Annotated in this window: 101 protein-coding genes and 6 pseudogenes (1 of these 107 only partly in view); 56 read left to right on the forward strand and 51 right to left on the reverse strand. The window is 69.7% G+C overall.

Translation table 11 applies throughout. The features are described from left to right. The 6 genes from DP107_RS10150 to DP107_RS10175 form a co-directional block, all read left to right on the forward strand. On the forward strand, nucleotides 1–1,553 hold the 3' portion of the coding sequence (locus DP107_RS10150; protein WP_144262048.1) for a DEAD/DEAH box helicase. Its footprint begins 964 nt before the window's first position; the window shows 1,553 of its 2,517 coding nt (coding positions 965–2,517); the start codon falls outside the window, past its left edge; it ends in the stop codon at nucleotides 1,551–1,553. 225 nt (nucleotides 1,554–1,778) lie between these two features. Then, nucleotides 1,779–3,515, forward strand: coding sequence for a hypothetical protein (locus DP107_RS10155; RefSeq protein ID WP_144262049.1), 1,737 nt, complete (start codon nucleotides 1,779–1,781; stop codon nucleotides 3,513–3,515). 73 nt (nucleotides 3,516–3,588) lie between these two features. Continuing rightward, nucleotides 3,589–3,873, forward strand: coding sequence for a DUF5789 family protein (locus tag DP107_RS10160; protein WP_144262050.1), 285 nt, complete (start codon nucleotides 3,589–3,591; stop codon nucleotides 3,871–3,873). Then, complete coding sequence (locus DP107_RS10165) at nucleotides 3,873–4,445, forward strand: adenylate kinase (protein WP_144262051.1); 573 nt, start codon at nucleotides 3,873–3,875, stop codon at nucleotides 4,443–4,445. The genes DP107_RS10160 and DP107_RS10165 overlap by 1 nt, the downstream gene beginning before the upstream one ends. Nucleotides 4,446–4,505: 60 nt before the next feature. Continuing rightward, nucleotides 4,506–5,252, forward strand: a complete 747-nt coding sequence (locus DP107_RS10170; RefSeq protein ID WP_144262052.1) for a sugar phosphate isomerase/epimerase family protein — start codon at nucleotides 4,506–4,508, stop codon at nucleotides 5,250–5,252. Nucleotides 5,253–5,436: 184 nt separating this feature from the next. Then, on the forward strand, nucleotides 5,437–7,089 hold the full coding sequence (locus tag DP107_RS10175) for an acyl-CoA synthetase (RefSeq protein ID WP_144262053.1): 1,653 nt from the start codon (nucleotides 5,437–5,439) through the stop codon (nucleotides 7,087–7,089). 419 nt (nucleotides 7,090–7,508) lie between these two features. Here DP107_RS10175 and DP107_RS10180 read toward each other — a convergent pair whose 3' ends face one another. Together DP107_RS10180 and DP107_RS10185 are read right to left on the reverse strand one after the other, a co-directional pair. Further along, on the reverse strand, nucleotides 7,509–7,952 hold the full coding sequence (locus DP107_RS10180) for a helix-turn-helix domain-containing protein (protein ID WP_144262054.1): 444 nt from the start codon (nucleotides 7,950–7,952) through the stop codon (nucleotides 7,509–7,511). Nucleotides 7,953–8,077: 125 nt separating this feature from the next. Then, a pseudogene (locus tag DP107_RS10185) lies at nucleotides 8,078–8,344 on the reverse strand (Phenylacetic acid catabolic protein); the annotation flags it as partial. A gap of 83 nt (nucleotides 8,345–8,427) precedes the next feature. Between DP107_RS10185 and DP107_RS10190 the strand changes: the two are divergent. Both DP107_RS10190 and tmcA read left to right on the forward strand, forming a co-directional pair. Then, the gene (locus tag DP107_RS10190) at nucleotides 8,428–9,069 is read left to right on the forward strand and encodes a helix-turn-helix domain-containing protein (RefSeq protein WP_144262055.1); all 642 of its coding nucleotides are present in this window, start codon (nucleotides 8,428–8,430) and stop codon (nucleotides 9,067–9,069) included. Nucleotides 9,070–9,113: 44 nt separating this feature from the next. Next, complete coding sequence (gene tmcA / locus DP107_RS10195) at nucleotides 9,114–11,453, forward strand: tRNA(Met) cytidine acetyltransferase TmcA (RefSeq protein WP_144262056.1); 2,340 nt, start codon at nucleotides 9,114–9,116, stop codon at nucleotides 11,451–11,453. 17 nt (nucleotides 11,454–11,470) lie between these two features. Here the strand turns inward: tmcA and DP107_RS10200 are convergent, their stop codons facing one another. Continuing rightward, nucleotides 11,471–11,854 carry a hypothetical protein gene (locus DP107_RS10200; protein ID WP_144262057.1) on the reverse strand — a complete coding sequence of 128 codons (384 nt, stop codon included), beginning with the start codon at nucleotides 11,852–11,854 and terminating at the stop codon, nucleotides 11,471–11,473. Nucleotides 11,855–12,208: 354 nt separating this feature from the next. Here DP107_RS10200 and DP107_RS10205 point away from each other — a divergent pair, with 354 nt between their 5' ends. After that, nucleotides 12,209–12,658, forward strand: a complete 450-nt coding sequence (locus tag DP107_RS10205) for a DUF456 domain-containing protein (RefSeq protein WP_144262155.1) — start codon at nucleotides 12,209–12,211, stop codon at nucleotides 12,656–12,658. Nucleotides 12,659–12,757: 99 nt separating this feature from the next. On the opposite strand, the gene DP107_RS10210 is transcribed toward DP107_RS10205, so the two are convergent. Both DP107_RS10210 and DP107_RS10215 read right to left on the reverse strand, forming a co-directional pair. Next, nucleotides 12,758–13,354 carry a peroxidase-related enzyme gene (locus tag DP107_RS10210; RefSeq protein WP_144262058.1) on the reverse strand — a complete coding sequence of 199 codons (597 nt, stop codon included), beginning with the start codon at nucleotides 13,352–13,354 and terminating at the stop codon, nucleotides 12,758–12,760. A 24-nt stretch (nucleotides 13,355–13,378) separates the two neighbouring features. After that, a complete protein-coding gene (locus tag DP107_RS10215; RefSeq protein WP_144262059.1) occupies nucleotides 13,379–13,702 on the reverse strand; it encodes a hypothetical protein in 324 nt (107 codons plus the stop codon). Nucleotides 13,703–13,798: 96 nt separating this feature from the next. Here DP107_RS10215 and DP107_RS10220 point away from each other — a divergent pair, with 96 nt between their 5' ends. Beyond that, nucleotides 13,799–14,290 carry a metal-dependent hydrolase gene (locus tag DP107_RS10220; RefSeq protein ID WP_144262060.1) on the forward strand — a complete coding sequence of 164 codons (492 nt, stop codon included), beginning with the start codon at nucleotides 13,799–13,801 and terminating at the stop codon, nucleotides 14,288–14,290. A gap of 146 nt (nucleotides 14,291–14,436) precedes the next feature. Continuing rightward, on the forward strand, nucleotides 14,437–16,080 hold the full coding sequence (locus DP107_RS10225; RefSeq protein WP_144262061.1) for a class I adenylate-forming enzyme family protein: 1,644 nt from the start codon (nucleotides 14,437–14,439) through the stop codon (nucleotides 16,078–16,080). Nucleotides 16,081–16,090: 10 nt separating this feature from the next. On the opposite strand, the gene DP107_RS10230 is transcribed toward DP107_RS10225, so the two are convergent. Then, complete coding sequence (locus DP107_RS10230) at nucleotides 16,091–16,717, reverse strand: RAD55 family ATPase (RefSeq protein WP_144262062.1); 627 nt, start codon at nucleotides 16,715–16,717, stop codon at nucleotides 16,091–16,093. Nucleotides 16,718–16,916: 199 nt separating this feature from the next. Here DP107_RS10230 and pyrB point away from each other — a divergent pair, with 199 nt between their 5' ends. Both pyrB and pyrI read left to right on the forward strand, forming a co-directional pair. Continuing rightward, entirely contained in the window at nucleotides 16,917–17,828 is a 912-nt protein-coding gene (gene pyrB / locus DP107_RS10235) for an aspartate carbamoyltransferase (RefSeq protein ID WP_144262063.1), read from the forward strand. Then, entirely contained in the window at nucleotides 17,825–18,292 is a 468-nt protein-coding gene (gene pyrI, locus DP107_RS10240) for an aspartate carbamoyltransferase regulatory subunit (RefSeq protein ID WP_144262064.1), read from the forward strand. The genes pyrB and pyrI overlap by 4 nt, the downstream gene beginning before the upstream one ends. A 4-nt stretch (nucleotides 18,293–18,296) precedes the next feature. Here the strand turns inward: pyrI and DP107_RS10245 are convergent, their stop codons facing one another. After that, complete coding sequence (locus DP107_RS10245; RefSeq protein WP_144262065.1) at nucleotides 18,297–19,499, reverse strand: M24 family metallopeptidase; 1,203 nt, start codon at nucleotides 19,497–19,499, stop codon at nucleotides 18,297–18,299. A 107-nt stretch (nucleotides 19,500–19,606) separates the two neighbouring features. On the opposite strand from DP107_RS10245, the gene aroA reads away from it, so the two are divergent. After that, complete coding sequence (gene aroA, locus DP107_RS10250; protein ID WP_144262066.1) at nucleotides 19,607–21,007, forward strand: 3-phosphoshikimate 1-carboxyvinyltransferase; 1,401 nt, start codon at nucleotides 19,607–19,609, stop codon at nucleotides 21,005–21,007. Between the two features lie 44 nt (nucleotides 21,008–21,051). On the opposite strand, the pseudogene DP107_RS21425 reads toward aroA, so the two are convergent. The 7 genes and pseudogenes from DP107_RS21425 to rpl7ae form a co-directional block, all read right to left on the reverse strand. After that, a pseudogene (locus DP107_RS21425) lies at nucleotides 21,052–21,198 on the reverse strand (helix-turn-helix domain-containing protein); the annotation flags it as partial. Further along, nucleotides 21,140–21,424: a hypothetical protein gene (locus tag DP107_RS21670; RefSeq protein ID WP_449405193.1), complete on the reverse strand. Its 285-nt coding sequence runs from the start codon at nucleotides 21,422–21,424 to the stop codon at nucleotides 21,140–21,142. The gene DP107_RS21670 and the pseudogene DP107_RS21425, both read right to left, overlap by 59 nt. A gap of 13 nt (nucleotides 21,425–21,437) precedes the next feature. Continuing rightward, nucleotides 21,438–21,656, reverse strand: a pseudogene (locus DP107_RS21675) (hypothetical protein); the annotation flags it as partial. A gap of 168 nt (nucleotides 21,657–21,824) precedes the next feature. Further along, nucleotides 21,825–22,304 (reverse strand): nucleoside-diphosphate kinase, encoded by a 480-nt coding sequence (ndk, locus tag DP107_RS10265; protein WP_144262068.1) that lies wholly within the window; start codon nucleotides 22,302–22,304, stop codon nucleotides 21,825–21,827. Further along, complete coding sequence (locus DP107_RS10270; protein ID WP_144262069.1) at nucleotides 22,301–22,711, reverse strand: 50S ribosomal protein L24e; 411 nt, start codon at nucleotides 22,709–22,711, stop codon at nucleotides 22,301–22,303. The genes ndk and DP107_RS10270 overlap by 4 nt, the downstream gene beginning before the upstream one ends. Next, complete coding sequence (locus tag DP107_RS10275; protein WP_144262070.1) at nucleotides 22,711–22,935, reverse strand: 30S ribosomal protein S28e; 225 nt, start codon at nucleotides 22,933–22,935, stop codon at nucleotides 22,711–22,713. Before DP107_RS10275 ends, DP107_RS10270 begins: the two co-directional genes overlap by 1 nt. 1 nt (nucleotide 22,936) lies before the next feature. Next, a complete protein-coding gene (gene rpl7ae, locus DP107_RS10280; protein WP_144262071.1) occupies nucleotides 22,937–23,299 on the reverse strand; it encodes a 50S ribosomal protein L7Ae in 363 nt (120 codons plus the stop codon). 289 nt (nucleotides 23,300–23,588) lie between these two features. Between rpl7ae and DP107_RS10285 the strand changes: the two genes are divergently transcribed. After that, a complete protein-coding gene (locus tag DP107_RS10285; protein ID WP_144262072.1) occupies nucleotides 23,589–24,464 on the forward strand; it encodes an aldo/keto reductase in 876 nt (291 codons plus the stop codon). A 3-nt stretch (nucleotides 24,465–24,467) separates the two neighbouring features. Further along, complete coding sequence (locus DP107_RS10290; protein WP_144262073.1) at nucleotides 24,468–25,688, forward strand: lactate racemase domain-containing protein; 1,221 nt, start codon at nucleotides 24,468–24,470, stop codon at nucleotides 25,686–25,688. A gap of 294 nt (nucleotides 25,689–25,982) precedes the next feature. Here DP107_RS10290 and DP107_RS10295 read toward each other — a convergent pair whose 3' ends face one another. From DP107_RS10295 to DP107_RS10310, 3 genes are all read right to left on the reverse strand, one after another. After that, nucleotides 25,983–26,771, reverse strand: a complete 789-nt coding sequence (locus tag DP107_RS10295) for a helix-turn-helix transcriptional regulator (RefSeq protein WP_144262074.1) — start codon at nucleotides 26,769–26,771, stop codon at nucleotides 25,983–25,985. Nucleotides 26,772–27,297: 526 nt separating this feature from the next. Continuing rightward, nucleotides 27,298–28,086 carry a helix-turn-helix transcriptional regulator gene (locus tag DP107_RS10305; protein WP_144262076.1) on the reverse strand — a complete coding sequence of 263 codons (789 nt, stop codon included), beginning with the start codon at nucleotides 28,084–28,086 and terminating at the stop codon, nucleotides 27,298–27,300. Between the two features lie 181 nt (nucleotides 28,087–28,267). Next, on the reverse strand, nucleotides 28,268–32,869 hold the full coding sequence (locus DP107_RS10310) for an ATP-dependent helicase (RefSeq protein ID WP_144262077.1): 4,602 nt from the start codon (nucleotides 32,867–32,869) through the stop codon (nucleotides 28,268–28,270). A 105-nt stretch (nucleotides 32,870–32,974) separates the two neighbouring features. Between DP107_RS10310 and DP107_RS10315 the strand changes: the two genes are divergently transcribed. The 3 genes from DP107_RS10315 to DP107_RS10325 all read left to right on the forward strand — a co-directional run bounded on the left by DP107_RS10315 (nucleotide 32,975) and on the right by DP107_RS10325 (nucleotide 34,980). Further along, nucleotides 32,975–33,907: an RsmB/NOP family class I SAM-dependent RNA methyltransferase gene (locus DP107_RS10315; protein ID WP_144262078.1), complete on the forward strand. Its 933-nt coding sequence runs from the start codon at nucleotides 32,975–32,977 to the stop codon at nucleotides 33,905–33,907. Next, entirely contained in the window at nucleotides 33,907–34,416 is a 510-nt protein-coding gene (locus DP107_RS10320) for a DUF7122 family protein (RefSeq protein WP_144262079.1), read from the forward strand. The genes DP107_RS10315 and DP107_RS10320 overlap by 1 nt, the downstream gene beginning before the upstream one ends. 282 nt (nucleotides 34,417–34,698) lie before the next feature. Continuing rightward, nucleotides 34,699–34,980, forward strand: a complete 282-nt coding sequence (locus DP107_RS10325; protein ID WP_144262080.1) for a hypothetical protein — start codon at nucleotides 34,699–34,701, stop codon at nucleotides 34,978–34,980. A 24-nt stretch (nucleotides 34,981–35,004) separates the two neighbouring features. On the opposite strand, the gene DP107_RS10330 is transcribed toward DP107_RS10325, so the two are convergent. Further along, nucleotides 35,005–36,549: a DUF790 family protein gene (locus DP107_RS10330; RefSeq protein WP_144262081.1), complete on the reverse strand. Its 1,545-nt coding sequence runs from the start codon at nucleotides 36,547–36,549 to the stop codon at nucleotides 35,005–35,007. A 125-nt stretch (nucleotides 36,550–36,674) separates the two neighbouring features. On the opposite strand from DP107_RS10330, the gene DP107_RS10335 reads away from it, so the two are divergent. After that, on the forward strand, nucleotides 36,675–36,992 hold the full coding sequence (locus DP107_RS10335; protein WP_238330850.1) for a hypothetical protein: 318 nt from the start codon (nucleotides 36,675–36,677) through the stop codon (nucleotides 36,990–36,992). 113 nt (nucleotides 36,993–37,105) lie between these two features. On the opposite strand, the gene DP107_RS10340 is transcribed toward DP107_RS10335, so the two are convergent. Together DP107_RS10340 and DP107_RS10345 are read right to left on the reverse strand one after the other, a co-directional pair. Further along, entirely contained in the window at nucleotides 37,106–37,480 is a 375-nt protein-coding gene (locus tag DP107_RS10340; protein WP_144262083.1) for a hypothetical protein, read from the reverse strand. Between the two features lie 222 nt (nucleotides 37,481–37,702). Further along, nucleotides 37,703–39,121: a DEAD/DEAH box helicase family protein gene (locus DP107_RS10345; protein ID WP_238330851.1), complete on the reverse strand. Its 1,419-nt coding sequence runs from the start codon at nucleotides 39,119–39,121 to the stop codon at nucleotides 37,703–37,705. Between the two features lie 151 nt (nucleotides 39,122–39,272). Between DP107_RS10345 and DP107_RS10350 the strand changes: the two genes are divergently transcribed. The 4 genes from DP107_RS10350 (at nucleotide 39,273) to dnaK (ending at nucleotide 44,355) form a co-directional block, all read left to right on the forward strand. Further along, on the forward strand, nucleotides 39,273–40,640 hold the full coding sequence (locus tag DP107_RS10350; RefSeq protein ID WP_144262085.1) for an MFS transporter: 1,368 nt from the start codon (nucleotides 39,273–39,275) through the stop codon (nucleotides 40,638–40,640). A gap of 77 nt (nucleotides 40,641–40,717) precedes the next feature. Further along, nucleotides 40,718–41,326 carry a nucleotide exchange factor GrpE gene (locus DP107_RS10355; protein WP_144262086.1) on the forward strand — a complete coding sequence of 203 codons (609 nt, stop codon included), beginning with the start codon at nucleotides 40,718–40,720 and terminating at the stop codon, nucleotides 41,324–41,326. A gap of 104 nt (nucleotides 41,327–41,430) precedes the next feature. Next, the gene (locus DP107_RS10360) at nucleotides 41,431–42,243 is read left to right on the forward strand and encodes an endonuclease/exonuclease/phosphatase family protein (RefSeq protein WP_144262087.1); all 813 of its coding nucleotides are present in this window, start codon (nucleotides 41,431–41,433) and stop codon (nucleotides 42,241–42,243) included. Between the two features lie 168 nt (nucleotides 42,244–42,411). Next, nucleotides 42,412–44,355: a molecular chaperone DnaK gene (gene dnaK, locus DP107_RS10365; protein ID WP_144262088.1), complete on the forward strand. Its 1,944-nt coding sequence runs from the start codon at nucleotides 42,412–42,414 to the stop codon at nucleotides 44,353–44,355. Nucleotides 44,356–44,559: 204 nt separating this feature from the next. On the opposite strand, the gene DP107_RS10370 is transcribed toward dnaK, so the two are convergent. From DP107_RS10370 to DP107_RS10395, 6 genes are all read right to left on the reverse strand, one after another. Then, nucleotides 44,560–45,216, reverse strand: a complete 657-nt coding sequence (locus DP107_RS10370) for a trimeric intracellular cation channel family protein (protein WP_144262089.1) — start codon at nucleotides 45,214–45,216, stop codon at nucleotides 44,560–44,562. Between the two features lie 91 nt (nucleotides 45,217–45,307). Next, entirely contained in the window at nucleotides 45,308–46,375 is a 1,068-nt protein-coding gene (locus DP107_RS10375; RefSeq protein WP_144262090.1) for a phosphotransferase family protein, read from the reverse strand. A gap of 58 nt (nucleotides 46,376–46,433) precedes the next feature. Continuing rightward, a complete protein-coding gene (locus DP107_RS10380) occupies nucleotides 46,434–48,140 on the reverse strand; it encodes an acyl-CoA synthetase (protein ID WP_144262091.1) in 1,707 nt (568 codons plus the stop codon). Nucleotides 48,141–48,200: 60 nt separating this feature from the next. After that, nucleotides 48,201–49,373 carry a phosphotransferase family protein gene (locus DP107_RS10385; RefSeq protein WP_202877389.1) on the reverse strand — a complete coding sequence of 391 codons (1,173 nt, stop codon included), beginning with the start codon at nucleotides 49,371–49,373 and terminating at the stop codon, nucleotides 48,201–48,203. Nucleotides 49,374–50,047: 674 nt separating this feature from the next. Next, nucleotides 50,048–51,643, reverse strand: a complete 1,596-nt coding sequence (locus DP107_RS10390; RefSeq protein WP_144262093.1) for a sensor histidine kinase — start codon at nucleotides 51,641–51,643, stop codon at nucleotides 50,048–50,050. 228 nt (nucleotides 51,644–51,871) lie between these two features. Beyond that, nucleotides 51,872–53,794, reverse strand: a complete 1,923-nt coding sequence (locus DP107_RS10395) for a beta-CASP ribonuclease aCPSF1 (RefSeq protein WP_144262094.1) — start codon at nucleotides 53,792–53,794, stop codon at nucleotides 51,872–51,874. Between the two features lie 209 nt (nucleotides 53,795–54,003). On the opposite strand from DP107_RS10395, the gene DP107_RS10400 reads away from it, so the two are divergent. From DP107_RS10400 to DP107_RS10450, 10 genes and pseudogenes are all read left to right on the forward strand, one after another. Beyond that, the gene (locus DP107_RS10400) at nucleotides 54,004–54,492 is read left to right on the forward strand and encodes a hypothetical protein (protein WP_144262095.1); all 489 of its coding nucleotides are present in this window, start codon (nucleotides 54,004–54,006) and stop codon (nucleotides 54,490–54,492) included. Between the two features lie 53 nt (nucleotides 54,493–54,545). Continuing rightward, complete coding sequence (gene aglG, locus DP107_RS10405; protein ID WP_144262096.1) at nucleotides 54,546–55,487, forward strand: glucosyl-dolichyl phosphate glucuronosyltransferase; 942 nt, start codon at nucleotides 54,546–54,548, stop codon at nucleotides 55,485–55,487. Between the two features lie 377 nt (nucleotides 55,488–55,864). Next, nucleotides 55,865–56,500 (forward strand): phosphoribosyltransferase, encoded by a 636-nt coding sequence (locus DP107_RS10410; protein WP_144262097.1) that lies wholly within the window; start codon nucleotides 55,865–55,867, stop codon nucleotides 56,498–56,500. 434 nt (nucleotides 56,501–56,934) lie between these two features. Next, on the forward strand, nucleotides 56,935–57,681 hold the full coding sequence (locus tag DP107_RS10415) for a helix-turn-helix domain-containing protein (protein ID WP_144262098.1): 747 nt from the start codon (nucleotides 56,935–56,937) through the stop codon (nucleotides 57,679–57,681). 373 nt (nucleotides 57,682–58,054) lie between these two features. After that, entirely contained in the window at nucleotides 58,055–59,044 is a 990-nt protein-coding gene (locus DP107_RS10420; protein WP_144262099.1) for a ring-cleaving dioxygenase, read from the forward strand. Between the two features lie 55 nt (nucleotides 59,045–59,099). Beyond that, on the forward strand, nucleotides 59,100–60,239 hold the full coding sequence (locus DP107_RS10425; protein WP_144262100.1) for an acyl-CoA dehydrogenase family protein: 1,140 nt from the start codon (nucleotides 59,100–59,102) through the stop codon (nucleotides 60,237–60,239). 192 nt (nucleotides 60,240–60,431) lie between these two features. Then, nucleotides 60,432–60,881, forward strand: a complete 450-nt coding sequence (locus tag DP107_RS10430; protein ID WP_144262101.1) for a universal stress protein — start codon at nucleotides 60,432–60,434, stop codon at nucleotides 60,879–60,881. Nucleotides 60,882–60,961: 80 nt separating this feature from the next. Then, nucleotides 60,962–62,098, forward strand: coding sequence for a glycosyltransferase family 4 protein (locus DP107_RS10435; RefSeq protein ID WP_202877382.1), 1,137 nt, complete (start codon nucleotides 60,962–60,964; stop codon nucleotides 62,096–62,098). Between the two features lie 55 nt (nucleotides 62,099–62,153). Continuing rightward, nucleotides 62,154–63,482: pseudogene (locus DP107_RS20750) on the forward strand (sulfatase). A gap of 2 nt (nucleotides 63,483–63,484) precedes the next feature. Further along, nucleotides 63,485–64,432, forward strand: a complete 948-nt coding sequence (locus tag DP107_RS10450; protein ID WP_144262105.1) for an alkaline phosphatase family protein — start codon at nucleotides 63,485–63,487, stop codon at nucleotides 64,430–64,432. A 20-nt stretch (nucleotides 64,433–64,452) separates the two neighbouring features. Here the strand turns inward: DP107_RS10450 and DP107_RS10455 are convergent, their stop codons facing one another. Together DP107_RS10455 and DP107_RS10460 are read right to left on the reverse strand one after the other, a co-directional pair. Next, nucleotides 64,453–65,871 carry an oligosaccharide flippase family protein gene (locus DP107_RS10455; RefSeq protein WP_144262106.1) on the reverse strand — a complete coding sequence of 473 codons (1,419 nt, stop codon included), beginning with the start codon at nucleotides 65,869–65,871 and terminating at the stop codon, nucleotides 64,453–64,455. Nucleotide 65,872: 1 nt separating this feature from the next. Further along, entirely contained in the window at nucleotides 65,873–67,279 is a 1,407-nt protein-coding gene (locus DP107_RS10460; RefSeq protein WP_144262107.1) for a sulfatase, read from the reverse strand. Between the two features lie 116 nt (nucleotides 67,280–67,395). On the opposite strand from DP107_RS10460, the gene DP107_RS10465 reads away from it, so the two are divergent. After that, complete coding sequence (locus DP107_RS10465) at nucleotides 67,396–68,379, forward strand: alkaline phosphatase family protein (protein ID WP_144262108.1); 984 nt, start codon at nucleotides 67,396–67,398, stop codon at nucleotides 68,377–68,379. Between the two features lie 12 nt (nucleotides 68,380–68,391). On the opposite strand, the gene DP107_RS10470 is transcribed toward DP107_RS10465, so the two are convergent. Continuing rightward, nucleotides 68,392–69,849 carry a sulfatase gene (locus DP107_RS10470; protein ID WP_185977263.1) on the reverse strand — a complete coding sequence of 486 codons (1,458 nt, stop codon included), beginning with the start codon at nucleotides 69,847–69,849 and terminating at the stop codon, nucleotides 68,392–68,394. Between the two features lie 104 nt (nucleotides 69,850–69,953). On the opposite strand from DP107_RS10470, the gene DP107_RS10475 reads away from it, so the two are divergent. The 4 genes from DP107_RS10475 (at nucleotide 69,954) to DP107_RS10485 (ending at nucleotide 73,606) form a co-directional block, all read left to right on the forward strand. Further along, nucleotides 69,954–70,859: a glycosyltransferase family A protein gene (locus DP107_RS10475; protein ID WP_144262110.1), complete on the forward strand. Its 906-nt coding sequence runs from the start codon at nucleotides 69,954–69,956 to the stop codon at nucleotides 70,857–70,859. Nucleotides 70,860–70,948: 89 nt separating this feature from the next. Continuing rightward, nucleotides 70,949–71,104, forward strand: a complete 156-nt coding sequence (locus tag DP107_RS20030) for a DUF7557 family protein (RefSeq protein ID WP_185977264.1) — start codon at nucleotides 70,949–70,951, stop codon at nucleotides 71,102–71,104. Between the two features lie 516 nt (nucleotides 71,105–71,620). Continuing rightward, nucleotides 71,621–72,631, forward strand: coding sequence for a TIGR04024 family LLM class F420-dependent oxidoreductase (locus tag DP107_RS10480; RefSeq protein WP_144262111.1), 1,011 nt, complete (start codon nucleotides 71,621–71,623; stop codon nucleotides 72,629–72,631). A gap of 99 nt (nucleotides 72,632–72,730) precedes the next feature. After that, nucleotides 72,731–73,606 (forward strand): SDR family oxidoreductase, encoded by an 876-nt coding sequence (locus tag DP107_RS10485; RefSeq protein WP_144262112.1) that lies wholly within the window; start codon nucleotides 72,731–72,733, stop codon nucleotides 73,604–73,606. Between the two features lie 12 nt (nucleotides 73,607–73,618). Here DP107_RS10485 and DP107_RS10490 read toward each other — a convergent pair whose 3' ends face one another. Together DP107_RS10490 and DP107_RS10495 are read right to left on the reverse strand one after the other, a co-directional pair. Then, on the reverse strand, nucleotides 73,619–74,413 hold the full coding sequence (locus tag DP107_RS10490) for an enoyl-CoA hydratase/isomerase family protein (RefSeq protein WP_144262113.1): 795 nt from the start codon (nucleotides 74,411–74,413) through the stop codon (nucleotides 73,619–73,621). A 50-nt stretch (nucleotides 74,414–74,463) separates the two neighbouring features. Beyond that, nucleotides 74,464–74,658, reverse strand: a complete 195-nt coding sequence (locus tag DP107_RS10495) for an HVO_0649 family zinc finger protein (RefSeq protein WP_144262114.1) — start codon at nucleotides 74,656–74,658, stop codon at nucleotides 74,464–74,466. Between the two features lie 114 nt (nucleotides 74,659–74,772). On the opposite strand from DP107_RS10495, the gene DP107_RS10500 reads away from it, so the two are divergent. From DP107_RS10500 to DP107_RS10510, 3 genes are all read left to right on the forward strand, one after another. Further along, a complete protein-coding gene (locus tag DP107_RS10500) occupies nucleotides 74,773–75,096 on the forward strand; it encodes an uS10/mL48 family ribosomal protein (protein WP_144262115.1) in 324 nt (107 codons plus the stop codon). A 131-nt stretch (nucleotides 75,097–75,227) separates the two neighbouring features. Further along, nucleotides 75,228–76,568 (forward strand): amidohydrolase, encoded by a 1,341-nt coding sequence (locus DP107_RS10505; RefSeq protein WP_144262116.1) that lies wholly within the window; start codon nucleotides 75,228–75,230, stop codon nucleotides 76,566–76,568. A 48-nt stretch (nucleotides 76,569–76,616) separates the two neighbouring features. Further along, nucleotides 76,617–77,006 carry a DUF7522 family protein gene (locus tag DP107_RS10510; RefSeq protein ID WP_144262117.1) on the forward strand — a complete coding sequence of 130 codons (390 nt, stop codon included), beginning with the start codon at nucleotides 76,617–76,619 and terminating at the stop codon, nucleotides 77,004–77,006. Nucleotides 77,007–77,017: 11 nt separating this feature from the next. Here the strand turns inward: DP107_RS10510 and DP107_RS10515 are convergent, their stop codons facing one another. From DP107_RS10515 to dph2, 4 genes are all read right to left on the reverse strand, one after another. Beyond that, nucleotides 77,018–77,959: a ferritin family protein gene (locus tag DP107_RS10515; RefSeq protein ID WP_144262118.1), complete on the reverse strand. Its 942-nt coding sequence runs from the start codon at nucleotides 77,957–77,959 to the stop codon at nucleotides 77,018–77,020. Between the two features lie 654 nt (nucleotides 77,960–78,613). Then, a complete protein-coding gene (locus DP107_RS20495) occupies nucleotides 78,614–79,840 on the reverse strand; it encodes a PAS domain-containing protein (RefSeq protein WP_202877383.1) in 1,227 nt (408 codons plus the stop codon). Next, nucleotides 79,837–80,151, reverse strand: coding sequence for a response regulator (locus tag DP107_RS10525; RefSeq protein WP_202877384.1), 315 nt, complete (start codon nucleotides 80,149–80,151; stop codon nucleotides 79,837–79,839). The genes DP107_RS20495 and DP107_RS10525 overlap by 4 nt, the downstream gene beginning before the upstream one ends. Before the next feature lie 147 nt (nucleotides 80,152–80,298). After that, a complete protein-coding gene (dph2, locus tag DP107_RS10530) occupies nucleotides 80,299–81,357 on the reverse strand; it encodes a diphthamide biosynthesis enzyme Dph2 (RefSeq protein ID WP_144262119.1) in 1,059 nt (352 codons plus the stop codon). A gap of 152 nt (nucleotides 81,358–81,509) precedes the next feature. On the opposite strand from dph2, the gene DP107_RS10535 reads away from it, so the two are divergent. From DP107_RS10535 to DP107_RS10560, 6 genes are all read left to right on the forward strand, one after another. Beyond that, a complete protein-coding gene (locus DP107_RS10535) occupies nucleotides 81,510–81,923 on the forward strand; it encodes a YlbF family regulator (RefSeq protein WP_144262120.1) in 414 nt (137 codons plus the stop codon). Nucleotides 81,924–81,974: 51 nt separating this feature from the next. Then, entirely contained in the window at nucleotides 81,975–82,730 is a 756-nt protein-coding gene (locus DP107_RS10540; RefSeq protein WP_144262121.1) for an HpcH/HpaI aldolase family protein, read from the forward strand. A gap of 65 nt (nucleotides 82,731–82,795) precedes the next feature. Next, a complete protein-coding gene (proC, locus tag DP107_RS10545) occupies nucleotides 82,796–83,572 on the forward strand; it encodes a pyrroline-5-carboxylate reductase (RefSeq protein WP_144262122.1) in 777 nt (258 codons plus the stop codon). Further along, nucleotides 83,565–84,416 carry a glutamate 5-kinase gene (gene proB, locus DP107_RS10550; RefSeq protein WP_144262123.1) on the forward strand — a complete coding sequence of 284 codons (852 nt, stop codon included), beginning with the start codon at nucleotides 83,565–83,567 and terminating at the stop codon, nucleotides 84,414–84,416. Before proC ends, proB begins: the two co-directional genes overlap by 8 nt. Beyond that, nucleotides 84,409–85,740, forward strand: coding sequence for a glutamate-5-semialdehyde dehydrogenase (locus DP107_RS10555; RefSeq protein WP_144262124.1), 1,332 nt, complete (start codon nucleotides 84,409–84,411; stop codon nucleotides 85,738–85,740). The genes proB and DP107_RS10555 overlap by 8 nt, the downstream gene beginning before the upstream one ends. A gap of 74 nt (nucleotides 85,741–85,814) precedes the next feature. Beyond that, complete coding sequence (locus DP107_RS10560) at nucleotides 85,815–87,083, forward strand: PQQ-dependent sugar dehydrogenase (protein WP_144262125.1); 1,269 nt, start codon at nucleotides 85,815–85,817, stop codon at nucleotides 87,081–87,083. Nucleotides 87,084–87,155: 72 nt separating this feature from the next. On the opposite strand, the gene DP107_RS10565 is transcribed toward DP107_RS10560, so the two are convergent. Further along, complete coding sequence (locus tag DP107_RS10565) at nucleotides 87,156–87,506, reverse strand: hypothetical protein (protein WP_144262126.1); 351 nt, start codon at nucleotides 87,504–87,506, stop codon at nucleotides 87,156–87,158. 82 nt (nucleotides 87,507–87,588) lie between these two features. On the opposite strand from DP107_RS10565, the gene DP107_RS10570 reads away from it, so the two are divergent. The 3 genes from DP107_RS10570 to DP107_RS10580 all read left to right on the forward strand — a co-directional run bounded on the left by DP107_RS10570 (nucleotide 87,589) and on the right by DP107_RS10580 (nucleotide 90,731). Next, nucleotides 87,589–88,440 carry an MBL fold metallo-hydrolase gene (locus tag DP107_RS10570; RefSeq protein ID WP_144262127.1) on the forward strand — a complete coding sequence of 284 codons (852 nt, stop codon included), beginning with the start codon at nucleotides 87,589–87,591 and terminating at the stop codon, nucleotides 88,438–88,440. Between the two features lie 162 nt (nucleotides 88,441–88,602). Then, complete coding sequence (locus DP107_RS10575) at nucleotides 88,603–89,769, forward strand: hypothetical protein (protein WP_144262128.1); 1,167 nt, start codon at nucleotides 88,603–88,605, stop codon at nucleotides 89,767–89,769. A 41-nt stretch (nucleotides 89,770–89,810) separates the two neighbouring features. Then, nucleotides 89,811–90,731, forward strand: a complete 921-nt coding sequence (locus DP107_RS10580; protein ID WP_144262129.1) for a hypothetical protein — start codon at nucleotides 89,811–89,813, stop codon at nucleotides 90,729–90,731. Between the two features lie 368 nt (nucleotides 90,732–91,099). Here the strand turns inward: DP107_RS10580 and DP107_RS10585 are convergent, their stop codons facing one another. From DP107_RS10585 to DP107_RS10605, 5 genes are all read right to left on the reverse strand, one after another. Further along, on the reverse strand, nucleotides 91,100–91,669 hold the full coding sequence (locus tag DP107_RS10585) for a magnesium transporter (protein WP_144262130.1): 570 nt from the start codon (nucleotides 91,667–91,669) through the stop codon (nucleotides 91,100–91,102). Between the two features lie 55 nt (nucleotides 91,670–91,724). Further along, nucleotides 91,725–92,285 (reverse strand): magnesium transporter, encoded by a 561-nt coding sequence (locus DP107_RS10590; RefSeq protein ID WP_144262131.1) that lies wholly within the window; start codon nucleotides 92,283–92,285, stop codon nucleotides 91,725–91,727. Between the two features lie 242 nt (nucleotides 92,286–92,527). Further along, entirely contained in the window at nucleotides 92,528–93,571 is a 1,044-nt protein-coding gene (locus DP107_RS10595) for a tyrosine-type recombinase/integrase (protein WP_144262132.1), read from the reverse strand. After that, the gene (locus tag DP107_RS10600) at nucleotides 93,564–94,043 is read right to left on the reverse strand and encodes a DUF5805 domain-containing protein (RefSeq protein ID WP_144262133.1); all 480 of its coding nucleotides are present in this window, start codon (nucleotides 94,041–94,043) and stop codon (nucleotides 93,564–93,566) included. Before DP107_RS10600 ends, DP107_RS10595 begins: the two co-directional genes overlap by 8 nt. Before the next feature lie 155 nt (nucleotides 94,044–94,198). Further along, a complete protein-coding gene (locus tag DP107_RS10605) occupies nucleotides 94,199–94,597 on the reverse strand; it encodes a DUF7124 domain-containing protein (protein WP_144262134.1) in 399 nt (132 codons plus the stop codon). A gap of 96 nt (nucleotides 94,598–94,693) precedes the next feature. Between DP107_RS10605 and DP107_RS10610 the strand changes: the two genes are divergently transcribed. The 3 genes from DP107_RS10610 to DP107_RS10620 all read left to right on the forward strand — a co-directional run bounded on the left by DP107_RS10610 (nucleotide 94,694) and on the right by DP107_RS10620 (nucleotide 97,233). Then, nucleotides 94,694–94,999, forward strand: a complete 306-nt coding sequence (locus tag DP107_RS10610) for a hypothetical protein (protein WP_144262135.1) — start codon at nucleotides 94,694–94,696, stop codon at nucleotides 94,997–94,999. A gap of 152 nt (nucleotides 95,000–95,151) precedes the next feature. Then, the gene (locus tag DP107_RS10615; RefSeq protein WP_144262136.1) at nucleotides 95,152–95,877 is read left to right on the forward strand and encodes a dolichyl-phosphate hexose transferase; all 726 of its coding nucleotides are present in this window, start codon (nucleotides 95,152–95,154) and stop codon (nucleotides 95,875–95,877) included. A 426-nt stretch (nucleotides 95,878–96,303) separates the two neighbouring features. Beyond that, on the forward strand, nucleotides 96,304–97,233 hold the full coding sequence (locus DP107_RS10620; RefSeq protein ID WP_185977265.1) for a hypothetical protein: 930 nt from the start codon (nucleotides 96,304–96,306) through the stop codon (nucleotides 97,231–97,233). Between the two features lie 285 nt (nucleotides 97,234–97,518). Here the strand turns inward: DP107_RS10620 and DP107_RS10625 are convergent, their stop codons facing one another. Then, complete coding sequence (locus DP107_RS10625) at nucleotides 97,519–97,755, reverse strand: hypothetical protein (protein WP_144262138.1); 237 nt, start codon at nucleotides 97,753–97,755, stop codon at nucleotides 97,519–97,521. A gap of 214 nt (nucleotides 97,756–97,969) precedes the next feature. On the opposite strand from DP107_RS10625, the gene DP107_RS10630 reads away from it, so the two are divergent. Then, nucleotides 97,970–99,559 carry a GMC family oxidoreductase gene (locus DP107_RS10630; protein WP_144262139.1) on the forward strand — a complete coding sequence of 530 codons (1,590 nt, stop codon included), beginning with the start codon at nucleotides 97,970–97,972 and terminating at the stop codon, nucleotides 99,557–99,559. A 55-nt stretch (nucleotides 99,560–99,614) separates the two neighbouring features. On the opposite strand, the gene DP107_RS10635 is transcribed toward DP107_RS10630, so the two are convergent. The 5 genes and pseudogenes from DP107_RS10635 to DP107_RS10655 all read right to left on the reverse strand — a co-directional run bounded on the left by DP107_RS10635 (nucleotide 99,615) and on the right by DP107_RS10655 (nucleotide 103,753). Beyond that, complete coding sequence (locus DP107_RS10635) at nucleotides 99,615–99,794, reverse strand: hypothetical protein (RefSeq protein ID WP_144262140.1); 180 nt, start codon at nucleotides 99,792–99,794, stop codon at nucleotides 99,615–99,617. 245 nt (nucleotides 99,795–100,039) lie between these two features. Next, nucleotides 100,040–100,926: pseudogene (locus DP107_RS10640) on the reverse strand (twin-arginine translocation signal domain-containing protein); the annotation flags it as partial. Nucleotides 100,927–101,075: 149 nt separating this feature from the next. After that, nucleotides 101,076–101,789, reverse strand: a complete 714-nt coding sequence (locus tag DP107_RS10645) for a helix-turn-helix domain-containing protein (protein WP_144262141.1) — start codon at nucleotides 101,787–101,789, stop codon at nucleotides 101,076–101,078. 43 nt (nucleotides 101,790–101,832) lie between these two features. Further along, nucleotides 101,833–102,399: a hypothetical protein gene (locus DP107_RS10650; RefSeq protein ID WP_144262142.1), complete on the reverse strand. Its 567-nt coding sequence runs from the start codon at nucleotides 102,397–102,399 to the stop codon at nucleotides 101,833–101,835. A 28-nt stretch (nucleotides 102,400–102,427) separates the two neighbouring features. Further along, nucleotides 102,428–103,753, reverse strand: coding sequence for an NRAMP family divalent metal transporter (locus tag DP107_RS10655; protein WP_144262143.1), 1,326 nt, complete (start codon nucleotides 103,751–103,753; stop codon nucleotides 102,428–102,430). A 150-nt stretch (nucleotides 103,754–103,903) separates the two neighbouring features. On the opposite strand from DP107_RS10655, the gene DP107_RS20035 reads away from it, so the two are divergent. Next, nucleotides 103,904–104,047 (forward strand): hypothetical protein, encoded by a 144-nt coding sequence (locus tag DP107_RS20035; protein ID WP_185977266.1) that lies wholly within the window; start codon nucleotides 103,904–103,906, stop codon nucleotides 104,045–104,047. Nucleotides 104,048–104,053: 6 nt separating this feature from the next. On the opposite strand, the gene DP107_RS10660 is transcribed toward DP107_RS20035, so the two are convergent. The 4 genes and pseudogenes from DP107_RS10660 to DP107_RS10675 all read right to left on the reverse strand — a co-directional run. Beyond that, nucleotides 104,054–105,643: a succinic semialdehyde dehydrogenase gene (locus tag DP107_RS10660; protein ID WP_144262144.1), complete on the reverse strand. Its 1,590-nt coding sequence runs from the start codon at nucleotides 105,641–105,643 to the stop codon at nucleotides 104,054–104,056. 208 nt (nucleotides 105,644–105,851) lie between these two features. Continuing rightward, a pseudogene (locus DP107_RS10665) lies at nucleotides 105,852–106,924 on the reverse strand (transposase); the annotation flags it as partial. A 302-nt stretch (nucleotides 106,925–107,226) separates the two neighbouring features. Then, nucleotides 107,227–108,099: a spondin domain-containing protein gene (locus tag DP107_RS10670; protein ID WP_144262145.1), complete on the reverse strand. Its 873-nt coding sequence runs from the start codon at nucleotides 108,097–108,099 to the stop codon at nucleotides 107,227–107,229. 237 nt (nucleotides 108,100–108,336) lie between these two features. Further along, nucleotides 108,337–108,870 (reverse strand): transcription initiation factor IIB (locus tag DP107_RS10675; protein ID WP_394348538.1); only part of this gene is annotated, 534 nt, incomplete at its 5' end.

Genomic DNA, 108,870 nt, shown 5'->3' on the forward strand with positions numbered 1-108,870 from the left:
TCGCGACCAACGACGTCCAGACGCTCCAGTTCTGCTCCGCCCGGCAGGGCACGGAGATCGCGGCCAAGCAGATCGTCCAGGCCGCCGGGGACCACCCCTCCGACCGCTACGTGACGACGGACCCGTACCACGCGGGGCTGGGCAAGACCGAGCGCCGCGCGGTCGAGACGAAGCTCAAGGAGGGGGCCGTCGACGCCGTCCCGACGACGAACGCCCTGGAGCTGGGTATCGACATCGGCTCGGTCGACGCGACGGTCACGTCGAGCTACCCCGGGACGAAGCAGTCGTTCTGGCAGCAGGTCGGCCGCGCCGGGCGCGGGACCAGCGACGCCCTCTCCGTGATGGTCGGGGGGGTGGACGCGATGGACTCGTACATCTTCGAGAACCCCGGGTATCTGTTCGCGGACGACGAGGTCGAGGACGCGGTCGTCTCGGTGGACAACGACCGCGTCTTCGCCGACCATCTCCTCGCGGCCGCGTCGGAGCGGCCGCTCCGGGCCGAGGACGTCGAGTTCCTGGGTGACGAGGCGCGGTTCCGCGAGATGGTCGGGATGTGGCAGGCGGCCGGGCTGCTGGAGGAGACCGCCTCGCTCGACGCCGGCGGCGTCACGTACACCGGCCCCCGGCGGCCGCAGGACCGCATCTCGATGTACGGCACCGGCGGGACCGAGTTCACCGTCGTCTGCCGGGACGGCGACATCGACCACGACCCGGTGGCCAGGGAACGCGCCTACCGGGACTACCACGAGGGCGCGCTGTTCCTCCACGCCGGCCAGCAGTACGAGGTCGTCGAGGTCGACGAGGAGGGCCACCACCCGACCATCACGGTGGCCGAGACGGACACCCGGGAGTACACGCAGACGGCCTCGACGAAGGAGATCCGCGACCTGACGGTCCGCGACCACACGCCGCTCTCCGGGGCGTACGACCGCTACTACGGCGAGGGGACCGTCCGCATCCGGTACGACAACTACCTCGTCCGGGACGTGTTCTCCGGGGAGGTGGTCCGTGGCCCGCTCCCCACGGGGGCACCGCCGATGGACCTCCGGACGGAGCTGATGTGGGTGGCGCTCCCGCCGGGCCATCTCGGCGCGACGGTCGACCGACTGGACGGCGACCTCCTGCAGCCGACCGACCGCTCCGAGCGGGACGGGGCGGTCCCGCAGGAGGAGGAGCGATACACCTACGGCGGCGGTATCCACGCCGCCGAGCACGGCATCATCCAGCTGGCGCCGCTGGAACTGATGATCGACAACGCCGACATCGGCGGCCTCTCGACGCTGTCGCACCCCCACGGGACGATCCAGGGCCCGGTCTGGTTCGTCCACGACGGCATCGACGGCGGTATCGGCTTCTCGAAGGCCATCTACGAGCATTTCGACACGCTGGCCGAGCGGACCCGAGAGCACATCGCCGACTGCGAGTGCGGCCGCCGCCGGGGCTGCCCCATGTGCGTGATGAGCGAGCACTGTGGCAACAACAACGACCCGCTCGACACCCTGACCGGCTCGATGATCCTCGAGGACGTGCTCGATGCGATGGACGGCGAGTGAGTGGTGGTCACCGGGCCCCGGCGCGAGAGCCGCACCGACAGAGTACAGCCGAGCGCGGACCGGAGTACGACTTCCCGGACGGCACCGACCTCGAGCCCGCCAGGTCGCTCCGCGAAAGCGCCCCCGACGGGAGCGCGAAACCCGCCGCGGGCTCCCGGACCGTGCCACCCCTCTACCCGGCGCCGACCAGCAGGAGTAAGCGTCTGGCGGCCCTCATATCTAGCGATGGTCGATATCGATATCTCGGAGCCGGGTGGCGGTTCCGGTTCCGGCGCCGGCTCCCCGGGACCGTCGCTTCCGTACTTCCTCGGAACGCGGCTGGCCGGGATGCTGGTGGTCCTCGCGGTGGTGTACCTCACGCGACCGCTGTGGCACGGGTTCGTGTACGGGATGCTGTACTCGCCGTCCAGCCTCGTCCTGACCGGTGGGGCCGTCGTGACCGCGCTGGTCCTGTGGTTCCTCCCGCCGTGGTGGCTCGGCCGGGACACGCCGCTCGCCCCGCTGATCGACCTCCTGTTCGGAAGCGACGGTCCGGCGGCCGACTCGCCGATCTCGGGGGATTCGACCAGTCAGCGGAAACTCCGCGTCTTTGCCGTCGTCTTCGGCGTCCTGTTCGCGCTGTCAATCGTCGTCGGCATCCCGGCCGGGGCACTGGAGCAGCGGAGCCTCGCGGAGCGGACGATGTCCGAGGCGACGGAACTCGAGACGTTCCCGCAGGCGAACCCCGATAACCCGCGCGTGGTCCCCCGCGAGGTGTCGGACATCTCGACCCGCGGCTCGGTCTCCTACCGACAGCATCGACTCGGCGCGAGCGACATCGCGCGGCAGGAGGACGGCTCGCTGGCCTGGTCGTACCCCATCCAGCCCGACGGGCCCCGGAACAAGCTGCTGGAGAACCAGCGCGGCGTCCTCGTCGCCAACATGACCGCCATCGACGACCGACAGACGACGGCCTACGACGACGAGGAGTTCACCTACGGCCAGGGGATGTACCTCCAGCGGTCGGCCGACTGGCAGCTGAAGAAGACCGACTACCTCGCGCGCTACGACGACGACGCCGTCGAGTTCACCGAGGACGGCACGCCGTACATGTACTTCCCGAAGACGGAGCACGAGTGGAAGCTCCTTCCCTTCCCCCACACGGTGCCGACGTGGGGCGGTGGAGCGCTGGTCCACCCCGACGGCGAGATCGAACACCTCTCGCCCGCCGAGGCGCAGGAGAACGAGATCCTCGACGGACAGCGGCTCTACCCGCTGACACTGACTCGGACCGAGGTCGAGTCGTTGAGCTACCGGGAGGGCATCGTCAACCAGCTCCCCGTCGTCGGTGCCCACGAGGGTGAGATCGAGATCGCCGGGCTCCCGCAGGGCGCCAGCAACGAGCAGCCGTTCGTCGTCGACCTGGAGGGCGAGCGGATGTCGTACGTCACGGCGATGGAGCCCTTCGGGGTGGACTCCCGTGGCCTCGACGAGGTGTGGTTCGCCGACGCGGAGACCGGCGAGTACACCTACTTCGGCACGGACGACGAGACCCTGACCGGTCCCGAGCGGGCCATGGGTATCGCCCGGTCCGCCGACTCCCAGACCAACTGGGGAGAGAACTTCGTCGTCACGGAGCCCGTTCCGGTGACGGTCGACGGCAGCCTCTGGTGGCAGATCAAGGTGTCACCGACGGACTTCACCGACGTCACCCGGAACGTGTTCGTCAACGCCGACACCGGGGAGGCCGTAGAGATCCGCGGTGACAGGGGTGTCCGGGAGTTCATCGCGGGCGACATCGACGGCACACCGTCGGATGACGGCAGCGACGGGAACGGGACGGGCGGTTCGGGCTCCGACGTCGCGTACGTCATCGTCATCACCGACGACGACGGGAACGTGGTCGACCGCATCGAGGTCGAGCAGGGCCAGGACACGCGGATCGTCAACTCGGGCAACCGGACGGCGACCCCACAGCCCTGAGGCTGACGGGTTCACGGCCACGTCCCCGACCGGTCGGCGCCACCGTTATCATCACCTGTCGTAATGGATGGGTATGCGCCTACCTGAGGTCAGAGACCTGTTCGCACGGGAACTGACGTTCCCCGTCCGTTGCGAGGTCGTGGTCGAGGAACTGGGTGACCGGGAGCTGGAGTCCCCACGTGGCGGGAGCGAGACCATCGCCGAGGTACTGGGTCGCTGTGAGGAGGAGACGTTCGACTCAGCCGACGGGCTCCACGACGCGCTCCTGACGTTCGTGAGCGAGGGGTTCGTCGGCCGACGCTTCTACGACGACCGCGGCGGCCAGTCCGTCGACCCCGAGGAGGAGGTGTCGTTCTGATGGGCGTCACCGTCCTCGCAGGGGTCCCGGGCGTCGGGCTGACCGCACTGGCCGAGCGCGCGCGAAAGCAGCTCTCCGACGAGTACGAGCTGGTCAATTTCGGCGACGTGATGCTGGAGCAGGCGGTCGCGAACGACCTCGTGGAGACCCGCGGCGACCTGGCCGGTCTCCCGCGGGAGACGACCCGCCGACTCCAGCGTCGGGCCGGCGAGTACGTCGCCGACCGGTCGGACGCCGCCGAGGTCCTGTTGACCACCCATCTGGTCGTCGAGACCGACGTCGGGCTGTTGCCCGGCCTCCCCGACGCCGTCCTCCGGGACGTGGACCCGGACCTGCTGGTCGTGGTCGAGACGACCCCCGAGACGGTCCGGGAACGGCGCACGGAGTCGCCGCGGGGCTACGAGGACGAGACGGCCCTCGCCATCGAGTTCGAGCAGGACTTCAACCGGACCGCTGCCTTCGAGTACGCCGTTGCCGCCGACGCGCCGGTTCGACTCGTCGAGAACGAGGCGGATGTCGCGGCCGGAGCCGAGGCGCTCGCCGCGGCCGTCAGCGACCGAGCCGAGGACTGAGCGTCGGGCCACGGACGCGCCCAACCTGGCTCTTTTGCGTCGGCTCGCCGTACCGAGGCCATGCGAATCGGCGCCTCCGTCGGGCCGTTCCATGACCGTATCGACTCGCTGCCGGACGCGTTCGCGTTCGCGGAGCTGGGGGTCGGCGAGGGCGAGCGTCCCATCGACGACATCGACCCCGAGCGGCTGCGCTCGCGGCTGGCTGCCGCCGGACTCGACCTGACCGTCCACCTCCCGTACCGGCAGCCGCTCGCGACCCCCGTCCCCGAACTCGATGACGCGACGGCGTCGTATCTCACGAGGGCGCTCGACACGGCCGCGGCGGCCGGCGCCGAGGTCGCGGTGGCCCACCCGCGGACGCGGGGCGTCGACCCGACGTCGTCGGCCGCCGTCGACCGGCTGGCGGCGCTCGCGGCGGCTGGGCGTGAACGCGGCATCACCGTCTGCTTCGAGACCGTCGGCTACGCTGGCGGGCTGGACCTCGAACGGGTCGGAGAGGTCGTCGTGGCCGCGGACGCGGCCGTCTGTCTCGACCTCGGCTACGCCTACCTCGAGTCCGACGCCGCCGGCGTCGAGTCGTTCCTCGGCTCGTACGGGGACGCCGTCCGGCATCTCCACCTCCACGGCGTTCGCCGTCGGGGGGACACACATATCCCGCTCGGGAGCGGCGACCTGCCGCTCGAACGGCTCGCCGACGCCCTCGACGCGGTACACGCCGACGCCACAGCCACCATCGAGGTGTTCACCGACGACGAGGGGTATCTCGACGAGTCGCGCCGCCGGTTCCAGCAGGCGATGGCCGACTGAGCGCGGCGTGGCCACCGGTGCCGACGGGACGGCCGTCCGGTTCGCCACGGACGGTATCGTCCACGTCGTGCCGGGTGCGTCCACCGGAACGACCCGCCGCCCCCGGGCCCCGCCACCGGCGCCGGGGTCCCGCGAGGCGCCCGCGGAGCTAGGTACTACATCGCCGGGGCCACAACCGGGCCGTATGACGTGGTACATCACCCCGGACCACGGGACGTACGAGGGCGCCCGCGAGGCGTTCGAGTGGGGGTTCCCGGAGGGATACAACCTCGCGTGGGACTTCCTCCGGAAGCACGACGACCTCGACCGCCCGGCACTGAAACAGGGATACCCCGACGGGCGTCGCGAGACGTACTCGTTCCGCGATCTGGACGAGCTATCGAATCAGGTCGCGAACGCCCTCGCGGCGCGGGGCGTGGGACGCGGTGACCGCGTCGCCATCGTCGTCCCGCAGAAACCGGCCAACCCGGTGACCCATCTCGCGTGCTGGAAACTGGGCGCGATATCGCTCCCGCTGTCCGTGCTGTTCGGCGACGACGCGCTCCGGTACCGCCTGCGGGACAGCGGGGCCCGGGTCGTCGTCGCGGACGAGGCGGTCCTCGACACCGTGGCTGCGGTCCGCGGGGACTGTCCCGACCTGGAACACGTCGTCGCCGTCGATGCCGAGGAGCCGGCCGATGACGTCGAACGGTTCGAGGCGGTCCGCGCCGGCCGGGACACCGCGTTCGACATCGTCGACACCGACGAGGAGACGCCGGCCGTCATCATCTACACCAGCGGGTCGACCGGGCCGCCGAAGGGCGTCCTCCACACGCACGGGCTCTGGCCCGGCCACTGCCCGGCGTTCTACATGTACTTCGAGCGGGACGTCTTCGACGCGACGTACTGGACGCCGGCCGACTGGGCCTGGATCGGGGCGCTCGGCGACGTCGTCTTCCCGGCGTGGCACTACGGCCAGCCGGTTGTCAGCTACCCGATGGGGTCGTTCGACCCCGAGACGGCGTTCGAACTGGCCGAGGAGTTCGGGGTGACCGACGCGTTCCTGCCGCCGACGGCCATCCGGATGATGATCCCCGTCGAGGACCCGCTCGACCGGTACGATCTCGCGCTGGAGACGGTCTGTTCCGGTGGCGAGCCGCTGACCCCCGAAATCCTCGACTGGGCCGACGAGACCCTCGACGGCGTCGCCGTCAACGAGCTCTACGGCCAGACGGAGGCGAACCTCCTCGTGACCAACTGCCGGGACTGGTTCCCCGCCCAGGCCAGCAGCATGGGCAAACCGGTCGTCGGCCACGACGTCGCCATCGTCGACCAGGAGACCGGGGCGGAACTCGACGACGGCGAGGTGGGCACCATCGCCGTCGCGCGGGAGAACGACCCGGTCGTCTTCGAGGAGTACTGGAACGAACCGGAGAGGACCGCGGCGGCCAGCGTCGACGGCCCCGACGGGACGACCTGGCATCTCACCGGGGACCTGGGGTACCGCGACGACGACGGCTACTTCTGGTTCAAGACCCGCGATGACGACGTCATCATCACGTCCGGCTACCGGGTCGGCCCTGGTGAGGTCGAACGGGCCATCCTCGAGCACCCCGACGTGGCACAGGCCGGCGTCGTCGGTGTCCCACACGAGACCCGCGGCGAGGTGATCAAGGCCTTCGTCGAACCCGTCGCCGGCCGCGTCGGCGACGAGACACTCAAGCAGGAGATCCAGGCCCTGGTGAGGAACGACCTGGCGAAGTACGAGTACCCCCGGGAGATCGAGTTCGCCGACGAACTGCCGACCACCACGACGGGGAAGATCCAGCGGCGGAAGCTCCGCGAGCGGGACGACTGACCGGTCGACCCGCCGTCCGGGCCCGCCTTCCGGGTCGGGTGGTCGGAGCCGCGAGAGGGGACGCTACCCGGGTGTCGTTCTTCAGGACCGGGCCCCATCGGGCGTCGGCCGTCGCGGTGGCCGTCCTCCTGTCGGACTCCGCGGAGCCCTCGTCACTTTCCCCATCGGCGTCCGCCCCGTCCTCGCCCGGGGTCACATCCGCGAGCGCCCAGCCGAGGTCGTCGACGCACCCGTCGAGGGGGAGGCTCCGGCCGACGCCGCGACGGACGGCGGGGCCCCGGCGACACGGCCGCACACCCGCTCGGTCGACCTCGACCTGTCCGCCGACTCCGGGGACCCAGAGGCCATCGTGAAAGGGTCAGGAAGGGTCGTGGAAGGTGGGTAACCGGCAGAAGCGTGCGGAGGAGCGGCCGGAGGATTCAGTCCTCCGCCCGGGTCGCGTAGACCTCGTCCGTCCGGTCGGCGTTCAGGACGGCGGCGTCGGTATCGGCGCCGAACTCGTCGACCCGGTCGTGGGCGGCCTCGGCCCACTCCGAGAGGGCCGCGTGCATCCGCTCGCGCGCCTCGGCGAGCGGGGTCGCGGTGTAACGATAGACGTGGCCGCCCCCCTCGAGCAGGACGCGGCGGCGTTCGGCCAACCCGCGCTCGCGCAGGGTCCGCAGTGACCGGTTCACGTTGGACCGGTCGCGACCCAGTAGCTGTGCGACTTCGGATGCGGAGCTGTCGGGGGCCCGCAGGAGCCCCAGATAGGCCTCGCTCTCGCTCGACCGGAGTCCGAACACCGTGTGGAGTACGGTCTCCAGGTCGGGGGGGTCACTCAGTGACGCCTCGGTGTCGTCGTCGCGAGCACCCGTTCTACTCATACCGGTATCTGCTCCAGCCCCACTGAAACCAGTTTTTCAGGCTCCCGACCCACTCTCACCCGAAACCGTCTAGAGTTCGGCCTCGCTCCCCGCTGGGGGTCAGCCTGTCGCCTCGAACGCCCCCCGCGGGTCTTGCCGCCGAGGGTCTCGGCGGCCCGGTAGAGCAGCTGCCCGTGGCCGACCTCGTCCTGTGCCTGGGCGCTGACCGCGAGCGTCCGGTCCGGGCTGGGCGCCTGCCGGATGAACGGGCGCTCGATGTACGCGCCCATGACCTCGCTGTTCGCGTGGAACCGTGTCATCCGGGTCGCCGCCTCGCGGTACTCCCGGGGCAACTCGTCCGTGGGTCCGAACTGGCGGGGGCCCGCTCGCCCCGTCACGCCGGACGGGTCCATACCGGCAGTATTCGCACCAGCGACGAACCGGTTGGCCCGTCCATGGGGCGGGTTTAACGGACTCCGGTGCGTGAGTGTGTAGCATGCGTCCGGAGTGTCTCGTCGTCGAGTTCCGGGTGACCGGCGACGACTGCCCCCTCGCCGAGGCCTCCCGGGCCACCGGCGCCTCCATCGACGCGGCGCCGCCGCTGGTCCGCGAGGACGGCTACACGCTGCTCCGGGCGAGCACGGCGGACCAGACGGTGGGCGACGTGCTCGACGAGGACGACCGGGTCCGCTTCCTCCACGGCTCCCGCGTCGACGGCCGGCACAACTACCGCTGCCTGTCGAAGGAGCGCTGCGTCGTCCACGACCTCGTCGACGTGGGCTTTCTCGTCGAGTCGGTCCATCACCGCGACGGCACCGAGCGCCACGTGGGCGCCGTCGTAGGCTACGACGTGCTCGACGTCGTCATCGAGGCCGCCAGCGACCGCGTCGGCGTCTCGCTGGAGCGGGTCACCACGCTGGGGGAGGAGGGTGACACGCCCGTCGCGCAGCGATGGGACCTGACCCCGGCCCAGGAGGCGGCCATCCAGGCCGCCATCGCCGCGGGCTACTTCGACATCCCGCGGCAGGCGACCGCCTCCGAGGTGGCCGACGACCTCGACATCTCGAAGTCGGCCTTCCTCGAACGGCTTCGACGGGGCCAGGGGTCGCTGTTCACCCAGCTGTTCGGCGACCCGTGACGGCTGACCGACGGAGCCTTCCCCCTCGCGGCCGGCGGGCCGACATGGACCTCCCCGGGCTGACCGAACGGCTCGTCGCCGAGGCCCGCGCGACCGACGAGCGACGGCTGCTCGTCCTGCACGGCGCCCGCGACCCCTGCGAGGGAGCCGCCCGGACGGCCCTCGACGCGTCCGGCCTCGGGAGCCGGGTCGCCGTCGTGAGCGGGCGCGACGCGGTCGACGCAACCACACGACGGCCGCCAAGCCGCGCCGGCGACCTGCTCGGGGAGACCTACGACGCGACGGTGCTGGACTGCCACGACGAGTGCCGCCCGAACGCGCTCGGGCGGGCGGCCGGCACGGTCGACGGCGGCGGTCTCCTCGTCATCCTCGCGCCGCCGCTGGACGAGTGGCCCGACCGCCGGGACGGCTTCGACGACTCCCTGGCCGTCCCGCCGTTCGGTATCGACGACGTGACCGGCGCCTTCCGCCGGCGACTGGTTCGGACGCTGCGGACCCACCGTGGCGTCGCCGTGGTCGGCGTCGCGGCGGCGGACGACGACGCGGGCGTCCGGGCCACGGTCGAGCGCGACGGCCTCACCGAGCCGGGACCACGTCTCGTGACTGCGGACGAACCGGTCCGGCCACCCGACGGGGCGGCGTTCCCCGCCGCCGCGTACGCGTCCTGCCTGACGGCGGACCAGGCCGACGCCGTCGCGGCCTGCGAGCATCTGCGCGACCCCGGCCAGGCCGTCGTCCTCACCGCCGACCGTGGCCGGGGGAAGTCGAGCGCCATCGGCCTCGCCGCGGGGGCGCTCGCACTCGACGGCCGGGACGTGCTCGTCACCGCGCCGGGCTACCGGAACGCCGGCGAGGCGTTCGCTCGCGCCCGCGAACTGGTCGGCGGCCCCGGCGCCGGCGCGGCGTGGGACGACGCGGACCACACGCTCTCCGTTGGCGATGGCCGCGTCCGGTTCGCCGGGCCGCCGGCGGCCGCCGACGCGGTGGCCGACCCGGACGCGCCCGGCGCGCCCGACGTCCTGCTCGTCGACGAGGCCGCGTCGCTCCCGGTACGGCTGCTGGAGCGGTACCTCACCGGCGTCCCCGTCGCCTTCGCCACGACGGTCCACGGGTACGAGGGCGCGGGCCGCGGGTTCGACGTGCGCTTTCGGGACCGCCTCGCCGCGACCGACCACGACGTGACCGACCGCGTCCTGGAGACGCCCATCCGCTACGCCGGGGGCGACCCGGTGGAGGTCTGGTCGTTCCGCGCGCTCATGCTCGGCGCCCGCCCGCCGGTCGCGGACCTCGTCGCGGACGCGTCGCCCGGGACGGTCGAGTACGAGCGGCTGGACCCCGGGAGGCTGGCCGCGCCGGACGCCGAGTGGCGACTGGCCGAGACGTTCGGCCTGCTCGTGCTGGCCCACTATCGGACCGAACCGGCCGACCTGGCGCGGCTGCTCGACGCGCCGAACGTCGCCGTCCGCGCGCTCGTCCACGACGGGCATCCCGTGGCCGTCGCGCTCCTGGCCCGCGAGGGCGGGCTCCCCGCCGAGCGTCGCCGCCGGATGTACGAAGGCGAGCGCGTCCGTGGGAACATGCTGCCGGACGTGCTGACGACGCAGCTCCGCGACGAGACGGCCGCCGCCCCCGTCGGAGTTCGAGTCCTGCGTATCGCGACCCACCACGCCGTCCGCTCGGAGGGGCTCGGGAGCCGCCTGCTCGACGCGGTGGCGGCGGAGTTCGGCCCGGCCGCCGAGGACACGGCGGCACCCGAACCGGGCTGGCCGGGCGAGTCCGTCGACTACCTGGGCGTCGGCTACGGCGCGACGCCCCGGCTGCTCCGGTTCTGGAACCGCAACGGGTTCCGGACGGTCCACCTCTCCACGACCCGCAACGACACCTCCGGCGAGCACTCCGCGCTGATGACGCGCCCGCTGAGCGACGCCGGCCGGGCGCTCCACGACCGGAGCGCCAGCTGGTTCGCGCGCCGGGTCGGCAGCGTCCTTGCGGACCCGCTCCGGGACGCGGACCCCGATGTCGTGCGGGCAACGCTACGGGCGACCGACCCCGGGACCCCGCTGGACCTCACCGACCGCGAGTGGCGGACCGTCGCGGCCGCCGCGCACGGCCCCGGGATGTACGCGCCCGCGCCACGGCCGTTTCGCCGGCTCGCGCTCCGACACCTGCTGGGCGACCCCGACGTCGACCTGTCCCCGGAGGCCGAGCGGCTCCTCGTCCGGAAGGCGCTCCAGGCCTGGCCCTGGGACCGGGTCGTCGACGACCTCGACTTCGTCTCCCGTCGCGCCTGCATGCGCGCCCTCGGGGACGCCTGCGCCCCGCTCGTGGACGTGTACGGGACCGATGCGGCCCGCGAGGAGGCCGCGCGGTACGGGGACAACTGATGGGCCGGCGGGCGGGTTCACCCCGCGTCGGACCCCGAGTCGGTGACCCGGAGCTTCTCGAACTGCGCCTCGACGTAGTCCTCGGCGGTCCCCGGACGGACGTTGCCGATGACCTGCACGTAGACGTTGTCGGTCCGGGCCTCGAGGAAGGTTCCGGTGCTGACTCTCGCGCCGATACCACCGTCGCCGAGCGAGGCGTTGGTCGCGTTCAACCCGTTCGAGTCGTACGCCTGCCGCTGCTCGTCGAGGAACGCGCTCGAGTCGGCCGCCGAGGCGAACACGAGGACCGATATCTGGAGTTCGGCGCTCCCGTCGGTCAGCTCGATGACCCGCCCGGATTCGATGCGGGAGGAGTCGACGTTCGGGTCGCGGGTGACGTTCTCCGCCCAGCCGTCACCCACCTCGTCGGCGGTGAGGAGGTAGTCACCCGCGTCGCCCTGGTACGCCGGCCCGGGGCCGACCCATCACCGATGACCTGCCCACATCCCGCGGTGAGGAGCAGCAGCGCGAGTGCCACGGCACCCACGGTAGCGTGATCCGTCTCGTCCATGGCCGGCGGTCGTCGCCGCCGCTGATAAGGGTGCGCCGCGTTCGGAACGCTGAAACGCGGCCCGGCGACCGCGAGACGTATCCCGGGGCACACGCTACCTACACACGTGTTCCCGACGCTCCCGGTCACCGTCGCTGCCGGCGCGGCGGGGCCGTCGGTGTCGGTCCCCGCGCTCGGAAGCGTCGAGGCGGCGTGGCTGGTCGCGATGGCGCTCCTGCTAGCCGGGGTCGTGGGCAGCGTGGTCCCGGGACTCCCGGGCCCGGCGCTCTCCGTCGCCGGCGTCGTGGGCTACTGGTGGGCGACCGGCTACACCGCTCCCGGGCCCGTGGCCCTGGCCGGACTCGTCCTCCTGGGGCTAGTGGGCCTCGCGGCCGACTGGCTCGCGGCACCGCTCGGCGCGAAGGCCGGCGGCGCCTCCACCCGGACGACCGCCATCGCCGGCGTCGTCGGGTTCGCCATGCTGTTCGTCCTCGGCCCGCTGGGCGTGCTCGTCGGTGTCGGCGGCACCGTCTTCGCGCTGGAACTGCGGGATTCGGGCGACGTGGACGCCTCCCTCCGGGCCGCCGCCGCGACGACCGCCGCCGTGCTCGGGGGCGCGCTGGCGCAGGTCGTCCTCACGGGCGCGATGCTGGTCGGGTTCCTGTTGGCCGTCTAAGCGCCGGAAGTGGCAGAGTACTCGACTGTTCGGCGTCTACACGTAATGTGGGCGTAATATAGACTGAACGGGGGATACATTCCGAAAAAGCCCGCGCAGCTACCGCCCCATCGCGTGGAACTCCTCGTTCGGACGCATATCGGTCACCAGCGCCATCCGGTTGGCGAGGTTGTAGTAGGCGACGACACTGCTGATGTCCCAGATCTCCGCCTCGGAGAAGCCGGACCCGCGGAGCCGCTCGAGGTCGGTGTCGTCGACGCGGCCCGGCGACTCCGTGAGCTTCACCGCGAAGTCAAGCATCGCGCGGTGGGCCTCGGAGACGTCCGCGATGCGGTGGTTGGCGGCGATCTGGTCGGCCAGGAGCGGCGCCTCGGCGAAGATCCGCAACAGCGCCCCGTGGGCGACGATGCAGTAGTAGCAGTCGTTCGTCCCCGAGACCGCGACGATTATCATCTCGATCTCCTCGGGCGCCAGCGAACTCCCCTCGTGAAGCGCGTCGTAGTAGCCGAAGAAGGCCCGGAACTGCTCGGGCCGGTGGGCCATCGCGGAGAACACGTTCGGCGTGAACCCGGCCTGGTCGGTCTCCTCGGCGATGCGGTCCTGGACGTCCTCGGGCAGGTCCTCGAAGTCGGGGACCGGGAACCGACCCATCGCCTCGTCGCGGAGCGTCGGCGTCGCCTCGTGCTGGTCGGACATATCGGCTCTGCGCCGCGTGGGGGCTTAGTCGTTGTGCCGGGGTGTGTCCGGCTCGTCGGCGCCGCCGTCCCCCGCCCCGTCGCCCGCGTCCGTCCCGTCGTTCTCCAGCTCGAGATCGTCAGGCAGAACGCCGCGACCCGTCGCGCCGTGGTCCCGGTCCGTCGTGGAGGCCCCCGGGGTGCCCGCCGAGAGGTTGACCGCGCCGTCGGAGTCGTCCTCGCCCAGGCGGCTGCTGACGGCGTAGAGCACGCTGTAGCCGACTACGCCGACGGCGAAGACGGTCACCGGGATGAGGAACGGCCCGAAGGTTCGGACCAGAGCCTCGAACCCCGACTGGGCACCGACCATTGTCCGGGTGTTGGCACGCCCCCGTTTTACTTATGGGTATCGCGAACGGTCGGTGCCGGCCCACAGCTTCAAAGCCGGAGCCGACGAATCGCGACCGTGTACGCGACCGGGCATTACGGCATGGCGCTACTGGTCTACGCGCCGGTCGGCCTCCTCCTGCTGGAGGTCGACCCGGCGCTGGCGTTCGTCGGCGGCGCCGGCGTCGTCGCGCTGGCGACGCTCCCGGACATCGACATGGACCTCCCGCTGGTCCCACACCGGGAACCCACGCACTCGCTGCCGTTCGTGGCGCTGGTCGCGGCGGCGCTGGGTGCCGTCGGCTGGGTGGTCGGCCGGGGCTCCTGGCAGCCGCTGGGGCCGTCGCCCCGCGCGGCGCTGTTCGCGGCCGGCATCGGCGTCATCGGCGTCGGCTCGCATCTCCTCGCCGACATGCTCACGCCGGCGGGCATCAATCCCTTCTGGCCGATCCCGGCCGACACCATCACGCTCGACGTCGCACGAGCCGACAACACCATCGCCAACTACGCGCTGCTGGGGCTGGGGGCGCTGGCCGCGGCCGTCGTGCTCGTGCTCGGCGGGCCGGGGTAGGGGCGGCGCCGCGACCGGTGCTGCACGTGTCAGGACACCGGCCCACGCGACCGGCGTCGGCGACCGATGCCCGCCGGGTCGGTTTAGAGGGACCCGGCTGGCGGGCGCCAATCTTTATACCGTGACCGTCGGTGAGTTCGTTCGTCATGGAACACTACGACGGTGCCCCCCTGACGCACTTCGCCGACGTACCGGCGATGGCCGCGGACCGGTACGGCGAGAAGACCGCCTTCACCTCGTTCGGACAGGAACTCACCTACGCCCAGCTCGACGCGAAGGCGAACCGGGTGGCGAACCTGCTCGTCGAGCAGGGCGTCGAGCCAGGGGACCGGGTCGGCCTGTTCATCCCGAACACGAACCAGTTCCCGCCCGCCTACTTCGGCATCATCCGGGCCGGGGCCGTCGCGGTCCCGCTCAACCTCCGGATGGATCCCAACACGCTGGGCTACGTGGTGAACAACTCCGAGGCCGACATCGTCATCGCCTCGCCGGTGCTCGCGGACGAGGCGCAGAACCTCGCCGCCGCCACCGACATCGGGACGCTCCTCCTGCCGGGGGTCACCGACGACGGCGTCGTCAACTACTCGCAGGCGCTGACCGACCAGCCGGCCGAGTTCGACCGCCCGGAGCGGGACCTCGGCGACATCGCCTGCCAGCCGTACACCTCCGGCACCACCGGGAAGCCCAAAGGCGTGCTCCTGAGCCACGAGAACCTGCTCTCGGCCGTCGAGGCCTACACGAAGGGCGGCCTCGCGGTCGACGCCGACGACTCCATGGTCCTCGTGCTGCCGCTGTTCCACATCTTCGCGCTCAACGCCATCATGTCGGTCTACCTCTACAAGGGCGGGACGATGCACCTCCAGCCCGAACCCGACGCCGAGAACATGCTGACGGCGCTGGACGAGCACGACGTGACGACGATGGCGGGCGTCCCCGCGATGTACACGATGATGTGGCAGGAGTACCGCGGCAACGAGGACCAGTACGACCTCTCCTCGCTGCGCTACGTCAACTGCGCCGCCGCGCCGCTGCCGGACAACGTCCGTCGCACCATCGAGGAGGCCTGGGGCGTCCCCATGATCGAGGGGTGGGGGATGACCGAAACCGCGCCCGCGGGCACCATCGAGCCGTCCCACGGCGTCCGGAAGGCCGCCGGCTGTATCGGCCCCGTACTGGAGACCTGCGACATCAAGATCGTCGACCCGGACGGCCGCGAGACGAAGCTGTCCACGGAGCAGCTCCAGCCGTTCCCGGACCCCGACCTCGACTTCGAGGGCGACGAGACGACCGGCGAGATCGCCATCCGCGGCCCCAACGTCTTCGAGGGCTACTACAAGCGCCCGGAGAAGACGGACGCCGTCTTCGACGACGAGGGGTTCTTCTACACGGAGGACATCGCCCGCGTCGACGAGGACGGCTATCTCTGGATGGTGGACCGCGCCGACGACATGATCATCGCCGGCGGGGAGAACATCTACCCCGCCGAGGTCGAGGAGGCGCTCTACGAGCACCCCGGCGTCGCCGAGGCCGGCGTCTCCGGCGCCCCACACGAGGTCAAGGGCGAGGCACCGGTCGCCTTCGTCGTCCTCGAGGAGGGTGCCGACGTGACCGAGGCGGAGCTGCGGCGGTTCACGCTCGACCACGTCGCCACGTACGCCCACCCGCGCCGGGTCTTCTTCGTCGACGAACTGCCCCGCGGCGCGACCCAGAAGATCCAGCGGTTCAAACTGGAGGAGATGGCCGAGGAGCGGCTGGGCGGCGAGCCCCTTGAGAGCGGCGACGAGCTGTAGGGCGCAATCCCTACGCGATGTCCCGGGAGGTGTCGATGGCGACCTCCTCGGACAGCTCCAGCTTGATGATGTCGTTGAGGGCGCGGCCGCCGCGGAACTTCGGGATGGCCAGCCGGTTCTCGATGGTGTCGCCGCTCTCCGTGGTCTTCAGGTCGAAGACGACGTCGGACATATGGAGCGTGGTGTCCCGGAGTTCCGGGACGCGATGCCCGTCCAGACAGTGCAGCAGCGCGAGCGAGCCGGTGTTGTAGATGTGGTTCTGGAGCTCGTTCATGAAGTTGCGGAACCGGGGCGGCTCCTGGTGCTCCAGCACGTTCAGCGGGTCGACGATGAGGTTGGAGGACTCCGGGAGCGCCGACACCAGCTTGGCAGCGTTGTCCAGCGGTGCCTCGCCGGCCACGTCCCGGACGGTCGGGCTCCCGGTTGCGGCCGGGGAGTTCGCCAGCGAGTCGGTCACGGCGTCGCCGGTCCGGTCGAGCGAGATGTACAGCGTGCCGCGGGTCGCGGTGAGTTCGTAGAGGAGTAGCTCCGCCTGGCTCGCGGGGTCGGCCGTCAACGCGACGATGCTCCCGGCTGGGATCCCACCGTCGAGCTTCCGGTCGAGGACGTCGATTCCGGTCCGGAGCCTGTCCGGCATTACAGGTCTGGTACTCGCTATGGTAGATTAAACGTTCTGGCCTTCCGTACGCCGTCGACGGGCCGTAACGAGCGTCTGACGCCCGTAGCGAGACGCTCAGTCGCGACAGGGGGAGTCGACCGGCTCGGTTCCGCCCGGATATTCCCGGCTCGGGCGCGGGGTCGGGGGATTGAAGACGGCGGCGAGCGCCCCTCCGATAATGCGGCACGACCACCTCATCAGTGCCAGACAGCTCTCGCGGGCCGACGTGGAGGCGGTGCTGGACCGGGCCGCCGAGTTCGACGCCGGCGAACGGGTCGACCGGACCGGCGACCTGCTCGGGCTCTGCTTCTTCGAGCCGTCGACGCGGACGAAAATGAGCTTCGACACGGCGATGAAGCGCCTCGGCGGCGACACCGTCGATATGGGTCCCGTCGACTCCTCGTCGGTCAAGAAGGGCGAGTCGCTCGCGGACACGGTCCGGGTCGTCGAGGGGTACGCCGACGCCATCGTCCTGCGCCACCCCAGCGAGGGGGCGGCCACCCTCGCCAGCGAGTTCGTCGACGTCCCCGTGATCAACGCCGGGGACGGTGCCGGCCAGCATCCCACCCAGACGCTGCTCGACCTCTACACCATCCGGGAGAACGCCGGACTGGACGACATCACGGTCGGCATCATGGGTGATCTGAAGTACGGCCGGACGGTCCACTCGCTGGCCGAGGCGCTCACGGAGTTCGACGCCGGACAGCATTTCATCAGCCCGGAGTCGCTGCGACTCCCCCGGAACGTCCGCTACGACCTCCACGAGTCCGGCGCCGACGTGCGCGAGCACACGGGCCTGGAGACCGTCCTCCCGGAGCTGGACGTGCTGTACGTCACCCGCATCCAGCGCGAGCGGTTCGCCGACGAGAACGAGTACCGCCAGGTCGCCGGCGAGTACCGTATCGACGCGGGGACGCTCGAGGCGGCCCGCGACGACCTCACCGTGATGCACCCGCTCCCCCGCGTCGACGAGATCGCCGCCGACGTCGACGAGACCGACCACGCCCACTACTTCGACCAGGCGCACAACGGCGTCCCCGTCAGGATGGCGTTGCTCGACCGGATGCTCGATCGAGGTGACCGACGATGACCGACCCCGACGAGGAGCTCCGCGTCTCCAAGATCCGCAGCGGCACCGTCATCGACCATATCGCGGCCGGGCAGGCGCTCAACGTGCTCGCCATCCTCGACATCGACGGCTCCGGCGGCGAGGAGGTCTCCGTCGGTATGAACGTCCCCTCCGATCGGCTGGGTCGCAAGGACGTCCTGAAGGTCGAGGGCCGGGAGCTGAGCCAGGCCGAGGTCGACGTCCTCTCGCTCATCGCGCCCGCGGCCACCATCAACATCGTCCGGGAGTTCGACGTGGTCGAGAAGGCCCGCGTCGAGCGCCCGACGGTCGTCCGGGGCATCCTCTCGTGCCCGAACGCGAACTGCATCTCGACCGCCGGCGAACCGGTCGAGTCGCGGTTCGAGGTGCTCGAGGAGGCCGTCCGGTGTGGCTACTGTGACGAACTCATCCGCGAGGACCTGGCCGACCACATCGCCGCGGACTGACGGCTCAGACGTCGATGTCGAACTGCTTGGGGTAGTCGGTGAGGTTCTCGACGCCGTCCTCCCGCACCACGACGAGGTCCTCGATGCGCACGCCGCCGACGGCCGGGTCGTACAGGCCCGGCTCGACGGTCACCACCATCCCCGCCTCCAGCTCGTTGTCCTGGGTGCTGAGACGCGGGTACTCGTGGATGTCCAGCCCGACACCGTGGCCCGTGGTATGGATGAATCCGGTCTCCGCCGCGTCGTCCGCACGGAGCGTCGGCAGCCCGGCGTCCTCGTAGACGTCGCAGACCGCGCCGTGCACCTCGCTCCCGGAGACGCCCGCCTCGATAGCGTCGAGTGCGGCCTCCTGGGCCGCCAGCGTGAGGTCGTACCACTCCCGGGCGCGGTCGGTCGGCGTCCCGACGCAGAACGTGCGTGTCATATCCGCGAAGTAGCCGGTCGACTTCGACCGCGGGAAGATGTCGACGATGATCGGCTCGTCGGCCCGGAGCGGGCCGCTCCCGCGGTCGTGCGGGTCGGCAGCGTCGGCACCGCAGGCGACGATGGTCTCGTCGAGCGCACAGCCGTCGTGCAGCAGCGCGATCTCGATCTCGGTCCGCACCCGCTCGCTCGTCAGCGGCTCCCCGTCGTGGTGGAGGACGCCCTCCTCGACGGTCGCCTCGCGGAGCAGTTCCTCGGCCCGTGCCATCGCCCGCTCGTTTGCCTTCTGTGCCTCGCGGATGTGGGCGATCTCCGTCTCGGTCTTCACCGCGCGGACGCGCTCGACACGGTCGTCGCGGTCGACCGTCACGTCGATGTCCTGCTCGCGGAGCCCCTCCGCGGGGCCCAGCGGCGCGCGCTCGGGCATCGCCACCGATTCGACGCCGTGAGCCCGGCAGAAGGCGGCGACGGCGCGGTCGCTGCCCTCGTGCTGGCCGTACTCCTCGACGAGCCGCTGGGCGTCGTACGCCGACCCGCGCTCGACGGAGTCGCCGCGTGACTCCTCGGCCGCACGGCCGTACTCCAGCGCGGAGACGAGCAGGTGGGTCGAGCCGCCCTCGCCCTCGGCAACGCCGTCCCGGACGTACAGCGTCACGTACGGGTCCGGGGCATCGAAGCCCGAGAGGTAGCGCTGCGTCGCGTCCTCGCCGTCGGCGTCCACGAGATACCCGTCCACGCCCGCCTCCCGACAGTACGCGTCCAGCGTCGTGAGGTCCAGATTCATGCTCCACCCTGGGTCCGGCGAGGGTATAGGCGTGGCGGGGCGGCCACCCGGCACGCCCGGCCGGCGCCTCCGACACGCTCTTGCCCGGGCCACGAGTCGCTCGGACTATGGACGCACTCGTTCGCCGGTCCGCGGTCCGCGGGGTCACCCGCGCGCCGTCCTCGAAGAGCTACACCCACCGCGCCATCCTGGCGGCCGGCTACGCTGACGGGGCCCTCGTCCGGAGCCCGCTGGACTCGGCCGACACACGGGCGACCGCCCGCGCCGTGGAGCGGTACGGCGGGGCGGTCGAGCGCCTCGGAGAGAGCGGTGAGCCGGACGACCCGGAGGCTATCGACTTCGCCGAGACGCCGCTCGATGCCGCGCCGGGCGACCTCCTCGTCTCCGGCTTCGGCGGCCGCCCCGAGGTCCCCGCGCAGGTACTCGACTGCGCCAACTCCGGCACGACGATGCGACTGACGACCGCGACGGGGGCGCTCGCCGACGGCCTGACCGTCCTCACGGGCGACTCGTCGCTCCGGTCGCGGCCCCAGGGACCGCTGCTCGACGCGCTGGCACAGCTCGACGGCCGTGCCGAGTCGACACGCGGGAACGGCCAGGCCCCGCTCGTCGTCGGCGGCCCGGTCGCGGGCGGCGAGGTCGCCATCCCGGGCGACGTCTCCTCGCAGTACGTGACCGCGCTGCTGATGGCCGGCGCGGTCACGGAGGCTGGCGTCCGCGTCGGTCTGACGACCGACCTCAAGTCGGCGCCCTACGTCGACATCACGCTGGAGGTGCTGGACGCGTTCGGCGTCGAGGCCCGGGCGCTGGACGGATCGGGCGCTCCCCTCGACGGCGCCGCCGACGGCACCGCCGCGCTCGCGGTCGGCGGCGGCCAGTCCTACGACCCGACAGACGGGGCGTACCGGGTGCCCGGCGACTTCTCCTCGATGTCGTACCTGCTCGCGGCTGGGGCGCTCGCCGCCGACCCGGACGGGGCGCTCGTCGTCGAGGGGGCGAAGCCGAGCGCGCAGGGCGACGCCGCCATCGTCGACGTCCTCGACCGGATGGGTGCCGACATCGAGTGGGACCGGGGCGACGGCCGCCTGACGGTGCGGCGCTCGTCACTCTCGGGTGTGGAGGTCGGCGTTGCCGACACGCCGGACCTGCTGCCGACCATCGCGGCGCTCGGCGCGGCCGCGGACGGCACCACCCGCATCACCGACTGCGAGCACGTCCGGTACAAGGAGACCGACCGCGTCAGCGCGATGGCCGAGGCGCTGGGTCGGATGGGTACCGTCGTCGAGGAGGAGACCGCCGAGCTGGTCGTCCACGGCGGCGAGACCGACCTGACCGGTGCGACCGTCGACGGCCGCGCCGACCACCGCATCGTGATGTCGCTCGCCGTCGCGGGCCTCGTCGCCGACGGCGAGACCCGGGTTCGGGGCGCCGAGCACGTCGACGTCTCCTTCCCCGGTTTCTTCGACGCGCTGGACGACCTCGGCGCGGACGTGGGCCGCGAGGAGTAGTCGCCTCGGGGGACGACCTCGTGAATCGGCGTCGCCTCGACGCGGCGCAGGTGCTCGCCGACGGCCGTCGCGGTGAGTCCGACCTCGTTCGCGATGTCGGCGTGGGTCGCCTCCCGCGGTTCGCTGTAGTAGTCACAGTCGATGCCCGCCCGCAACATCTCGCGCTGGCGCTCGGCCAGCAGCGAGAGCATCCGCGTGCTGCCGGCCTCGTACCCCCGCCCGCTCGATGTCGAACCGGATACTGCCGGGTGACGACCCGAACACCTCCGGGATGGTGCTCTCCTCCGCGATGAGCGTCACCCGGGGCCGGCCGTCCACGGTGAACAGCATCGACATGTCGATGGCGAACTCGTACTCCTTGCGGAGGTCGAGCGGCCGCTCGACCAGCGGCGTGGGCTCGAGATGTGAGTGGAACAGGACCGTCCCCGCGGGCCGCCTGGTGACCGATGGCCTCGCTGTGCCCCTCGAACAGCTCCATGACCCGGTCGGGGTCGCCGCTCACCTCGAACACCACCACCGGGGTCCCGTCCGCCAGCCGGTCCAGTTGGTCGACGGCCTCGCGACGGCCCCCCGATTCCTCCAGCAGCACCGCATCGAGCGGCCGGAAGAGCCCCTCGTCCGGCCGTATCGTCCCCGTCGCGGAACGCATACGAAGTCCATGGGTACGCGGAGTGCTAAACGCCGTCGGGGGCGATTGCCGGCTCGATTCCCGGTATTTCTGGCGAGAAGCTGGCGTAGCCAATCAATGGCAAACTTTAGACGGGTATTACGAGACAGTCGAAAAACCGGTGGAGCGCCCCGCCGTGGGAGCGGCCCGTCAGAACTCCGCGCTCTCGTAGACCCAGCCCTCGGTGGACTGGTCCCAGTTGACGAGCTCCTCGTCGTCGAAGAAGAGGGCGATCTCGCGCTCGTTGGCGCCCTCGTCCTCGTGGTCGGAGCCGTGGATGACGTTCTGCCCCAGGTCCAGCCCCAGGTCACCGCGGATGGTGCCCGGCTGGGCCTCGGCGGGGTCGGTCGCGCCCATCATCCGGCGGACCTGCCGGGTGGCGTCGGCGCCCTCCCAGACCATCGCGAACACCGGCGCGGCGGTGATGAACCCCACGAGGTCCTCGAAGAACGGCTTGTCCGCGTGCTCGCCGTAATGCTCCTCGGCGAGGTCCTGGTCGATCCGCATGAACTTCGCGCCGACCAGTTTCAGGCCCCGACCCTCCAGCCGGGAGACGACCTCGCCGATGAGGCCACGCTGGACGCCGTCGGGCTTGACCATCACGAAGGTGCGCTCGTCGTGATGACTCATGCCTCGGTCTCCTCCTCGAGGTCGTCCTCGGGGTCGGCGGCCTCCTCGGACGCGGTGTCGGCGGTCTCGGCTTCGACCGTGGCGTCCCCGGTGGTGTCGGCGGGTTCGGCCGACTCGTCCTCCGTCTCGTGGTCGTCCTCGGACGCCCCCTCGGCGGTGTCGGGTTCGGTCGCCGCGTCGGTGCTCGCCTCGGCCGTGGCGGCCTCGCTGGCCTGCTGGTTCGCCTGTGCGGCCTGCCGGCCGGCCTCCGTCCAGCCGACGTTCCGGGGCTCGCGGCCCTTCTCGGCCGCCCGCTCGCATTTGGCCGAGCAGAAGTGTTCGGTGCTGCCGTCCACGCGGACGAACATCGTGCCCGTCCCGGGCTCGATGTCGTCCCCGCAGAAGTCACACTCTCGCGTTCGTACCATTATTGACCTCCGATGGAATCCGCTTCGCGGGCGGTCTCGCGCAGCTGTACGACGTCCCCGACCCGGACGGGACCGAGGACGTTTCGCGTGATGATGCGGCCCTGGTTCGACCCCTCCCGGATGCGGCATTTGACCTGCATGGCCTCGCCGTGCATCCCGGTCTTGCCGACGATCTCGATGACCTCGGCCGAGGTCGCGCCGGACTCGCCTTCCTCGGCGGACATCTTACCGGAGTTCCTCGATCTTGTTCCCGATCTCCTCGACGTCCGTGGTCGCCTCGCCGGCGTCCACGATGGCGGCCGCGGCGGAGCCGACCTCCAGGCCGGCGGCGCGCCCGACGTCGTCCTGTTCGCCGACGAAGATGTACGGGATGCCCTTCTCGTCGCAGATGTCGGGCAGATGCATCACGACCTCCTCCGGGCTGACGTCCTCCGCGACGAAGACCAGCATGGCGTTGCCACGCTCGACCGCCTTCGTCGTCTCGTTGGTACCCTTCTTTACCGAACCGGTGTCCCGGGAGACCTCGAGCGCCTCGAGGGCGTCGTCCTCGAGATCGGCCGGAACGTCGTAGTCGACGTATACTGACATGATGTGTTCACCTCCTGTACGCGGGCTCGCGCTCCCCCGCCGGTTCGGGCCCGCTGGCCCTGGCCCGCCCGTGAGACCGCGGGGGGCGTGTCCTGAGAGGCTAGGAGCATCACAACCCGGTACAGGCTGTACACGTTCGTTCCCCGTCGGCACGTAAAAGCGTGTATGAACGCGTCTCCGCCGTGACAGCCGGCCGCACGACGACCGGACCCCCGGCGCCACCGACAGGGCGCCGGGACGGCCGCCCCCGGCACGAACCGTTATCCGGCCCGGCCGCGCAACTGGGGTCATGCCCCCCGAGACGTTCGACATCGGTGGCGACCTGACGGTCAACCGACTCGGCTTCGGCGCGATGCGCGTCTGTGGCCCGGACATCGTCGGCGCGCCCGACGACGAGGCGAACGCCCGGCAGGTGCTCCGCGACGCGGTCGACCACGGCGTCGACTTCATCGACACCGCGGACGCCTACGGGCCCGGGACCAGCGAGCGGCTCATCGGCGAAACCCTGGCGCTCGACGGGGCCGTCGACGACGGCCGCGACCGCGTCGACGCCGAGGACGTCGTGGTCGCGACGAAGGCCGGCCTCCTCCGCAACGGCGACGGCGACTGGCTCCGCCACGGCGCTCCCGACTACATCCGTAACCAGGTGCTGGCCTCGCGCGACCGGCTCCGGGTCGATACCATCGACTGCTACCAGTACCACGCGCCCGACGAGGACGTCCCGTTCGAGGAGGCCGTGACAGCGTTCGGCGAACTGAAAGACGACGGGTTCGTCCGTCACGTCGGTCTCTCGAACGTCACCGTCGACCAGCTGATGACCGCCCGCGACCACGTCGAGGTGGCGACCGTCCAGAACCAGTACAACGTCGCCGACCGCCGGGACGAGGACGTGCTGGCGGCCTGCGAGGCCCACGGTATCGGGTTCATGCCGTACTTCCCGGTCGGGGCGGGCAGTCTGGGCGCGCTCGCCGAACCCCTCGACGTGGTCGCCGCGAACCACGACGCCAGCCGCTACCAGGTGGCGCTCGCGTGGCTGCTCCACCACTCGGACGTGACCCTGCCCATCCCGGGGACGAGCGACCGCGACCACCTCGCGGAGAACGTCGCGGCCGCCACCCTCGAGCTGGCCGAGTCGGAGGTCGCACGGCTGGACCGCGTCGCCTGACCGATGTCCGAACTGCCGCTCGGGGACGGGACCGTGACGTTCGATCTGCCGGACTGCGAGGTGGACGTGGCCGAGCCGGCCGGCGGCGAGGCGGTCGACCCGGTGACGGCCGCCCGCGAGGCGGTCGAGGACCCGCACGGGCCGCGGCTCTCGGAACTGGCCGACCCGGACGACCTCGTCTGCATCGTCGTCACCGACGCCACCCGCGCGACGCCCGACGGCGTCCTGCTGGACGCGCTCCACGACGAACTCGGGCGCGCGGGCATCCCCCGGGCACAGGTCCGCGTGCTGGTGGGCCTTGGCCTCCACCGCCCGATGACGAACGCCGAACTCCGCGAGTCGCTGGGCGAGCACGCCGACCGTGCGGTCAACCACGACGCCGACGAGGCGGTGCCGGTCGGCGAGGTCGACGATGTCCCGATCGAGGTCCACCCGACCGTCGCACACGCGGACCTCGTCGTCTCGACGGGGATGGTCGAGCCACACCAGTACGCCGGGTTCTCCGGCGGCGCGAAGACGGCCGCCATCGGCGCCGGCGGCGAGCCGCTCATCAGGCACACCCACGGACCCGGGATGCTGAGCCGGGCCGGCGTCCGCCTCGGCCGCGTCGATGACAACCCGTTCCGGGCGGCGGTCGACCGTGCCGGGGACGTACTCGGCCTCGACTTCTGCGTCAACGTCACCCACGGACCCGCGGGCATCCTCGACGCGGCCGCCGGCCGGCCGCGGGCGGTGGTCGAGGACCTCGCCGCCTCCGCCCGCGACGCGCGCTCCGTCGCGGTCGACGGCGGCTACGACGCCGTCCTCGCGGGCGTCGGCGCCCCGAAGGACGCCAACCTCTACCAGACGACCCGCGCGTTCACCTACGTCACCCTCGGCGCCCGGAACCCACTTGAGGAGGGGGGTCGTGTCGTCGTCCCGGCGGCGCTGCCGGAGGGCGCCGGCGAGGGGACGGGCGAGCAGCGGTTCTACGAGCGGCTCTCGGCGGCGAGCGACGCCGACTCGCTGTACGAGTCGATGCGCGAGGGGTACGAACCGGGCGCCCAGCGCGCGTTCGTGGTGGCCCGCGCGCTCCGTGAGCACGACTGCTACGTGACCGACTCGACCGCCCCGGGTATCGTCGAGGACTGCCTGCTGGACGCCCGCGACTCGGTCCCGGACGCCGTCGAACCGGGGAGCCGGGTCCTGCTGGTGCCGGATGCGCTGAACACGCTCCTGACGTAGCTGTCGCCCGGGTGGCCCTCGCAAAAACGGTGTGGGGGGTGGGAGGGTCTTGGGGGGTTCGACCAGCCGCGTGCCCGGTCGTGTGACCCTTCGGATGCGGGGGGGTCGAGTCGGACCCGCGGCGCCGGCGGACTGACATGGGAGCGCCGTCCTGTACAGCGGGGATACCGACAACCCCGATTTAGTGGTGACGCGGGAGGATGCAGTATGTGACGACGGGGCCAGTCCCGCCCGGCGCACATGTCCCAGGTAGTGGGACATCCGAGGACCGTGGACGCTGCGCGGCCGTGGCGCTCAGGCCGGGTCGAGTTCGGCGCGCTGGTCCGTGAGGGGGGTCGCCCCCGAGACGACCTCGGTGTACCAGCCCTCCCCCCACGTCCGGAGCGATTCGTCGGTCGAGTGCAGGCACGCGCGGAACTCCCCCCGCCCACCGAAGGCCCCGAGGAACACCGCGCCGTCGCAGAGCGTCAGCCCGGCCGCCAGCGGATCCTCCGTCACCACCGTCGTGACGTTCGGGGCGTTCACGGCCAGCTCCATGGTCTCGGGATACGCCTCGAACGCCTGCCGTACGGTCGGCTCGTGGTGCACCAGTTCGATGTCCGTGCCGGCCGAGACCACCGGCTCGAACGACCGGACGAACTGCGGGGTCAACACCGGGCAGAGCCCGCGGAGCCGCTCGGGGGCCTCGGGGAGCCGGTCGACGAAGAACTCCGTCGCGGCCTGTGGCTGGGTCCGAGTTCCTACGGCCACCTCGCCGTCGAACGGGAACGGCAGGTCGTCGGCGCGTTCGAACTCGGCGAGGAACTCGCTGAACCGGTCGCTCCGGTCGACGACCCGCGCGAGCCGTTCGTCCTGCTCGACGACGTGCTGGCCGGCGGCCGTCAGTTCGTAGCGGGCGTCGCCGGCCTTGTGCACCCAGCCGCGCTCCTCGAACCCCGCCAACGAGCGGTGGACCGCGGAGCGCGACGCGCCGGTCGCGTCCTGCAGGTCGCTCGGCGTCCGCGGTGCCTCGTCCAGCGTTCGCAACACCGCCACCCTGCCGGTCGACGCTGCCAGGAACTCGATTCCCTCTCTCGCATCCATACTACAACTCGTCGGCCACCCGGGCAAAACGGTTCCGGCCGCCCATCTCCTCGGCGACTCGGTCCGTCCCTCGGCGAGCCTTCGTCGTCGCACGGACACCACGCGACCGGGGCCCGTTCGTGACGGACCTGACGAGGCGGACCTCGCGGTCGACCGTCCGCCCCTCCGTTCCGAGCCCGCACGTGGTGCCGGTCGTGCCGGGCACACCGAACAGGCTGGTCTACTGATTCGACGGGACTCGGCCGTGTGCGTCGACCGGATGCCGTGGCGGCGTCCGACGGCCGCCGACGGGTGAAGCAGGAGGGCCTACCGGTCCAGCGGGAATGGCCGCTGGCGGCCCGATTCCCCCCCCCCTCTGAGGCGCACCCCCCACACCCCCCGGTGTGTGAGTGCGCACGTTCGGGACCCCACGCCCCGGCCCGGTGCGCCAGGGATGGCCGTCCCACCTGATACCGCGACCCACGGGTACCAGTATCAACCGGGGCGGCCAGTTCCGGGATTCCGAACTGTTCCGCCCCCCGGAACACTACCCGGGGGGACGCACGCCCTCCGTGTACCGGCTCAGCGGCACCGAATCGGACGACTTCCGGTCGAACCAGCCGGCGGCCCACTCGAACAGGTCCGCATCGGCCGAGTGCAGACATGCCCGGAGGTCACCGTGTGACCCGTAGGCCTTCAGGAACACCTCGCCGTCGATCAGCGCCAGCCCGGAGTCGATGGGGTCCGGGACCACATGGATGGTCACGCCCTCGCTCGACACGGCCAGCTCGACCATCCCCGGATACGAGTCCTGCATGTGGCTGGCGAAGTCCTCGCTGTAGACGAGTTCGACGGTCGTTCCCGCCTCGATAGTCGGTTCGAACGAGTCCACCAGCCGCTGTGTCAGCACGGGCGAGAACCCGCGGAACCGGTCGGCATTCGCGGGAAACCGTTCGAAGAGGAACGTCTCGGCCGCTTGCGGCTCGGTCGGGGTCGAGACACAGACGTCCCCATCGAAGGGGAACGGGAGGTCATCGGCCCGGCCGAACGCCGAGAGGAAGTCGCTGAACCGGTTGCCGCGTTCGACAGCCGTCGTCAGCTCCTCGTACTTCCTGAACACGTGACGCCCCGCTCCGGTCAGGGAATACCGCTGCTCCTGCTTTCGAACCCAGCCGTACTCCTCGGCCCCCGACAGCGCACGATGGATGGCAGTCCGGGAGGCCCCGGTCCGGTCCCGGAGTTCGCATGGCCGACACGGCCCTTCGGCGAGCTCGCGGAGTACCGCGATACGGCCGTCTGAGCCGGCCAGGAAATCGATTCCCTCTCTCGCGTCCATGTCGGCATCTACTCCCCAGTGGATAAAACGGTTCGGGCCCCCAGATACCCGCGGATGTGGCCCCTCCTCGCCGGTCCCGCTCAATGTCGAGGGGTTCCGGGAGTACCCTCTCGGTTCCCGTCCCACTCCGTTCCGGTGGAGTGACCCGTCGCGCTGGTCGCAGCTGAGCGACGCCGGAGGGTCAATCGCCACCCTCGGCGAGCGCCCCATCGCCGTCGGCCTCGTCGTCGATCTCCTCCAGTACGCGCTGATGGAACTCCTGCAGGACGGCGGACTCGTCCTCGGCGAGCACCACGTCGCTGGCCATCAGCGTCGCCAGACCGAACGCCCGCGGTGTCGGCGTCTCGACGGTGTGGTGGACGACTTCGAGGCCTCCGCGCTGGAGCTCCCGCAACACGGCCTCGATACCCGCGAGGTTGAGCTTGTCCTCGAGGATCTCGCGGTAGGTCTCCTCGATGACCGAGAAGTCCGTCAGCTCCTCGGCGAACGAGAGCAGCATCTCGCTGGAGACCTGCTGCTGGGCCGCGGACTTCTCGTAGCCCTTGTAGCGCTTCAGGATGAGCAGCGCCCGGGTCGCGTTGATGCGGAAGTAGCGCTTCAGCAGGTCGGTCCCGTCGAGCGCGTCCCGCAGGTCCGCGCGGGCCTGCCCCGGGGGGATGCTCTCCAGCACGCCCGGGAGGTCGACCTTCCGGTTCAGCGGCATCGACAGCGTGAACCCGTGGTCGGCGACGGCGACCTGGACGTTGGCGTTTGCCTCCTGCGCGCAGCGGTAGGCCAGCAGCCGCGAGAACCCGTCGTTGAACCGGCGGCCGTAGTTGGAGTGGACGTAGTAGTGGCGCTCGTACTGCTCGCGGTCCAGTTCCTCCTCCACGACGAGGCGGCCGTCCGTGGCGACGCTGTCGGCGCCGGCATAGCGGACCTGCTCGTCGAACATCCGCGTCACCGCACGGACGGAGTGCTCGTCCAGTGGGAACTCGCGGAGCCACTCGCGGACCGCGGGCGGCCCACCGTCCACCAGCTCGGCCAGCAGCTCCCGCTGGAAGGCGAGTATCTCCCGGCCGAGGTCGTATGAGAGCGGCAGGCGCTCGGAGAACCACGACGGGACGGTCGGCCGCGCGCCCGTCGGGTCGGCGTACACCTTCGACCCGCGGCGGTAGCGGTACTCGTAGTTCGACCCGCCGAGCACGAACACGTCGCCGGTCTCCAGGGTGTCGAGGTACTCCTCGTCGAGCTGGCCGACCCACTCGTCGCCCGAGCGTGTGAACACGTCACAGGTGAACGAGTCCGGGATGGTGCCGATGTTGGTCATGTAGATGACCCGTGCCATCCGACCGCGCTTCCCGATCAGCGGCCTGCCGGGGTCGAACTCCTCGTAGTGGTGCTCCCCGCCCGGCGCGTCGTTGGTGTCACGCCAGATCTTCGCGTAGACGTTGCGCTCCTCCAGCCCGTCGTAGTCGGCGGTCAGATAGCGGAACAGCCGCTCGAACTCGGCGTCGGAGAAGTTCCGGTACGGGTACGCCCGTCGTAGTATCTCGCGGATCTCCCGCTCCGGCCGGGGCCCGTTGATGGCCATCCCGTACACCTGCTGGGCGGCGACGTCCTGGGCGTCCTCGGGGACGAACACCCGGTCGACGAACCCCGCCTCGGCCTTCCGGAGCATCACCGCGCACTCGACGAGTTCGTCGCGGTCCAGCGCCACCACCCGGCCGGTCACGGTCTCGCCGAGCTGGTGTCCCGCGCGCCCCACCCGCTGCAGGAGCGCGGCGACGGACTTGGGCGACCCGACCTGGACCACGAGGTCGATATGTGGCATGTCGATGCCCAGCTCCAGCGAGGTGCTCGTGGTCACCACGTCCACGTCGCCGGTCTTGAGCAGCTCCTCGACGCGCTCGCGCTCCTCCTTCGACAGCGAGCCGTGGTGACAGCCCGAGTTCGACTCGTCGTAGCCCGGATAGTTCTCGCGGAGGTTGTGCAGCACCCGTTCGGCTCCGGACCGCGTGTTCGTGAACACGAGCGTGTTGGTCGCGTCCCCGATCCACTCGTGGAGCCGGTCGTAGAACCGCTCGTTGACGATGCCCGGCGGCGTGTCGATGAGGTCGTCCGTGGGGCAATGCAGCTCGATGTCGAAGTCCCGGACGAACCGGGCGTCGACGATCTCGTAGTCCCGGACCGTGGGGTCGCGGTCGGCGCCGGACCGGCCGTCAGGGGGGCCCGATTCGACGGCCCCGGCGTCGACATCGGGGGCCGCGCTCGGGGTGCTCCCGACGGGCGCGGCGTCGGCTGGTCCGGCGTCGGCGGGCGTCTCGCAGCCGACGAGGAACTCCGCCATGCCCGACAGCGGCTCCACGGTCGCCGAGCAGCCGATGCGGGTCGGCGAGCCCTCCGCCATGGTCTCCAGCCGCTCCAGCGAGACGGCCATGTGGGTGCCGCGCTTGTTGTCGGCCAGCGAGTGGATCTCGTCGACGATGACGTACTCCACTGTCTCCAGTTTCCGCTTGAACTTCGGGGAGTTCAGCAGGATGGCCAGCGTCTCCGGCGTGGTGTTGAGGATGTGCGGCGTCGTCGAGAGCATCGCCTGCCGGTCACTGTCGCTGGTGTCGCCGTGCCGGATGGCATGGCGCAGGTCGACGTCCTCGTGGCCGTTGGCCGCCAGCTTGTCCGTGATGGCGTCGATGGGTTCGGCCAGGTTCCGGTGGATGTCGTTGGCGAGCGACTTCAGCGGCGAGATGTAGAGGCAGTAGACGGAGTTCCCGAGGTCGTCGGCCTTCGCCCGCCGGAACAGGTCGTTGTAGATGGCCGCGAAACTCGCCTGTGTATTGTGGAGATACATCGCTCCCCGTCCGCCAACGAAGTTGTGTGGCCCTGGTACGGACAGGTCGATTATCCGCCCTCCGTACGGCTCCGTCGATTTCTCTTCGACGGTCAGCCAGGCCACGTTCCGCGACTGAACCTCCCGGATGTCCGCCGACAGCTCGGCTACTGTCTGGTCATCGGGCAGGTCACGGAGGGTAGTTCGTAGCTTCGAGAGCGCTTCCTCGGTGATGTACCCGGACCGCCGGACCACCTCGTAGACGTTTCCGAGTTCTGCCATGAAGGCATCGTAGTCCTCGAAGTAGTCCGATAGTTCCGCGATACGCTCGTAGTCGAACTGGTACTTACCGACCTTCGCTCCTCCACGTCTCCCGCCCTCCGCGTACGCTTCGAGTTCGGACATCTTCGGGTGCGCGATATCGGTTTCAGCCAGCACGCGCCGGAGGTCGTCACGTCCCCGAATCGTCAGGCGGTGATACTCGTGCTCGTTCTGCTCGGGTGTGTTGGTCGCCGTTTTCTGCACCTCGGAACGTGAACACAGCACGCCGAAGGAGAGGAGTAGGTAGTTCAACTGCTCGATCTTCATCTCATTGGCCTGCGTTAGGACGATCTCCGACTCTCGGACCTCCGCCTCCAGAGAGAGAAACGTCTCGAGAAACACGCTCTTCAGATGTCGAGGGGCATTGAGCAGCCAGTCCGGGAACGGGACTTCACGCCCGGTTCCGATATCGATTCCAACCAGTTCGGAGAGGAACGTCGCAAAGACCGTATCGGAGACGTAGTAGTCGATTTCGTGCGCTGGTTCGAACTCGACCCCGAACAGCTCCTCCATGGAGCGTCGCACGTCCTCGAGCAGGTCGCTCTGCCACTTCTGGGAAATCATGACGTACCGGCTTCGTTCGTCTCCTCCGATCTGCCCCTCCGCAAGAATGAACGCTGAGAGGCGGGCCAAATCAGCTGATAGCGTCTCGGGGTAGTGAAACCGAGACACTCGGCCGTTCGTAGTCTTCACCACGACCTCGTTGGCATCCAGCGGCTCCATCCCGTCGAGGAGCAGTTCCCGTGTCCGCGACTCCTTCGTTTCGGTCGAACCGGTTATCTGACCGTGGACAGTGGCGATGCTGGCCGAAATCCTGTCGGCGATTGCCCGCATACTCACGTCGGCGAGTGCCGTTGCGGCACGCAGCTGCTCCTCGTCCAGTTGCCCAATCGAATCGGCCTTCTCGAGGGCCTGAATGACGTCCGATGACTCCTCCGCTGTCAGTACGATATCGAACTCCGAACGGAGGCGTTCGATGGCGCGGTCGGAATCGAGTGTGATTTTCCGCTCGGGGAGCTGGAGTTCCCTCGGTACCCCGACGCGGTCTCCCTCGGAGACCTCTTCCGCCGGCCGCCACTCCGGCCCGTCTTCGGATTCGACCAGGAGCGGATGGGCCGGGGTCACCTCCACGTCCCGGCCATACGTCGTTTGGAACCGATAGAGGGGACCTTGGTACGACTCGGAGTACACCTGCGCCGAGCTGGTCGTCACTTCTCCGTCCTGATACGCGAACACGGAGGAATCGCTCTCGAAGAGCTCCCCACCGTCGATATCGCCAATCTTCTGCCCACGCTGCTGGTAAAGTTCCTGTGCGCGTACCGTTCGGACCTCTCCGTGTTGTTCGACTATCAGGGGCGTGTCCGGCTTCACGCATTTCCCGCTCCCGGTCGGCGCGCAGACGAGCGTGTTCTCGCCGTCGTCGACCAGCGGGATGGCCTCCTTCTGTGGCGGCGTGAAGAAGCCGCCGTTGCCGGGGACGAACTCGCCGAACGTCTCGACCCACCACTCCCGGACCTCGGGTTCGAGGCGGGCGAGCACGTCGCTGTCGTCGATCTCGACGGTCGCGGGGTCGAACGGGAGGTCGTCGTGACAGCGGCGGAGCAGTTCACGCCCGTCGTCGGTCAGGTCGACCTCGTGCCGGTGGCTCCCCATCCGTGTCTCGGCCGATGGGCGGGAGCCATGTCAAGTAGTCGCTTGCCGGCGGCCGGGTCGGGGGGCTCCGAAACCCACTAACCCCGCCGTCGCGCACTGCCCGTAATGACCGACCGCATCGACGACCCCAGGGACGTGCTCGGGCGCTACGAGCCCCTCGTGGACGATGTCGAGGCCTTCCGCGAGGCCTGCGCCCGGCCGCTCCCCGCGGTCGTCCGGGTCAACGAGATCAAGGCGACCCCCGACGAGGTGGCCGCCGGCTTCGACGACGAGGGGATCCCCTACGAACGGGTCGACTGGCACGGCGGCCTGTTCCGGCTGCCCGAGGGGAACCCCGGCGGCTCCTGGGCCTACGTCCACGGCTGGGTGTACGGCCAGGAGGAGGTCTCGGCCGTGCCGGCGCGGGTGCTCGGCCCCCGGCCCGGTGAGCGGGTGTTCGACCCGTGTGCCGCGCCCGGGAGCAAGACCACACAGCTCGCGGCGCTGATGGACGACAGTGGGCTACTGATCGCCAACGACTCCAACCTCGGCCGGCTGTCCGCGCTCCGGTCGAACGCCGAGCGCTGTGGCGTCTCCAACGTCGTCGTCACGAAGTCCGACGCGCGGAACTTCTCGCTGAAGCCATACGAGGGGACACCGTTCGACCGCGTTCTCGTCGACGTCCCCTGCTCCTGCGAGGGGACCATCCGCAAGAACCCCGACGCGCTGGCGGAGTGGACGCTCGAGCACGTCGAGGGCGTCGCTGGCGTCCAGAAGGGCATCCTCGAGCGCGCGGTCGAGATGACCCGTCCCGGCGGGACGGTCGTCTACTCCACCTGTACGTTCGCGCCCGAGGAGAACGAGGCCGTCCTCGACCACGTGCTCCGGACCGGCGACTGCGAACTCGTCCCGTTCGACCTCCCGCTCGAATCGCGGCCGGGCGTGGCCGAGTGGGAGGGCGAGACCTACGACCCGACTGTCGCGCGCGCCCGGCGCATCTACCCCCATCACAACGACACGGGTGGGTTCTTCTGTGCGAAGCTAGAGGTGACCGCCTGATGGCCGAGAACCGGCCACACCGGTTCGACCGGCTGCCGGCGACACCGGCCGAGCGGGAGGTCCCCGGCCGGGCCACCCGCGAGGGCGTCGTCGACTTCTGGGCCGAGCGGTACGGCGTCGACCCCGCCGTCTGGGACGACTACACCTTCTGGGAGAAGGGCGCCGACAAGGTGTGGGCGTTCGCGGGCGACGTCCCGACCCCTATCGAGGTGGAGGCGCTCGGCATGACGTTCCTCCGGACCGGCGGCGAACACTGGAAACCGACGACGGACGCCGTCCAGCGGTTCGGGCGCCACGCGACCGCCGACGACACCGTGGTCGACCTCTCCCGGGAACGTGCTCGGCATTTCCTCGCCGGCGAGGACCAGGAGCTGGACTGGGACGGCGACTGGGGCTATCTCGTCGTCCGGCACGAGTTCGGTCGCCGTGCCGAACCCATCGGCGTCGGCCTGTTCGTCCACGGCGAGCTGCGCTCGCAGGTGCCGAAGGGCCGCCGCCGGAAGCTCTGAGCCGGCATGTGCGGGGGGAACGTCCTGCCTGTCACCGACGGAGGGTGATTTCGTGGAAACGCCGGCGGTATCGGACGGACCTGTTCGAGTGTACGACTCCAGCCGTCGGCTGGTCGGAATATCATCGATAATCCTGTTGTTTTACTCGAAACTGTAGTATTATTTTTACGTGTCCGGGCCGTAGCTCGGACCGATGGATGACGACCGTTCACCCGTGGGTGTCGTGCGCTTCGGCGGCGTCATAGACACCTCGGTGACGAGGAAGGTGAGGGGACCGGTGACATGACCGGGACGGGCTCCGAGGGGTCGACGGCCGGCATACCGGTCTGCTGGCGCTGCCGGGAGTCGGAGGGACCGCTCCGTGAGGTGGCGCACCCGGACCCGGAGTGCGACCGGCGGATCCGGCTCTGTGCCGACGACTGCTGGCTGCCGGCAGCACACTACCGATGCCACCGCTGTGAGGCGGACGTCCCCCGCCGCGAGATGCGGTTCGTCGAGTCGACGACCCACGAGTTCGTGCCGGAGTGTCTGGACTGCAACCGCGCGGTCGTCTCCGGGGAGTGACCGCGGGGACGACCACGCCGTCCGTCAGTCCTCCTTCGACCGGACCGTTCCACCGCGCAGCCCATCCCACTCCACGCGATAGCCCAGGGCGGCGAGCGCCGCGCTCGCGTCGTCCAGCCCGTACTCGTCGAGGAGGGTCTCTGCGTCCTCCAGCGTCATCCCCGGTTCGATGCGCTCGGCGAGAGCGTCGAGCACCGCGGGGCGGACGAGCGTCCGACCAATCCGGTCGTGCTCGGGGAAGCGCTTGCCCTCGATGGCGGCCTCGCCGACCCCATGGCGCCCGGCGAGCGTCTCGATGGTCACCACGTCGTCCGCAGGGGTCAGCGCGTCCGGCAGCGCCGCGGCCGCGTCCGCGACCAGCGTGGTCTCGTACTCACGGAGCGCGTCGACCACGTCCTTCACGCGGACCGTCCCGTGGTAGGTGATGGCGCCATCCGTGAGCGCCGCCACCGCCTCGCCGACGCCCAGCGACTCGTCGACCGCGACCAGCATCGTCACGTCCTCCAGCCCGGCCAGCTGCGAGAGCTTCTTCTCGACGTACTCCGGGGTCCAGAACCCCATTATCTCGAAGAAGACGCGGAACCGCCGCGCCTCGCCCGGCCGGTAGTCGAACGCGAAGTCCGGGATTGCGACCCGACTGCCGGTCGCGAGCGGTTCGGGCTCGCGGACCAGTTCCCAGTCGAGGTCCAGCGCCTCGAACCGGGTCGCGAAGTCGCGCTCGACGCCCGAGTCGTACGACGGCTCCACGACCGGCTCCGTGGCCGGGACCGAGACGTCCGCGTCCGTCAGGACGAGTTCGCGCTCCGTGCCGCGGTCGTCGACGGTCGCCTCAAGCCGCCAGGCGGGGGCGCCCGCGACGGTCCGCAGCAGCCGCGCGAAGCGGGTGCCGTAGCGACGCGACCGGGAGAACGGCGCGCTCGGCCCCGTCACCACGACCTCGCGGTCGCTCGGTCCCTCGTCGCGGTCCGGCTCCGGCAGTCTGCGGACCTCGTACATCAGGCGCAGCCGCTTGACCGCCGAGACGAGTTCCTTCGGCTCCGTCGACCGCACGCGGACCTCGAGCGCGTCGAACAGCGCGGTCCCTGCCAGCGAGAGGTCGTACTGCGCGACGAGGGCAGCGGGGTCGTAGCGCGAATCGAACGCCGTCATGACCGCGCGGTCGTCGAGGTCGGCGTAGAGCGACCTGGCCACGGCGTCGACCCCGGCGTCCAGCGAGTCGGCCGCTCGGGTCAGCGCCTCGTCACGCTCGGCCGTCGTCACGACCCCGACCGCCTCGGCCGCCTCGAAGGCGGCCCGCCGGGCACGCGGCGGGTCGACGGTCGCCCGCGTCTCGAACGTCGCCTCGCGCTCCAGCAGCTTCGCGAACCCGCGGACGAGTTTGAAGTCGCTCGCATCCCGCTCCAGCTCCGTCAGTGCCGCCTCGAGGTCGGCCCGCTCCTCGCCGACGTGTCCCTGGTAGACGCCGATGACGCGGGCCGCCAGCGACCGGGCGTCCGGGTCGTCGCCGACGAACTGCGGGTGGTAGCCGCCGCCGGCGCGGGAGACCCGGAGCAGGTCCTTCGTCAGCATCCGGCTGGAGGGTGGGCAACCGACCGAATAAGCCCGTCGCCCGGGTGGGGCCGTCACCCTCACGTCGCCGCCCGCCTGCGCCGGGACGGTCGAGGCGACACGGACCGACCCCGTCGGGGACGCGAGTGCCGGTGCGCTCCCCGTGGCCGGCCGAGGGTGTCGACGCCTCGGAGCCCGCCAGCTACGACCGCCCCCTGCTGGACGCCCCGCTCCCGGTGACCGACGGCCAGCCGGTCTACCTGCCCTGTCACCGGCACGCGCCGGATCTGTCGAGGTTCGGGGAGCGCCTGCCCCACGGACGCGTCGAAGCCACCGTGGACCGGGTCGCGCCCGACCCCGCAAGTTCGATGCGCACGCCCAACGCCACGGCGCCGGGGCGAGTGGAGTTCATCCGGAAGGGGACGAAGCGGACCCGTGACCCTCTCGGCGAGCGGACTCCGTGAGAAGGTAGTGGATTCCGACGAGGGAGCGCCGTTGAACGCCTCAGTTGGTGAGGGGTTCCGGAACGCCTGCCGAAAAGAGAGTCTGCATGCAGCAGACCAATACTCCTCAAACATCACCGGTCGGGGTCGGCGAGGACGTGGTCACCGTTGATGAAGCCGACCCGGTAGAGCCGTTCGTCACAGCTGAGATAGAGTTCAACCCCACCGGAATCATGGTCGCGTATCCGTTCTCGGAGCCGTTCCAATCCGGGGGGTGCCGAGCCGATTCCCGACGTGTACTGGTCGCTCTCGATTGCCGTCTGTATGAGCTCTCGTTCCTCTGGCGTCACGTTGGCGCACCTGATTGGCGTGATACGTTCTCGTTTCGACGCGGAGACGTTCGCTCGAACCAGCCGGAACTCGATCGTACTGGACCGGTCACTACAGCCCGCGATGCCCATGGAACCGACCGCCAGCACCTGCACCACGGTTCGGCGGGTGGGGTTCATACCGCAACGGGACCAGGTTCGGTGGCAACTGTCTTCTGACACCCACGGGGAACAGACGTGCAGACGCGGATAACGGGACCTCTTCTGCACCGTCCGCGCCCAGTATCCGGCACTGTCGTTCTGTCAGTTACTCGGGATTGCAGCGAATGCAGCGGCCGATAGGTGTCGTCCCGATCCAGTGTATCCGCAGGACGGACGCGGTCTCGTTTCGGCTGTTCTGTCTCACCGCCGCCGTCGCGCCACCCGCTCCTCGGCCGTCTCCTCGGTGACGAGTTCGTACAGCAACGCACGGCCGGTGCGGGACGGCGTCGCCGGTTCGGTCGCCTCCGGGGCCGTGGCCACGGAGGCATCGTCCGTCTTGGGCCTGAGCACCCGGCCCAGCCGCTGGGTGAACTCCCGCTCGCTGCCGCTGCCCGAGAGGACGACGGCGACGTTCGCGTCCGGCACGTCGACGCCCTCGTCGAGGACGTTCGCCGTCACGACCCGGCTGTACTGGCCCTCGCGGAACCGCTCCAGTATCTCTCGGCGCTCGGCCGCGCCGGTCTCGTGGGTGATGGCCGGCATCAGGAACCGCTCGGAGAGCCGGTAGACGAGGTCCGTGTACGCGGTGAAGACGATGACGCGGTCGTCGCGGTGGCGGTCGAGCACCCGCTCCAGCTCCCGGATCTTCCCCTCGGCGTTCATCATCACCTCGCGTGCGCGCTGCTTGGCCAGCAGCGCCTCACGGGCTGCCGGGTCGGTACCGGACCGCTTGACCAGCTCCTGGTAGTCGCTGCCCGAGCGCAGCTGGATGCCCGAGGACGCGAGGTAGTCGGTGAACGTGCCCTGGTGGGCCTCGTAGCGTTCGCGCTCCTCGTCGGTTAGCTCGACGGCGACGCGCTTGATATCGAACGCGGCCAGGTGGTCCCCCGCGAGGTCCTCGGCGGAGAGGCGGTGGACCACGGGTCCGACGAGGGCCGCGACCACCTCGTGGGCGCCGTCGGGGCGCTCGAACGTCGCCGTCAGGCCGAGGCGGGCGGGCGCCGCGAGCAGCCGCGCGATGTCGCGGTAGCCCTCGCCCCCGAGGTGGTGGGCCTCGTCGAACACGACGAACCCGAAGCGGTCGCCCAGCGCGTCCGCCCGGAGGTACGCCGAGTCGTACGTCGAGACGGTGATCGGCTCGACGCGCTGCTCGCCGCCGCCAAGCCGGCCGACCGGGACGTCGAACTCGGCGCGGAGTTCACGTTCCCACTGGTCCAACAGGTCGACCGTCGGGACGACCACGAGTGTCGGCTCGCGGCGGGCGGCGATGGCCGCGATGGCGATGACGGTCTTCCCGCTCCCGGTCGGCAGCTCGAGGACGCCCCGGCAGTCGGCGTCGCGCCACGATTCCAGAGCCGCCCCCTGGTAGTCCCGCAGTTCGTACGCGGTCCGCAGGTCGGGCAGGTCGGCGGGCGTCAGTACCGCGTCGTCGACGGGGGCCTCCCAGTCGTCGAGCGCCGCCCGCAGGTCGGCATAGCGATGGGCGGGGGCGCGCCAGGTCTCCGAGCGGTCGTCCCACTCGACGCCGGGCAGGTCCCCGATGACGGACCCGGGGCCCGTCACGCGGACGGTGCCCTCGTCGAACCGGAGCCGGACGCCGTCGCGGTCGGTCTCGGCCACAACCGACGGTCCGGGGCCGCCGGTGTTGAATCCCGCGGCTACGGCCGGTTCGATGACCGACCACACGTGGGGCGCCGCGGCCAAACGGTTAGGAGACCACGGCCGGAAGGGTACCACAGGACCGGCCGTGCGGCCCGGCCCCTGACCGATCATGGCGACCGAACAGGAACCGGACTCATTCGATCTCTTCGACTCGTTCCGCCAGTTCCTCGGCCTGGAGCGGGACGTGCTCGTGCTGTCGCTGGCGATGCTGGCGTTCAGCCTGAGTTTCCAGATGACGAGTCGCTACATCCCCGAGTACCTGCGGGTGCTCGGCGCCGGCGCGGGCGTCATCGGGCTGTACGGGAGCGCCGGCAACCTCATCGGCGCCGTCTACCCGTACCCCGGCGGCGCGCTCTCTGACCGGGTCGGCTCGCGGGTCGCGCTGACCGGCTTCGCCGTCGTGAGCACCGTCGGCTTCGCGCTCTGGTGGCTCGCGCCCGCACTCGGCGCGTTCGCTCTGGGCCCCGTGACGGTGCCCGCGTGGGGTTGGATCTTCCTCGGCCTGTTTCTGGCCCAGTCGTGGAAGTCGTTCGGACTGGGGGCGACGTTCGCCATCGTCAAGCAGAGCGTCCCGCCGAACCGGCTCGCGATGGGTTTCGCCTCGACGGAGATCTTCCGTCGCGTCGGCTTCCTGCTGGGCCCGCTGTTCGCCGCGGCGCTGCTCGCTGTCACCGCCACCTTCCTCGACGGCTTCCGGCTGGTGCTCCTGCTCGCACTCGTCTTCGGCGCCGTCGCGACAGTCGTCCAGCACGTCCGTTACGATGCGAGCGAGGACACCCTCGGCGACTCGTTCGCGGGGCTGGCCGGTGTGAAACGTGACCTCCGGGAGATGCCGGCGACGCTGCGGCCGCTGCTGGTCGCGGACACGCTCGTCCGCTTCGCGAACGGGATGGTCTACGTCTTCTTCGTCATCGTCGTGACGCAGTTCCTCGAGGTGGGGTTCCGGGGGTTCGGCCTGCGCCTCCGACCGGATGCCTTCTTCGGCGTGCTCCTGGGCGTCGAGATAGCGGTCGCCATCGTCACGAAGGCGCCCGTCTCGAAGCTCGCGGAGTACACCGGTCTGAAGCCCGTCGTCGGCCTGGGTTTCCTGGTCTACGCCGTCTTCCCCGTCCTGCTCATCAGCGCGCCGGCCGACCAGTGGACGCTGGTGGCGCTGTTCGCGTTCTCCGGGCTCCGGTTCGCCGGCCTCCCCGCCCACAAGGCGCTGATCGTCGGGCCCGCCGAGCGGGACGCCGGCGGCCGCGTCACCGGCACCTACTACCTCCTCCGGAACACCGTCGTCATCCCGAGCGCCGCTCTCGGCGGCTGGCTCTACGGGAGCGACTGGCGGGTCGTCCTCCCGCTGGAGGGAGTCGGTCTGCCCGCGATGACCCTCACCGCCGGCCCGGAACTCGCGTTCGGGACGGCGACGGTCGTCGGGCTGGCCGGCGTGGCCTACTTCGCCGTTTACGGCCGGGAGTTCGAGGCGTACGCGTAGAGCGGGACGCCTCGGTCCGGAGCCGGCGGAGACGCGGAAATAGAACCCTTATCCGGTGGCGTCGACAATCCCGCCCCATGAGCGAGAAGGACGCCACGGCTGACGCCGAGGACGCGGCCGACGAGGCCGCGGGGGCGCCGGACGTGGACCCCGACGAGGAGCTGGTCGAGCGGGTCGCCGAGGCGGACCCCGAAACCATCGCCCGGGAGATCGCCTCGCTGCGGTCGGCACGCCACGACGCCGAGGACGCCGCCGCCGAGTACGAGGCCCGCGTCGAGGATCTGGAGGAGCAGCTCAAGCGCAAGCAGGCCGACTTCAGGAACTTCAAGAAGCGGATGGAGCGCAAGCGCGAGACGGAGAAGGCCCGCGCCACGGAGGAGCTCGTCGAGCGGCTACTGGACGTCCGGAACAACCTGGTCCGGGCCCTCGAACAGGACGAGGACGCCGACATCCGCGGCGGCGTTCGGACGACGCTGGACCAGTTCGACCGCGTGCTGGACGCCGAGAACGTCACCAGCATCGAGCCGGAGCCGGGGACGGAACTCGACCCCCAGCGCCACGAGGTGCTGATGCGGGTCGACAGCGACCAGCCGGAAGGGACCGTCGCCGAACTCCATCGACCGGGCTACGAGATGGCCGACAAGGTGTTGCAGGCCGCACAGGTCACCGTCTCCGACGGGGACTGAGCCGACGCCGGACCCACGCGCATACGCTTTTCTCGACGGCCGCCACACCACCGGCAGATGCCGGCTCGCACAGCACGCCGTGGCGTCGCCGGAGGGCTCGGACTGTGACCGGGGCCGAGGCCGAGCCGCTCCGGGTCATGAGCTACAACGTCCGCTACGCGTCGCTGGACCAGGGGCCGCGGGCCTGGGCGAACCGCCGCGACGGCGTGGCCGCGACGGTCCGGCTCCATCGCCCCGACGTCCTGTGTCTGCAGGAGGTGTGGCAGGACCAGCTCCCGGACCTCCGCGAGCGGCTGCCGGGCTACGAGTGGGCCGCCGAGCGCCACTGGGGCGGCGAGCACACCCCTGTCGGCTACCGACCGGAGCGGCTCGCCGCCGACTCGTCCGGGACGTTCGCCCTCGCGCCGGACCCGACGGCGGTGGGCGAGGTCGGGTGGGACGCGTCCGTGCCCCGCATCGCGACCGAGGTCTCGTTCCGCGACCGCGCGACCGGCGAGGCGTTCGACCTCTGCAACGTCCACTTCGACCACGAGGGGACGGTGGCACGCCGGGAGAGCGCCCGGCTCGTGCGCGAGCGGTTCGCGGGTGGGGCGGCGCTCCTCGTCGGGGACCTCAACGCCCGGCCGGCGTCGGCGCCGTACCGCTCGTTGGTCGAGACGCCGGGGCCGTTCAGGGACGCTCGACTCGCCGCCGACACGCGGGTCGGCCCCGGCGAGACGTACGTCGGCTTCGACGGGGAGGCAGTCGAGGAGGGAACCGACCGCGACCCGACGCGGGACAGGCGCATCGACTACGTCCTGATCCGGGGGTTCGCGGCCGACCTCTACGCGGTGGCCACGGGGGCCGACGCGACGTGGCGACACCCGTCGGACCACCTCCCGGTGGTCGCCGACCTGTCCGCATCCGGGGACGGGTAGACGTCGGCGAGGAGACGCTCCGAGCGGCCCCTTCGCGATTCCGTATCAGCGTCCCGGTCCCGGGCGACGGCGGTCAGGTGAAACCGCGAGACGGCGAGGGATGGCTGCTCGCCGGAACGAGGGGATTCAGCAAGGCTTAACGGCGGCAGACCGGTAGTGGAGAACAACATGGCCAGCAACAAGATCCTCGGCATCGACCTGGGGACCACCAACTCCGCGTTCGCGGTGATGGAGGGTGGCGACCCGGAGATCATCGCGAACGCCGAGGGCGACCGCACCACGCCCTCCGTGGTCGCGTTCACCGACGACGGCGAGCGTCTCGTCGGCAAGCCGGCGAAGAACCAGGCCGTCCAGAACCCCGAACGGACCATCCAGTCCATCAAGCGGCACATGGGCGAGGACGGCTACACCGTCGACATCGACGGCGAGGAGTACACGCCGGAGCAGATCTCGGCGATGATCCTCCAGAAGATCAAGCGCGACGCCGAGGACTACCTCGGCGACGAGATCGAGAAGGCAGTCATCACGGTTCCGGCCTACTTTAGCGACCGGCAGCGCCAGGCGACCAAGGACGCCGGCGAGATCGCCGGCTTCGAGGTCGAGCGCATCATCAACGAGCCGACCGCCGCGTCGATGGCGTACGGCCTCGACGACGAGTCCGACCAGACCGTCCTCGTCTACGACCTCGGGGGCGGCACCTTCGACGTCTCAATCCTCGACCTCGGCGGCGGGGTCTACGAGGTCGTCGCGACGAACGGTGACAACGGGCTCGGCGGCGACGACTGGGACCAGGCGCTCATCGATCACCTCGCCGACGAGTTCGAGGCCGAGCACGGCATCGACCTCCGCGAGGACCGGCAGGCGCTCCAGCGGCTGAACGACGCCGCCGAGGAGGCGAAGATCGAGCTCTCCAACCGGAAGGAGGCGACAGTCACGCTGCCGTTCATCGCGGCCGACGACGACGGCCCGAAGGACCTGGAGTCGACCATCACCCGCGCGAAGTTCGAATCGCTCACTGCCGACCTCCTGGAGCGGACGGTCGGGCCGACGGAGCAGGCGCTCTCGGATGCCGGCTACGACAAGGGTGATATCGACGAGGTGCTGCTCGTTGGCGGTTCCACGCGGATGCCGCAGGTCCGGGAGAAGGTCGAGGAGATGGCCGGGCAGGACCCGCGCAAGTCCGTCAACCCGGACGAGGCCGTCGCGCTGGGGGCTGCCATCCAGGGCGGTGTCCTCTCGGGCGACGTGGACGACATCGTCCTGCTTGACGTGACGCCGCTCTCGCTCGGTATCGAGGTGAAGGGTGGCCTGTTCGAGCGGCTCATCGAGAAGAACACCACCATCCCGACCGAGGAGTCGAAGATCTTCACCACGGCCGCTGACAACCAGACGATGGTCAACGTCCGCGTCTTCCAGGGCGAGCGCGAGATGGCCGAGGGCAACGAGCTGCTCGGCGAGTTCCAGCTCACCGGCATCCCGCCGGCGCCCGCGGGCACCCCGCAGATCGAGGTGACGTTCAACATCGACGAGAACGGCATCGTCAACGTCGAGGCCGAGGACAAGGGCTCGGGCAACGCCGAGTCCATCACCATCGAGGGCGGTGCCGGTCTCAGCGACGAGCAGATCGAGGAGATGCAGGCCGAAGCCGAGGAGCACGCCGAGGAGGACGAGAAGCGCCGCGCGTTCGTCGAGTCGCGCAACGAGGCCGAGTCGGCCGTCCAGCGCGCCGAGACGCTGCTCGACGAGAACGAGGAGGAGATCGACGACGACCTCCGCGGCGATATCGAGGCCGAGATCGACCGCGTCGAGGAAGCCCTTGAGGAGTACGAGGACGTCGAGACCGACGAGCTGGACGCCGCCTCGGAGGCGCTCGAATCCGCCACCGAGTCGCTCAGCGAGGAGCTCCAGGAGATCGGCAAGCAGATGTACCAGCAGCAGGCCCAGGCCGGCGCCGGCGGCGCCGGTGCGGGCCCCGGCGGCCCGGGTCCGGGCGGCATGGGTGGTGGTCCCGGCGGCGCCGGTCCCGGCGCGGGCGCCGGGCCCCAGGGCGGTGACGACGAGGAGTACGTCGACGCCGACTTCGAGGACGTCGAGGAAGACGACGAAGACTGAGTCGTTTTCCTCAGCCCGTCGGACGTAGTCCGACGACATCGACGAGGAGCGATCAGCGCCCGCGGCTCTTGTCACCGGCCTGTCTCCTACCAGGATTCAGTACTGCACTGTTATTGAAGCGCTGGTCCGAGCAGCCGGCAGGACGTCCTCAGACGCGTGGCCCTTTCCGCAGTACGAACCCGGCGGTGGCTGGCCGGCGGCGGTTCACTCGCCCAGCCGTCCCTCGTCCGCCACCGTCGGGAGTTCCCAATCGTAGGTGACCGCAGTCAGGCGGGTCCCGACGGTGATGGCAACACACACCGTGGCGGCAGTGCTCCCGGTCGCGCCGAGCGCGTCAGCGGCCCAGTAGGCCGTCCCACCGAGGACGGCACAGCTCGCGTAGAAATCCTCGAAGAGGATGAACGGGGCCCGGTCCAGCAGGACGTCCGCGACCGCACCGCCGCCGACGGCGTTGATGGTTGCGATGGCGACGATACCGAAAGCCGAGACCCCTGCCGCCGCGGCGACGATGGCCCCGGTCGTCGCGAAGGCGGCGAGGCCGATCGCGTCCGAGACGAGCGTTGCCGGATGCGTCTCCGGGGCCGACAGCACCAGGTTCAGCGCGACCGCCAGGCCGACACCGAGCAGCCCGAGGGTGATCTCGGCCGGCGACTGGAGTGCCAGCGGCACGCGCGTCACGAGGAGGTCACGGGTCGCGCCGCCGGCGAACGCCATCGACAGGCCGACGATGGTGACACCGAGCACGTCGAACTCCTCGCGGATCGCCTTCGAGGCGCCGACGAGTGCGAACGCGACGAGCCCGATGGTGTTCATCACGGCGAACGGGTCGCCGAACAGCGTCGTGACGACGTCCTGTAACACTACGACCCGCTACGGGGGAGCCGCGTTTGAGTGCTACGTTACCGCGATCGACCGGGGGCCGTCCACCCGGCGGCACCGGCGCGGTGAGACCCTACAGCGTCCACTCGCCCTCGATGATGGCGAGCGCGCGTTCGGCCTGTGCGGGCACCCCCTCGCCCATCCGGCGGTACATCTCACTGTCGACGCCGCCGCGCAGGTAGCGGGCGTAGAACATCTCGCCGAGCGCGGCCATCTTGAACGCCGCGAGCGCGAGGTAGAAGCGCCGGTCGGTGAACTCGCGGCCGCTCCGGCGCTCGTAGCGGGCGAGGAATTCGGCCCGCGTCGGGTAGTCCTCACGCGCCAGGAACGGGGGCGCGAACTGCTCGGAGACGACGCGCGTCCCGTCGTCCGGGTCCGGCCAGAACTGAAGCGCGTAGCCCAGGTCCGCCAGCGGGTCGCCCAGCGTGCTCATCTCCCAGTCGAAGACGCCGGCGATCCGTGGCTGCTCGGCGGGCGCGAACATGACGTTGTCCAGCTTGTAGTCCCCATGGACGAGCGTGTGGTCGCTCTCCGCGGGCGCATGCTCGGCCAGCCAGGAGCCGACCTCGTACAGTTCGGGCACCTCGCGCTCCTCGCTCGTCGTGTCAAGCGCCCAGATGCAGGCCTCCTGGAACCGCTCGACCTGGCGGTCGAGATAGCCCTCTGGGTAGCCGAACTCGCCGGCCGCGAGTCCGACCGCGTCGTAGTCGACGTCGTGGACGGCGACGAGGGCGCCGATGAACGCGTCGGCCAGCCCGTCCCGGCGGTCGGGGGTCGCAAAGCGGTCGGGTTCCTCGGTCCGGATGACATCGCCCGCGACCCGGTCCATCACGTAGAACGGCGCCCCCAGCACCGAGTCGTCGTCACACGAGGCGACGGTCGGCGCGACGGGGACGTCGGTTCCCTGAAGCGCGTCGAGGATACGGTACTCCCTGAGCACGTCGTGGGCGGTGTCCGCGGTCTCGTCCGGGGGCGGCCGGCGAACGACCAGCGAGCGGGGGCCCCACTCGACGAACAGGGTCTCGTTCGAGTAGCCCCCGCCCTCGCCGGTGACGGCGAAACGCTCGGCGGGGCCCAACTCGTCGGTCAGGAACGTCCGGAGGGCCGCGGTATCGAGCGTCGAATCGGCCTGGTCCGACATGGCACGGTACCCGGGGGCGACGAGCAAATAGCTTCCCCCGGTCGGAAGCGTCGCAGCGTCAGTCGGCGATGCCCTCCCGCTCGCGGAGGCGCTGTCGCCTGACCTTGCCGGTGCTGGTCCGGGGGAGTTCGTCCACGAACTCGACCTCGCGGGGGTACTCGTAGGTCGCGAGTCGGTCCTTCACGTGGTCCATCAGCGCCGAGCGTAGCCCCTCGCTGGGGGCGCGCCCGTCCGCCAGCCGCACGAACGCCTTCGGAACCTCGCCCCGCTCGTCGTGCGGGACGCCGATGACGGCAGCGTCCGCCACGGCCTCGTGGCTGGCGAGGGATTCCTCGATCTCCTCCGGCCCGATCCGGTACCCCGAGGAGATGATGACGTCGTCCTTGCGGGACTCGAAGTAGACGTAGCCGTCCTCGTCCATCCGCGCGAGGTCCTCGGTGAGCAGCCAGCCGTTCCGCAGTTTGGCGTCGGTCTTCGCCGGCTGGTTCCAGTACTCGACGAAGCAGACCGGGTCGCCCTCGTACCGGACCGCTATCTCGCCGACCTCGCCCGGTGGGAGCGCCTCGGCGGTCTCCGGGTCGACGATGGTCACCTCGTGGCCGGGTGCGGGCAGCCCCATGCTGCCCGCCCGCTTCTCGGCGAGTTCCCCGTTCTCGACCACGGTGACGTTCGCCTCCGTCTGGCCGTAGCCCTCGTGGACGAGCGCGCCGCCGAACGTCGCCTCGGCCCACTCGGAGACCGACTCACCCAACGACTCGCCACCGCTCCCGATGGCCTCGACGGTGTCCACGTCGTACCCCGCGCTGTCGACCTGCATCATGAACCGGAGCGCGGTCGGCGGGATGAACGCCATCGTGATATCGTAGCGGTCGAGGAGATCGAACGCCGCCTCCGGGTCGAACTCGCCGCCGTGGTATGCCAGCACCGGCCGGCCGTAGTACAGCGCCGGGAAGACCAGATCGAACAGGGAGGCGATCCAGGCCCACTCGGCCGGCGTCCAGAAGCGCGACCCCTCGCCGAACTCGAAGTTCGCGTTGGTCTGGACCCCCGGCAGGTGGCCGAGCAGCATCCGGTGGACGTGCCTGACCCCCTTCGGGTCGCCCGTCGTCCCGGAGGTGTAGATGAGGAGGGCGTCGTCCTCGGCGTCGGTCTCGACGGCCTCGCGGTCGGCGTCCTGCTCGGCCACCGCGTCGGCGTACGCCCGCTCGTCGTCCTGGGGCGCCCCGTCCACGACCAGCACTGTCCCCAGCCCGATATTGTACTCGTCACGGGCCCGACGCAGCGCGTCGGCGTTGCTCTCGTCCACGACGCAGGCCGTAGCGTCGGCGTCTGCCAGCCGGTAGCCGACCCCGTCGGGACCGAACAGGGTCGAGAGCGGCACGGAGACCGCCCCGAGTTTCCAGGCCGCGACGTGGGCGATGGCGGTCTCCGGTTTCTGTGGCAGGTTCACGCCGACCCGGTCGCCGTGCCCGACACCGCTCGCGGCGAGGTGGTTCGCCAACCGGCTCGCCTCGGCCTCGAACTCCGCGAACGTGTACGACCCCGTCGCCCCGGACCCGTCCCCGCGGGCGTCGCCCGCTGTGGTGTGGTCCTCGACGAACAGCGCCGTTGCCTCCGGCGTCTCCTCGGCCCACCGGTCGCAGACGTACGCGGCCATGTTGAACCGGTCCGGCACCTCCCACTCGAACCACTCGCGGAGCGCCTCGAAGCTCTCCCAGTCGTGCTCGTGCAGCCGGTACCTGTCCAGCCGTTCGGTCGTGGCCATGGCCGTCACACCCACGGACTCCTCAAAACGGTTTGCCCCGCCCTCACACGGGTCCACCCCCTACAGTGGCTCCTCGCCGTCGACGATGCGCCGTGCCCGGCGGGCGAGCGCCGGTACCCCCTCCTCCAATGCCGGATACAGCGGGTCGTCGGCGTCGCCCGAGCGGTAGCGGAAGTACATCGCCTCGCAGGTGGCGGTGATCTTGTACGCCGCCAGCCCGCGGTAGAACCGCTCGTTCCTGAACTCGCGACCGGTCCGCTCCTCGTAGCGAGCGACGAGTTCCCGGCGACTGTGGTAGTCCGACTGCTGCATGAACGTCGGGACGAGCCCCTCCGGGAGCACGGGCTCGGGGTCGCCGGCCGCTCGCGGGTCGTTCCGTTCGCAGCGGTGCCGCTCGCCGGGGTCTTCGACCCCGCGCTCCCCGCTCGCACGGCCCGGGGCGCTTCGCGCCCCTCCGTCCCGCCAGAAGACGAGCATCCACCCGAGGTCCGCAAGCGGGTCCCCGAGCGTCGCCAGCTCCCAGTCCAGCACGCCCGCCACGGAGGGCGGCGTCCCCGGCGCGAACATGACGTTGTCCAGCTTGTAGTCGCCGTGGACGAGCGTGTGGTCGGCCTCGTCGGGGACGTTCTCGGCGAGCCACTCGCCCACCGCCCGGATATGCGGGACCTGACGGTCGTGCTCGGTCATCGGGAGGAGCCACTCCTCGAGCTGCTGCCGGAAGGTCTCGACCTGCCGTTCCAGGTAGCCCGCCGGGTAGCCGAACTCGCCCTCGTGGAGTCCGACGGCCTCGTAATCGACGGCGTGGACCTCCGCAAGCGTGTCGACCAGTCGCTCGCCGACTGCTCGCCGCGCGTCGGCGGTGGCGAACCGCCCGGGTTCGGTCGTCCGGAGGACGTCCCCGTCGAGCCGCTCCAGAAGGACGAACTCCGAGCCGATCAGTTCGGGGTCGTCGCAGGTCGCCGCGACCGCCGGCACCGGCACCTCGCCGGCGACCGCATCCATCACCCGTGCTTCCCGGAGCACGTCGTGGGCCCCCTCGTCGTGGGCTCCGGCCGGTGGCCGGCGGAGGACGAGTTCGTGGTCCCCCCAGTCCACGAACAGGGTCTCGTTCGAGAGCCCGTCGCCGTGGTAGGTGACCGACAGCTCCGCTCCGGAACCGCCGCCGAGTTCCTCCCGACAGAACTCGGCCAGCGCGGTCTGGTCGACGAGTTCGGCCGCCTCGGTCATGCCCATCGCTGTCGCCCGCGGCACAAAACCGTTCGGTCGCCCCCGCCCAGAGCGCCCGGGCCGCGCGGAGGAGCATGAGGGCGCCCACGGCCGCTGCCACCCCGCCGGCGGCGGCCGACACGCCGCCGGAATCGGGGGGTGACAGTTCGTCGAACGGCAGGCCGACGGTCGCGGTCGCAGCGAACGCCCCGACGGCCGCTGGCGGCAGCTTCCACCGCTGCGCGGGGCGACTCCCGGACGGGACCAGTGAGGAGGCCCCGAGCGCGAGCAACAGCACGGCGACCGGGGCTACCGGCCCCAGGAGGGGCGGTGTCCCGACCACGACGGGCGTACACCCGATGACGAGTCGGCGGTGTGGGTCCGAGGGTCCGGTGCCGGGTATCAGTCCTCCGGCGGCGGATCTCCACCAGCCCCAATAACCGGCTGATACGGCGGTAATACCGTCTTTTCCGTTCCGGAGTCGGGTTCCCAGAATCAAAAAGGGGAGAAACCACGAATCCGATACGATTCCCGAGAGCCGCTCGTCCCCTGGAACGGCAGCCGCTCCGCCAGGCGTGCACAGCACGTGACTGTGCAGAGGCCGGGGCTCGCTCGAGCGGACCGACCAGCACCCCCGACGGGCGGCGGATACGTCACGGAGCCCCCCGTCAGCGGTATCCCGCCGACCCGCTGTGCTGCTGTCAGGATGAGGACGGCCGGTCGTCCGTCTCGACCATCGCCTCCCGTCCAGTGACCCGGGTCAGCCAGGGCGTGACGTATCGGTGGCCCAGTGCGGTCAGCACGCCGAGCGACGCTCCCCACACGAGGTGGCTCCAGAGCAGCACCACCGAGAGGTTCGGGATCGAAACCTGCTGCCCGAGCAACCTCAGCCAGACAGGCGCGATAACGCCCGCAGCGCCGACCCACAGGGCCAGTGCCCACCCGACTCCGATGGCGAGATGGGCGGGGACGTCATTCCGGTACCGCTCGGGAGCGAACGAGACGAACCCGGCGAAGACGAACGCGAAGACCGCGCTGTGGAACTGATGTGTGAGCCAGCCGACCACGGGGTTGGCGATCCCGTAGAAGACACCGATAGCCGCCACCGAGCCTCCCAGCCACTCGGCCACCGACCCGTACCCGACGCCGGCCAGCACGGACGCCCCGAGCGTGACCGCCAGGCGGGAGCCGTCGAGGGTGAGGCCGGTTAGCCGGGTCCGGCTCGACTCGATACCACTCGAATTCGGCTCGCCGCGGGCCAGACGAACGGCGATACTCGTCCCATCGTCAGTCACATCCGTCTCGATGGTTCCACCGAAACTCTCGACGAGCAACCGGACGACGTTCAGTCCGTAGCCGTCGTTCGGGTCGTCGAACTCGGTGATCTCGCCGGTTTCGAGGAGCGTCTGTTGTGGTTCGGGCAACCCCGGACCCGTGTCGTGCACGCTGATCTCGACGCCCGACGCCGTCACGTCAACCCCGACCGACACCGTCGGCGTCTCGGCGGCCGTGTGGCTGACGGCGTTCTCGAGCAGATGCGTGAAGACCCGTTCCAGACGCCCGTTCGCCCGGACTGGGAGCTCATCGGGAAGCGCGTCGACCGCGATGGTCGCATCCGGATATCGGTCCTCGATCGTTTCGATGCTGTTCCGGAGCGAACTCCCGAGGTCGGTGGTCTCCCGACCGGTCGCACGCTTGGCGCTTCGCGTGAGATAGGTGACCTCGTCGACCGTGTCCGCGATGGCGTCCGAGTACTTCCGGATGATCCCCGAGTCCCCGTCGTGTTGCTCGTCCGAGAGGGATGCCTGCCCCTGGATGACCGTCACAGCGTTGAGTATCTCGTGGCGGAGCATCCGGTTGAGAGCCTCCAGCCGGTTGGCCAGTTGCTGGACATCGCGACGCTGTCGCCGGGTCCGTGCCGCGTACAGTCCGGTCAAGGTGCCGCCGATACTCCCGCCGATGAGGAAGTTCGACAGTTCGAGCTCCGACTGGACGGTCTCGACCGTCGGGAGTCGGCCGCCGGTCGACCCGACGATGGTGAGGAGCACGAGGACCAGCATCGCTCCCGTCCCGACGAGACACCATCGCGCCGTCTGCCGAACCAGGAGGGGGTCGACATCGGCGACGACGAGCGCGACTCCAAAGGCCGCGAGGCCGAGTCCCAGCAGGAGCGGGACGACCCCGGCGAAGTAGAACCGGATCGGGTCGTCGTAGAGTACCAGGCTCACCGTGAAACGGGTCAGCACGAACCCGACGACGGCGATGATGAGGCCGCTGTAGTTCAGCCGTCCGCGCATTCGTTCCCCGATTGGACGACACTGGATATGAGAACCCGACCGGAATCGAGATTCGATAGGCGGCTGCCATCCCCGTGGACCGTATCGGGGCTCGCTTCGGGCCGGAAGGACCACGGAGAACCCGACACCACCGGAACAGCCACGATGTCACCGTCCGACTACGGCGCCACGCGTGGATTCATCACTCTCCAGTGGTGCCGGTCGGCCCCCTACCCCACCGCGTTCGGGTCACTTGAACCGGAACGTCTCCAGGTTCTTCGGCGCGAACGTCCGCATGTTGAACTCGTGGTAGAGCGCACTGGAGAGGTCCTGGGTCGAGGACTCGTCACCGTGGACACAGAGCACCTTCTCCGGGCGCGGGTTCATCGTGCGGACGAAGTTCTCCAGCCCCTGGCGGTCGGCGTGGCCGGAGAACCCGTCGACGGTCTCGACGTCGAGGTTCAGTGTGAGCGTGCCACCGCGGCCCTCCCCGCGGTCGTTCATCGGGATCTCGTCCCAGCCGTTCTGGATGCGGCGGCCGAGCGTCCCCTGGGCCTGGTAGCCGACGAACACCATGCGGTTGTCCGGGTCCGGGCCGAGGTGGCGGAGCCAGGACATGATGGGGCCGCCCTCGACCATGCCGGAGGTCGAGAGGACGATGCAGGGGCCGCCGTCGGCGACCTCCTGGCGCTCCTCCTCGCCGCCGTCGATGTGGTTGAACTCGTCGGCGAGGAAGGGGTTCCGGTCCTCGTGGAAGATGCGGTCCTGGAGGTCGTCGCGGAGGTACTCCGGGTACGTGGTGTGGATGGCCGTGGCCTCCCAGATCATCCCGTCGAGGTGGACGGGCATGGAGGGGATCTCGCCCTCGCGCATGGCCTCCTCGAGGACGAGCATGATCTCCTGGGAGCGGCCGACAGCGAACGCGGGGATGAGGACCGTCCCGTCGCGCTCGTAGGTCTCGTTGATGACGCGCTTGAGGTCGCGTTCGGAGTCCTCCTGGTCGGTCTGGTAGTCGTTGCGCCCGCCGTAGGTGGACTCGAGGACGAGCGTCTCGACGCGCGGGAACTCGTTGACCGCGCCGTTGAACAGGCGCGTGTCGGTGTAGTGGATGTCCCCCGAGAAGGCGACGTTGTAGAGGCCGTCGCCGACGTGGAAGTGCGCGATGGAGGAGCCGAGGATGTGGCCGGCGTTGTGGAGGGTGAGCTTGATGTCCGGCGCGATGTCGGTCACGTCGCCGTACTCGATGTCGATGCAGTGCTTGATCGCCTCGCGGACCATCCCGGACTCGTACGGCGGCGCGCGGCCCTCCTTGGCGGCCACGTCGAGGTAGTCGAGCGTCAGGAGGCCCATCAGGTCCCGTGTCGGCTCGGTGCAGTAGATGGGGCCGTCGTAGCCGTACTTGAACAGGAGCGGGACGAGCGCGGAGTGGTCGAGGTGGGCGTGGGTCAGGACGACCGCGTCGAGGTTCTGCGCGCCAGCGCCCAGGGCCTCGGGCACCTGAAGATACGGCACCTCGTCCTCGGCGCCGGGCTTGTCGCCACAGTCGATGAGGACGCGCGTCTCGGCGGTCGAGAGGACGAACGCGGCGCGCCCGACCTCGCGGCAGCAACCCAGCGTGGTGATCCGGACCCACTGCTCGTCGGCCATCTCCTCGCGGTGGATCTGCCGGCCGACCCGTTCGAGGATGTCCCGGCGGTCCTCACGCTCCTGCTTGAGGAAGTTGCGGACGTTGGAGACGGTAGAGGACTCGATGGGCGGTGTGCGGACGACCTCGGGGGTCCAGCCGACCTCCTGGGTTATCTCCCGGAGGGTGGAGCCGTGACGGCCGATGACCATCCCCGGCTTGCCGGCCTCGATGACGACCTCGCCGGTGTCGGCGTGGAAGTCCAGGTCGGTGACGCCGGCCGCCTCCGGGATGATGTCGCGGATGCGCTCGCGGGCCGTCTCCGGGCCCGAGAGGCTGTCCGGGTCGGGCCGGACGGTGATGCGCTTGCGGAGTTTGGAGGCGAGGCGCCGGACGAGATCCCCGTCCGCGGCGAACTCCTTGGGGTCGCGGGTGTAGATGACCAGTTCCGGTCCCTCGTACTTCACGTCGGAGATCGAGATGCCTGCCGGGACCTCGTCGGTGATCGTTTCCTCCAGTTCGTCGAGTTGCCGCTCTACTGCGCTCATAGATGCGAGAACGGGTTCCGGCGACCGCCGGTCACCGCCCCGTAGCGACCGTATCGCTCGGTCGGGTGACGCGCTCGGTGAGACATGATATCGATCGTAGCCTCGTCGGCTCGGAATCCGGGCGCTTGCGGGACGTGGTGCCGGAAAACCCGTGTGTATCAGCGTCTACCGTCGACTGTCATTAAAAGCCTTCGGGACGTTGGACGCGCATGCAGCTCACACCTGACGTCGTGGCCGAGGAGTACGAGTGGGTCCGCTCGCGCGATGCCGTCGTCGAGGGCATCAACCGGGTCCGGGCGGACCTGGGGGCCGCCTTCGATACGACGGCCGACCCCGTGACCACCGAGGAGTACCGGGCGGCGGTGGACCGCGTCTTCGCGGACGGCGACGTGGCAGTCAACGTCGCGGCGCTGGTCGGCCTGCTCCGCGACCTGGACGTCGACGGTGACTACCCGGGCTTCGTCGTCGACGAGTACCTCGGCCGGGAGCTGGCGGCCACCATCGCCAGCACGAGGGGCCGGCCGTTCTCGCTGCTCGCGGAGGCCACCTTCCACGTCGCCGACGTCGGGACCCACGGGGCCCCGGACGACGCCGCGGGGCTGGACGACCTCGACGCTGCCCTCGCAGCGGGGTTCCAGACCCGGCTCCCGGGCTGGGACTGGACCGAGGGCGAGAGCCCCTTCGCGGTGGGTGGCTGACCCCCCGTCGCCACCCGGAAGACCTTTGCTGGCCCTCGCCGGACCCGTCGGGCGTGCAGGTCTCCGTCGTGCTGTGTACCCACACCGTCGACCGGTACGACTACCTCACCGACGCCGCCGGGAGCGTCCTCTCAGGCACCTACGAGGAGGTCGAACTCGTCTGCGTCAGCGACGGTAACGACGCGGTGTACGAACGGATGCGGACGGATTACGGTGACGACGACCGTGTGGTCACGACCCGGCTCGACGAGAACAGCGGACTGCTCACGGCCCGGAACCACGGCGCCGACGTGGCCACTGGTGACGTGGTCGCCTTCCTCGACGACGACGCCCTCGCCTGCGAGCGGTGGCTGGAACTGCTCGTCGACGGCTACCGTGCCCACGACGCCATCGCCGTCGGCGGCCGGATGACGCCCCGCTGGGAGGCGCCGGACGGCGAACCCGCGGTCCTCCCGGCCGAGTTCTACTGGCTGGTCGGCGTCACCCACCGCGGGTTCGGCCCGGACGGCAACCCCGACGCGGCGGGCTGGGTCCGCAATACGATGGGCTCGAACATCTCCTTCCGGGCCGAGGTGTTCGACGAGCTGGGCGGGTTCGACACCGACATCGGGGGGCGGAAGGGCGACAACCACCTCCAGGGTGGTGAATCGGAGCTCTGCGCCCGTATGCGGGCCGTGTACGACGAGCGCGTCTACTACCTCCCCGAGGCGACCGTCGAACACCGGATCTTCGACTACCGGACGGAGCCGGACTGGCTGCTGAAACGGGCCTTCTGGCAGGGCTACTCGAAGCGCGGGATGGAGCGGTTCGTCCCCGAGTCGACCGGTGACGAGGACGAGTTCCTCGGCCGTCTGCTGGCGGAGTTCGCCCCCGACCGGCTGCGAGGGCTCGCCCGAGAGCCGTCCACGGCGGCCGCGCTGCAGTTCCTGTTCCTGTTCCTGTTCACCGGTGCGGTCGGCGCGGGCTACGGCTACGGCATCCTGAAGTGGGGCTGAGCGTGGGACTGTGGCCCGGCCGACGGCATCGCACGGACGGAGGGGCCGCACGCGCATCACGTACGCGCATCTCGAACGTGACACACCCCCCGCGCCCCGATGACGACCGCTCGTAGTTGCTGAGCAGGTCGCCGGTCCTGCGCCCCACACCCCGGCCGGACCGAGAAGGGCGCTCGTGTCGCCGTGGGACACCGGTCCTGACGGCCGAGACGCTCTCGTCTCGGTCGCCGAACCGACGGGCCGGAACCACTGCCCGATACGAGCCACGGAGGCCAGCCCGCCCTGGAACCCCGCGCCGAGGTGACGCGCCGACCGCGGCGGAACCGGTCGCGGCGTTCGGGCGAGGCTTTTCACCGCGAGCGGCCGTAGCGGCGCCCATGTTCGAGGCGCGCGCTGATGCGGGGGCCCGGCTCGCCGACGCGCTCGCGGAGCGGGAGGTCGACGCGGACCTCGTCCTCGGTATCCCACGCGGGGCGCTGCCCGTGGCCCGGCCGGTCGCCGACCGGCTCGACGCCCCCCTCGACATCGTGGCGGCGAAGAAGCTGGGGATGCCCGACAACCCCGAGTTCGCCATCGGCGCGGCCACGAGTGACGGGAGCGTCTGGCTCAACGAGACGGTGATCGACCGCCACGGCGTCGACGAGTCGTACGTCGAGGCCGAGCGCGAGCGGGCGGCCGCGACGGCACGCGGGAAGGCCGAAACCTACCGCGGCGACCGGCCGGCCCCAGAGGTGGCGGGGCAGCGGGTCGTCGTCGTCGACGACGGCGTCGCGACCGGCGCCACCGCGCGGGCCTGTCTCCGGCAGGTCCGGAACGCCGGCGCCGAGCACGTGGTCCTCGCGGCCCCGGTCGGCCCGCCGTCGTCGGTCGCGGAGCTGACGGATGAGGCGGACGGTGTCGTCGTGCTCGAGGAGCCGGCCGACTTCAGGGCCGTCGGCGCCTACTACCGGGACTTCGGGCAAGTCCCGGACGAGGAGGCCCGGGCGTACCTCGACTGGGCCGGTGACTCGTAGCCCGACCCGGCCCCGAGGCGGGGGTCCAGGACACTGTCGACCGGTACCGGTATCCGATCGGACACCTCGCTCCGATGCCCGTAATCCGGGCCGCCGGTCCTGATCGGGTGCGGGCGGGGTGACACGGTCGCCGGTAGGCCGGGAAGTGAGCACCGCCGTATCATAAAAACATTCAGAATATGACGGCTGTTCTTTTTGTATGCTGTCAGGGTTATCCGTATACGCACAATGCGGTCGGTTTCTACACACCCCGTGTTATTTACGGACAGGGACCGTCTAGCAGATAACGGAGACGCGCGATACGTATCCCGCTCGGCCAGACGGCGCCGACCCGTCCGTTCCGGGCCCGGCCAGTGCGAGGTGGCGCTTCGGTCGTCTCGTGTGCCACGGACACGAAACACACAGCGGTCGCCCATACTCCGCGGAGACCTCTCATGACTGAACCGAACGACGCTCGCGACGAGATGCCGGCGGACAGAGCGGATGCCGACCTCGAGGACGGCCCTATGGTCGTGTTCGAGATCACCGTCCCCGCCGAGTCGTTCGCGCTGCCGGCCGCCCTGGCGGAGTCCCCGGACGTCCTCCTGGAGTTCGAGCGACTCGTCCCCGCGAACCGCTCGCCGCTGCGGCACCTCTGGGTCGCGGGCGAGGACACGCCGGGGTTCCGCGAGGCGGCCCGGGCGGACGCGGCGGTCGAACGGTTCGTCCGCCGGTCCAGCTTCGACAACGGCGCGCTCTACGCCGTCGACTGGAAGGACGCCACCGACGGCCTTCTCGGCCGGCTCACCGGCCACCGCGACGGGTTCACGCTCATCCAGGCCCAGGGCCGGACCGACGAGTGGCGGCTGAAACTCCGGTTCCCGTCGCGAGAGCATCTCGCCCGGTTCCGGCAGTTCACCGCCGAGATGGACCTCGACGTCCACGTCGACCGGCTGTACGACCTCGAGGACCCGAAACTGGGCCAGTACGACCTGACGGAGAAGCAGCGGGAGGCGCTGTTGCGGGCGCTGGAGCTGGGCTACTTCGAGGTGCCCCGCTCGGCCACCCTGCAGGATGTCGCGGACGTGCTCGACATCTCACCGAAATCGGTCTCCGAGCGACTCCGGCGCGGGCAGACGAACCTCGTCACGAACTCCCTGGCCATCGGGTATCCGGACGCCGTCGGTGTCGACGACCGTTGAGCATCCGACAGTGATGGATCCGGTAGCGGAATGCGGGAGGGCCTGCTCCGGAGTATCCGTCCCCGGTGTATGTGACGGGAACGGACGTCACCGGTCGGTGCATCCACTCCGGATCCGCGCTCGGCTCCGGCCGCGACACCCGTCCACGGTGACCCGCCGTCCTGCCAGTCCGTCGTCGCGCCGAGTCCCGTTCCGGGGGGGTCGGGCCCCGAATCAGTCCGACGCGTCCCGTCGGGGATATCGAGCGGATGCGGCGGATGGCTGACGACCGACGGTGGTCGATCCCAACGGGGAGACCGACCACGGGACCGCCGTCACCCGGTGACACGCGCGTCAGCGCGAATTCAAGTACTGCAGCCGCGTATCAATCGTAATGGCAGACACCACCCCGACACCGGGAATCCATCACGTGACGTGTATCGCGGGCGACCCCCAGGCGAACCTCGACTTCTGGGTCGAAACCCTGGGCCTGCGGCTGGTCAAGCGCTCCATCAATCAGGACGACCCCGGGACGTATCACTTCTTTTTCGCCGACGCGGAGGGGACGCCCGGGACGAGTATCACGTTCTTCCCCTGGGAGGACATGGCCGACGGGACGGTCGGCTCGGGGCAGGTCTCCCGGACCGCGTTCCGCGTGCCCGAGGGGAGCCTCGACTACTGGGCGGACCGCTTCGACGAGCACGGCGTCGACTACGACGAACGGGTCGAGCGGTTCGGCGAGACGGTCCTGCCGTTCCAGGACCCCGACGGGCTCCCGGTCGAGCTGGTCGCGGTCGACATCCCGGACGACGACCCGACGGTCCCGTGGACCGAGCAGGTCCCCGCGGCCCACGCCATCCGTGGCTTCCACTCGGTCACGCTCTGGCTGGTCGACCCCGAGCCGACGGTCGAGGTGCTCCGGACGCTGGGGCTCGAGGAGGCCGGCACAGAGCAGGCGCAGGGTGACACGCCCGGCGACGAGCGGACCCGCTTCGCCGCGTCCGGGCCCGTGGGGACCTACGTCGACGTGCTCCCGACCGTTCGGAGCGGGCGCCAGGGACACGGCACCGTCCACCACGTCGCGTTCCAGACGCCCACGGACGCGGACCAGGCGGCGATGCGCAAGGCCGTCCGGACGCTGGGGCAGAGCCCCACGCGGCCCATCGACCGCCACTGGTTCCGGTCGGTCTACTTCCGCGAACCCGGCGGTGTCCTGGTCGAACTCGCCACGAGCGGCCCGGGCTACACCAGCGACGAGCCGCTGGACGACCTCGGCGGGCGGCTGGTGCTCCCCGGCGAGTTCACCGACCAGCGCGAGCGCATCGAGGCCGGCCTGACCGACGTTCGAATCCCGGGCGCGGAGCCGGCCGAGACCGACGGCTGAGCGGGGCAGGTCCTCCCTGGCGAACGCATAAGCCGCCGCCGGCCGTGGAGCGGGTATGTCGTTCGAACTCACCGCCGAGCAGCGGGCCATCCGGGAGGCCGTCCGCGAGTTCGGCGAGTCCGAGATCCGGCCCATCGCGAAGGAGTACAACGAGGCCGAGCGCTATCCGGAGGAGCTCCGCCAGGCCGCGGCCGAACTGGACCTCGTGGCCCCGCACATCCCGGAGGCGTACGGCGGCGCCGGGATGGACTGGGTGTCGACGGTCATCGTCACCGAGGAGCTGTGGCGGGCCGACCCCGGCGTGGGCGGCTCCATCGCCGCCGCCGACTTCGGGACGGGGATGATACTGGAGTACGGCGACGAGTGGATGCGGGAGGCGTGGCTGCCACGGGTTACCGGCGGCGAGACACCGATCGCGACCTGCATCTCGGAGCCCGCGCACGGGTCGAACGTCGCCGGGATGTCGACCCGCGCGGAGCGCGATGGGGACGAGTACGTCATCAACGGCGACAAGATGTGGATCACCAACGGGACCGTCGCCGACGTCTACATCGTGATGGCCAAGACCTCGCCCGAGGACGGCCACGCCGGCATCACAGCCTTCCTCACCGAGGCCGACCGCGACGGCATCGAGGCCTCCCGCATCACGAACAAGCTCGGCATCCACGCACAGGACACCGCCGAGGTCCGGTTCGACGGGCTCCGGGTGCCCGCCGAGAACGTCGTCGGCGAGGTCGACCGGGGGTTCTACCAGCTGATGGAGTTCTTCGCCCCCGCTCGCGCGGACGTGGCCGGGCAGGCGACGGGCGTCGCACAGGCGGCGCTCGACGCGGCCGTCGCGTACGCGACGGAGCGCGAGCAGTTCGACCAGCCCATCGCCGAGTTCCAGGCGATCCGGCACAAACTCGCGGAGATGGCGACCGACATCGAGGCCGCCCGCTCGCTCGCGTATCGGGCGGGCGCGGCTATCGACGCCGGGGACACGGACGAGGCGACCCGGCTCGCCTCGATGGCGAAGCTGTTCGCCTCCGAGCACGCCGTCGACGTCACTGACGAGGCCATCCAGGTCCACGGGGGCGCCGGCTACGTCGACGACCACCCCGTCGAGCGCCACTACCGCGACGCCCGCATCACGAAGATCTACGATGGGACCTCCGAGATCCAGAAGAACATCATCGCCGAGCAGTACCTCTGACGCGGAAGCGGAATCTCGGACCGCCGGGACGTTCGGTGACGCAACCGGCACGGCGGTGCGGTGGCCCGATCCGTGTCCCCCGTCCGGTATCGGCTGCGGTCGCTCGGTCCGTCGTCCGACCGGGAACCCCCACTGCCGGTCGGGATTGGGGTCACCGATGGGCTTAGGTCATGTGGAACGCTAGCGGTGGGTATGCAACTACTCGTGGCGGTGGACGGGACACCGGACAGCGACCGGGCGCTGGACCACGGGCTGACCCTCGCCAGGGCGGCGGGTGCGGAGCTCGTACTGGTACACGCCGTCCAGCCGGCTGTCGACGAGGAGACGGCTCCGGAGCCCGTCTCCGGGCCGGCCGAAGTCGGCGACCGACTGGTCATGGAGAGCACGGCCGAGGCCGAGGAGCGCGGCGCCGGAGTGCTCGATTCGGCTGCCGACCGCATCGATGGCGACGACGTGGAGGTGGGACGGGAACTCGTGTACGGCCCGCCGGCCGAGGCCATCCCGGAGTTCGCCGAGCGAACCAGCGCCGACGGCATCCTCGTCGGCCACCGTGACCTCAGCGAGGAACACGAACGGCTGCTCGGAAGCGTCGCCAAACAGCTCATCGAGCGGTCCTCGGTCCCCGTGACGGTCGTCCGCTAGCTCCGGTCCGGACGTGGTTACCCCCAGGCACCACGGCCGCGACCGACACGGCTTTGCCGCAGGCTCCGGGATCCTCTCGCGTGCCCGAGTCGGTTCCGAACGTCTGCGTCGTCACGCATCCGCTCTCCTCGGCCGGGGAGAACGCCACCCGGAGCCTACTGGACATCTTGGGAGCGCTCACGACGGCCGCACTGGTGACGGCGGACCTACCGGTCGACTCCGAGATACGTGACCGCCACGAGGTGGTCGAACTCACGCGACGGGGTGCGGGCGACTCGGTCCCGGTCGCGGCGGGCCGGTTCCTACTGAACCAGCTCCGGATGTGCCGGGAACTGGCCCGCCGCGATGAGGAGGTGGTCGTCTTCTTCGGCGCCACCGCGTATCTCCTGCCGATCACGTTCGCCCGCCTGCGCGGCATGACGGTACTGCTCCAGCCCCGCGGGGACGTGCCGCTGACGCTCCGGCTGAGCTGGGAGCAACGGGTTCCCGCGCCCGTGGCCCGGCTGCTCGCCGGCTCGGTCCGGGCGCTGGAACGGGCGGGCTACGCCGTCGCCGACGGGGCAATCACCTACACGCCGTCGATGGCCAGCGAACTGGGACTCGACCCGGACGCGCCGGACGTGTATCCGAACGGGGCCCGCTACGTCCGGACCGACGAGTTCCAGCCACGGGTGCCGTTCGGTGACCGCGAGCGCCGCGTCGGGTTCCTCGGCCGGCTCGACGAGGAGAAGAGCGTTCGTGAACTGGCACGGGTCGCACAGCGGCTCCCGGACGGCGTGAGCTTCTCGTTCATCGGTGATGGCGACCTGCGAGGACGGCTGGAGACAGAACTGGCCACCGAGATTGACTCGGGTCGGGTCGAGATGCGCGGCTGGGTCGATCACGACGAGGTGCCCGCGGAGCTCTCTCGACTCCGCCTGCTCGTGATGCCCTCGCAGCCGACCGAGGGGCTGCCGACCACGATTCTGGAGGCACTGGCCTGTGGGACGCCGGTGTACGCGACGCCGGTTTCGGGCGTGCCGGACGTGGTTCGAGAGGGCGAGACGGGGTTCCTGATGGAGTCGCGGGAGCCAAGCGATATCGCGATGGGAATCAAAGTGGCATTGGCCCGAGACGACTTGGGGGATGTCTCACACCGGGGACGCTCGTTGATCGAGTCGGAGTACAGTTTCGAGGCGGCCGTGGAGCGGTATCGTGACATCCTGACCGCCACGTGACGTGCCGACGCCAGTGGGACACCGTTATTACAGTAAATAACGTGTTGTGGACTCAATGGGAACGCTCCTGCTGACCGTGGACGCCCTGCGCGCGTCTCACCTGGGGCAGTTCGGCTATCATCGTGACACGATGCCTGCCCTGGACCGAATCGCCACCGACGGCACCGTGTTCACGAACGCGTACGCGAACGCCCCATACACGCGCCTCTCGATTCCGTCCTTCCACACCTCCCGGTATCGTGGGCACGAACTCATCGGGGACACCCCGACGATCGCGTCCGTTCTGAGCGAGGCGGGCATCCACACGGCTTGTCTCGGAACTCTGACCGGGTTCAAGGACTCCGAGGGGGAACTGGTGTTCGACGAGTACCGGGACCTGGGCCGTGATGAGTTCTACGACCGGGCGAACCAGTCACCGGTCTTGGACGCGACGAAACGGGCCGTCAAGCCGCTCCTCGAACGGGTTCGCCCGGCATACCGGCTGGCGGAATCAGTGTACGGCAGCCTGTTCTCGACGCACGAATTCAAAAGCTACACCGACGCGGGCGAGATGACCGATGCGGTCATCGAATGGCTATCCGACCCCCCGGATGAGTTCTTCCTGTGGGTCCACTACATGGAGGGCCACCGGCCATACGGCGTCCACAACGACGACCCGGCGTATCTGGGTGAGTAGCCGTCCGAGAAGGAGATCAAGCATCTCATGGAGACTGCGGGGACGGAGCCCGGAGCGGTGACGATGCGGGAGAACGAACTCATCAGAGACCTCTACGACTCGGACCTCCGGTACTGTTCGGACCATCTCGACCGTCTCTTCGATTTCATGCAACGGGAGGGGCTCTGGAACGGGACGGAGCTGTATCTCACCAGCGATCACGGCGAGGAGTTCTACGACCACGGGATGTACTACCACCGCAACGTACCGTACGACGAACTGCTCAACGTCCCGCTGTTCGTGAAGCGGGACACGGCAGACCCGGACCACGTCGAGGAGTCGCGGGAACTGCTCGACCTGGCGCCGACCATCTGTGCCGACCACGGGGTCGACGTGGATGGGCTCCCGTTCAGGGGGCGGAACCTGTTCGATGGTGAGAGCCGAGAGGTGATCGCCACGGGGTCGGCCGCCATCGACGACGCCGCCGTCGTCGCCGGACGGTGGGACGGATGGAAGTACATCTACGACGGTGGCGACGTCAGACTCTACGACCTCGAGGCGGACCCGGAGGAACGTGTCTCGGTCGCCGATGCGAACCCCGAAACCGTTCGCTCGTTCGAGGCCACGATTCCCGACGGCCTCTTCGACCTGGAGTCGCCCGGGACGCGGACGCCCGACGACGACGTCGACGAGGAGCGACTGGCCGCACTCGGTTACATGGAGGTCTGACGATGGGAATCACGGACAGCCTTCGGTACGTGTACGGTGAGTTGGCGGCCAACTACGGCGACTCCTGGTGGTGGCGCAAGCGCATCGCTGCACGAATCCTCAAGCCCATTCACGCTCGCTACCCGGGATTCGACGACGCGATGCACGTGATGGACGAAGACTGGGACACGCTCATCCTCCTCGATGCCTGCCGCGCGGACCTGTTCGAGGAGGTTGCTGACCGGGAACGGTTCGACCAGTACCGCCGTGCGACGAGTCTCGGGAGCGCGACCGCCGAGTGGACAAAGCGGAACTTCGCCGACGGCGAGTTCGGCGACACCGTCTACATTGCGAGCAACCCCCACACCAGCAAGTTTGCCGGCGACTCCTTCCACGAACTGGTTGAGGTGTGGCAGGACGCGTTCGACGAGGAGCAACGGACCGTCCTCCCCGGGCCGGTCACCGAAGCGGCGCTCGACGCTCATGAGCGCCACCCGGACAAGCGGCTCATAGTCCACTACATGCAGCCTCACCGCCCGTTCGTCGAGGCCGATGATCTCCAGTTCGAGGGCTGGCACCCGAAGTGGCATTATGAGCGCAAGGAGATAGCCGGGATCAGACACCCGTTCCACGCCCTCGAAGCCGGATTGACCGGCCGAGAGGCGGTCTGGAACGCGTACGCGGACAACCTCTCGCTCGTCCTGGACGACGCGCTGGACCTCGTCCGGCGACTGGATGGTCGGAGCGTCCTCACCTCGGACCACGGTAACATGCTCGGCGGGCGGGCGTTCCCGGTTCCGGTCCGGATGTACGCCCACCCCCGGGGAGTCCGGTCGCCGGAACTGGTCCGGGTCCCCTGGGCGGTGGTGGACGGCGAGCGACGGACGATCGTCGACGAGGGGACGAACGCGGCCGAACCGGCGGACCAGGGTGCGATGGCCGACCGGCTAGAGGCGCTGGGGTACGTCTGAGTGGACCGCCGTCCCGTGGGTCAGCCACCGGCTGCCGACCGGACGAGGTTCTCGAACTTCCCGCGGACCCGTGGCGAGACGCCGAGCAGACAGACCGCGTACACCGCCACGCCGAACAACACCAGTCCGACGGTCGCGGACTGCGAGCCCGGCACGACCCGGCGAAGCAGGAGCACGGATCCGGCCATCACGCCGCTCGCGACGACCTGCCGACCGAACTCCCCGAACGGCAGGTCGGGGGAACCGATGACCGCGACGAGTCCCCAGTACGAGAGAACGGCGGTCACGCCCGCCGAGAGGAGCGTGGCCACCGCGGCCCCGAGCCAGCCGAACGCGGCGGCCAGGGCCACGTTCAGCACGAGATTGAGTCCGACGAACGCGAGGTTGATGCGGAACGCGATGTCGGGACGGTCGACCGCGTTCACCGCGTTGAGGAACTGCTCGCCGTAGACCGCGAGGAGCCGTGCTACGATCAGCAGGACGAGCACCCCGACCCCCTGCGTGAACTCCGGGCCGTAGATCCGGAGGACCCGCCGTCCCAGGACAGCCGCACCGAACAGGCCCGGAATCATGAACACCCCGGCGAACACCAGCCCCTCGTTGAGGTAGTGGTGGACGCGCTCCCGGCCGTCCTCCCGCCCGCTCAGTTCGCTCATCTCCGGGAACAGAGTGGTCTGGACGGAGACTGCGACGAGGGCGAACAGCGACGCGAGGTTCCAGGACACCTCGTAGACGCCGATGAGCGTCGGCGAGACGAAGGCCGCGAGGACGATCGTGTCCATCCAGCCGAACGCCCGTGTCTTCAGCTTCCCCAACCAGGCGTATCGGGCGTATGAGAGGAGGTCCCGACCGCGCTCGCGGCTCGGTCGACCGAGAGCGGCCGTCGACAGCACGGTTCCAACGACGACCGCCAGCAGGGTCGCGACCACGTGACCGGCGACCAGCGCGGCGACCCCGAACCCCGCGACGACGGCCCCGATGTGGATGCCCGATCGGGCCACCCGCTCTATGGCCTTGATCCCACCCGATGAGCTTACCCGCTTCTCGCCGTTCAGCACCGCTACGACCGTCACGAGGCCGATGTTGCTGACGACGAGAGCGGCGACCAGTCCGCCGACGGACGCACCGATGTACGACACGACGAACGGCCGGGCCGCCAGGAGCACGACCGCGATGACGGCCGCGAGGATGCCGTTCGTCAGGAGGGCCGTCGCGACGACGCCCCGCGAATCGCCCGCCTCGCTGAGCCGCTTGGTCAGCGCATCGCCGATACCCGTGCTGGGGACGTTCAGCCAGAACGTCAGAGCGACGGCGACCGCGTACACCCCGAGCACGTCCGCCCCGCCGAGCCTGGCGATGGCGAACGTGGCGGCGAACCCGGAAACCGAGACGACGACCTGCGAGAGGAAATGCAGGAAGGCGGTGCGACCCAGCCGCATCTCACTCGACGTAGCCGAGGTCGGACAGTTGTCGGCGCATCGCGTCATCGAACTCCGCGTCACGGCCCTCGCCGACTGGCGCGCCCTCGGTTGCGAGCCACTCGTCCAGCCGCTCGTCGAGTTCGGCCGCCAGCTCCGGCTCCGAATCGCTCACGTCCGTCGTCTCGTCTGGGAGCCTTAGCAGCTCCGCCCGGTCGTCGCTACGCTGGTACCGATGGGTCTCCGTGCGGAGACCGGTCAGCAGCCCCGCATGGAACCGCGAGGTCTCGAAGGATGGGTCGTGTTCGAGGTATAGCTCGAAATCGGTCGGGGAGCGTTGGCTGATGGCGAACTCGCGGCGCTCCGTCCGAAGGTCGACACCCTGGATGCCGTCGGTGTCGGCCTCGCCCGCCTCCAGAAGCGTCCGCATCAGATCCGTGTGCTGGACGATGTCGTCGTTCGCGGGGGCGAGGCCGTCCCCGTCGGTGAGACCGTCGAGTCCCGTCGCGACGAGTGGGACGTTCACGAGCGCGTCGTCAACGACGAGATTGTGCGCCAGAAGCCCGCGGTCACCGAGCATCTCCCCGTGGTCTGCGGTGACGAGAAAGAGCGTCTCCCGGTCGGTATCCAGCCCACGCACCCGGTCGTGGAGCCGACCGATGCACTCGTCGGTATAGGCCACCTCCGCGTCGTACATCGCGAGCAGCGCCTCGCGCTCGCGCTCGGTCAGAGGGTCGCCACTGGCGACGCGGGCGTGCATGTCCCGGTGGGCCTCCATCGCGATGTCGATCGCCTCCTCGACCGTTGCGTCGATCTCGTCGGCGTAGCGGCTCTGCCAGGGCAGCGGCGGCACGAACGGTCGGTGGGGCTCGTTGTAGTGGAGGTAACAGAAGAACGGCTCCTCGCCCGCGAGGTCGTCCAGCCACCGCTTCGCGATGTCGTTCATCAGGAACGGGGTGGCGTGTTTCGCCGTCTCGGTGGTGAAGCCGGCGGAGTGGCGGCGGATGTTGAGGAGGTACTTCGCGAGGGTCCGCGGTCCCGCGGCCGGGAGCACCGTTGAGGCGGCGAGCCAGCTGAACCGGTCGAAGCCGCGGTCCATTCCGGTGGCCCCGCTCAGGTGGCCGTTCCGGGACAGACACGCCGTTCGGTAGCCGGAATCGCTGAACCGCTCGGCGACCGTCGGCAGTTCAGAGGGGACCGACTCCCCGTCGATGCCCACGGTGTTGTGTGAGGGATAGGTCCCGGTCAGGATGCTGGCGCTGGACGGAAGGGTCCAGATGCCGGCCGCGATACAGGTCGAGAACGACCGGCCCACCTCGGCCATGCGCTGGAGGCGCGGCGTCGTGTCCCGGTGGTGGCCGCCCATCGTCGTCCGGTTCTGACGGACGCTGTCGAGCGTGACCCAGACGATGTTCGGCCGACTGTCCATGAACGGCGTTCTGGGCCGGGACTACCAAACCTTTCCATCTGGCCGGGCGAGTGCCGCACACGCCTCGGCGGGCGGGTGCCGTCAGAGTCTTGCCCGACGACACCGCAGTCGAAGCCATGACGCTCGTCGTCCTCGGGCTCGACGCGCTCGACCCCGACCTCGTCGATCCCGACGAGCACCCCAACCTCGCACTGGACGCCAGCCGCGCCATCGACACCATCGACAGTGTGGCGGGCGAGCCGAGCACGCACGAACTGTGGCCGACGATCATCACCGGCCTTCGACCGCCGGAGCACGGCCTCGAACTCGCGGACGGGGTGGCGTGGGGGAACCCGCTACTGGAGTTCGGGAGCGACGTGGCGGATCGGGCCCTGCCCGACGGCTTCCAGAGTCGTATCGGTGCTTGGCTCCTCACGAACACCGGGACCGACGCCTTCCGCACGCCGGCGACGTACTACGCCGAGAACGACCTCCCGACGGTGTTCGACGGGCGCGACGCGCTCACGGTCGGCGTCCCCAACTACGTGACCGACCCGGACAGCGAGGACCGTGAGCACCAGCTCCGGCGCAACCTCGGCGACCTGTTCGAACGCGACCCCGACGCCGTCGGCGGGCACGTCTCCTCGGCCCCCCGTGAGTTCTACGAACAGTGCCTGGAGATGCTGATGATACGCGTCGCCCGCACGCGGCGAGGGCTCCGGAGCGGCGAGTACGAACTGGTGTTCGGCTACACCAGCGGGCTGGACCTCGTCGGGCACGTCGCGTACGAAGAGCCCCGCCTGCAGGAGCGCTCGTACGAGGAGGCCGACGCGTTCGTTGGTGAATTGCGCGCCGACCTCGGCGCGGACGACGAACTCCTTCTCGTCTCCGACCACGGCCTTCAGGACGGCGTCCATACCCACGAGGCGATGGTCGCCGGGACGAGCGATCGCTTAGTCGCCGACATCGGCTCGGTGACGGGCGTGCGCGCCGCCATCGAGGCGGAACTGGACGAGCACGATCACACACCCACGGACCCGTGGACCGGCTCGGAGGTGAGCGGGCGCGGCGAGCAGTCCGACGTCGTCAGAGAGCAGCTAGAGGACCTCGGCTACATGTGAACCGCTGTGTCACTACGCATAGCCCAGGTCCTCCAGCCGATCGGCGACCGCGGTCGAGACCTCGCCGCTCGTCTCGCCGACGCCTGCGTCGGTCAGAGACTCGACGGTCTCGGCGGCCTCGGCGGATTCAGCCTCTATCGCGTACGCAGTGTGGGCGTCACGGACGAGTTGCGTCGTCCACGAGTCGCTGACGCGGCTCGTCTTCCGGACGACCCCCGGTTCCTCGGCCGCGCGGTAGATAGCGTCGCCGCCGGCCTCGTGTGGGCCGACATCGTCGACGTACTCGGTAGCGGCGTTCCGCATGGGGCCGTCGAGGCCCGTCGTCGCGGCGAGCACCGGCCCGTCGGGAACGAACGACGCTACCTCGCCGTCGCCCACGCCGGATACCACCTCAGGGAACCGCGTCAACGTCGCCGGGGCCGTCTCCCGGGATGTCGCCGGTTCGACGCCGTCCGGGTAGCGGACCACCAACGGGACGTGGAGTAGGGGTTCGGCGAGTCCCCCGTTCCCGTGCCCGACGGCGCGGTGTCCTGACCGCGTAGGGTCGGGCTCCCCGAACCCCTCGCCGTGGTCACTCGTGACGACCACCAGCGTCTCGTCAAGCACCTCCCGCTCGTCGAGTGCATCAAGAAGGCCCCCGACGGCGGTGTCAGCCTGCCGAATCGCCCCGTCGTATAATGCTTCCAGCGCGCGACGTTGCCACCAGGGGCGTTGTCCCCCGACGAACTCCCAGGCGTGACTGTCGATGTCGGACTGGAGTGCCCGGAGGCGGTCACCCCCCCAGCGGTCGAACTCCGGACGTGGTTCGTACGGGTGGTGTGCGTCCATCAGATTCACACACGCCGCCCACGGGCCGTTCTGCGCGGCCGTCCACCTCAGAACGCGGTCGACGTAGCGGTCACCGCTCGTGCCGGGCTGGAGGCTCAACGGAAGGCGCTCCGCGACCACAGGGAGGTCACGCTCCAGTTTCTCGAACGCACCGTTCACCAGTCCCCGGATCGGCTGGTCGCCAGCCAGGCAGTGCTGAACGTACGCGAGAAACGAGCTGGTGCCGTGCTGGCGGACGAACTCGCGTGGGTCACCTGCCGAGGGGTACGGGAGGTCGATACGGCCAGCGACCGTTTCGAAGGCGTCCCGGAGTCCGACGTCCACCTCAGTAAGGTACGGGTTCGAGGAGAAGACGCCCGTATCGTAGCCGCCCTCGGCCAGCGTCTCCCACACGGTGTGGCCCTGCTGGAGTCGCTGTCCGCGGCCCGTGACGCCGTGCTCTCGGACGTGGTAGCCCGTGAACATCGAAACGTGGCTCGGGAGGCTCCACGTCCCCGGTGCCCGGGCGTTCATATAGCGGACGGATCGCTCACGCCCGGCGAACGCGTCGAGACACGGGGTCGTCGGTTCGGCGTGCCCCAGGTGACCGACATTCCTCGCCCGGACACTGTCGAGAACCACCAGCAGGACGTTGGGCTGCACAGCCGTAGTCCGCCGACGCGGCACATATTTCCTGCTATCTCCTGTATCACCCGAACGTCCGCCGTCCGGAACCGGCTTGTAGCCGGGGGCTGTCCGGTCACGGCATGAGGGACGTGGCGCTCGCGACGAAGGTGTTCTCACGGGCCGAGAAGCTCGGAGCACTCCTCAAGTCAGCCGGTGACGCCGAACTGGACGCGGTGTACGTCGCCGACGACGGCGAGGCGAGCGACCGCAAGGACGAACTGTACGCCGCGGAGTACCCCTTCGACCTGACCGTTCTCGACCTCGAGTACGACGCCGGCCTCGGGCGTGGCCGGAACGCTATCGTCGAGGTCAGCGACGAACCGTACCTCCTTTTTGTCGATAGCGACCACCGCGTTCCGGGGAACATCGACACCCTGGTCGCCCAGGCCGAAGCCCGGCCGGACCTCGGGGGTATCAGCGGCCTCCTTTACGAGGACGAGAAGATACGAGGGACCTGTCACGACCTCCACGAGCGTGGCGACTTGCTCGTGCGGGACGTTCGCGAGGACAAGCCAGTGGAGATGGTGGCAGGGGCCCCGCTGGTGGAGTTCGAGTTCCTCCCGAACGTCGTTCTCCTGCGCCGCGAGTGTCTGAGTGAGCAGGCCTGGGACGATGAGTACGTCATCGGCAAGGAACATCTGGACTTCTACGTGGCACACGCCGAGCGGACCGACTGGCGGTTCGCCGTCTCGCCGACGGTCCTGTTCGACCACCGACCTGGCGGCGACGAGGGGTACGTCTCCAACCGCGAGAGCGCGGCGAAACTGGCGCACAGCAAACGCTACTTCCTCAAGAAGTGGGGCTACCGACAGATACTGCTCGGGCAGACCGACTGGACGGACGCGACACACCGGCAGGGGACGATCGGCCAGCTCGTCGAGTGGGGCCTCAAGCGAGCCCTCCTCTCGCTCCCGTCCGCGGTCCAGGCGTGGGTCATGAACAGGCGCGACGCCATGCGACGGCGCCGAAGCCGGCCGCCACTGTGATCCGAGCAGCGACGAACACCCCTCGGTGGCCCTCTGACGGGACGGCCCGGCGTGGGAGTCAAGACGGATGACTGATTAGCTCCGCTCGTATGCCCGACGTCGAACTCTCCGAGGGGACCGTTGAGCGGCTCGACGCACTGAAAATCGACGACGAGAGCTACGACGAGGTGGTTACCGGACTGATCAACATCTACGAGGCCGAGGAACTGACCATCTCCTACGGCAGCGGCGGCGGGAACATCTGAACCGGCCGAACGGGTTCGACGTGTCGTTTCCCTTTCCTGGCCGGAAGACGTACACTGGCGTCTATGCCCCGAACAGCCACCGTAGAGACCGAACGCGAGGTGCGACCGGAAACGTCGGTGGTCGGTTGACTCATCGCTGCCGGGTCGCTGCTGCTCCTGCTGCCGGTGTTACCCATCCTGGTAGTCCCGTGGCTGTCCGAGGTGTGCCACGGCGCCGACGACGAGCGCCGGCCCGGGCGCGGCCGGTCGGGGCGGAACCGTGGCGGCAGGGTGTGGTCGTCGCAGACCTACTGAACCGGGCCCGAGCTCCAGTCGATCAGTTGATTCGGATATTACCGAGTCAAATCCGATACTATCCGGGTATGCTGGCCGTATTTCTACTGTATGACGTGTTTCACACGGGTAATCCGATACCGTCCACGCGGCGGCGTCCACTGACGGACGAACCACTGCGGGGGTTCGTTCGGCTACCGGCCCGGACGAAGCTTGAAGTGACGACCCCACGACCCCGCGGGCATGGCTTTCGACGTGGCGCTCGACGGCGTCCTGATGCTCTCGGACCACTCGACCATCGACGACGCCGTCGCACAGGCACGACGCTACGAGGACTGTGGCTTCGCCCGGGTGTCGATGGGCGAGGTGACCGGGTGGAACGTCGTCCCCGTGCTGACGGCCATCGCGCGGGAGACCGAAGACATCGGAATCTCGAACGACGTGTTCGCGCCGCCCGCGCGGTCGCCGGCCATGCTCGCACAGACGGCACTCACGCTCCACGAGGCCAGCGACGGCCGCTACCGCCTGGGCCTGGGTCCCTCCTCGCCGGCGCTGGTCGAGCGGTGGCATAGCGGCGAGTTCGACCCCGCACTCCGGCGGACGCGCGAGACCATCGACGTCGTCCGCGCGGTGTACGAGGGGGGGAAGGTCGAGTACCACGGCGAGGTGTTCGACATGGGCGGGATGAGCTACGACCGGCAGGTCCCGGACGACCCACCGGCCATCGACCTGGCGACGCTCGGGCCGACCGCCGTCGAGATGACCGGCCGCTTCGCCGACGGCTGGGTGCCGCAGCTGTTCACCGCCGACGGGCTCCGGGACCGTCTGGGAGACCTCGAACGCGGCGCCGAGATGGGCGACCGCGCCGTCGACGACGTTCGGGTCGCGCCCATCGTCCGGACGTTCGCTCACGAGGACGGCGACCACGCGCGGTCGATGGCCCGCCAGATGGTCGCCTTCCTCATCGGCGCGTACGGCCCGTTCTACGGCAACTCGGTGGCCGACCAGGGATACCCCGACGCGGTCGAGGAGATCCGCGCCGCGTGGGAGGAGAAGGACACGGCTGCGATGGCCGCCGCGCTCCCGGACGAGGCGCTGGAGGCGTTCGCCGCCGCGGGGACGCCGGAGGAGGTCCGCGAGCACTACCGGGAGATCGCCGCGGTCGAGGGGGTCGACGCGGTCCGCTGTGGGTTCGTCGCTGGGATGAGCCAGGACGACAAGGAGGGGACGATGGCCGCGCTGTCGGAACTCTGAGAGTTCGGGCGCTCCCACCGGCCACGCGACCATCCCGTTGCTCTCCTGCGGTCAGTGTCAATAGATACCATTATCCGCGGGGGGCGGCTTGGCCGCCGTATGAGCCTGGAGAAACCCGACCTCTCGGACAGCACGGCCTTCATCACCGGCACCACCCGCGGCATCGGCAAGTCGCTCGCACTCTCGCTCGCCGAGCAGGGCTGCAACATCGTCTCGACCGGCAAGACCTCCGAGAATAACTCATACGGCGACGACAAGGGCCTGGAGGGGACCATCGAGCAGACCGCCCGCGAGTGCGAGGCGAAGGGCGTCGAGGCCCTGCCCATCGAACTCAACGTCCGCGACGAGGAGGTCGTCCAGAACGCCGTCGATCAGGCCGTCGACCACTTCGGCGAGGTGAACGTCCTCATCAACAACGCGAGCGCCATCCAGCCCGCGAACGTCGAGGACCTGCCCGCCAAGCGGTTCGACCTGCTGACCGACGTGAACGTCCGCGGGGCGTATATCACCTCCCGGGCGTTCATTCCGCACCTCCGCGAGGCCTCGGCGGACTCATGGATCCTGACGAACGCGCCGCCGGTCCGCACCGACCGCAAGACCGGCGGCTCGGCCTACGCCTGGTCGAAGATGGGGATGAGCTTCGTCACGCTGTCGATGGCCGGCGAACTCGCCGGTGACGACATCGGCTGCAACTCCTTCTGGCCCGTCACTGCCATCGACACCCGTGCCACCCGCCACTTCGGCATGGGAACCGAGGACGACTGGCGATCGCCGGAGATCGTCTCCGACACCGTCCTCGAGATGCTGAACCGCGACCCCGCGGAGTTCACCGGCAACGCCGTCTACGACGAGGACTTCCTCATCGAGGCCGGCATCACCGACTTCTCGCAGTACAACCTCACCGAGGGGGACCCACACCCGATGTCCGCGACGATGGTCGACCCGGACTACGAGCGGCCCGAGGCGCTTCGGTGACCGCTCGCGCGGTCACTCCCCCGTGAACTCGGGGTCCCGTTTCTCGGCGAACGCCGTGATGCCCTCGATGTGGTCGTCCGTGCTCGCGGCGTCGGCCATCGCCTGCGTCTCGGCGGCCAGTTGCGTCGGGAGGTCGTTCGCGGACGACTCGTCCAGCAGCCGCATCGTCCGGCCCAGCGCCACGGTCGGCCCCTCGGCGATCTCGCCCACGACCTCGTCGAGCCGGTCCTCGAACGCGTCCTCCGGGACGGCCTCCGTGACGAGCCCGCGCTCGGCGGCCTCCTCGGCGCCGACCTTCTCGTTGAGCAGGACGAGCCGTTTCGCCTCGCGCCGGGTCACCGTCCGCGGGAGGTAGTAGGTGGAGCCCCCGTCGCCGGGGAGGCCGATCCTCGGGTAGCCGTACTGGAGGTAGGCACCCTCGCTGGCGACCGTGTAGTCGCCGACCAGCGCCAGCGAGAAGCCCGCGCCGACCGCCGGACCGTTGACGCCGGTGACGACCGGCACCTCTGCCTGGTGGAGGTGGAGCATCGCGTCGTGGAGCACGGCTGCCCCCTTGCGGAACCCCTCGGACGGGGTCGCCGCGTTCGCGTTGCCGATGTCCAGCACGTCGCCGCCCGCGCAGAACAGGCCGTCCGAACCCGTGATGACCAGACAGCGGGGCCGGTCGGTCTCCAGTCCTGCGAACAGGTCCGTCAGCTCGTCGATCATCGTCCGGTTCAACGCGTTCATTTTGCTCGTGCTGTCGATGACGACACGCCGAACGCCGTCCTCGTCCGTCACGCGCAGGTTCTCGTAGTCGTCGCTCACGACACGCCCGTCGACGGGGGTGTACGTAGACCTTCGGACGCGGGGGCGGGCTACAGGTCGACCGTCCGGTCGGCGGTCGCGCCGCACGAGGGGCAGGTCCGCTCGTACCGGACCCGCCCGCCGTCCGTCTCGCACCGCCACTCGGCGTCGTCACAACCGCACTCGGGACACCGGGAGACGGTCTCCGTCAGCCGGTCGCGCAGCCGGTCCAGCGCGGAGACGCCGGTCGGACCCCGGATGGCCATACCGGATCGTACATGGTTGAACATGATACCTCTCTCGTCGCGGGGGTCGTGGTCGCGTCACATCCGAGACCGACAACCGAACCCGTTTTGTCCGCGCCCGGACCACTAACCGGTATGCCGTTCGTGACTCGGCTCACGCTCCAGTCCGGGGACCGCGAGACGCTCGAGCGGGTGGTGACCGATATCAAGGAGCGGGCCGAGCGCAAGGGCGTCGAACTCCGGGGGCCGAACCCCGAGCCACAGCGTGACGTGACCGTCCCGCAGTACGACCGCCTTGACCCCGACGGCGGTCGGTTCGAGAGCTGGACGTACGCGGTGTACGTCCGCTCCATCGTCATCGTCGGGCACGACGACTTCGCCCGGGACGTGGCCGGCGACGACTACCCGTCCAGCATCCACCTAACGGTCGACGTCGAACAGGTCAACAACCCCGGCTGACCCCCGGCCGCCCCGACCACCGTGCTCCCGGCCGGGTCGGCGGGTCCCCGCGCCGGCGCCCTCGAACCGCCCCGAGCAACTGCGCCCGGTACACGGCGAGCGTTTAATCCGCCCGCCAACGATGACCGCCCATGAGCGAGCATCCACCGGAGGAGGGGTCCACGGACCCGCCGACCGACGGTCCGACCGCGCCCGACCGTCTCGTCGCCCTGCGCCGCGACCTTCATCGCCATCCCGAACCCGCGTGGCGGGAGTTCTACACCACCGCGCGTATCATCGAGGAACTGGAGCGTATCGGCGTCGACGAGCTCCACGTCGGCCCGGACGCGCTGGCAGTCGACGAGCGGCTGAACGTCCCCGACGACGCTGAACTGGCCGAGTGGCGCGAGCGCGCGCTCGAGGCGGGCGCGGACCCGGAACTGGTCGACCGGATGGCCGGCGGCAACACCGGGGCCGTGGCGGTCCGCCGGCAGGGGGACCACGAGACCGGCCCGACCATGGCGCTCCGTGTCGATATCGACGGGCTCCCGCGGGCCGAGTCGACCGCCGACGCCCACCTCCCGGCGCGGGAGGGGTTCCGCTCGGAGACGGGCGCCATGCACGCCTGCGGGCACGATGCCCACGCGACGTTCGGAATCGGCGTCCTCGACCGTGTCAGGGCCAGCGACTTCGAGGGGACGCTGAAGCTGCTGTTCCAACCCGCAGAGGAGGTCATCGGCGGCGGGAAGCCGCTGGCACGGTCGGGCCACCTCGACGACGTGGACTACCTGCTGGCGGTCCACGTTGGGCTGGATCACCCGACCGGCGAGGTGGTCGCGGGGATCGACGGGTTCCTCGCAGTGACACAGCTCCGGGCGGCGTTCAGCGGTGAGGGGGGCCACGCCGGCGCGCGCCCGGAGGAGGGCCGCAACGCCATCCAGGCGCTGGCGACGGCGGTCCAGAACCTCTACGCCATCCCGCGGCACAGCGAGGGGGTCACCCGCGTCAACGCAGGGCAGGTCGGCGGCGGCACGGCGACGAACATCATCCCCGAGGCCGCGCATCTGGAGGGCGAGGTCCGCGGCGAGACCACCGACCTCCGCGAGTACATGGACGACCGCGCCCGCCAGGTCATCGCGTCGGCGGCCGAGATGCACTCCTGCGAGGCCGACCTCAGCATCAAGGGCCAGGCCCCGTCGGCAGCCAGCGACGAGGCCATCGTCGACCTCGTCCACGGGTTCGCCGATGGGGTCGAGGGTGTCGACTCCGTGCTCCGCCGGGACGACCTCGGCGGGAGCGAGGACGCCACCGAACTGATGCGTTACGTCCAGGAGCGTGGCGGCCTCGCGGCCTACCTCTGCGTCGGAACGGACCACCCCGGCGGCCACCACACCGCCACGTTCGACGTGGACGAGCGGTCGCTCCCCATCGGCGTCGAGCTGCTGACCGGGACGGTCCTGGCACTCGCACGGGAGCGGCCCGCCGCCGACTGACGGCTCCACGCCCCGAGGATTATATGTCGTGGTGTGGTATCGATGCACATGACCCGGGCGAACATCGACCGGCTGACCGAGTTCTGCCGCGAGCATCTCGCCGACGCGGTCCGGGCGGTCGGTATCGTCCACGACGACGAGGTCGACCCGGCCTACATGCGCGAGGACCTCCAGCGGCGGTACACGGACGCGGAACTGGAGGGACTGGAGGACGCCGCCGTCCGGACCTCCGAGGCGTTCCAGGGGCTCAACACTTACCAGACGTCGCTGGGGCAGTCCCACGCCGGGCTGTTCGCCTTCGAGGACGCCTTCCTGCTGCTCATCTCCTGTGGTGAGGACGAAGCGGCCTACGTCTCGCTGGACCGCTCCGTGAGCGAGGACCTGTCGGCGTTCATCAAGCGCTGCAACGACCGACTGTTCTCGGGGTCGCCGGCCTGAGGCGGGCCCGGTCAGTCCGCGGCGGCGCCGGTCCCGTTGTCCAGCGCGACCAGCTCCTCGACGTCCGGCACCTCGGCCTCCTGCTCCGTGATGATCTCGACCCGGCGGGTGAGCTTGTCCCGCGAGTAGGCGATCATCGCGCCGGGGTCCGAGATGACCTCGTACGCGTTGTTGTTCTTGGCGACGTGGACCATCAGGTCCTGCAGGGTGTCACGGACGACCTGCGGGCCGACAGCACCCTCCTGCACCCACTCGCGGAGCTTGCGGACCCCCCAGCCGACGTGGCGGCCCTCGTCGCTCCGGATGTAGCCGATCCCCTCCAGCACGCCCGGCAGGTGGGGCATCTCGCGCTCCGTGATCTCGCTGTCGTCCGGGCCGTAGATCTCCTGGAAGGAGTAGTAGCCCGTCTGGGCCATCACGCTCTCGATGACGACGTGGTAGTGGGCGATGGCCGTGGCCATCTGCTCGACGGAGTCGTCCTGTAGCAGCTCGGCCATGTTGCGTTCGGTCTCGTCGAAGACGTGGACGTAGGAGTCGTTGAAGTAGTGCTCCGCCGTCGGCGAGTGGACCTCGTAGCCGAGTTCCTCGGCGGCCGGATTGACGACGTTCCGCCAGTACCGGTCGAAGAAGACCGCGTGCTTGGCCTCCTCGTAGATCTGGCTGGAGATGAACATCTGGTCGTTGATGTCGTCCAGCACGATGCTCATCGGCGCGAGGTCCTCGGTCACGGCCTCCTCGCCGGCGCCGAACTGCGCCAGCAGCTGGCGGAACTCGTCGAACTCCTCGGCGCTGGGGTCGTCCTCGATGAGCCGCTCGAGGTCCGTCTCCAGTTTCGAATCCGGGATGTCCTCGTACGGGTCCCAGTGGTTGTAGACGGCGTGTTTGAAGTAGCCCCCAGCGAACGAGTCCGGGTCGAGCCGCATCTCGCGACCGTCGTCTGCGTACCGTGACATGCCATCGTCACCCATGCCCCGATCGGATATGAAGATACTCCCCTGCCGGCGAGGGTCGTTTAAACACGAGCCGGCGGGTGGCGGCTCCGTCGGCTCCCCGCCCCCGGGCCCCTGCTCCGTGGCGAGCAGCGACACGCGAACTCCATGTTCGGCAGCCGTCGCCTGACAGCCGGTGGGTCCGTCGATTCGAACGTGTCCCATACCGGGTGCCGGCCGGTGGTAACTCGCCGGCTATCGTTCGGCGTTCGGATCGAGCAGCACGGGGAACCGGACCCGCTTTTCGGTAGCGCTATCGACACCGGGGGTCGTCCGGCCGACCCCCGCCCTGCTCGACCCCTGGCACGGTATCTCACTCGCGAGCGTCGTCGCTCGCCGATCCGGGGCCGCCGAGGCCCGCTGACGGCCTCGCGTGGCTGATTCCGATGACCGCCTCCCGCTCCACCGCGGGATTCAGACCCCATCTCGATGCGGGAACCGACCTCGTTCGCTCTGACGATGACAGAATGACGCGGTTCTCCACGTCCGGCGATGCGTTCGTCAGCGTATCTAACGGCCACACGGGGCCGACTCCCACCGGCGCGGACCCCCGTTGGCAGCAACGACAGGAAGGGGGCCCGCAGGCGTGCCGGGGGTCCACTCGATGGATCGCGTTCCTCACTGCGGTTTCGCCTGTGCCCGCTGCTCGGTGATATCCGTAGCGACGCCGGCGAGACGTTCTATCCTGCCGTCCGCCTCGACCGAATATATCTCCACCTCCAGCCACCGTGTTCCCCGGTCGGGATGCTGGATCCTGAACTGCTGCCGCTGGATATCGTCGACACGGTCGTTCCGCTGCCGTTCGACGTCCGCCTCCAGCCGACCGACGTCATCGGGATGGACGTGACGCATCCACGCGCTCGGGTCGTCCCGGAGCTCCGCCATGTCGACCCCATAGAGGGCTGCCGCCGCGGAGTTACAGTAGTAGAGCTCCGAGTAGTCCGCCCCGACGAGGAACAGTCCGTCGGGTACGGCCTCCGCCAGCAGTTCGAACCGCTGATTCACCTCCTGGAGCGTCCGCTCTCGGTCCTTGCGCTCGGTCACGTCACACGCGGAGACGACGAGGGACACGACGTCGCCCGTCCCGTCCGTCACTGGCCGGATGGCGCCTTCGACGCTGTACGGCGTTCCGTCCGGCCGTTCGAGGTCCGCCTCGTATTCGACGTATTCGCCCGTGGCGGCCTGCTGGACGTTCTCGCGAACGGCCGGCCGGGCTTCCTCGGACCACCACGGCGTGCTCCAGAACGGGTCCCCGACGACGTCCTCCTCGTCGGCGTCGATGTAGTCAAGCGCGGTTCGGTTGGCCTCGATGAGTCGACCACCGGTGCCGATCACGGCCACGAGGATGTTCGGATCGTCGAGGATCGCCTGATACCGGCGTTCGGTGGCCTGTAACTCCCGCTCCCGTTCCTTCTGATCCGAGACGTCTCGCACGGTGCAGACGAGCTCACCGCGGTCGGTCAACGCGAGCGTGTGGTCGACGGGCACCGTAGTCCCATCCGATCGGAGGCTGACGGTCTCGCCGTGCCAGTAGCCCGTTCGCTCGACTTCCGGGAGGATCTCGCCTCGGACCTTCGGGACGTCGGCATCCCGATAGGCGAGTGTCCAGTGCTCGCCGACCATCCCCCCGGGGTCGTAGCCGTGGATGTCCGCGAACCGTCGGTTGACGTAGACGTAGTGCCCGTCCTCGTCGAGGATGCTGATCCCCTCCTGTGCGGTTTCGATCGCCTCGAGCTGACGGTCGCGTTCCCGCTCGGCGTCCCGTCGCTCGACGGCGTTCCGGACCCGGTTGGCGAGGATGGTGTACTGGTCGGTCCCGCGCTCCTTCTGGAGGTAGTCGGTCACGCCCGCGGAGATCGCCTCGCTGGCGACCTCCTCGGACCCCTTCCGGTGAACAGGACGAACGGGAGGTCCGGAAACCGCTCCCGGACGGCCCGCAGGAACTCGATGCCGTCCATACCGGGCATATTGTAGTCCGAGACGACGCAGTCCGGTGGGTCATCATCGATGCATCGTAATCCCTCGTCGGCGCTGGTCGCCGTCTCGACGGTGAACCGGTCGTCCTCGCGTTCGAGATACGCTCGGGTTAAATCGGCGAAATCCGGCTCGTCGTCGACGTGGAGGACCTGGATCCAGTGGCGAGCAGCGTTTGTCATGACGTATGCTGTTGTGAGCATCGTAAAAATAGTTCAGCAGGATTCTCAGGAACAGAAGTCGTCGCCGTGCTGTTTACCCCCCGTATGTGTCGTCCAATAGTAGACGGTCGGTGGATCGGCCGAGGTCATCCGCAGCCGAGGCGGGCGCTACCAGGTTCCGTGGAACGTGTCGAACGACAGTTCGTCCAGCGGCTTCTCCCCGATGGCGATCTCGTACTCGCCCGGCGTCAACATGGGCTTCTTGAACTGCGGGCCGTCGTCGGTGGTGATGCGGGGACAGCCCGTGTTGACGAAGGCGTCCATGTCGAAGTTGACGAGCCGGTCCGGCGTGATCTCGTCCATCGTGATGAGGTAGGCGTCGTCGTTGGCCTCGACGATCTCGTTGGCCACGTCCCAGCGCCCCTGGCCGATCTTCGTGCAGAAGATGACCCCGAACGTCTCGGCGTCCATCGCGCGGTGGACGGCGCCGTAGCGCTGCTTGAGGAACTTCTCCGTGTCGGCAACCGTCACGACGTTGTTGACGGGGTCGGCGATGACGACGTCCTTCTCGGGGTGCTCCATCGCCAGCCCCAGCGGGTGGAACTTGCCGCCGCCGACGTAGAGGATCTGGTCGGCGTCGATGTCGGCGGAGGCGTAGTTGCAGCCGAGTACCTGCCCCTCGTGGGTGAGTCGGTCGTCGCCGCGGCGGGTGTGGACGGTGAAGTCGCGCTCCTCCAGCCAGGCACGCATCTCGTCGAACTTGTTCATATGCTGGGCGGTCGTGACGAGGCCGACATCGGGGTCCTCGGCCGGATTCGCGAGTTCGGAAAGGGACTCCTGCATGATGGGGGCCACGTCGACGTTCGAGAACAGCGGGACGTAGATGATGGAGTCGGACTCCTTCATCGGGGAGTGGCCGAAGTGGACGAACACGTCCGTCCGGCGCATGAGGTAGGTGTCGAGGTCGCAGGCGCCATAGCAGGGCTGCCCGGACAGCATCACCCGTACGTCGTCGGGCAGCAGCCCCCGGAGGTCGTCGGTGACGTTCGGACCGCGCCGTTTGAGCCCCTCGGGGAACTGGAGGCCGACCTTCTCGGCGCCGCGTTCCTCGACGGCCTCGACGATTCGTTCGAGTTCGTAGTCCCAGGTGCGTTCGTGCTTGAGCGCCATCCCGGTCCGCGTGAGGTCCCCCTCGGTCCGCTCGGGGGTGTCGGCGTCATGGCTCATTACCGGACGTACCGGCCCGAACGGGATAACGTCCGTGATTACGCGTCTCGCCTGGAGCGGCGACGGCCCCGGACGGCGGCCTGCACGCCGGGTCGCGGCGAGGGGCGGCTCCGTTCGGCAGACATAAACGGAGCCGGTTCCAACTGCTGGTAATGAGCATCGAATCGACGGAGGCGGAGGGCGACGAGGAGGCCGACCACCCCGCCGCGCGGGCGACGGAGCTGGCCACGGAGCTGGGGGAGGTCATCACGGAGCTGCCGGCCTACCGCGAGTTCATGGAGAGCAAGGCGGCCGTCGAGAGCGACGAGGAGATCCAGCAACAGGTCCGGGAGTTCGAGCAGCTCCGCGAGGAGTTCATGCTCGCCCGGCAGACCGGCGACGCGACCAACGAGGACCTCCGCGAGCTGCAGACGGCCCAGCAGGAGCTCAACGAGATCCCCGAGATGGCGGAGTTCCAGGCCGCACAGAACCGACTGGAGCTGTCGCTGCAGGAGCTGAACGAGTCCATCTCCGCCCCGCTCGAGGTCGACTTCGGCGGGAAGGCCGGCGGCTGCTGCGAGGACTGAGCCGCGACGACCGTCCGGACCTTTTTGCGCCGACCCCTCGACCGCCGAGCCATGCGTGACGCACTCCGCGACGGCGAGTCAGTGGTCGGGACCTGGGCCTCGCTGGCCGACCCCGCCGTCCCCGAACTGCTCGCCCCGGACGCCGACTTCGTGCTGCTGGACACGGAACACACCCCGAACGGGCTGGAGACGGTGGCCGACTGTGCCCGTGCCGTCGACGCCGCGGCGGGTGACGCGATCCCGCTCGCCCGGGTCGCGTGGAACGACCCCGTCCGCATCAAGCGGCTGCTGGACCTCGGCGTGGCGGGCGTGATGGTGCCGATGGTCGAGTCCGCTGACGAGGCCCGTGCGGCGGTCGAGGCCTGCCGCTACCCACCCGATGGCGTCCGGGGTATCGCGACCGCCCGGGCCTCGGCGTACGGCCGCGAGTTCGAGTCCTACGTCGAGCGCGCCGCCGCCGAGACCCTGACGATACTGCAGGTCGAGACGGAGGCGGGCGTCGAACACGCCGCCGACATCGCGGCCGTCGACGGGGTGGACGCGCTGTTCGTCGGGCCGGCGGACCTCTCCGCGAACCTGGGCGTCTTCGGCGAGTGGGACGACCCGGAGTTGGCCGGCGCCATCGGGACGGTGCTCGCGGCCGGCGACGACGCCGGAACGCCCGTCGGGACGCTCGGCGCCGACCCGGAGCAGGTGCGAGCACTGGGGTCGATGGGCTTTGACTTCCTCATCGCCGGCGTCGACACGGCACTGCTACTGTCGGGGGTCGCCGACGCGGTCGGGGCCGCCCGTGACGTCCTGGAGTGACCGGTGCGGCCGCGACTGCGGAAACCAAAGCCCGTATATCGCCCTCGCCGCTTACCCGGGGTAAGATGGTCACCGTCAGCGTCATCGGTTGCGGGAACATGGGGAGCGCTCTGATTGCGGGGCTCTCACGAGCCGGCGGCCACGAGATAGTCGCCGCCGACCTGGACACCGACGCCCTTGCCGCGGTCGAGGAGCACTGCACCCGGACCACCACCGACCCGTCCGAGGCCGACGACTCCGAGGTCGTCTTCGTCGCCGTCAAGCCCGACATCGTCGGCGCCGTCCTCGACGACATCGACGTGCCGGCCGAGAGCGTCCTCGTTACCATCGCGGCCGGCGTGACGACCGACTACGTCGCCCCCCGGACGGACGCGCAGGTCGTCCGGCTGATGCCGAACCTGGCGGCCGAGACCGGCACGATGGCCGGCGCGGTGGCGGGCGACCCCGTCCCGGACGTCGTTCGGGACCTGCTGGCCGACCTCGGCGAGTACGCGGAGATCGAGGAGTCGCTGATGGACACCGCGACCGCGCTGAACGGCAGCGGCCCCGCCTTCGTCTTCTACCTCGTCGCCGCCATGCGGGACGGCGCCGTCGCCGAGGGGATGGACCGTGAGGCGGCCGAGACGCTGGCCGCCCAGACCTTCAAGGGCGCCGCCGAGACCGTCCTCCGCTCGGACCGGAGCATCGAGGAGCTCATCGACGCCGTCTGCTCGCCGAACGGGACCACCATCGAGGGGATGGAGTCGTTGTGGGACAGCCCGGTCGAGGACGAGGTCGCGGCGGCGGTCGAGGCGGCCGCCCGGCGCTCCCGCGAGCTCTCCGCGGAGGTCGGCGATGAGTGAGGGCGCGAGCGAGACCGTCGCGACCGCGGAGTTGGAACGGGCACGACAGCTCGCGGCCGACGCCGACCGGGTGCTGGTGAAGATCGGCACGAACTCCCTCACGGACGACGACTCGAACCTGGACAACACGAAGCTGGACAAGCTCGTCGACGACGTCGAGGACCTGCTCGGCCGCGGGAAGGAGGTCATCCTGGTCTCCTCGGCCGCCATCGTCTCCGGCATCGGTCGCGTCGGGCTCGACCACAACGACCGGACCGTCGAGGAGGCCCAGGCGCTGTCGACGGTCGGGCAGAGCCACCTGATGCACCGATACAACGCGAGCTTCGCCCGCCACGACCGGACGGTCGCCCAGCTCCTCCTCACCGAACACGACCTGGAGAACCCCGAGCGGTTCACCAACTTCCACAACGCCATCGAGACGCTGCTCGACTGGGGGATCGTCCCGATCATCAACGAGAACGACGCGGTCGCGACCCAGGAGATCGAGATCGGGGATAACGACATGCTGTCGGCGTCCATCGCCATCGGCGTCGGCGTGGACCTGCTGGTGATGCTGACCGACGTCGACGGCGTCTACACGGGGAACCCGAAGCACGACGCCGCCGCCGAGCGCATCGAGGCCGTCGGCCGGAACTACGCTGCCGTCGAGGACGTCATCTCGAGGAGCGCGGACGCGGAGTTCGGCGGCATCCGGACCAAGGTCGAGGGGGCCCGCGATGCCAGCGAACACGGCATCCCCGCGGTCATCGCCGGCTCCGCGGAGCCGGACGTGCTGGACCGAATCGCTACTGCCAAGCCGGTGGGGACGCTGTTCGTCCCCGTGAACGGGGCCACCGATGACTGAAGATGACACCCGGACCAAGGTCGCAGCGGCGGAGCGCGCAGCCCTGAAACTGGCCACTCTCCCGGACGCCGAGCGGAGCGCGGCGCTGCACGACGTCGCCGACGCCATCGACGCGGAGCGCGAGCGCGTGCTCGAGGCCAACGAGCGCGACGTGACCGAGGCCGAGGCGCTCCTCGAGCAGGGTGAGTACAGCCAGGCGCTCGTCGACCGGCTCGACCTCGCCGGCGGCAAGCTCGACAGCATCGTCGAGATGGTCCGGTCGGTCGCCGAGCAGGAGGACCCGCTCGGCCGGACACTGTCGGCCCGGCATCTCGACGACGACCTCGACCTCTACAAGCAGAGCGTCCCCATCGGCGTCATCGGCACCGTCTTCGAGAGCCGGCCGGACGCCCTGGTCCAGATCGCCGCGCTCAGCCTGAAGTCGGGCAACGCGGTCATCCTGAAGGGCGGCAGCGAGGCCGCCCACTCCAACCGCGCCCTCTACGAGATCATCGTCGAGGCGACGGCCGACCGGCCCGACGGCTGGGCCCAGCTCATCGAGGCCCGCGAGGACGTCGACCGCCTGCTGGGGATGGACGAGGCGGTCGACCTCCTCATGCCCCGTGGCTCCTCGGAGTTCGTCCAGTACATCCAGGACAACACCTCCATCCCCGTGCTCGGCCACACGGAGGGCGTCTGCCACGTGTTCGTCGACCGCGAGGCCGACCTGGAGATGGCGGGCGAGGTCGCGCTGGACGCCAAGGTCCAGTACCCCGCGGTCTGCAACGCCGTCGAGACGCTACTGGTCCACGCTGACGTGGCCGCCGACTTCCTGCCGGGGATGGTCGGGACGTACCGCGAGCACGACGTGACCCTCCGCGGGTGTGAGCGGACGCGCGAGGTCGTCGACGTCGCCGCCGCCACGGAGGCGAACTGGTCGAGCGAGTACGGCGATCTCGAACTCGACATCCGGGTCGTGGACTCGCTCGTCGACGCCGTCGACCACGTCAACACGCACGGCTCCAAGCATACGGAGTCGGTCATCACCGAGGACGCCGACCGCGCCGGCCGGTTCATGCGCGGGGTCGACTCAGCGAGCGTCTTCCACAACGCCTCCACCCGCTTCGCCGACGGCTACCGCTACGGTCTCGGCGCCGAGGTCGGCATCAGCACGGGCAAGACCCACGCCCGCGGCCCGGTCGGGCTGGAGGGCCTCACGACCTACAAATGGTATCTGGAGGGTGACGGCCAGCTCGTCGGCACCTACGCCGGCGACGACCCGCGGCCGTTCCGGCACGAGGCGTTCGACGGGGAGTGGAGCCCCGGCCGCCTGTCGGGGGAGTGACCGCCGTGGCCGGTCGTGTGCTCGCGACACCATCTGACCGGGATTGATACCCCGACGCTCCCTACGTGACGACGATGAACAGGCGCAGCTATCTGGCGCTCGCGGGAACGGCCGTCGCGGGCGGCCTGGCGGGCTGTTCGACGGACGGCCCCGGCGGCTCGGGCGGGTCGAACGGTTCCGACCCGTCCGGCGGGGACGGCTCCGACGACGGCTCCGGTGACACCGGGCCCGATGACGGCGAGTCGGTCGAGTTCACCGTCGAGACGGTCGCTGACGGGTTCACTGCCCCCTGGAGCGTCGCGCCGCTCCCGGACGAGTCGGCACTGCTGGTGACCGAGCGGGTCGGGGAGCTCCGGCTGGTCGACCCCGAGACGGGCGATCGCGACCGCGTCCCGGGGGCGCCGACCGTCGCCGCCGCCGGGCAGGGCGGCCTGCTCGACATCGCCTTCCACCCCGACTTCCCGGAGCCGAACTGGGTCTACCTCACCTACGCGGCGGGCGACGGGAGCGGCGCCTCGACCACCCACCTCGGCCGGGGGCGGCTCGATACCGACGCCCCGCGGCTCCGGTCGTTCGAGCGGCTACACGCCGCCGAGCCGCACGTCGAATCGAACGGTCATTTCGGCTCCCGGGTCGTCTTCGGGCCCGACAGGTTGGCCTACGTGAGCGTCGGCGACCGGCAGTTCAAGGACTTCGGCCCGGACCACGTCGCCCAGGACCGGACCAACGAACTCGGCTGCACGCTCCGGCTCGCGCCGGACGGGTCGGTCCCGGACGACAACCCGTTCGTCGACGACGAGGGCGCCGATGCGGTGTTCAGCTACGGCCACCGCAACGCCCAGGGGATGGCCGTCCACCCGGAGACGGGCGCCATCTGGCAGAGCGAGTTCGGCGAGCAGGACGGCGACGAACTCAACCGGCTGGAGCGCGGCGCCAACTTCGGCTGGCCGGTCGCCGACGAGGGCTGTACCTACGGTGGCGGGGACCCCATCGGGGTCCCCCACGACGAGCGCGACGACGTCGTCGCGCCGATGTACTCCTGGCCCTGCCCGGACGGCGGGTTCCCCCCCAGCGGCATGACGTTCTACGACGGCGACGCCTTCCCGGCGTGGCAGGGCGACCTCCTTGTCGGCGGCCTCGCCTCGCAGTACCTCGCCCGGTTGACAGTCGACGGCGACGACGTGGCCGAGGGGTCATCGCTGCTGGCCGACCGCGGTTGGCGGGTCCGGGACGCGGAGGTCGGCCCGGACACCGGCCACCTCTACGTCGTCGTCGACGGCGACGACGCCCCCATCGCGCGGCTGGTCCCGGACGAGGAGTCGGCGAACGACGGAGGTTACTGAATTCCCGTTCCGTTTTGCTTCCAGAACCCGATATGAGATGCGAACGTCGACAGTTCGTCGGATATCCGACAGTCACGTCGTGCCCGTGTCGTCCCGCCGCCGGGCGAACCACACGCGGAACCCGCCGTAGGTCACCAGTCCCCAGGCGCCGGCGGCGACGAGGCCGGCGTACCGCCGCGCCGCGAGTGCCGCACCGACGAGTCCCAGGCCGCCGGCGCTCGCGACGCCCGGGCGGTCCCAGAGGGTGAGGAGCCGGTCCGGGTAGCGGAGGAAGAGCCACTCGACCAGGGCGGCGGCACCGACCCCGAGCGCCGTCGCGCTCGGCCGTCGGAGCTCGTCCAGCGCACCGTCCCGGGCCAACAGCGCGAGCAGTGCGGCAAGCGCCCCGGCCGCGAGCCAGTCGTCCCGTCGCCGCGGGTCCATGGCGGTCGGTCGGCCGGTGGCGACCTATGCGTTCCGGCGCCGAGGAGGAACGTTCAACCGCCGCCCCCACGCAAGCGACCCCATGTGCGCACACGAACTCGGCGCGTCGGACTGGGGCGACTGGCTGCCACGGGCGGTCGCCTCGGCCGACCCCGACGGGCTGGACCTCTGGTATCTGGGCTGTAACGGCTTCGTCCTGAAGGCCGCCGACGGGACGACGGTGGTCATCGACCCGTACTGTGGGACCGGCGACCCGCCCCGGACCGTCCGGATGGTTCCCGTTCCATTCGACCCGGGGACGTTCGCCGAACTCGTCGACCCGGACGCGGTACTGGCGACCCACGAGCACTCCGACCACGTCCATGGGCCGACACAGCGGCCGCTCGTGGCCGGCGGCGCCGACTACATCGCGCCTGACGACTCGCTGGCGGTGGTCCGTGAGGAGGGCTGGACCGACGCGGCGGGCGTCACGGAGGCGGCCTTCCACGAGGTCGCGGCGGGGGACACCGTCGAACTGGGGTCGCTGACCCTCGACGTGGAGCCGGCAAACGACCCCGACGCCAGCCATCCCGTCTCGTACGTCATCGACGCCGGGACGGGGACCTTCTTCCATGGCGGGGACGCGCGGCCGGGCGAGGCGTTCGCGTCCGTCGGGGAGCGGTACGACATCGACCTCGGGGCGCTTGCCTTCGGCTCCTCCGGGATGCTGTTCGACGAGGCCGCCGGCGAGCCGGTCTACAAACGGTGGTACTCGTCGCCGAACGAGGTCGCCGAGGCCGCCGACCAGCTCCGGCTGGACCGGCTCGTCCCCACGCACTGGGACATGTGGAAGGGGCTGACAGCGGACCCGCGGTCGGTGCGGGACCACACGCGCTCGTTCGCCCACCCCGAGGCCGTGGCGGTGGCGGAGATCGGCGACCGGCTCTCGCTCTGACGGGCACGGTCGCCGCTCCCGTGGGCCGGTCGCGGCCGCCTACGGCCCCCGCGGAACGGGCTTCAGGGTAGCTTTATGGGAGTGAGGTCGCTGGTTGGAGGTAGACATGAGCAACGCCGACTCGGAGGAGGTGAGCGTGGTCGTCGAACGGGGGGGGTCAGGGTGGAGAAGTCGTTCGAACCCGACGATTTCCCGGTTCCGGCCATCGCCTTCGTCATCCACGCCGGCCGCGGCGAGACGACGGACGTCCGCATCGTCGACCGGGTCCCCGATGACGTCCCCGCCCAGGATATCGGCTTCCATCCCAAGTACGGGGCCGACTTCTGGACCGTCGAGGACGACGAAATCGTCTTCGAGCGGGAGTTCGAGGCCGGCGAGGAGTACACCACCGTCTACGGGCTCCGTGCGAAGGACACCGAGGACGTCAGCCGGTTCCTGACGGACCCGGCCATCGAGGGGGTCGAGGGCGAGGAGACGGTCAGCGACATCATCGGCGACGAGTCCGAGGCGGACGCCGACGGCGCGGCCGAGGACGAGGGGGCCGACGGGACCGCCGACACGTCGATCCATCTCGACGACCCGACCGGTGCCGACCTGGGGGGGGACGAGGCGTCCGACGAGGAGGCGGCGGGATCCGACCCGGCAGAGGCCTCCGCCGACGACCTGGAGTCCGCCATCGCGGACATCGACGGGACCGAGGCCGACGAGGAGTCCGTCGCGCCCGAGCCGAACGAGCCGGCGGACGGGTCCGAGCCCACCGCGGCGGTCCGGACCGCGACGGACGGGGCGGCGGCCCACGACGCCGGCGGGGCCGTGACGCCGGCGGACCTCGCCGCGGCGCTGGCCGCGGAGGTCCGCGCCGGCGAGGTCGCCGACGAGGACCTCGACACGCTCCGTGACGCCCTCGGTGCTGCGGACGACGACTCGGAGGAGAACGTCCCGGGGCACGTGGAGGCCAAGCTCGACAAGCTCCAGGCCGATGTCGACGAGGTCGTCGCCTACACCGGCGCCCTGGAGTCGTTCCTCGACGACGCGGGGACCGCCGACGACCTGCTCGCGATGCGTGAGGAGTTCGACGACCTGCTCGATAGCCTCGACGACGTCGAGGGGAGCGTCGCCGGAATGGAGGACCGGCTCGACGAGGTGGCGGCGGCGACGGATTCGCTCGAGGGGAGCGTCGAGGAGCTCCGAGCGGACCTCGCGGAACTGGAGGACGGGCTCGGCGAGAACCTGGACGACCGGGTCACGGACCTCGAGGACGAGCTCGACGAGATGGATGAGGACATCCAGACGCTGGAGAACCTGCGGCAGGCGCTGGCCGGCGACTGAGAACCGGACGGCTTTTTGCTCGTTCTCACGACCCGTCGCCAATGACGACCGTGCAGGTCGCGGTGCCACGGAAGGGTCGCCCGCTGGAGGCCGTGCTGGAACGGGTGGCCCACCATGCCGGACCCGCCGCGGACGCGACCGAGCGCGCCGACGAGGTGGTCTCGACGCTCCGCTTCGAGAAGGCCGTGACCAAGCGCGACCGGACGGCCGACCGTTCGGTCTACGAGCGGCTGGCGGACTACTCCGACCCGTCGGACCCGTACGCCCCCGAGTTCACGCTGTTCCGCGACGCCCGCGACGGGTTCCCCCGGCGGGTCGCCTTCGACTCGCTGACCGTCCCCACCGAGGCCGGCGACGTCCAGCTGGTCGGCCGGGAGGAGCCGTTCCGGGCGCTGCGGAAGCACGAGTTCGCGCTCGGCTTCGACTCGGCCGACCTCGTCCTGGAGGAGGTCGTCGAGCTCCGGCCGGAGCCGTTGGCCACGCTGGCGGACGTGAACGAGCGTATCGACCCCCGGGACACGGACGTCCGGGTCGCGGGCGGCCTCGGGGACACGGTCTACCACACGCTGCTGGCGACGCCCGAGACGCGCGGCGACGGCGGGCGGCCCCTCGACCGCTCGTTCGTCGCCGGCCACGAGGGCGACCTCTGCATCTCGCCGCGCTACGAGCGGCTCGTCGAGGCCGTCATCGGGACGGACGCCCTGGATGACATCACGTTCTGCTACCCCGGCGAGGACGTCGACGAGGAGGAGGCCGCCATCGCCGAGGCCGGGCTCGGGGTGTATCTCACGGTCACGGGCTCGACGGCCCGGGACAACGGCCTGCTGGTGGGCGAACAGCTGTTCCCCTCCGAGACCGTGCTGCTGGAGAACGTCCACGAGATGGATGAGCGCGCGGCGGCGCTGGCGGAGCTACTCATCGACGAGTCCGAGACGGAGCTCGTCGCGCCGGCCTCGGACTGAGTGGGGCCGTCAGCCCGGCGCGATGCCGGCACGTCCTGCCCGCCGACGGTCGTCTCCTCGCCTCCGACTCGCCGGCCGGGCCCCGGTGGATGGCCGACGCGGGGACGGCCGCGTCGGCCTCCCGGATGCTCTCCCCTCGCCGAGGACGGGAAGCTCGGAACGCGTCATCCCGGTGGTGTCGGTCCTTTCCTGAATCGCCATCCGGTTGACCTGCGGGTCATCGACAGCCGGTCGGTCGGGCGAGAACCGGGCCGAATCCGAGGTGATGCACGCTCCGCGAAGCGTATGCCTGGCTCGACCGATACGATTCCCGCGTAACGACCCGCCCCTGGGTCGGCGGATTCGGGTGGAGCGGCCCGCTCGCGCCATCACAGGAGTGCGATGGCGGCCCTCGTCGCGACGAACAGCGAGGCCATCCCGAAGATGTCGCCGGCGGTCGTCATCGCCGGGCCGACGAGGTCGTCGGGGTTCATCCCGCGCCGGTAGCCGACGAACACCACGACGACGATGACCACCGTCAGCGCGACGCCCGCCAGTGCGCCCCCGAGGAGCGCGATGAAGACGAGCACCCGGAGCGGGGCGACCGACGTGTCGAGAACCGAGAGGATGCCGAACGTGAGCAGGGCCGCGGCCAAGCTGGCGGCGAGGCCGTTGAGCAGCGCGGCGAGGACCGCGTTCACCAGCCGCTCGTTCGGCTCGAAGATCGGCTCGATGAGCCCCTGGTGGAGCGCGCTGGAGAGCCGGGACCCGAGCGAGCCGTAGACGCTCCCGCGGATGGCGAGGAAGGCCGGGACCATGACGAGCAGGCCCCGGACGGTCCGCAGCTCCGTGTCCATCCCGCCGAGGATGGTGCCCGCGAGCAGCCCGCCGACGGCGCTCAGCATGACGACCGGGAGCGCGCTGCGGTAGGCGTTCGAGACGACGGAGCGGACTGACATGCGACGACGCGAGGCCGTACGGGGAACTAGACAAAAAGCGTGGTCACTCCCGGGGTCAGGGGACGAGCAGCTGGACGACAGCGAACAGCACCAGGACGCCGAGCACGTCGCAGACGTTCGTGACGACGGGGATGACGACGTCGTCGGGGTCGAGTTCGGCCCGGTAGGCGGTGTAGGTGGCGACGACGGTGACGACGATGGCGAGCACCGCGAGTATCAGTCCGCTGGCGAGTGCGACGGCCACAACGCGCCAGACGGAGAGCTGCGGGTCGCCAGTCACTGCGACGATGGCCCAGCCACCGGCGCCGACCGCCGGGAACACGCTCACCGCGAGCAGCACGGTCGTGATGGTGTTGCCCAGCAGCTTCTCGTCGGTCGGGTCGAAGCTGAGCAGGCCCAGATGGAACGCGGTCGACATGCGCGCCGACAGGATGCTCCCCAGGTTACCGGCGGTCCCGATCATCACCGGGACCAGCACGAGCAGCGTGGGGTACTGCAGCAGCGTCACCTCGAACGAGCCGAGCGTCAGCCCGCCGACCAGCTCCAGCGCGGTCAGCGCGAGCAGGATGGGGAGGAGCGCTCTCGTTATCGAGGGCACGGACCAGCTCTCGGCCATGCTCAGGCTACCCGCGGGAGCCGGCGGGCGTTCCCGAGGGCGGACGCGGTCGGGTCGGGGCCGCCCTGGCACATACCGAACGCGTGACACAGCAGCGGCTTAACCTCCGGGGGTCGGCCGGAGTCAGGGGTAGCGGGTGTGTGCGGGTGATTCCGCAGGGGCCGTCCATGCGACCGCGCCGTCGATTCGGTATAGCGATATACGGTGTACGAGTCCGGCAGGCGACAGCGGGCCGACACCGGTCACTCCCGAAGCGAGTAGATATTGGCCTCGTACACCTCGCGCACGCGGTCGCCCCAGTTGTGCGTGTAGGTGTCGATGATGTCCTGGGCGACGTCCCCGCGGAGATACTTCACGACGCCGCGGTCACCCGTCCGGTCCCGGAGGTGGGTGGTGAAGAAGTGCCGGAAGTAGTGGGGTGTGACGTTCTCCTCGGCGCCGCCACCGGCCTGGTACCAGCCGGCCTCGCGGGCATGGTCCGTGACGAACGAGCGGACCATCTTCGGGGTGAGGCGAGCGCCCCACTCGTCCTTCGTGCTGCAGAAGAGCGGCTCCGCGGAGGACTTGGCGTCCGGGCGGACCGCGAGCCATCGCTTGAGCGCCCCCGCGAGCTCGTCGTCGACGGGAACGACCGTGTCGCGCTTGCGCTTGTTCGAGGCCCCCCGTTCCTCGCCGTTGTACGTCTCGCCGCGGGACGGGCCGCTGGCGACGTAGATGGAGGCCGGACGGCCGTCGAGGCCGCCACGCGGCGGGATGTCGTACGTCCCGCGGACCTCGGGGTCCGTCAGCGAGACGTCCCGGAGGTCCAGATTACAGCACTCGCCGACCCGCATCCCGGTCTTCAAAAGCGTGAGGACCACCGCGTGCTCCAGTGGATGCTCGATGTCGCCGACGAACGCACGCATCCGTGGGAGGCCGATCTCCCGGCGTGCGGGATCCGTATCGATAGTCTCGTCCATCTCGTCGGTCACCAGCGCCATCGGGTTCCGACCGAAGGTGCCGACCTCGACCATGTACCCGTAGAACCGGTGGAGGTAGGAGGCGTAGGAGGCGACCGTACTGTCCGCGTACTCCCCACGGAGCCGGTGGACCCAGGCCATACAGTCGCGCCGGTCAGCGTCGGCGAGTGTGGTCCCGCGCTCGCTCATGAACCGCTCCGCCGAGCGGAGGACCCGCTCGTAGGCGTCACGGGTTCGCTCGGTCTTGCCGTGGTAGGTCAGGTCCTCGAGGAAGTACCCGACCGGGTCCTCGACGGCCGCCACCTCGCCGGACCGGGCCTCACTCATCCTCGACCACCGTGTACCCGCCGTGGCGACCGCTGTGCCTGACCCGGCCGGCGGACTGGAGATCGTCCAGCGCCGCCTCCAGCCGGTCCTCGATGTCGGCAGTCAGGCCGGCGACGAGCTCGTCCCAACCGAGATGGCCGTCCGGTTCCAGAAGCTCGAGGACGCGCTCTTGGAGGCCGTCACCCTGGGGGGCAGGGTCGGCTTCGCGGCCCTCTCCGGGGTTGTGGTCAGTAACCGTTTCATCATCCGGTTCCATGCCGTCCGCCGGGTGCCCTGATCCGGATATCTGAGGCCCACTCCCGCCCGTTCCATCCAGATCGAAGCTCCGGCGGCCGGCCTGAACCATCAGCCGTACGTACTCGCTGCGGCTCACACCCATCGACTCGGCCTCGGTCGCCCAGGTCGCGCGCTGGTACGCCGGGACGTAGGTGCTCACCGAGACCCGTTCGGTTTCGACCCCGTCGCTACTCATGGACAACCAGTTGCGTGGACGCCACTTCAATCTGCGTCAGACGCGACGATAAGTGGCCTTATCATCCTCCGTGATAGCATCAGACCGGGGCTCCGGGGGCGTATATCGGCGAAAACGAGGCATGGTCCGATACCCGACTCAGATACGACGATAACTCATGGCCAGTCGGAATCGTCCTCGACCGTCGGTGCGTCGGACTCGGAGGCCGTGGAGTCGCCCAGCTCCCAGTCGGCCCGCTCGGCGGCCTCCGAGAGCGGGAGGCGTTCCCAGCCCTCGGCGGTCGGGAGGGCATCGTCCGGGACGACGAGCACGTAGCGCTCCGTATCGTGGTGGGTCCGCATGTGCTCGAGCGTCTCGGCGGCGGGAGCCGGCTCCGGCGGAAAGTCGTTCTCGACCGCGTGCTCGCGCGTGAACTTCGTGAGCACGTGCGGCGGCTGGTCGGTGACCACGCCGACGTGCTCGCTCCAGCGCCGGGCGTCCGCGACAGTCCCCGCCGGGTCCGTGACCCGACGCAGCGCCGCCAGGTCGAACGCTAACGTCAGTCCTGTCGCCACATCCGTATGTAGCAACCGGACGGGCCTAAGCGTAGCGACCTCGCCCGCGGGACCGGCGGCAACCCCTGTTCTGACATGAACGTTTATGATGGATGGGTGCATTTCGAGGAACACGAACGATGCTCGCTGTACCCGTACGCAACTGATCCTCCGCCCGACGGCCGCAGCGGCATCGACGCGCGAACGTACACTGACCCACCAGACACGATGCAGAACACCGATCATACAGCCCCGATGGTTCCGATGATGACCGACCCGACGACCCACACGACGCGCACCGACGGCGGTGAGACCGGCTCGGAGCACAGCACGCGTCGCTCCGAGCGACCGCCCGGGACGGCCTGCGCCGAGGCGGATCGCCACCGCGAGGAGATCGAACCCGGCGCGGCCGATCTGCGATAACCGGCGTACCCGTACGGTTACCGCGTAATATCCGTCTCCACCGCACAGTCCGATAGTGACTTCAGTAACCGGCGATACAGCCGGGAAACGGCTACCCGAACCCACTTTTGGCGAACCTAAAAACTCAAGTATCCGCCCGGGAACACGGCAGTATGAGCCACCAGCGGGCGACCGATGTCACCGCGGACCGGGACTCGACGGCGTTCACCTTCGACGACCTGAGCGTCGTGATGGGCACGTACAACGAGGAGGCCGCCATCGGGACGGTGCTCGAGGACATCGAGCGCGTGACCGACGGCCGTGCGGAGGTCGTCTGTGTCGACGGCTCAGATGACGGGACGCCCAAGATCGCGCGTGAACACGGTGCGACGGTCATCGAGCAGGAACCCCAGGGGTACGGCGTGGCCGTCCGAGAGGCGCTGTTGTCGGCCTCTCGCCCCGTCATCGTGACGACGGACTGCGACGACACCTACCCCATGGAGGCGCTCCCGGAGTTCCTGGACCTCATCAGCCAGGGGTATGACGTGGTCTCGGGCGACCGCCTCTACTACGGCGCCGACGCCATGCCAGCCTTCAACCGCTTGGGCAACGCCGCGTTCGCCGCCCTCGCGTCCGCCCTGATGGGCGAGCGTGTCCACGACACGACGACCGGGATGCGCGCGTACCGCCGAGAGGTCATCGAGAAGATCGAGTGGACGGAGAACACCGGCCTCTCCGCGGAGCTGCTCATCCGCCCGCTGATGCGGGGGTACGAGGTCCGCGAGGAGCCGATCACGTACGCCGAGCGCGCGGGCGAGACGAAGCTCGACCCCATCCAGGGCGGTGCGGAGATCCTGAAATCCATCGTGGCAGTCTCGCTCGCCGAGCGGTTCCGGTAACCGGGTCGGTCGCACCCGTCTCTCTCACGCGTTTGCCCGCTCCTCCGTTGAGGCCGTGTTCGACCGCGAACTCGTAAACCGTATATCGCTATACCAAAATCGAAGCGACGCGACCCCCTGACGCGTCCTGTTCCCCGCCCGCCCGAGATCAGGGGCGGCCACGGTCTGAGGTCGACGGGACCTCGCGGGGGCGCCAGATCATATCATCGAACCGAACATACGTCCCGACCGATACGTGGTGATGGCCCGAGAGGGGTGAGTATCGACGGATTGCATACTCGGAGTGAGTGTTCAGCAGTCACGGACAGCCGAGATGGATGTAAGAACCAATCGCGACACTTACCTTTCGCAATGCCAAGCGGGGAGTCAACTCGCGGTGGGAACGAGGAGGAACTACGGTCGGTATCGCGCCGCGGTGCCATGTCGATGGCCGGGATGCTCGGACTTGCCGGACTCGCGGGGCCGACCGTCGCGGTGCAGGACGAGGGCGGCGGACGCGGAGGGTCACCGAGGAGTACCGGAGAGATCGGCGCCGTCACGAACCCGGCATTCGTGACGAACGCGCAGGGCGAGCGCGTTCCGGAAGGTGATGAACTCGTCTTCGATACGGGCCCTGTATCGATCCCGCTCGACAGGTTCGTCGAGGCCGACGACCAGTACGACAACACGCTGTTCCCGTCCCTGAACGACTCGCGACAGTTGGTGGTGAAGCCCCCCGAAGGGTACACCCGCGGAACCGGGGATACGGACTACGATGCGCCGTGGCCGCCACTGCGATGGAGCGACGTGGCGGGGACTGGTGGAACGGCGAGTGTCGGTCCGATGGTTCCCGAGAGTTCCGATGGGGACGGCGGCACCCGGATCACCATCGAGGTCGAGAACGCCATCCCGAACGCACAGTACACCGTCTGGGTCGTCAAGTTCGCGTCGTTGAAGGATCCGAACGACGAGCGGTTCCAGGATAACCCGTTCGTCAGCCCCGCGGGTAACGGTCTGGTCGGGTTCCACAACCTCGGTCAGAAGTTCGGTGGGCCGGGGGATTCCGAGAACGCCTTCACGACCGACGAGAACGGAAACGGTAGTATCGACCGGGTCAACGAGGGCGGCCGGCTGAGCGGCGTGCCCGGCTTCAATCCGCTCGGTGACGACCCCCTCGAGGATGGGCCGGTCCCGTTCGTGGGCGAGTCCGAGGATTACGAACAGAGCGAGGGCCAGCTCAACCGGATCCAGTCGGTTCTCGGGATGGAGGATCAGATCTCCTTCGTCGGCGCGTACCACTACGACGACCAGACCTGGGGTGTCTACCCCGGACCCTGGCATCTCAACCAGTTCGGCGTGTCGTTCGTGTTCAACTGATCGCGGGGACCGGACGCCCACGAGATATCCGTATCTGCGGAGTTCACCGTGGTCGGTCCGAGTGGTGCCGTCCGTCGACCGCTCGCCCGACAGCCGCGGCGACACCGGCAGAGTCGGTGGGGGGAACCCGCTTACTCCCCAACTGTGGGGCCCGACACCGGCCGGTCGGGGAACACGGCATGACGACCCGCCCGGCGGACCGGTATATAGCTGTTGCCACCACCGGGACGCCGCGAGAGGCGAGCTCGTGTGCCGGAGGGCACGGCGGGGACCGGAATGTCGGGCTCAGAACACCATCGCGGTCGCCCCGAGACCGATGGCGGCGACGCCGACGCCAATCAGCCCGAGTGCGAGGACGAGCAACACGGCGGTCCGGACGCGACCGGACGTGGATTCCGTCATCAGCTCCTCGCCGGCCCGGCGCCGGGACCGGTACTCGCTGAACGTCAACGGGTCGAGCGCCTCGGTACCACACTCCGGGCAGGACTCGGGCCGGTCCTCGAACAGCTGGTCGCATCCCACACAGGCGAATCCCCCTTCCATACGCGTTCCTGAACGTCCGTTCCTCATCCTACTGCTGCCGAAGCTGCCCGGTGGTTGAACTGTGGCCGTCGCGCGCGGCAGCCGCCGGGCTGACGAGCGCGACCGTCGCCCCGTCTCCCACCAGGGCGGTGTCGCCGGGCCTGGAGACCGGCCATGGCCGAACGGTTATGCCCCTCCCGCATGCGATGAGACCATGCCGCCACGAACGGCCACCTACGACTACATCGTTGTCGGCGCCGGGTCCGCGGGCTGTGTGCTCGCCAACCGACTGAGCGCGGACGACCAGAACACGGTCCTCCTGCTGGAGGCCGGCGACCCGGACGACCAGCGGGAGATCCATATCCCTGCAGCCTTCTCCGAACTGTTCCACGGGGAGCCCGACTGGGACTACGACACGGAGCCCCAGCCGGAGATGAACGGCCAGGAGCTCTACTGGCCCCGCGGGAAGACGCTGGGCGGCTCCTCCAGCCTCAACGCGATGATCTACATCCGTGGTCACGCCGCGGACTACGACGAGTGGGCGAGCCGTGGCAACGGCGGCTGGGGGTACGACGACATGTTGCCGTACTTCGAGCGGGCCGAGGACTTCCGCCCCGGCGCCGCGGAGTACCACGGGACGGACGGGCCGCTGGCGGTGAGTGAGCCACGCTCGCCCCGCAACCTCTCGCAGGCGTTCGTGGACGCGGCCGCCGCGGTCGGCCACGAGCGCAACGACGATTTCAACGGCGCCCAGCAGGAGGGCGTTGGCCATTACCACCTCACTCAGAAGGAGGGCCAGCGCCACAGTACCGCGGCCGGCTACCTGAAGCCGGTGCTCGACCGGCCGAACCTGACGACCCGGACCGGCGCGCGGGCGACCCGCGTCGTGCTCGACGGCGACCGCGCGACCGGCGTCGAGTTCGAGGCCGACGAGGGTCGTGTTCGCGCGGACGCGAGCGAGGAGGTGCTGGTGTCGGCGGGCGCGGTCGACTCCCCCAAGCTGTTGATGCTATCGGGAATCGGCCCGGCCGATCACCTCCGCAAGCACGATATTACGGTCGAACAGGACCTGCCGGTCGGCCAGCATCTTCAGGACCACCTGTTCTCGTTCGTGGTCTACGAGTGCGAGAGCGGCTGGCATTCCACCCTGGACGACGCAGGCGGGCCCATCGACCTCGCGCTCTACTTCGGCGCCAAGCGGGGCCGGCTCACCTCCAACGTCGCCGAGTCCGGCGGTTTCGTCCGCACGGCGGGGGACCTCGATGCGCCGGACCTACAGTTCCACTTCGCGCCGGGCTACTACATGCGCCACGGGTTCGACAACCCCGACGAGGGCCGCGGGTTCTCCATCGGGGTGACCCAGCTCCGACCGGAGAGCCGCGGCGAGATCCGACTGGCGTCGGCGGACCCGTCCGACGATCCGGAGATCGACCCGAACTATCTGGGCGAACAGGCCGACATGGACGCCCTGGTCGAGGGGGTCCGGCAGGCCCGGGAGATCGCTCGGGCCGAGCCGTTCGACGACGTCCGCGGCGACGAGGTGTGGCCCGGCGAGGGGCGGACGACCGAGGCGGAGCTGGTCGAGCACGTCCGCGAGACCTCCCACACCGTCTACCACCCGGTCGGCACCTGCCGGATGGGGAGCGGTGACGACGCGGTCGTGGACGACGAACTCCGCGTCCACGGGCTTGACGGCCTCCGTGTCGTCGACGCCTCCATCATGCCGACCATCACCGGCGGCAACACGAACGCGCCGACCATCGCCATCGCCGAGCGAGCCGCCGACCTCATCCGGGATCGGTAGGCGCCCATTGGCTCCGCAGCCCGTCCTGCCGGCGAGTTCGGAACCGGAGCTCGGCTCAGACCATCGCCGCGCGGGGAACTCGGAGGTCGGACTGGACCCACGCGTCCTCGTCATCCCGGTCGTAGATGAGCAGGTCGCCCGCCTCCGTCTCGACGTCGACGAACCGCCGCAGGGAGACGGCGTCGATGCCAAGGGTCGGGCGCGATCCGTCACCACGGGTCCCGGTCGTCGTCATCGTGCGTACCTCGCTGCCGAAGGTTACCGCCAGATACTGTTAAATGTTACCGAACCACAAGAAGGGCCGGTCACGCGACCGGTAGAGCCGACGTGTGGACCCGGCCAGTCGCTGTCGGCGAGCCGTTCCGGCTCCCCTTCCCGGGTGTGAGTCGTGTGTCCCGGGAGGAGGGTGAACCGGAGGACGAGCGCGGACGGGAAACGAGTCAGCACGGAACGGAGGCGCGGAGGGATGGAGTCGTCGGGAACGGCCCGGAGGTCCTCGTCGATGGGGGTGGCCTCCTGGGCCCACGTCCCGCCGTCACGGCGGAAGATGGCACCGCCGCCGCCAACCGTGTACGCGACGTCGGCGACCTCGACGTCCTCCCACGAGTCGCCCAGGTCCGTGCGAACCCACTTCGCGCCGTCCCACTCCAGGACGGTACCGCCCCCGCCGACGACGGTCACGTCGTCGAAGCCGTCCGAATCGACCCCGAGAAGTCGCTGTCGGCGTCGGCGACGCCGATCCCCTCGTAGGTACCGCCGTCGTCCGTTCGGGAGACGGTCGTGTTCCCGTCGACGGCGTGGCCCTCGCGGCCACCGAAGAAGTCGATAGCGTTGAGATTGGAGCCGCTGCCCGGGGTCGTGTAGTCCCAGGTACCCGTCTCGCCGTCGTCGAAGGAGCTGTAGATCTTCCCCGAGTCGCCCGCCACGTAGACGTTGGCGCTACCGGGTGCCCCGCGCACGCTGACATCGTTGAAGTTGTTCGTCACGTCCATCGGGGCGGAGTGGTCGTCGAGCACCCCCGAGACGACGTCGTACTCACCGATGGCCCCGGACGCGCCGACGAACCAGAGCGCCTCGCCGTCGTCGGTGACGTCGGCCCCGTACAGGTCGTTCCCGTTACCGGTGGGACCGCCGTCCAACACCTTCGTCCAGCCGGCGGCGTCGCGTCGGAGGACGACGCCGCCAGTGCCGACGGCATAGATGCTGTTCGCCGTCCGCGCGACGTCGTACAGCGTACCACCGGTCGGCGTCTCGGCAACCGTCCAGCCGTCCTCATCGGCCACCGCCGCGCCGGTGCCGACCGCGAGCGCCGCGACCGCCGCACCGCTCGACTTCAGGAACCGTCGTCGGGTGGGGTAGGGAGTCATAGTCCACCCCACACTTCCGGCCTCGAGGGTATCGCCTCGCTGGCGAATAGTTCGGCCCTTTTTGTCAGAATGTTGTAACGTCTGCCGGGACTGTCCCGTCACTCGGGACAGTCTATGTACCAGAGAGAAGTTCCGAGAACGGAGATCCGTCACTCCGGCGGGTCGAACGCCTGCCGGACCAGTTCGGACTGGACCACCCGGAGGTGCTCGGAGAGGGTCGCCTTCGCGATGCCGAGTTCCTCCGCGATGTCGGCGGCCGACGGGCCGTCCGTGTCGAAGTAGCCCCGCTCGACCGCCGCCCGGGCGACCTCGCGCTGGCGGTCGGTCAGCTCGTCGATATCGAGCAGCACCGTCTCGGAGGCCGCCGAGATGCCATCCGGCGAACCGTCGCCGGCCCGGATGAGCTGCTCCAGTTCGACCACGTAGTCGGCGTGCCCGAACGCCCCGATGACTCGTTCGATCTCGCGAGTGTCGAGCGCCGCGAACGAGCACCGGAGGACGTCGCCCTCCCAGCGCATGTGGTACGGGTCGATAGGGAGGAACCCGAAGCCGTGCGCCAGACAGCTCCCGTGGCCGCAGGCCGTGGCCTCCCCGTCGGTACGGGCGAGCGAGGGTAGCCGACAGACGGTGCCGTCGCCGGCGCGGACGATGGGGTGCGCCCCCAGCGAGACCAGTCGCTCCTCCGGCACGGACTCAACGACCACCTGCGGCGCCCGGTCGGGTTCGCCGGGCGTGACGAGTTCACGGATCCCGAACTCCCCGGCTAGCCGCGTCACCGGGCAGTCCCGGACCGGACGGACGACGACCCGTGCGTGGACCGCGTTCGAGTTCGCGAGCGGGTCAGAGGACGCGGGCGAAGACACTGTTGGCAGGTGGAACCGCCGTAATAAAAGCGTTCATGGCCGCTTACGTCCCGTTCAGCCGGACCTGTCGGTCGGCCCAGTCGACCAGTCCCGACAGCGCCGCCCGCTCGCCGTCGGAAACGGAGCCCTCACCGAGGTCGCCGTCGAACGCGTTACAGACGACGGGCGACGCGTCCGTACACGCGGCCAGCAGCGCCGAGGGGTCCCCTGACGCCTGGAACGGGATGGTCGCGTCGTTGACGAACACCGCACGGGTCGACGGCATCGCCCTCAGCAGCCGGGCGGCGTTGCGCTCGTTCGCCCGTGCGAGTTCGAGCGCCGCTGAATCACCGTCGCTTTCGGCCCGGGGCGCATGCGCCATCAGCCGACCCACCCAGTCGACGCGCGGGACCTCGAACCGATCGAGCCGGCCGCCGAGCACCCGTCCGTCGCGGACGACCGTGGGCGCGAACTCCAGGACGACCACGCCCGCCCGACCGTGTCGCGCGACGTAGGTCCGGAGCGCGGTCGCGGTCCGGCGGGTCTTCCCGGCGTTGGAGGGCCCCGTCAACAGCGTGACGCCGTCGGCGGGAACGCCGGGCGCGAGGGGACCGGGACCGGTGTCGGTCACGGTCGGGCCACCACGCGCGAGCGGGGCATCAGTCCGCCGGCTCGCCAGCCGGCGACTCGCGCTGCCGGACGAGGAACTTCACGCCGATGGCGACGGTCGCCGCCGCGACGGCGATGGCGAACGCGACCGACAGCGCGCCGACAGCGGTGACCTCCTCGGTCAGCCCGACCGCCATCTCGCGGACGGAGTTGCCGGCCGCGACCGAGACGATGGCGAACACGGCCAGCCCGCCAGCGGTCAGTGCCGTGGACGGGCGCCCGGCGGTGCCGTCGCCGTGGAGCAGGTAGAGCACGAGTGCCAGCGCGAACGGCGTTCCGACGGCGCCGATGACCAGGGCCTGCGCCAGCAGCTGGACGAAGTTGCCGCTGACGAACGCGCCGGCAGCCGAGACCAGCGCGGTCGCGGCCAGCAGGCCGCGGTAGCGCGGGTCCTCGACGGTCGTCCCCCAGCCGAGCTTGTCGGCCAGCAGGAAGGGCGGGACGACGGTGTTGCCGCCCAGCGTCGAGACGGCCGCGCCGAGGATGCCGACGAGGAACAGCGTCACCGCCGCCGGCCCGACGACCGGCTGGAGGGCCGCCGCCGCCGCGCCGGCCGTGGGGGCGACCTGCTGGCCCCCGAGCGTCCCCGCCAGGACGAGGAAGATGGTGACACTGTAGAGGCCGAACGCCGCCAGCATCGACGCGCCGGCGTCGAACTTCGCCAGCGCGTAGTCCCCGGCGTCCCAGTTGCGGGCGCGCATCGTGTACGTATGCATCGTGATGAGCGTGACGTGGACGGCGCCGCCCAGAACGCCCGTGATGGCGGTCGCGGCGCCGACGGGCGAGGCGGGGACCAGCCCGTCGACCGCGGCCGCCGGCTCCGGCGGAACAACGACCAGCGTCGTGATGAAGACGAGGACCACCGCCGTGACGATGAGCTTCGCGCCCACCTCGGCAACCCGGTAGCCGCCACCGGCCAGGCCGGCGGCCAGGACGACCGCCCACGCGACGCCCCACAGTCGGACGTCGAACCCGAACAGCTGGGCGGAGATGGTCGCCAGCGTGAACATGATGAGCAGCTGCGCGACCATCGAGACGATGACCGTGTCCGCGACCAGCAGCCAGGCCCAGCCGTCGCCGAGCCGGTCCTCGACCGTCGCGACGATACCCTCCTCCGTGGCGGTTCCCAGCCGAGCGGCCAGCAGCAGGGTGATGAACCCGGCCGGCGCCGACAACAGCACGACCCACAGCAGGTCGTAGCCGAAGCTCGCCGCGAGTACCAGCGACCCGATAGTGGCCGGTCCCGCCGCGATGGCTCCGGCTAGCCAGCCCGGCCCCATCCCCCGCAGCCCGTTGCGAATCCCTGTCGTGTCCATACCCGGACTCCGGACCTTCTGCCCTTAACCCTTTACACCCGGTGGTACCACAGGGTGGCACCCCGTTCGAACGGGATAGCCCGGCCGCGACCGTGCGCGGGACGGACAGCACCGCCCGCCAGTTTATCGCGTCCGACCCCAACTACGGTTGTGACACAGTGCCCCGCCTGCGAGTCCGAGACGGAGAGTCGACTGGCCATCATCGAACCGAGCGAACTGCGGGAGGAACGCGAGTACTGTCTCACCTGTGGGTCGTTCATCGACGACGATGTGCGGCTGCCGGACGGGGAGTGACCTCGGCTACCTCGCGCCGGGAACCTTCTCGATGAGGCGCAGCGCGAGGTTGACACCCTTCGCGTAGAGCCCGTACGGCACGCCCGGCGGCGCCGACATGGTGCCGGCCTTCTGGAGCGTCACGTTCTGTGACTCGGTGTACTTCATCATACCCTCGTCGCCGTGGCGGCGGCCGATACCGGAGTCCTTCATGCCACCCATCGGGGCGTCGATGGAGGCGAACGCGGCGGCGTACCCCTCGTTGATGTTGACGGTACCGCACTCGATGCGCGAGGCGATGTCGACGCCGCGGTCGTAGTCCTCCGTCCAGACGGAGGCGTTGAGGCCGTACTCGGAGTCGTTGGCGCGCTCGATGGCCGCCTCCTCGTCGGAGAACTCGTAGACGCCGACGACGGGGCCGAACGTCTCGTCACAGCAGGCCAGCGCGTCCTCGGGCACGTCCGTCAGGACGGTGGGCTCGTAGAACGACGGGCCGAGGTCGGGCCGGGCGGTGCCGCCGCACTCGACGGTGGCGCCACGCGCCCGGGCGTCCTCGACGTGCTCCTCGACCTTCTCCAGGTGGTCCTCGTGGATGAGACAGCCCACGTCGACGGAGTAGTCGTACGTCGCGCCGAGGTCGAGGGCCTCGGTGGCCTCGACGAACCGCTCGAGGAACTCGTCGCGGATGGACTCGTGGACGTAGAGGCGCTCGATGGAGATGCAGATTTGGCCGGCGTTGGTGAAGCAGCCCCGGATGAGCCCCTCGACGGCCTTGTCGATGTCCGCGTCCTCGCAGACGATGGCGGGGTTCTTGCCACCCAGCTCCAGGGAGGCCTTCGTCAGGTGCTCGCCGGCCTTCGACGCGACGAGTTTGCCGGTCTCCGAGGAGCCGGTGAAGCCGAAGTAGTCGCACTCCTCGATGAGCGGGTCGCCCAGTTCGGGCCCGAAGCCGGGGACGATCTGGAACAGATCCGCCGGGAGGCCGGCCTCCTCCAGCAGCTGCTTGGCCTTCAGCGCCGAGTACGGCGTGTCCGGCGCGGGCTTGATGACGACCGCGTTGCCGGCCAGCAGCGCCGGGATAGCGTCGGAGGCCGTCAGGGAGAGGGGGTAGTTCCACGGGGTGATCATCCCGACGACGCCGACGGGCTGGTGATACACCCACGTCTTCTGTGCGCCGGCGACGCCGGCCCTCCGTCGCTCGCGCGAGAGGTAGTCCTCGGCCCGGTGGCCGTAGTGACGCGCGTTGATGGCGACGTCCATCACGCCCTCGTGGGCGTGCTTCCGGGACTTGCCGGTCTCGACCTGGACGACGTCGAGCAGGTCCCCGTCGTGGTCGAGCACGAGGTCGTGGAAGTCGAGGATGATCTCCTCGCGCTCGGCGACGGGGCGCTCGGCCCACTCGGCCTGGGCCTCGCGGGCACGCTCGAAGGCCGCCCGCATGTCGCCCGCCTGGCACGCCGGCAGCGACCCGATGACGTCGCCGGTGAACGGCTCGGTCACGTCGAACGTCTCGGTCACGCCGTCGGCCAGCGTGACGTACCGTCCGAGCCCCTCGATGCGCTCGTCCGACTCCGCCCGGTCGAGGCCGAACTCGCCCGCTTGCTCACTGACTGTCATATACCGTACAGGGGGCCGCGCGCTTCTTAAATCTGTAGCACGGCAGCCGGGGCTGTATTTAACAGGGTGTCCCTGCGGCAGACCGGCTGTCCGGGTCGCAGGCGCCTCGAGACGGCCCTGCAAGGGTAGCTCCATCACGTGACGCGGAGCCCTGACTCGTTCCGACGAGGCACTACGGAACCTATCGTTCTCCTGAGTGAAAGCCGGTATTCGCGTCAGTTCTCCGCCCACAGCACGAACACGACTTCGACGTATCGCGCCCAGACACTCGCTCGGCCGTGATGCCGTCCATCTCGGGCCTGTATTCGAGCATCTGCGTGAACCGGTCGAACGCCCACGAGTGACGGTCGAGGTTGCCGTGCTTCCCCCAGTTCTTCGACTCGCCGCTCCGTTCGTCTTCGCGGATACCCGAACGGTCGCCGACCACAATCGCCACAGCTCCTCCGGCAACACACCGCTGGACGATGTGTTTCGAGAGCGTGTGGAGGTAGTGGGTGCGGCGAGCCGGCGTCCTCTGATCCAGTCGTGTGGCCTGCTCGGAGTCCGAGTCGTCACAGCAAGCGGTTCGCTTGCTGAACTGGTAGTCGTCCTGCTTCAGACAGTTGAGCGGGTACAGTCCGCCGTGACCGTCTTCGTAGGCAAGCGCGGCGAGGTTGTTGATGCGGTCAACACCCACCGTCTTCTGACCGGGGGCTTCAGCGACCTCGATTTCGACTTTGCAGTCGAAGTGGAGTTCACACTCGTCACCAGTCCGGACTGCTCGGACCTGTTGAACGCTCTCCACGGTGGAGAGGGCAACGCCGGGTCGGGTTGGTACTCGCAGAGGATGACGTCCGGCCAGTATTCTCTCAGGTTGGAGCCCTTCGAGAGTCGGCCTCGCTCGCACTTCGCGTCGAGTTTGAATCCGGCGGCTCTGGACGTGACCGTGCTTCGCGGGTGTTCGTCCCCGTGTTTGCGGTAGTTCGGTGGGTTGGCTCTCGTGTCTCCGGTGCGTCGTCTCCCGTACCAGCCGTTGAACGCTTCACCGAGTTCTTACAGGACTCGCTGACTTGACTGCGAATGCAGGTCATCGTAGCGTTCGTGTGAGATGAGGTACGAGATGAGTTCGTTGTGACCGGGAATACGGCCTATCTCTGACCACACCCGGTCACGAACCCTCCGTCCGACGTTCCAGCGTTCCGAGGCTGAGAACCCGAGGGCGTCGAGGCCGTCGGACGCCCGTTGCTGGTTCCGTATGGAGGCAGTGTAGCTGCGGGTGATGACCCGTTTCGCCGTAGACAACCTATCTGATCGGAGTTAGCTGAACGTGTGGATTCGAGCGTGGGATATCCTGCCGAGCGTTTGGACGGTGATCTGCGAAGGGTAGGGTCGGATTCATCCCCGGCCTGAACGGCGGGGCTCTCTCCTTGATTCTCGGTAGATCGAGGGACGACCCGATGGTCGTATCAAGTAGCTTCCACCGAAACGTCACGCCCCGAGCGCGACGGAGCGGACCGTTCGGTCACGACACCGGGGGTAGACAGGAGGGGGCCGGCAGTCAGCGGGCCGCTCGGTCCGCCTCGCGGCGACCGTCGGTCACCAGCTCACTGCGGCGACACCGTCACGCGGATGACCTCGCTCGGGTCGGCGTACCGGTAGGCGTCGTTGACCATGTCGGCTGGATGGACGACACCCTCCGTCGCGCCGATGGTCGGGCCACCGTTCCCACCCTGGGCCGGGGCGCCGGTCGTGTCGACGCCGGGCTGGCCGTTCAGCTCCGTGCCGGCATCGAACAGCCCGACGGCGTCGGTCACGTCGCCCTGAACGGGCTCCCCGTCCTCGGGCCACAGCTGGATGGCCGATTCCGGCGCGAGGAACAGGTCGTTCGAGGGGACGTACATCGTGGCAAAGGAGAGTCGCTGCCCGGGAGAGGCCGTCATCTCGACCTCGAAGGCACCGCCGGGAGCGATGGGCGGCGCGCCGGGGACCGCTCCCATCGGGTCGTTCGGGTCCTCGACCGTATCCGACGGTGTGAAGGCGCCGACGCTGGAGACACGGTCGACCTCGGGGAGTTCATCAACCAGCCCCGGCTGGTCGGGGAAGCCGGTCGGCGGCCCCGCTTCGGCCACCGCCTCCAGCCCGACAGAAGCTGGCTCGCCAGCCGTGAAGATGGGGTTGTCGCCGGTGTGGACCGCGTATGCCCCTGGCGTGATCCAGATCTGGCCGCCGGTCGCCGTGTCCGACCCGTAGAAGTCCGTCGGCGCCACGTTCTCCACCCGCAGCGTGAGTGTGACCTCCTCCATCATCCCGTCGTCCGTCGGTGTCGGTTCGTCGGTCATCTCGTCGTCCGGCGTGGGCTCGTCCGTCGGCTGGTCGCCGGACCCGCCGATGCTCGAACAGCCCGCGACCGCGGCGAGACCGGCGCTCCCGGCAACCTGCAGGAACCGTCGCCGCCGTGTTGAGTCGTCGTTCGACATTACGGTCGCGGCTACGGAACACCCATGAAAACCGATTTTTCAAACTCCGTCCGAGGACCGTGCCGACTTCGGGTCAGGTCCGTCACGACTCCATCGCAATTCGACCGCACTTTCCCACCGTCGCCGCGCGTCATCGACGTCTCTCCGGGTCACCGCGCGGACCCCGACGGGCGACGCGACTATCGGTATCGGGCACGAAATCGGGAGTTCGAGCGGAGCGCAGGACTGGCGGCCGTCTCAGTGGATGCCCAGCGCCTCGATCTGCTCCTGGTACCGGTTCCGGATGGTGACCTCGGTCACCTGCGCGACCTCGGCGACCTCGCGCTGGGTCTTCTTCTCGTTGCAGAGCAGCGAGGCGGCGTAGATGGCCGCGGCGGCGTAGCCCGTCGGGGACTTCCCCGAGAGCATCCCCTTCTCGGCCGTGACCTCGATGATCTCGCGGGTCTTCTGCTCGACCTCCTCGGAGAGTTCGAGCTCGGAACAGAAGCGGGGGACGTACTGGACCGGGTCGACCGGCTCCAGGCCCAGCGAGAGCTCCTGGGCGACGTAGCGGTAGGTGCGGCCGATCTCCTTCTGCTCGACGCGGGCCACCTCGGCGACCTCGTCGAGCGAGCGCGGGATGCCCTCCTGGCGGCAGGCGGCATACAGCGCGGCGGTGGCGACGCCCTCGATGGAGCGCCCCCGGATGAGGTCCTCGTCCAGCGCGCGGCGATAGATGACGGAGGCCACCTCCCGGACCGAGCGCGGGACGCCCAGCGCGCTCGCCATCCG

It is taken from the genome of Haloglomus irregulare, from assembly GCF_007421925.1.
GTDB lineage: Archaea > Halobacteriota > Halobacteria > Halobacteriales > Haloarculaceae > Haloglomus > Haloglomus irregulare.

What these genes read in the sequence shown, in the direction of transcription:
- DP107_RS10290 (WP_144262073.1), top strand. Translation starts at nt 24,468, where the DNA reads ATGTCCGAACTGCCGCTCGGGGACGGGACCGTGACGTTCGATCTGCCG.
- pyrB (WP_144262063.1), top strand. Translation starts at nt 16,917, where the DNA reads ATGCGGCACGACCACCTCATCAGTGCCAGACAGCTCTCGCGGGCCGAC.
- DP107_RS10580 (WP_144262129.1), top strand. Translation starts at nt 89,811, where the DNA reads ATGACGACCGTGCAGGTCGCGGTGCCACGGAAGGGTCGCCCGCTGGAG.
- dnaK (WP_144262088.1), top strand. Translation starts at nt 42,412, where the DNA reads ATGGCCAGCAACAAGATCCTCGGCATCGACCTGGGGACCACCAACTCC.
- DP107_RS10460 (WP_144262107.1), bottom strand. Translation starts at nt 67,279, where the DNA reads ATGGACAGTCGGCCGAACATCGTCTGGGTCACGCTCGACAGCGTCCGT.
- DP107_RS10330 (WP_144262081.1), bottom strand. Translation starts at nt 36,549, where the DNA reads ATGCTGACGAAGGACCTGCTCCGGGTCTCCCGCGCCGGCGGCGGCTAC.
- DP107_RS10390 (WP_144262093.1), bottom strand. Translation starts at nt 51,643, where the DNA reads ATGCGCGGACGGCTGAACTACAGCGGCCTCATCATCGCCGTCGTCGGG.
- DP107_RS10180 (WP_144262054.1), bottom strand. Translation starts at nt 7,952, where the DNA reads ATGAGTAGAACGGGTGCTCGCGACGACGACACCGAGGCGTCACTGAGT.
- DP107_RS10655 (WP_144262143.1), bottom strand. Translation starts at nt 103,753, where the DNA reads ATGGACACGACAGGGATTCGCAACGGGCTGCGGGGGATGGGGCCGGGC.
- DP107_RS10485 (WP_144262112.1), top strand. Translation starts at nt 72,731, where the DNA reads ATGAGCCTGGAGAAACCCGACCTCTCGGACAGCACGGCCTTCATCACC.
- DP107_RS10535 (WP_144262120.1), top strand. Translation starts at nt 81,510, where the DNA reads ATGAGCATCGAATCGACGGAGGCGGAGGGCGACGAGGAGGCCGACCAC.
- proC (WP_144262122.1), top strand. Translation starts at nt 82,796, where the DNA reads ATGGTCACCGTCAGCGTCATCGGTTGCGGGAACATGGGGAGCGCTCTG.
- DP107_RS10525 (WP_202877384.1), bottom strand. Translation starts at nt 80,151, where the DNA reads ATGACAAACGCTGCTCGCCACTGGATCCAGGTCCTCCACGTCGACGAC.
- DP107_RS10385 (WP_202877389.1), bottom strand. Translation starts at nt 49,373, where the DNA reads ATGGGCATGACCGAGGCGGCCGAACTCGTCGACCAGACCGCGCTGGCC.
- DP107_RS10425 (WP_144262100.1), top strand. Translation starts at nt 59,100, where the DNA reads ATGTCGTTCGAACTCACCGCCGAGCAGCGGGCCATCCGGGAGGCCGTC.
- pyrI (WP_144262064.1), top strand. Translation starts at nt 17,825, where the DNA reads ATGACCGACCCCGACGAGGAGCTCCGCGTCTCCAAGATCCGCAGCGGC.
- DP107_RS10455 (WP_144262106.1), bottom strand. Translation starts at nt 65,871, where the DNA reads ATGCGGCTGGGTCGCACCGCCTTCCTGCATTTCCTCTCGCAGGTCGTC.
- DP107_RS10285 (WP_144262072.1), top strand. Translation starts at nt 23,589, where the DNA reads ATGCCCCCCGAGACGTTCGACATCGGTGGCGACCTGACGGTCAACCGA.
- DP107_RS10160 (WP_144262050.1), top strand. Translation starts at nt 3,589, where the DNA reads ATGCGCCTACCTGAGGTCAGAGACCTGTTCGCACGGGAACTGACGTTC.
- DP107_RS10165 (WP_144262051.1), top strand. Translation starts at nt 3,873, where the DNA reads ATGGGCGTCACCGTCCTCGCAGGGGTCCCGGGCGTCGGGCTGACCGCA.
- DP107_RS10310 (WP_144262077.1), bottom strand. Translation starts at nt 32,869, where the DNA reads ATGGGGAGCCACCGGCACGAGGTCGACCTGACCGACGACGGGCGTGAA.
- DP107_RS10620 (WP_185977265.1), top strand. Translation starts at nt 96,304, where the DNA reads ATGGCCGGGATGCTCGGACTTGCCGGACTCGCGGGGCCGACCGTCGCG.
- DP107_RS10560 (WP_144262125.1), top strand. Translation starts at nt 85,815, where the DNA reads ATGAACAGGCGCAGCTATCTGGCGCTCGCGGGAACGGCCGTCGCGGGC.
- DP107_RS10245 (WP_144262065.1), bottom strand. Translation starts at nt 19,499, where the DNA reads ATGAATCTGGACCTCACGACGCTGGACGCGTACTGTCGGGAGGCGGGC.
- DP107_RS10450 (WP_144262105.1), top strand. Translation starts at nt 63,485, where the DNA reads ATGGGAATCACGGACAGCCTTCGGTACGTGTACGGTGAGTTGGCGGCC.
- DP107_RS10325 (WP_144262080.1), top strand. Translation starts at nt 34,699, where the DNA reads ATGACCGGGACGGGCTCCGAGGGGTCGACGGCCGGCATACCGGTCTGC.
- DP107_RS10275 (WP_144262070.1), bottom strand. Translation starts at nt 22,935, where the DNA reads ATGTCCGCCGAGGAAGGCGAGTCCGGCGCGACCTCGGCCGAGGTCATC.
- DP107_RS10295 (WP_144262074.1), bottom strand. Translation starts at nt 26,771, where the DNA reads ATGGATGCGAGAGAGGGAATCGAGTTCCTGGCAGCGTCGACCGGCAGG.
- DP107_RS10510 (WP_144262117.1), top strand. Translation starts at nt 76,617, where the DNA reads ATGACCCGGGCGAACATCGACCGGCTGACCGAGTTCTGCCGCGAGCAT.
- DP107_RS10225 (WP_144262061.1), top strand. Translation starts at nt 14,437, where the DNA reads ATGGAACACTACGACGGTGCCCCCCTGACGCACTTCGCCGACGTACCG.
- DP107_RS10570 (WP_144262127.1), top strand. Translation starts at nt 87,589, where the DNA reads ATGTGCGCACACGAACTCGGCGCGTCGGACTGGGGCGACTGGCTGCCA.
- DP107_RS10590 (WP_144262131.1), bottom strand. Translation starts at nt 92,285, where the DNA reads ATGGCCGAGAGCTGGTCCGTGCCCTCGATAACGAGAGCGCTCCTCCCC.
- DP107_RS10660 (WP_144262144.1), bottom strand. Translation starts at nt 105,643, where the DNA reads ATGACAGTCAGTGAGCAAGCGGGCGAGTTCGGCCTCGACCGGGCGGAG.
- DP107_RS10565 (WP_144262126.1), bottom strand. Translation starts at nt 87,506, where the DNA reads ATGGACCCGCGGCGACGGGACGACTGGCTCGCGGCCGGGGCGCTTGCC.
- DP107_RS10400 (WP_144262095.1), top strand. Translation starts at nt 54,004, where the DNA reads ATGCAGCTCACACCTGACGTCGTGGCCGAGGAGTACGAGTGGGTCCGC.
- DP107_RS10500 (WP_144262115.1), top strand. Translation starts at nt 74,773, where the DNA reads ATGCCGTTCGTGACTCGGCTCACGCTCCAGTCCGGGGACCGCGAGACG.
- DP107_RS10480 (WP_144262111.1), top strand. Translation starts at nt 71,621, where the DNA reads ATGGCTTTCGACGTGGCGCTCGACGGCGTCCTGATGCTCTCGGACCAC.
- DP107_RS10190 (WP_144262055.1), top strand. Translation starts at nt 8,428, where the DNA reads ATGCGTCCGGAGTGTCTCGTCGTCGAGTTCCGGGTGACCGGCGACGAC.
- DP107_RS10495 (WP_144262114.1), bottom strand. Translation starts at nt 74,658, where the DNA reads ATGGCCATCCGGGGTCCGACCGGCGTCTCCGCGCTGGACCGGCTGCGC.
- DP107_RS20030 (WP_185977264.1), top strand. Translation starts at nt 70,949, where the DNA reads ATGCCCGACGTCGAACTCTCCGAGGGGACCGTTGAGCGGCTCGACGCA.
- DP107_RS10305 (WP_144262076.1), bottom strand. Translation starts at nt 28,086, where the DNA reads ATGGACGCGAGAGAGGGAATCGATTTCCTGGCCGGCTCAGACGGCCGT.
- DP107_RS10350 (WP_144262085.1), top strand. Translation starts at nt 39,273, where the DNA reads ATGGCGACCGAACAGGAACCGGACTCATTCGATCTCTTCGACTCGTTC.
- DP107_RS10410 (WP_144262097.1), top strand. Translation starts at nt 55,865, where the DNA reads ATGTTCGAGGCGCGCGCTGATGCGGGGGCCCGGCTCGCCGACGCGCTC.
- DP107_RS10515 (WP_144262118.1), bottom strand. Translation starts at nt 77,959, where the DNA reads ATGTCACGGTACGCAGACGACGGTCGCGAGATGCGGCTCGACCCGGAC.
- DP107_RS10615 (WP_144262136.1), top strand. Translation starts at nt 95,152, where the DNA reads ATGAGCCACCAGCGGGCGACCGATGTCACCGCGGACCGGGACTCGACG.
- DP107_RS10215 (WP_144262059.1), bottom strand. Translation starts at nt 13,702, where the DNA reads ATGGTCGGTGCCCAGTCGGGGTTCGAGGCTCTGGTCCGAACCTTCGGG.
- DP107_RS10175 (WP_144262053.1), top strand. Translation starts at nt 5,437, where the DNA reads ATGACGTGGTACATCACCCCGGACCACGGGACGTACGAGGGCGCCCGC.
- DP107_RS10475 (WP_144262110.1), top strand. Translation starts at nt 69,954, where the DNA reads ATGAGGGACGTGGCGCTCGCGACGAAGGTGTTCTCACGGGCCGAGAAG.
- ndk (WP_144262068.1), bottom strand. Translation starts at nt 22,304, where the DNA reads ATGAGTCATCACGACGAGCGCACCTTCGTGATGGTCAAGCCCGACGGC.
- DP107_RS10670 (WP_144262145.1), bottom strand. Translation starts at nt 108,099, where the DNA reads ATGTCGAACGACGACTCAACACGGCGGCGACGGTTCCTGCAGGTTGCC.
- DP107_RS10355 (WP_144262086.1), top strand. Translation starts at nt 40,718, where the DNA reads ATGAGCGAGAAGGACGCCACGGCTGACGCCGAGGACGCGGCCGACGAG.
- DP107_RS10600 (WP_144262133.1), bottom strand. Translation starts at nt 94,043, where the DNA reads ATGAGTAGCGACGGGGTCGAAACCGAACGGGTCTCGGTGAGCACCTAC.
- DP107_RS10230 (WP_144262062.1), bottom strand. Translation starts at nt 16,717, where the DNA reads ATGCCGGACAGGCTCCGGACCGGAATCGACGTCCTCGACCGGAAGCTC.
- DP107_RS10505 (WP_144262116.1), top strand. Translation starts at nt 75,228, where the DNA reads ATGAGCGAGCATCCACCGGAGGAGGGGTCCACGGACCCGCCGACCGAC.
- DP107_RS10555 (WP_144262124.1), top strand. Translation starts at nt 84,409, where the DNA reads ATGACTGAAGATGACACCCGGACCAAGGTCGCAGCGGCGGAGCGCGCA.
- DP107_RS10595 (WP_144262132.1), bottom strand. Translation starts at nt 93,571, where the DNA reads ATGAGTGAGGCCCGGTCCGGCGAGGTGGCGGCCGTCGAGGACCCGGTC.
- DP107_RS10320 (WP_144262079.1), top strand. Translation starts at nt 33,907, where the DNA reads ATGGCCGAGAACCGGCCACACCGGTTCGACCGGCTGCCGGCGACACCG.
- DP107_RS10420 (WP_144262099.1), top strand. Translation starts at nt 58,055, where the DNA reads ATGGCAGACACCACCCCGACACCGGGAATCCATCACGTGACGTGTATC.
- DP107_RS10630 (WP_144262139.1), top strand. Translation starts at nt 97,970, where the DNA reads ATGCCGCCACGAACGGCCACCTACGACTACATCGTTGTCGGCGCCGGG.
- DP107_RS10210 (WP_144262058.1), bottom strand. Translation starts at nt 13,354, where the DNA reads ATGTCCGACCAGCACGAGGCGACGCCGACGCTCCGCGACGAGGCGATG.
- DP107_RS10205 (WP_144262155.1), top strand. Translation starts at nt 12,209, where the DNA reads ATGGCGCTCCTGCTAGCCGGGGTCGTGGGCAGCGTGGTCCCGGGACTC.
- tmcA (WP_144262056.1), top strand. Translation starts at nt 9,114, where the DNA reads ATGGACCTCCCCGGGCTGACCGAACGGCTCGTCGCCGAGGCCCGCGCG.
- DP107_RS10415 (WP_144262098.1), top strand. Translation starts at nt 56,935, where the DNA reads ATGACTGAACCGAACGACGCTCGCGACGAGATGCCGGCGGACAGAGCG.
- DP107_RS10465 (WP_144262108.1), top strand. Translation starts at nt 67,396, where the DNA reads ATGACGCTCGTCGTCCTCGGGCTCGACGCGCTCGACCCCGACCTCGTC.
- DP107_RS10315 (WP_144262078.1), top strand. Translation starts at nt 32,975, where the DNA reads ATGACCGACCGCATCGACGACCCCAGGGACGTGCTCGGGCGCTACGAG.
- DP107_RS10540 (WP_144262121.1), top strand. Translation starts at nt 81,975, where the DNA reads ATGCGTGACGCACTCCGCGACGGCGAGTCAGTGGTCGGGACCTGGGCC.
- aroA (WP_144262066.1), top strand. Translation starts at nt 19,607, where the DNA reads ATGGACGCACTCGTTCGCCGGTCCGCGGTCCGCGGGGTCACCCGCGCG.
- proB (WP_144262123.1), top strand. Translation starts at nt 83,565, where the DNA reads ATGAGTGAGGGCGCGAGCGAGACCGTCGCGACCGCGGAGTTGGAACGG.
- DP107_RS10375 (WP_144262090.1), bottom strand. Translation starts at nt 46,375, where the DNA reads ATGTCGGACCAGGCCGATTCGACGCTCGATACCGCGGCCCTCCGGACG.
- rpl7ae (WP_144262071.1), bottom strand. Translation starts at nt 23,299, where the DNA reads ATGTCAGTATACGTCGACTACGACGTTCCGGCCGATCTCGAGGACGAC.
- DP107_RS10585 (WP_144262130.1), bottom strand. Translation starts at nt 91,669, where the DNA reads ATGTCAGTCCGCTCCGTCGTCTCGAACGCCTACCGCAGCGCGCTCCCG.
- DP107_RS10395 (WP_144262094.1), bottom strand. Translation starts at nt 53,794, where the DNA reads ATGAGCGCAGTAGAGCGGCAACTCGACGAACTGGAGGAAACGATCACC.
- DP107_RS10430 (WP_144262101.1), top strand. Translation starts at nt 60,432, where the DNA reads ATGCAACTACTCGTGGCGGTGGACGGGACACCGGACAGCGACCGGGCG.
- dph2 (WP_144262119.1), bottom strand. Translation starts at nt 81,357, where the DNA reads ATGAGCCATGACGCCGACACCCCCGAGCGGACCGAGGGGGACCTCACG.
- DP107_RS10340 (WP_144262083.1), bottom strand. Translation starts at nt 37,480, where the DNA reads ATGAACCCCACCCGCCGAACCGTGGTGCAGGTGCTGGCGGTCGGTTCC.
- DP107_RS10270 (WP_144262069.1), bottom strand. Translation starts at nt 22,711, where the DNA reads ATGGTACGAACGCGAGAGTGTGACTTCTGCGGGGACGACATCGAGCCC.
- DP107_RS10155 (WP_144262049.1), top strand. Translation starts at nt 1,779, where the DNA reads ATGGTCGATATCGATATCTCGGAGCCGGGTGGCGGTTCCGGTTCCGGC.
- DP107_RS10635 (WP_144262140.1), bottom strand. Translation starts at nt 99,794, where the DNA reads ATGACGACGACCGGGACCCGTGGTGACGGATCGCGCCCGACCCTTGGC.
- DP107_RS10380 (WP_144262091.1), bottom strand. Translation starts at nt 48,140, where the DNA reads ATGGCCACGACCGAACGGCTGGACAGGTACCGGCTGCACGAGCACGAC.
- DP107_RS10170 (WP_144262052.1), top strand. Translation starts at nt 4,506, where the DNA reads ATGCGAATCGGCGCCTCCGTCGGGCCGTTCCATGACCGTATCGACTCG.